Genomic DNA, 115,343 nt, shown 5'->3' with positions numbered 1-115,343 from the left:
CATGTTGGCAACCGTCATCAATGGCCTGGCGTTGCAAGATGCGTTAGAGAGTTTCGAAGTTCCAACGCGACTTCAATCCGCAATCCCAATGCAAAACGTGGCCGAGCCGTTTATTCGACGACGCTGCGTTCGACATCTGGAAAAAGGTCGCGTCGTGATCTTGGCCGCCGGAACTGGCAGCCCGTTCGTGACCACCGATACCGCCGCTGCCCTGCGTGCTCGAGAACTGGATGCCGACGTGGTTCTCAAGGCCACTCGCGTGGATGGCGTTTTCTCGGATGACCCTGAGAAGAACCCGCATGCGGTTCGTTACTCGGATATCTCCTACACCGAAGTGCTTCAACAAGACCTCAAAGTGATGGACGCCCAAGCAATCCATCACTGCAAGGAACACAACATCCCGATCATCGTCTTCAATTATGGACGCGAAGGGAACATCCAGCGGGTGATCTCCGGAGAACGCATCGGTACTCGGGTCTTGCGATCCGAGGACATTCAAAAGGACTAAATCACTGTCCGGGAGCAACCAACTTCGGCCCCGCTTTACTGCTGGACGCTTTCGGCTCCTCGGCGATTGCCGGGGCTTGCTTTTTGGAGCCCTTGTTGTTCGCGGAGGGTTTCGGAATCGCGGGGAACAACGGACGTTTGACGCGGGCAGCAGCCGGTGCCTGGGGAATACTGGGCGGCGGAGTCGCGGTGCCGCCGGGAAGTGGCGGAAGATCGACAGATGGCTGCTCGGTCGAGCCTTGAGCAACCGTTTGGCTTGCCGACGTCCCTTCAATCGGGATCGCGTGCCCGTTCAGAATTTCCATCGTCTCGATATTCTGAACGAAGCCAACCAGCCACAGCGACGACAGTTGCATGGGTTTTTCGTCCAACAACTGCTCGGCTCGGCCTTCGGCGATCTCCAACTCCTTGAGGAGTTCCGACCGCAACTCTTCAACAGTTGGTTGTTCGATCGGTGACACTTCTTCCGCCACCAACGTCATTCCGCCGACACCGCTCAGCATTTTTCGCACGATGAGATTATGAATGCGAATGCCATTCTCGGCGTTGAAGTCGATCTCGTCTTCGGCCAATACAAGCACCAACCGAAGGGCGTCCGCATTGTCGTCATCAAACCCCGTCACTTGGGCCGACGTTTGGATGCGTTTGGCACTATCCAATTCCGCCGTCAGCCGAATCCGCAGGTCTGTCGCTTCTTGAGAAATCGGTCCAAGATTCTCCCGTAGACGTCGAATGACATCGACCGCCTGAGTCAAGAATCCTTTGATGGGAAACGTTGCGATTCGGCCGTTGATCGCGAGTGACGGTACCGTCATTTCACGACCGACATAGGCGTTGAGTCGCTGGGCCGATTGGAGTGTCGCTAGCGGATTGATACTCGGCACATGCTGGTGATAACGCAACACGATGACTTCATCACGAGGAAATTCTTGCTCGATGGCGGCTGTAGCCATGTCTCCCGCGATACAGGGCAGACAAGACGTGCCCGTGAAGTACTCAACTACACTCGTGCGATGGTTCTTGACCGGCTTCCGTTCGGATTTCGGTCCGGCTTGGTTCGCTAGTTTCTCAATGAGTGCCAGGTAAACCTGCCGTTGAAACTCCGCGAGCCCCCGCGTGTTCTGGTTTTTGCGAACCCAAAGTTCACGAAGTTTACTTTCCGGCAAAAGCCGATCGCCGGCACTCCAGATGTCCTCGCGGAACAGCATATTTTGCAGCGCGGGCCACGTTGCCAGTCTTGAATACAGCTTCAACGCAATGTCGGTTTCCTGCAGCTGCATCGCCGCCTCGGCTGCCGTGTAGAGCGGGATTGGTTCCAGCGGAGCTTTTTCGTGAATCGCTTGCAGTTCCGCGAGCGCGCCAGGTTCCCCCGTCAACGCCTTGTCGTAAGCCGTAAGAGCATCGACACGGCGGAACGCGGCTTCGATGTCATCACCGACGACCGCACGCATACTCGAAGTCAGTTTCTTGTCGGCTCGTCGCAGATATCGAACTCCGAGTTCCGGTTGATTTGCACGAAACGTCAGTTCCCAACCAACATCCAACTGCGCCGCTGTCAGCATGTGCTCGCCCCATTCGGCGGCAGCGTCAAGATAACTCTGAACGAACTTCTCCATCTTCTCGTCAGACAGAACTTGTTGATCCAGCGTGCCGGTCAATCGCCGGTAAACCATGATCGACAATGGCCGTTTCGGGTACTTCTTCGCAAATTGATAGGCCGCATCGAACGGCGATTCGCCGGCTTGCTCGGCTTTGATGTATTCCTCCAAGCCTTCGGACGGGGGCGTTTTCTCTCGGTCGTAGATACCGCGATTCTCGGTCAGCTCCAACCAAGCGGGTTCGACGCGAACACCACCGAAACTGGCGTTGCCCTTGATCGTGGAACCATCACGTTTGCCTTCGAAATGAATCATTTTCCCGCGACCGTCCAGATCGAAACTGACATCGGTGTCTCCAAGCTGGAGATTCTTCACGGTAATCTTTCGAAGGAATTGCGTGTCCTCCAAGACTTTGGCGGTCTGCTCTTTCTCGGACGAACTCAGCTCCAACAACGCGATGGCTCGATCCACGTAGCCCTCATTCTCGGTGAGGTCGATCATGCGAAGCAGCCAACGTCCCGACACGCTTTCAGGAACTTCGGTGGGTTCATCGGAGTTCGAAGAACATCCCGTTGTTGTGAGTGCTACGCAGAGTAAGACGGTGAATGTGAGAAATCGCATCGAAATCCTCGATCGAGTCCAAGCAAAATATCGCGTCGTAAGGTTGCCTATCGGCTGAATCGACCTGCTTCAGCCATGCGGGGATTCTAGGCGAATTGAGGGTATCTTCACCAGATCGGATTGACAGGACTTCACCACATCCGTCCTCGCCCAGCCGTTGCACTTTGGCGGTGGGTGATTAAGTTCGAGAGAACGTAACCACAAAGAGGAGATCACGATGATCATATTGAAATGGATTCGATCGGCAGCGACGTGGTTGGGAGGACGCGAACCCGTTGTTCTTCTGGCGTTCTTTTCGATTCTGATGGCAACGTGGAGTTTTATCGCGTTGGCGTCGGAAGTCATTGAGGGAGACACCGAAACCTTCGATGTGCAGATCGTACGTGCAATGCGTCAGGCGGACGATCCATCCATACCGATCGGCCCTAAATGGGTTCAGGAAACCGGTCGGGACGCCACTGCGTTGGGCGGCGTGGCATGGCTCGTCTTTTTCACGTTGGTTCTTACCGGATACATGTGGCTAGACCGCAAACAACACATGGCGATCTTTTTGCTTCTGGCTTCCGGATCAGGAATGTGTGTGAGTTTTCTCCTGAAGTGGATGTTCTCCCGTCCTCGGCCTGATGTTGTCCCGCACTTGTCACATACGTCAACCAGCAGCTTCCCGAGTGGTCACTCCATGATGTCCGCGGTTGTCTACCTGACATTAGGTACGCTGCTGGCCACGGTTGTGCCGCGAGCCCGATTGAAAATCTACATTTTGGTCGTGGCCGCAAGTCTCTCGATCATCGTGGGTGTGAGCCGGGTCTATCTCGGCGTGCACTATCCAACCGATGTCTTTGCAGGTTGGGCGGCCGGTTTGATTTGGGCGCTCACGTGCTGGATGATCGCCCGCCGCTTGCAGAAACGAGGAACCGTCGAATCCGAAACCGCGAGCGACTCTCCCAAGACTCCAGATATTTTGAGCATGAACTCAACGTCTGTTGACCCAACCCACCGCGATTCCTGAATCGTTGCTCGACACCATTCGATGAAAAAACGTTGAATACCGCTATGGACTTGTCCGCCTTGTTTGCTCCGACCGTGAATGGAATGGTATAAGCGTTGCGTTATGTCAGTCGGTACGTGAGGCCGAGCACAGAGTCTCTTTGATGCCTCACGACTGTCAATGTTTTGTGAGTTCTCTCTTTTGGAAGGCAGCAACTAATGCGATTCGTCGCGATTTTCATTGTCCCATTGATCACCGTCATGGCATTCGTGGGAGGCGTGGCCCAATCGGAGCCGAAGTCCGAGAATGAACCCGTTCAGAAAGCCCGCGGCGTTGTTTTCCACGACGAAAACATGAACGGATCGTACGATGAGGGCGAAAAAACCTTGGCGGACATCCGTGTTTCCAATGGCCGGGACATCGTCAAGACGGACGAACACGGACGATACGAATTGCCGGTTGGTCAAGATACGATCGTGTTCGTGGTCAAACCACGTAGCTGGAGAACTCCGCTATCCGAGGACAATCTGCCGCGGTTCTATTACATCCATAAGCCGAAGGGGTCCCCGAAGTCCAAATTCCCTGGTGTCGAACCAACCGGGCCGTTGCCGGAATCGATCGACTTCCCGTTGTATCCCCAAGACGAACCCGAGGAATTCCAAGCCATCATGTTTGGTGATCCACAACCACGGAACCAAGAGGAAGTGGATTTCATCACGCACGACGTGATCGAGGAACTCGTTGGAACGAATGCCGCATTCGGTGTCACGCTGGGCGATATCACTTTCGACAACCTTTCGCTGTTCGAATCGCAGGCACAAGCAATCGCCGTGTTGGGAATTCCGTGGTACAACGTGATTGGCAATCACGATATCAACTACGATGCCCGACACGATCGGCAAAGCGACGAAACCTTCGAACGGGTGTTTGGACCGTCATACTACTCGTTCGATTACGGCCCGGTTCACTTCCTTGTCCTCGATGACATCGAATGGATCATCGAAGGCAATGGACGCGGACGGTACCGGGGTGGGTTGGGTGCTGCACAGATGGAGTTCATCCGCAAAGACTTAGAGTTGATCCCGGATGACCAACTCGTGGTGCTGATGATGCATATTCCGTTGGTCAACGTCCGCGACCGTCACGAATTGTATCGGCTCATCGAGCAACGTCCGTTCTCCATGTCGATTTCCGCCCACGAACACATCCACCGCCATGTCTACATCGATGGCAAAGACGGCTGGCGTGGCCCCAAGCCGCACCATCACGTGGTCAACGTGACTGTCTCTGGAAGTTGGTGGAGCGGTGCGAAAGACGAACGTGGCATTCCACACACGCAAATGGCGGATGGGGCTCCGAACGGTTACTCGATTGTGACCTTCAATGGTCAATCATACGAATTCGAGTTCCGTGCAGCGGGGCGGTCGGCAAATTATCAAATGCAAATCCACGCACCGGAGAGCGTCGAAACGGCAAAGCTTTCCAAAACCGACGTCTTTGCAAACGTTTTCAATGGTTCGAAAAAAACGAAGGTGGAACTACGAGTTTGCACACGACCTGGTTCGGCTAACCGCACCGAGCGGCCATGGAACATCATGACGCATACCGCGGAGCGTGATCCCAAGTACGTTGAGACTTACGAGAACGAAAAGCTGTTGCCGGCGAAGAACTGGCGAGACATGCCCAAGCCGAAAAACTCGACTCACTTGTGGAAATCGACTTTGCCTGCCAATCTGGAACCAGGACTGCACGTGCTGGAAGTCCGTGCGACCGAAGCGAACGGCCGCACCTTTGAAAGTCGGCGTTTGTTCCGAGTCATCCAGTCCGAATCAGTCAGTGAGTAATTACTGAGACGACAACAGCGAGTAGAGCGATTCCTATGGAAAACCAGGAGGGCCCCCAACACAGCGAACCGATGCCTCATCGAATCTTGCTCACCGGTTCAACGGGATACATCGGTGGCAAATTGCTAACGCGATTGCAAAATCAAGGGTGTCGGATTCGCTGTCTCGCTCGTAGTCCAGAGAAACTCGAAGGAGATCTTTCGGACACGACCGAAATTGCTTCTGGAAATGTTCTGGATCGTTCGTCTCTCGATGAAGCACTTGCGGACGTCGATGTCGCGTTTTATCTCGTGCACTTGATGGGCGCGTCTGGCGATTTTGAAAAGAAAGATCGCCAAGCGGCCCAGAATTTTGCCTCTGCCGCCGAAGCAGCGGGTGTCCGACGCATCATCTACATGGGTGGACTGGGCGAATCCTCGGACCCGAATCTATCGCCGCATCTTCGCAGTCGACAAGAAGTCGGGGAAATCTTACGGAATTCGGGCGTGGAAACCATCGAATTCCGTGCTTCGGTCGTGATCGGAAACGGCAGCCTATCATTCGACCTTGTGAAGTCTTTGACGGAGCGTCTGCCCATTATGGTCTGCCCAAAGTGGTTGGCCACCCGTACACAACCGATCGCCGTGAACGATATGCTGGATTATCTCATGGCAGCAATCACGTACCCGTCGGACGGCAGTCGAGTCTTTGAAGTTGGCGGTCGAGACGTCGTCACGTATGGCCAACTCATTCGTGAGTACGCCAAACAAAAGGGATTAACGCGAGTGATGGTTTCCGTCCCATTGTTGACCCCCCGGCTTTCGAGTTGGTGGTTGGGATTGGTCACACCGACGTCTGCGGAAGTCGGTCGGCATTTGATCGAAGGGTTACGAAACCCGACCATTGTTCGAGACCAATCGGCTCTCGCGGAATTTGATATTCGTCCGATGTCAATTCAGGAAGCCGTCGAGGCAGCGATCGCAGATTCGCAAGAGCAAGACGCAGTATCATCATGAACAAGCAAACGCTCGGCATCTACCTCAATGATCATCTCGCCCTGATGAATGGTGAGCTGCAGCTTATTGTGCGTTGTCGTAGCAGTCAGCCGGGTGGTCCGCTGCGAACGTTTCTCGATGAGCTTGAGAGCGACGTCGCTGCTCAGCAGACGACGGCGAACGATGTCCGCACCCGATTCGGTTGTTCCGGCGGACTGGGAGGTCGGATCAAATCGAGCGCGGCTTGGATTGCCGAGAAAGTCGGTCGCCTGAAACTCAACGGTTCCGTCTGGAGTTATTCCCCGCTCAGCCGCGTCACGGAACTGGAAGGCCTCATCGCAACCGCTTGCGAGCGGATTGCATTGTGGGACACGCTCAACGTTCTCACCGATGCCGACCAACGGTTGGACGGGATTTCGTCCGGCTACTTTCAGCAGCAGTCCGAGAAGCATTTGGAGACGTTGCAAACCTATCGTCGAGCCGCTGCTGTCGACGCATTTCTGAACGCGGAAGACTCATCGGCCGACTGACGAAATTACTTCCCAGTTTCCGGTCCGTGCAAGTGTTCGCCACGCCGAGCGGCCTGCAGTGCATCCACGGTATCAACCGCAGCTCCCGGGTCGCCAAGAGACTTCATCCAAGAATCCAGTTCAGCCCGTAGCGTATCGCGAGTTGTCGAGAGTTCCGAAGAATCGATAAGATTTTTCATCTCGAAGGGATCGTTCGCCGTATCGTACAGTTCCTCGGCGGGCCGTCTTATGTAACGACGGGTCAGCTCGTAGACATCCGGTCGCTGCACCGGATTCGCTCCAACCCACGTAGCCCAATAGGGGTTGTTCAACCGCCCGCCCCCCATGAGATGCCGTTCGATGTAAATTTCATCCGGTAGAAGATTGCGGATATAGTGATAACGACCATCCGTCACCGACCGAATCGGATATCGTGGCCCTTCTGGAAGATTGTTGTGGGCCCCGTAGACGAAATCTCGGTGGTTTTTCGATTGACCGAGCAGCACGTTTGCAAAACTTTGACCATCGCAATCGGCCACCGGTTCGCCACCGGCAAGTTCAATCAGAGTCGGAGCGATATCAGCGTATTGCACCAACGCATTCGTCCGTTCCCCGCTCGCAACATGTCCACGCCAGCTTGCGATCAGAGCAGTATGAACACCGGTGTTCCAGTTGGTCCACTTGCAACCCGGAAATTGCGAACCTTGCTCTGACGTAAAAAGAACGAGCGTGTTCTCAGCGTTCCCGGAGTCCTCCAGGCATGTCAAAATCTCACCGACTTGCTCATCCATATACGTGATTTCCGCGAGATAGTCGGCATAGTGTTTTCGCGTTTCCGGTGTATCGGCAATGTTTTTGGGTAAGCGGATTTTCTTCGGGGGGTACTGCGACGCGTCGCCCATGACCCAGGGCACGTGCGGTTCGACCAAGGCAATCGTCAGGCAAAACGGCGTCTCGTGTTTGTCCGCCGAGATGTAATCTCGAACCGGGCCCAAGTCATGTGTACGAGTCGGCTGGCGGACACAATTCGGATCGAACCCGCCAACCGGATCGAACGGGAATGCAGCCGCCGGTTTGACATGCACTTTCCCGGCAATACCCACGCGATAGCCCAATCGCCGCAGAAAATGCGGGAGACTCTTCGTGGTCGGCCGACTCGCGGAATGATTCCAGGAACACCCATTGCGCAATGGATATTGACCGGTGAACAACTCCGCCCGACATGGCTGACACATGGCAGTCGCGAGATAAGCCTGGTTGAACGTGAGACCTCGCTTCGCCAACGCATCCAGGTTCGGAGTTTTCGCGTTCTGTCCGCCGTAAATTGGCAAATCGTTGTACGTGCAATCATCTGCCATGATGATCAGAAAGTTCGGCCGTTCGTCTCCGACAAGGGTTCCCACAAAACCGAGTAGACCGAGACAAAGTGCAAACAGGACAGACTTCGAGCGTTTCATCGTCGCTGCCTTTACGTTTCGAGGGGCCGATTGAGGACGGTGCTTGTGAAGAGATAAAAGTAAACGTAGCGAGCCACCAAGCATGAGAGCAACAAGCTCAATGGTGCCGAGTACACCATCCACTCTTCGCGTTTGAGGCCGTTAAGAATGATGACCGAAAACGTGTTGATCAGCAAATCCATGAACGCCACCGGCAGCAAGCAGATGAGCCGCCAACCGAATCGTCCCGCGAATTGAGCGGCAGTTGTAGCCGGTGGAAAGAGCTTGCGGCGTTCGGCCCACGCGTCTCCGACTTTTTTCTGCAACGATTCGGTCAGCACGGGGTCGGTTTCGATCCGCCCGCGAATCAGGCTGGCCAGCGTCAATTTGAACTGCTCGTAATGGAACAGACATTCGGAAACCGGCACCGGCCATCCGCGACCATCGGAGACTTCAACCAGCCGAACCGTTCTCCCGTACATTCGCCCGATCGATTCTTTCGCCGAATCGACTTCATCGAGATCGAAAGTCCGCAAGCCTGCATAGAGCAGCACCCGTCCGTCTTCTTGAGGAAGAAATTGAACATCGTGATAGCGGAACAACCGGGAATAGATCGTCTGGATCAGAAGGGCCAACGCAATGAGCGTGTATAAACCACACGCGATGGGCACGTGCGGGCTTTGCAACCAGTTCTTGAGTCCACCAAGTTGGGGAGTTGCAAGAAACAGCGTGGAGATCGGAATCGAGATCAAGACGGTAGAAAGATATTCCGGGAGGAACACCCCGTTATACTCGAATCGGAGTCCTCCCTGTGGAGGTTGCCGGTCGTTCACACGCAAGCCTGTCAGGACTGAGGCGGGTTATTGATGGATTTCAAAATCGCATCGAACTCCTGGGTGTCACGAATCGCTTTCAAATCCGCATCGTCTTGGATTTGCTGAGCGTCGCGGAATCCTTTTTCCACCGCGGATTTCAATGTCGCGAGTGCACGATTTCGATGGAGTTCAATTTTGCGATCGTCGGTCGGTTCCTGGGAATCCTTCGCATCGGCCAACCACTTCTCGACGGCCAAACTGTAGACGCAGGCCGTATTGTAGAGATGCACTTCTTTTCGATCTTCGCCAACTTTGTTTTTCTTTTCCGCAAGTTCCAAGAACTTGAGAGAATCATCGACTTGCCCCAGATGAATCATGGCCACAGCTTGTCCAATAACTGCATCGGAATCGGTCGGATCCAACTCGACGGCCTTCTCGAAGTTGGCGAAGGCCTGCTTGTATTTCTTCTGCGTCAGCCGGACATTGCCTCGTCCGGTGTAGGCGGCGACCAAATCTTCATCGATGGCCAAGGCAATCCCGTATTGGGCCACCGCTTCTTCGTACTTCTTCTGAGTCACGTAATGCTGAGCCTGACGAACGTACCGATAGGCGGGTGAACGGTCCCGAAGGTACTTCAATGCCCGGGTGGCGGCAGTTCGCTTTTTCTCTTTTTTCGAATGACTCGCCTGTTCGAGTGCCACGCGAGCCGTCCGCGAACCATGTTGCCAAAGTGCTTGCGACGCGGGTTCCCAAAGCTGTTCGATGGTGTCTTGTTCCAATGCCTCGGCGAGCAACTTAACTGCTCGATGGCTGCCCTCACGTCGCAGGATGTCACACAGTGTTCGGTGAAGATTTCCCGCCTTGGAATCCTTCAGAACAATCTCCGCGCAATCGAGAAGCCGATCGGACTGTAAGCGTTGAAGACTCGTCAGGGCGGATTGTTTCTCGTTCACGTTGAACTTCTCGAAACGATCCGCAATCTGCCGCGCAACTTCGCGATCGCCGATTTGCCCGAGAAGCTGAATTGCACTCTGCCGATTGGTTTCATGCTTGTCGATATATTTGAGTAGCAAAGGAATCGCCCGACGATCCTTTGTTCGGCTGAGAATCTGCGTCATGCGCGAATTCAACTTGAATTCCTCAAGCTGCTTGAGCAAAAACTCCAACGCGATCTGCTCGCTGTTTGCGTCGGAGTGCGACGACGCCAGAAGTTCCAAGGCGATCGGCTGAGTTTTCTCATCACCTTCGTCGAGGGCCTTGCGAAGCAATCCCTCCAACTTGGGATGCCCCAAACGCGTCAAGGCTCTGAGTGCGGAGCGGCCCACATCGGTGTTGAACTCCTGAGCGAACTTGTAAATCGCTTCGCCCCAAATCGGAGCTGGATATTTCGCGAGCACGTCGACAATCGCTCGCTGTGTTTCTTCGTCACCATTCTCCAACAACGATTTCAATACCACTTGAGCCGAGGCAAAACGCGATGTCGCTAACGCCTCGATCGCGATCACTCGATGAGCATTCTTCGAGTCCGCCACAATGCTGCGGAGTTTTTGAATCGCTCGTTCGTGACCATGACTCGCCAATGCAGCAATTGCGGACTCTTGCAGTGGTTCCATCTTCGACTCTGAAAGTTTCAGCAAGATCGGCAATTCACTTTCCGGCAACCGATCCCCGCCACCACGGAGAGCGGCGGCTTGGAGAATGGGATCATTGGAACGCAAGCTGTCCAGCAATTCTTCGGTCGGCAACTTCGCGTACGCGGATTGAAGTGCCGCGACAACGGCATCGGCTTTGGTCTCGTGATACAAAGGGTTGACCGTGGATGAAATGCTACCGCGATTTCGTTTTGGTAGATTCGCCACATGAACCACTCGCAGCGACGTCGGCAACGACGGGAATTGCGGATAGCTGTTGTGTCGTGATGAATTGGTCTGGCCAACCTGCCCGAGAGAATAATTCAGCCAATTCACTAAGTTGCTTTCGAGCGATGGTGTGTCGTCTTTCCATTCAAGCACCACGCGAGCCACTTTGTCTTCGGTCAAGCGGTCGAGTTCCTCGACCACCGTTCCGAGACTGATGCCATTGAGGTCGCCATGAATCGTCAAGATGCCCAGACATTCATACGGCCCCATTCGGGCGGTTTCGAGACGGAGTTTCCCACGGAACAGCCGATTGATGTCCAACGTCCGCTGCTGACCATTCAATTTCAACGTGAGATGCATCGTCGGAATGCCGCCACCAAATGGCATTCCATGAAAGACCATACCAGCGGCGGCAACCTCTCCGGGGGGAATCTTTAGTGTCTCCGGCATGAGCATCTTCTGCAAACTGCGATACTCATTACCGATGGAATAACCGTAGCTTGGAAACCCTTCTAAGTCGGTCAGTGGATAAAACTGCGTGTCCGCGGAAAACTCGATTTCGTCACGGACGAGTTTCAATTCTTTTTCCGTCGTATTGGCAATGAGCAGTTCGAATGCCACGTACCGAGTTCGAACCGATTTCCCGTTCTTGCTGGTGTAGTGATATCCAACGTAGGGCACATCGGGGACGATGTAGATGCCAGGTTTGTCGGTTGGTGTGGGTTGCGGTTTCAGTTTCAACCGCACCAATTCATCGTCCATCTGACGAAACGATTCCAACGTCAGTTCAAGTTTGGACTTTTGTTTTTTCTCGGCTGAAGCCTCACTCGTTGTGCCTTCGGCAGACGGACGCTGTGAAGACGGCGAATTGCCAAATGGGCTTTGTGCAACTGCGTATCTATCAGCGAACGTAAAACACCCGCACAGAAATGCGAGACCTGTGAGGAGTAACTTCGACACGTCTACTTTCTCCAGCACGATTTTGCGGAACAAACGCGGGGAATGCCTTGGCCGATCGCCGCGTTTGATATCTTCGCCATTATAGCGCGTTCCCATCGAAGATACACGGTTGAAGCCGAAAACCGCTGCATGATTTTACACCGTTCTTCCGTTTCTCCCGAACTAAGCCAACACGGGACCGGCCGAAATTTCGAACCAGAACTGCGTTTGCTCGCCTGCTTCGAGCACTTGCAAACCGGCGTCGGTCCCGGTTTCACAATGACTGTTCGCATGGTCCAAATTGATGGCGTCCGTGACGCAAGTGTATGGTTCTAAGCAGATTGCAGCTCGCCCCGGTGGGGTGAACGCCACCAACTCGCGGAACACAGGGTCACATCGCTGCGCCACTTGCAACCCGGCGGTTTCGTCGTAGATCACGCTGATGAGTCCGTTCGAGTCCATCTCCAACCCAGTATAAACATCGTCGAGCTTGAGCACATCGAAATACGCCCCCTCCTTCAATGCCTTCTCTTCTGGGATTGGTCCGCGTTCGCCAGTCGGAAGGCAATGATCGGTCATCCACATTTGCGTGACCGGCGATTCAATCAAACATCGGGACGGTTCACTCGCCGGCGACAACGGAAGTTTGAAGTAAGGATGCGTGCCGAATCCCCAGGGCAATGGTTTTTCATCTGGGTTGGAAATGGTGACTTCGCCACGAAGCGGTCCGTCGGCCACACTGTATCGAACGCGGATCACGAAATCCGTCGGCCACAACGGTCGCCGTTCCGGAGCGTCCTTGGAGAGTTGAAATTCACCGATCACATAATCGCCGCCCTGCTCTACGACTCGCCATGGCCGATCCAAGCAGAAACCGTGGATCGCATGACCGTTCGGATCGACGCCCACGTCGTCGGCACTCATGCGGTACGTTTGGCTGTCCCACTCGAACTCACTGCCGTGAATCCGGTTGGGAAATGGAAACAGAAGTGGAATTCCGTGCCCGCTGGGGCGCCCCTCACCGGCGATGAATTCGGGACCGGCATCGAGCACATCGACCGTTTGTCGATCGAAACGCGCTTGATACTCGAAACAGTTGAAGCCGAAATCCACGGCAATTTTCGCGGTCGATTGAGTTTGAGCGTCGGTGATCGTGACCACATTCATAGGAAAATTCCGATTAAAGCTGGGGATGTCACCCTGTTATCCTCTCGCCGGCCGCGAAGACATTCAAGCGTCAACTGGGAACATTTGGGTCACTTTTCCTCAACCGCGTCGCACCGCTGGCGTGGAAATCGTGGGCTGCTTACAATAGCGGCGTTATGTCACAGCAACCGGCTCAATTCACACCCGACACGACGACGGCAATCGTGGGCGTTGGCCTCATTGGAGGTTCGATCGCTGCTGCGTTGAAGTCGCGCGGCCATCGGGGACGCATTGTCGGAATTGGTCGGAACGCGAACCGACTCGAATCGGCCGTTGACGCGGGTTTGATCGATGAATTCGCCACGGATTCCGCTCAGGTTCAAGCCGATCTCTACGTTTTTTGCACGCCAGTCGATCGCATTCCCAAAGACGTCTTCCACGCCAGCGAAACCGCGAACGCGAACGCCGTGTTTACCGATGCGGGCAGCGTGAAAGAACTAATTTGTAACACCCTCGATGCCGACGCACTCGGTCGCTTCGTGGGATCACATCCACTCGCCGGGTCTGAGAAACGCGGTTTTGAGTACGCCGAACCGGATCTGTTTGTTGATCGAGTTTGCATCGTCACGCCGACTGAGAACTCAGCAGACTCGAGTGTGGATTTCATCGAGCAGTTCTGGCGTTCGATCGGAATGCGAACGCTGCGAATGTCACCTGCGGAACACGATGCCGCCCTGGCACAGACGAGTCATTTGCCGCATTTAATGGCATCTGTTCTCGCCGGGTGTTTGCCAATGGACTGGGCCAATTTGACATCCACCGGGTTCGCCGACACCACCCGCATTGCCGCCGGTGACGCGGAGTTGTGGACAGCCATTCTGCTTCAAAACCAAGGGCCGGTCCTCGCAGCGTGCGATCGATTCGAAGAAACTTGGCGGAAGTTTCGCCAAGCCATCGAGACGTCCGATGCCACTGAACTGACTCGACAACTCGCCCAAGCCAAAAACATCCGAGATTCGATAAACACCGATTGATTACCTTTCACCCCTCAACATAAGCCGATCTTCCATGCTTTGGGAAATTGAAATTCGCCCCGCCGCTGGGCAAACTGACCGCGAAGCCGAACGTGTCCTCGCTGATGCGCGTGACTTTGGGCTCGCCAGCGTCAACCGCATCAACACCGCTCGCTCGTTCCTCTTGGAAGGCGATTTGAGCGACGCTGATGTTCAACGAGCCGCGTCCGAATTGCTGGCCGATCCGGTCGTGGAGACGTGGACGATCCGTCAGATCGACGGGCAGCCGGTCTCGGCACATTCGGAATCCGTCTTGAATGTGTTGCTCAAACCGGGGGTGACCGACAACGTCGCCCGAACCGCTGCGGCGGCACTCGCCGATTTGCAACTTTCCATCGATGCCGTCGCCACGTGTCGCCGGTATACCTTGAACGACGACGCTACGCCGTCCGATCGCGATCGCCTCGCTGCGAAGCTGCTCTCCAATGACGCCATCGAACGATTCATCTGGGGACCGCTGCAACTCGACGGACTTGCGATCGACAGCGACTATCGCTTCGAACTGAAAACCGTCGCTATCCGCGAGATGGACGACGACGCACTTATACACCTTAGCAAACACGGCCAGCTCTATCTGAGCTTGACCGAAATGCAGACGATCCGCGATCACTTCATCAGCATTGATCGTGACCCGACCGACATCGAATTGGAAACCGTCGCCCAAACTTGGAGCGAACACTGTTCGCACAAAACACTCGCCGGTCGGATTCGCTATCGCGACGAGAACGGGGAAAAATCGTTCAACAACATGTTGAAAGAGACCATTTTCGAAGCCACGCAAACGATCCGCAAACGCCTCGGCAACGACGATTGGTGCGTGAGTGTGTTCGAGGACAACGCGGGCATCGTCAAATTCAATGATGAAGAGAACGTGTGTTTCAAAGTGGAAACGCACAATCACCCGTCGGCTCTGGAACCGTATGGCGGAGCCAACACGGGGTTGGGGGGCGTGATTCGCGATCCACTCGGGACCGGTCTCGGAGCACGCCCCGTTTGCAATACCGATGTCTTTTGCTTCGCACCGCCAGATACCCCGTCCGAAAGTTTGCCTCCCGGAGTATTGCACCCGAAAGTGGTGATGCAAGGTGTCGTCGCCGGTGTCCGCGATTATGGTAACCGGATGGGGATTCCAACCGTCAATGGAGCTGTCTACTTTGACGATCGCTACCTAGGGAATCCGCTCGTTTATTGTGGAAACGTGGCGATGATTCCGGTCGACAAGTGCGAGAAACGCTTGCAACCGGGTGATTACATCGTCGCCGTCGGTGGACGTACCGGGCGTGACGGCATTCACGGGGCGACGTTCTCATCGGCAGAACTCACGGAGGAGAGTGAAACGCTTTCCGGCGGAGCCGTGCAAATCGGTAACCCTGTTGTCGAAAAAATGGTGATGGATGTCATCCTCGCCGCTCGCGATCGTAATCTGTATTCGTCCATCACCGATTGCGGGGCTGGTGGATTCTCGAGTGCCGTCGGTGAGATGGGCGAGAAAACCGGTGCGGAGGTCTGGCTGGAAAAAGCACCACTCAAATACGCCGGTCTGTCATACACCGAGATTTGGATCAGTGAAGCCCAAGAGCGGATGGTTCTCGCCGTCCCGCCGGAAAATTGGGACGAGCTGCATGCCCTCTGTGAGTCCGAAGGTGTCGAAGCGACGATCATCGGAAAGTTCACCGAAACCGAACGGCTGATTCTCAAATATCACGACACCCAAGTCGCCGACTTGACCATGGAGTTTCTCCACGACGGTCGCCCGCCGGTTGTGAGAGACGCCATTTATGAAGCCCCGAAAACTTCGGATTGGCAGAACACCGTCTCCGTCGAAAGCAACGACTGGACGGGGTATTTGCACCAGATTCTTGGTTCGCTCAATGTGTGCAGCAAAGAATGGATCATTCGGCAGTACGATCACGAAGTGCTGGCGGGCAGCGTGGTGAAGCCTTTGGTCGGTGTTCAAAACGATGGCCCATCCGACGCCGCCGTGGTTCGTCCGCTGATGACCTCCAATCGCGGGTTGGTCATTGCATGTGGAATGAACCCGTGCTTCGGCGATGCCGACCCCTATTGGATGGCCGCCGCTGCCATTGACGAAGCGATCCGAAATTGCATCGTCGCGGGAGCCGATCCCAACCAAATCGCGATTCTCGACAACTTCTGTTGGGGCAATACCGAACGGGCGGAAACGCTTGGGAGTCTCGTACGGGCCGCTCTTGCTTGTCACGACTTTGCCGTTGCTTACGGTACGCCATTCATCAGCGGCAAGGACAGCTTGAACAACGAATTCTCCTTCCAAGACGAGACTGGTAACAAGCAAACCGTCGCGATTCCATCGTCGCTGCTCATCAGTGCTCTAGGACAAATGGAAGACGTTCACCAAGCGGTCACGATGGATCTGAAAGCCGCCGGCAACGCTCTTTATCTGCTTGGGGAAACCAAACCGGAATTGGGCGGCAGCCACTTTGCTCTCGTTAGTGAACAAACCGGCGGTGCAGTTCCCAAACTCGATGCCGAGTTGGCCACGAGGATTTATAACGGCTACTACCAAGCCAATCGAAACGGCCTTGTCCGTTCCGGTCATGACTTGAGTGAAGGCGGTTTGGCGGTTGCACTCGCGGAGATGGCTTTCGCTGGTGGTCTCGGGGTAGAAGCCGACCTAAGCGAACTATCGCAGCAGACCGGCCTGGCCGATTCGGTGGAATTGTTGTTCTCGGAAAGTAACTCTCGGTTGCTGGTGGAAGTTCCTGCCGATCGCGAGACCGATTTCCAATCGCACTTCCAGGGTCTTCCCTGTGTTCGCGTCGGATCCGTGACCGAAAGTGATCGAGTTGTTGTCCGGGCTGGGCAAGGTTCCGATCATGTTTTGATCGACGGAACGCTAGCAGCTCTCAAGCAGAGTTGGAAACAACCGTTGGCCTGGAACTAGAGACATCGTCCCCGCACATCCTGAAGATTGAGAACCCATGTCATCCGACTCGTTTAGCGATTCATCGTCATCGTGGATTTTGGAAACGCCGCCCGCGGACGTGCAAACAGAGATTGTCGACCGCTCCCACGAACTCCCGGTTGTGATCGACTTCTGGGCGCCGTGGTGTCAGCCCTGCCGAGCGTTGGGGCCGGTGTTGGAAAAATTAGCAACCGAAGGTGGCGGTCAGTTTCTGCTGGTAAAGGTCAACATCGACGAACACCAGGAACTCGCCCAGGCATTCCGCGTCAGTTCCATCCCGGCCGTCTTTGCACTGAAAGATGGTCAATTGGCTGACCAATTCGTGGGGGTGAAAGACGAAACCGAACTCAAAGCTTGGTTGCAAGGTTTGGGGCCTTCGCCAACGCAGGAGTTGCTGCGACGTGGTCAAGAGTTGTCCGAGAGCGATCCACTTGCTGCCGAGCAGTCCTTCCGTGAAGCACTCTCGCTCGAACCAGACAACGACGCCATTCGGGTTGCGTTGGCGGGCGTACTGGCGCAACAAGAGAAAGACGACGAAGCCCGGCGAATCATTGACGATTTGGAAAAGCGTGGTTTTCTAGAACCGGAAGCCCAACAAATTAAGTCGGCATTGGAACTACGAGCATCGGCCGAGGAAGCCGGTGACATCACGGAACTCCGATCCGCCGTTGCGGAAAAACCCGACGATCTCAAATTGCAATTGCAACTCGCCGAGACGCTGGCAGCACACAAGCAGTTCGAAGAGGCAATGAAGATCTGCCTGGAGGTCATTCACAGCGATCGTGACGGGATCGGTCAGGATGCTCGGGAAAGCATGCTGAAGATGTTCGACTTTGTCGGTGCTGGCTCACCGTTGGTTACGGAATATCGTCGCAAATTGGCCACAGCGTTGTATTAGGACATACGTCGGCACGCTATTGCCCGGCGGACTTCGATCCCCACGGCGATGCGGTGATCACGTCGCCTGTCTTCAACGGACGAGCGGCGACGGTGAACCCTTCCTCGTGGGCAAACGCTTTTAGTTCTCGGTACAAGCCGAAGCTGTCTGGATAAACCCAAAACGTGAGTGTGGCCCCCGGCGGTGCAAATCGCAATTCGCGGATGAAGTCCGAACCTGCCGAAAGGGCCTGACGAGCATCTTCGCTTTGCAGTTCATCAGTCGGCTGAAACTTCAGCAACACGGGCACAATTCGGACGGCAGCATACCCCAACTGAGCCCGTTCCAATCGCGACAACGATTGCCTGACAACAACGTAGTCGACCTCGAAACCACGGTAGGGACCAATGCGGCCTTGATGCTGTCGAACTTTCGTCAGCCAACTTTTCTGCCGTTGAAGTTGATCCTTCAACCGACCGATGAGTTGCTCCAACGGGACCGTTGCAACCCGACCCCCTTTGAGGTGGAAGTGCATTTCCGGCCCATTCACTTCTCGGCTGACCGGAGTGAAACGATGTTTGATCGCCTCTACACGTTTCGATTCCTGCTCCGCATCCGTGAGTTCGCGTTGCTTTCCGACAAACTCGATTTCCAACCGACGGTACTCCCGTTGGATTTCCGCCAAGCGACCCGCACGATCTTTCGTCTCGGACTCCACACGCTCGAGTTCCTGCTCTTTCATCCGACGAATTCGGTCGGCTTCGGCGCTTTGAGCGTCGAGGGATTTGATAGCCTCGGCAATTTCGTTCGCTCGTGTTTGCAGCGCGCGAAGTTCCTTCTCGGTTCCACCGATGGCTGCCAGCAATTCTTGCGATGGTGGCACGATGCGAACCGGTCGCGGTTCGGCAATCGCGGGCGGCAAAACGGGTTCGGGAGGTGATTCCAATGGCGGTGGTTCGGTTGCCGATATGATTGCCGAAGTCAACGCCGGATCGATCAGCTGTGCCGGAGCGATCGTCGGTGGTTTGCGAGTGTCTTCAGAAATGGACGGGAGGGATTCGACAGCGACCGGTTCCGGTGTTGGAATGTTGAATTCAACAACCGGCTGACGACTCACACGCACGCCCACAATCACGATGAGGATAATCAAAATCCCCACGACGTTGGCGATGATGTCCAAGAAGGAATCTGAGCCGAATTCAAGAGACGACTGGCGTTTGCGGCGGCTCATGGTTGTCCCTCCGTCGTAGTCTCAAGGCGGCTAGCTTCACGCTGTAACCCCCATTCGATCGCGGTTTGGTCCAAATGCCCGTACAACTTTTCCGCCCCCGGCGCGACACGGAAGTCGAGCGTCGGGTTCCAATAGAATTTGGTCGGCGGGTAACTCCACGATCGAGCCGTGCGTTCAATCGCTTCCAACATCCAAACGGAAATCTGGTCAGCGGTTTCCGCCTTTGCAGTCCGTACCAGAAAGGCGTCACCCACAATCAAGTGATCCGGGTAAACCTCGATCCGCACGGCCCGTTCGAACCCGATTGTCGCACGGGGATCGGAATACCCCCACCGATGCGGTCGTGGTTCCGTCTTGCGAAGTTTGTTCCGCATGTAAAGGGTCGCAAAGTCCGGCAGAATCGCCTCGCCTTGTCCACGATTCGTGCTCGGGGAGCCAGGCGTACCAGTTCCGTTCGGTGTTCCGGAAGGACGTCGAGTCGGACTCGTTGCAACCGGATTGCCAGACGAATTTGCTGCTTCGGACTTTCCGGGTTCGCCGTTTGGTTGCTCGCCTCGATTCGCGTCCTGCGATTGAGTGCCGGAATTCTCTGACATCGCATTCGGATTGGAACGACCGGGAGTGCCGAAGTTGATCTCGCCGAACTGTCCGAGTTCGTCCCCAACGTCGCCACCCTCAGCGAAAAGCCGTCTTGGTTCTTGCGAGTCTTTCGTGGGTGCTGGCGGAACGTGGGTGCCACCCCCTTCTTTTTGACCGACTGACTGTGAAGGTTGCTGTCCTCCGGACCGATTGTCTTCCGCAGATTGTCCGTTCGAGCCGTTTGTGAATGGGTGGTTCGGTTGCCCCACGCGGCCCATTCCCGATGCAGGTGGACCGCCCGCTTCGCGGCGTGTCCGGTCACTGGCGATGGCGGCGAAGGTATCGGCCTTGTCACGAGCGGTTCCGTTCTCACGCATGCCGGCTGGCAGTCTTCGGACGTTCCCAGCTTCTTCACCGAAATCGTCCGGACTCACTCCACTGAGCAAGTTCCGAGCAGCACCAGCATCACCCTCGTTTCCGGCCCCCGTCCCAGTGCCTGATAGGCCACGATCAACCAACAACTGTCGAAGCTGCCGACGTTCCGACATCAAATTCGCGATTGCACGACGACACGTCTCCGCGGCAACGGGATCAGGCTCGGGCAAGTCGAGCGGCAAATTTTCCTCGAGTAACTCGTACCCGATCGGACGTTCCAATGCCGCCAGCAAGTTCCGTGCGTTAAAAAATTCCGCCCCGCTTGGTCGCACGATCAACATTACGTACGGTTCCGGTTCGGCACCGCCGGATCGTCGACTAAGTTCCGACCAGTATTCCAGGAGCGCCTTTGTTCCCGCGAGTAATGGATTGACCTCGTTCGTATAGCCCTCGAATTGTTCGGGAGTCAGCGCGACGTTTTCCGGCACGAATCGCACGCCTTGTCCGGTCAGCTCGATTAACACGGGTCGCATATTCGTTCCCGTGCGGCCATCGAACGGCGTGATCGCAAACTTCGTCGGTGAGTTAGCCGCAACTCGTCGCGTCGCCGCGATTTGCTGATCCGTCTTGGCCAGTTGCCCACGGACCCGCTCAATGCGAGCCGCCAATTCATTGGCAAGTTGTGCATCCGCGGACGCGGTGGCTTCGATCACCTGAAGGGACTTTTCGAGTTTCTCGACTTCCGAGTCGATCTGTTTTCGTCGTGCCACGAATTGCTCGGATTTGTCCGCTCGGCGAGCCACTTCTGATTGCCAAGCCTTCCGGAGTCCCTGGAGTTCCTTGAGTTTCTCTCGCAGAGAAATGTTCGGATCCGGCGGATCAGGCCGACGGATGAACCATTCGATCGGCGGTGGTGGTGGCAATTCGCGGGGCGGTTCCGGTTCGGCTTGTGGAAGCGGTACATCGAACGGGGTCGGTTGCACGTTTCCTAGAATTACCGTTCCCGGCCACGGTGGTAGTCCGGTTCGCACTGGCTCTTCGATAGGCAGCGGTACCGGAACAATTTTCGGTTGTGCAGCGGAAGCCGCTTCAAGTTCGGCTTCCCGTTGTGCTTCCACTTTGGCAATGGCTTGGTGACGAATTCGGCGGGTCGTGACAATCAGCAAGAAGATCAACGCTCCCATCGCACAGACAAGCACCGCGAGAAATGGAAACAATGAAACCGATTCGGTGTTGCTTTTCGAGCGGCTCATTTGGGCAACCGACTTTCACCGTTCGAGTTCAAATGTCTCACTGTATACCCGATGCGTCACCGACCTGTTGGCCGTGCCGAGCAACGTGAGTCCCACCAACACGGCTCACACCCGAGCCGCGGCACACGATTCCGAAGCAATACTGAAACCGTCACGCGGCTTTGCGGTCACTGGGGCGAACACGGGCCGTCAGCATGTGAACGGCACCGTTGAGACTGTGAATCGTCTCCTCGAGCGCTTCGGTTGTTCGCAGTGCTTCCAGGTTTTCGGTCAGCCGATCTTGCAGGCGACTCAATTCGGTTTCCTGGGTCACGACCTGCAACAGCACATCCTTCTGATCGCCGAGCATATCGACCTGACGATTCAGATCAGACCGCAAGACGTCGATCGCTTGCTCGCCACGTTGGCAAATTTGCTCGCTGTGCTGGGCGGACTGGGCGAACAAGGTTGATTGCGATTCCCGGAACTCCGCCATGACTTGCTTCAATTGCTCGGCCACGGTGCGGAACGAATCGAGAAACTCGGTTCGCACGCTGCGAAGTTGTTCTTCGTGGTCCGCCAGAGTGGCTGTCATGCCTTGTGAAAGGGATTCGTTGAAGTGGTTCTGTTGATGCTGGACGGATTCGGTCCAGCGATCACGCATGGATTCCAACGATTCCTGCCACAGTTGAGCTTGCCAATTCAACAGTTCCTCGGTTTGCGTCGCAATTTTGGCGGACGCCGAGTGTTGTGCGTCCATGAATTCGTTGCCGGTTGTTCCTCCCGGCGTCACACATAAAGGAGCCAACCGACGATTGCCGATGTCTTCGACCTGTGCCAAGACGCGTTGTTCCGATTGCTCGACAAGGAAATACCCGAAAACCAAAACCAACGACAACGCCAGTGACAACGCGGTGGTATCGAAGGCAACGGCCAAACCGCCAGTGACGGCACTCAGAGACGTATCGAGTTGTTCCGGTGTGACATTCGCAATCGCCAACGTAATCCCGATCACTGTGCCCAAGAATCCGATGATCGGTACGGCCCAACTGATTGTCCGCACCAAACCGTAACTCTCGTGGACGCGATCGCTGGTCTGGTCGGCCAAATACTTGAGGTGATCTTCCAAACCCTGGCCGTTCGGACGGCTGTGCAGATACTCCGCGACGTCCACCAGGCGATTCGCCAAGTGCGTATTTCGCCACCGCTGTGGTAGGAAATCGATGGCCCGTTCCAATTTCAAACGGGCATCCAACGGCGAACCCGTATTCGCAGCGTTGTCCTGCGAGAACGGTCGCGCCGAGATCGCGGCTCGTTCGCCGACGAGACGCAACGCCTTGATCAACAGCGTCGCCATGCCCGTGCAGAACAACGCCATGATCGCGTATTCCAACGGGTGGCCGCACAGGTAGCGTTCCGCCATACCCCGATAAACTGGCAAATACGGGATGGCCTGATAAACCCCAACCGTTAACGCCGCTCCCCAGAGCAACGGCTGATTCAACAGCGTCGAAAACAAACCAGTCTTCCGATGGCGTGTGTATAGATCGGCGTTTATTGAGGCACGTTCGGAAGTAGTCATACATTTCGCTCCGAAGAAGCAACCAAGTCGGTCCCTAACCAAATTGATCGACCGATTTTGCCGGTGAGTTGATTCGAAGCGAATATTCCGGTTGAAACGGTTCCCCGCAATCCTTGACGTCTTCCTAAATCACCCAAGTTGAAACCGTTTTTCCGCGAGCAACTTGCCCGCATCATGCCGGACTGAGAAACACTTACCGCACTCAAAATTCCCGATGACACATGCGGACGGCTCAAAATTTCCCTGTAGAGCCAATTTTCGATCTGTGCTAAAGTCCCGGCCGCACGCAGTAAGCGGCGTATTGGACAAGTATTTAGAGTCGTCCGGTTCACGGAGGGACGGGCCATGCCCGGTTTGCAGCAAGCGAATCGTTCGCGATCGTTCGCATCGATCGCCATTTGGGTCACAGCGTTTGCGTCGATGGTTTTCATCGCTGCTTGGCAATTTCAGTGGTTACCCACCAGCGAGGTCGAAACCACCGACGCCGGGCCAAAACCTGGCTTCGAGTCGGTTAACGACACTGAAGAAGCGTCGCAGTCTCGGCATCTCGAAGACCTCAATTTGGCCGACGAGAACGCCCTGTTTGCCCTGCAACAGGAACCAGAAATCCCAGCCGATCAGATTGTGGATACGGCTCTGGTTCCTTCGCGACCAAACACCAGCTCCGAGCCGCCGCCGTTCACCCGCACTACGCCGGCAGCACCCGTGGAACCGCGTCGCTTGGCTCATGTCGACGACTTCCAACCGATTTCGTCCAGTGATGCGCCAATCCGCACCGTCTCGACAGAAGAACCAACCAAACCGGTCTCGAATGCGATCGAGCCGAAAAACGAAATCGTCAACAAACCGCCTGCGCAATTGCCGGTCGCCATGCCGCCCGGTTTCGATGCCGCCCAACCGATCTTGGCCCGCGTCGATGAATTACTGACCAAGGGCGGGCCTCAAGAGTTGATCGCCGCCCACAAGGAACTTTCCAAGCTTTATTGGGACCATCCCGAATGGCGTGACGCCTTGCAATCGCGAGTCGATCGAACGTCGCAAACCATTTACTTCCAATCTCAGCCGCACTTTATGAAACCTTATGTCGTTCAGTCGGGCGACAATCTTGGTCACATTGCAAAGTTGTACCACGTCCCATGGTCCTATCTGGCAGAGTTGAACCAGACCGACCCTCGCCGTATTCGTCCGGGACAGCGTTTGAAGGTCATCAAAGGCCCGTTTGGTGCCGTTGTGGACCTTAGTCGTTTCGAGCTAACCATCGAGCATCACGGTTTTGTCGTCAAACGCTACCGCGTCGGGATTGGCAAAGATCATTCCACGCCGGTGGGCGAATTCACCGTGAAGAACAAGTTGGAAAACCCAACATATTACGGGCCGAACGGTGTGGTCATCGATCAGAACGACCCGCAAAATCCGTTGGGGGAATACTGGATCGATCTCGGCGATTCCTACGGAATTCATGGCACGATTGAACCAAATTCCATCGGGCAAGCTAAATCGGCCGGCTGCGTGCGTCTTGATGACGAATCCATTCGGGAGGTTTTCGCCTTTCTCTCGGTGGGATCGAAAGTGATGATTCGTCGCTAGACCCCAATTTGGTTCTGAGATTGTCTGCGGAGCCAGCGAAAACTTCGACATCGCTGCTCCGCGTTACTGCTTCGGCATCGGCTGGTCGCGCTCACCGACGAGGCCGTTGAGAGTCGCGGTTTTGTCGATTCGTGAGGGTCCGTTCGCTTGCGGCGTCGTAAGTCGTTTGCCACAATCGGTTCTTGTCATGTTTCGGATGAACGCCGACTTGAGAAGGATCGAACGATGATGAGCGAATGGCGTCAGTGGGGACTGTTTCTGGCAGTCGGGGTCTTACTAATCGGAAACGGTTGTAGCCGCTCCTCGGATGACGATGTTGACGGTGACGACCCGTCGGCAGTACTGCTCGAAGATTTCGACGCCCCACCATTAGCTGAGTTGGACAAAACCGCGGAGTGGGAAGACCGCCCCGTGATGGATGGCCAACAGTTGCTCAAAGAGTACTGGGCTCAGAAAGAACGAATCGCCACGGTCGAAGAAGCTCTCTCGCTAAAAAACGATTCCCCCGAGAACAACGAGAAAATTCTCGATGCCCTCGGACGTCCACCAGAAAGCGACGACGAAGTCGATTGGGATGCGGAAATCGTCCGGCAATCTTCTCGGGACGTCAAGAGCACGAACCCGCTGTTTATCAGCTCCACGACTGAGTTTGACGTCATGGGTCTGACCAGTTTCGGCTTGTTCTCCTTCGATTGGCGAATGCAGCCTTACGCCGCTAAGGATACCGTTGTTTCCTGGCAATCGAGCAAGGACCGCATGTATGACAAAGTTGTGATGCGGGACGACCTGACCTGGTCCGACGGAAAACCCATCACAGCTCATGATGTGGTCTTTTCTTTCAAGACAATCATGAACCCCAAGGTTCCGGTTCCTGCTGTGCGCTCCGGGACAGACGAGATTCGCTGGGTCGAAGCCTATGATGACCATACACTCGTGTTTTTCCACAAGGAATCGCTGGCAACAAACGTTTGGAACATCAACTTCCCCGTCATTCCGAAGCATATTTACGAAAAGTCGATCGCAGACGACCCGACACTGCAAAACAGCGATTATCACGTCAAATACGAAAACAAACCCGTCACAGGCGGCCCGTACATCATCGAATCGCGAAAACGAAATTCGGAAATCGTCCTGAAGCGACGCGAAGGCTGGTATGAGCAAGATGGCAAGCGAGTCCGCTCGAAACCCTACTTCAAGACAGTTCGGTTCAAGATCATCGACGACGAAGGCACCTCGGTGTTGGCAATCAAAGAAGGCGAAGTCGAAGAACTTCTCTTGAACGCCGAGCAGTGGACGACCCAAACCAATGACTCGGATTTCTACCGATTAAACACCAAAGTCACCGCAAATGAATGGACGGGATTCCACTTCTTCTGGAACTTGAAAACTCCATACTTCAAAGATCAGCGAGTGCGGGAGGCGATGTCGTATGCCTTCAACCATGATGAGCTTCTCGACAATCTACTTTATGGTTTGCATCAACCAAGTGTGGGCACGTTCCATCCAACCTCTTGGATGGCTCCTGAGAATCCCCCAAAACCTTATAAGCAGGACCTAGTCAAAGCTGAAAAGCTGCTGGACGATGCAGGTTGGGACGATTCCGACGGCGACGGCATTCGCGACTTTGAAGTGAACGGTGAGCTGATTCCATTTGAATTCGAAATCATTTGTTCGGCTGTCGATGAGCGAATCAAAATCTGTACGCTGCTCAAAGAAAACTTGGATCGCATCGGTATTGTTTGCAACGTGAAACCGCTGGAATCGACGGTTTTGCAACAACAGATGTTAGAGCACCGCTTCCAAGCTGCTTACGGTGGATGGGGTTCTGGTGTCGACCCGGACACATCCGAGAACATCTTCACGACCAAAGCGATCGACAACGGCCGGAATTACGGCTCGTATGTCAACGAAGAAGTCGACAAGCTCTTCGAGCAAGGCAAACGCGAATTCGATCGTGAGAAGCGAGCAGACATCTATCGCAAGATTCACGAACTTCTCTGGAAGGACCAACCTTATACATGGTTGTTCTACCGCAACGCCTTCTATGCATTTAATAAAGACCTACGGGGCTATTATTTCAGCCCACGCGGTCCCTACCACTACGATCCTGGTTTCTTCGCGATCTGGAAACCAGCGAAATAAGACAGGTCAATCGACCGGCTAATTTGGTCCACGCTCATCGTTTTGTTCTTCAAGCGAATGAACTTTCAGTGAGCGAGAACCAAACAAGCATGCTTCACATCAATCATCAAAGCCTTCATTGGTCTTTGCGTTCGATTTGACTGGGAATCTTAGCGTCTATGTTCTCCTATTTGGTTCGAAGACTCCTCCTGAGCGTGATCACGCTTTTTGCGATCACGTTCATCGTCTATGGCTTAATTCGGAGTATGCCGGGAACGCCGTTGACGATGGATATGGCGACAGCCGATCCAAGTAAGATGCTCAGCCCGGCTGACATCAAACGACTGGAGCGTGACTTCGGACTCGATAAGCCTTGGTACGAAGCCTATTTCTATTGGCTGGGCGAGGTCATGCAAGGCAACCTCGGCCGCTCGTTCGCACAGAAAGTGCCTGTTGCCAAGTTGATTGGCGAACGCATTGGCCCAACACTTTTGCTCTCAGTTAGTTCTCTACTATTGACCTATTTGCTAGCCGTCCCCATGGGTTTGTACGCGACGATGAGAAGCGGCAAAGCGGACGAGCGGACGTTGAGCACAATCCTATACATGCTGTACTCGTTTCCTTCGTTCGTGGCAGCACTGCTATTGCAGATCTTGTTCTTCCAGAAACTCGGTTGGCTACCACTCTACGGACTGCATTCAGACAACTATGAGAGTCTATCGATCCTCGGCAAGCTCAAGGATGTCTTTGAACATGCGTTGATGCCGGTCGTCTGTTTCACTTATGGAAGCCTTGCCTACTATAGTCGGTTTGTCTACTCGAATATGCAGGAAGTGATTCGTCAAGACTATGTTCGCACCGCGACGGCCAAAGGACTAGGACCAAAAACTGTGCTAGTGAAACACGCCTTTCGCAACACGCTGGTCCCATTTGTGACTCTCATTGGATTGACGTTGCCGTCACTGCTAAGTGGTGCTGTCATTATCGAACGAATCTTTCAATGGCCCGGGATGGGGCAACTCTATTTCGAAGCCCTCAATGCCCGTGACTATACGATTGTCATGGGGCTCACACTGATCTTTGCCGTTCTGACATTGCTAGGCCAATTGCTAGCAGACTTGTTGTACGCTGTCGTCGATCCCCGTGTTCGGGTTTCCTAGTTGTTGCCAGCCTGAAGTCTTTTCGGAGTTCGTCTACAGAAGCTATGAGTGACCAGGAAGCAATCACCGAATCACTACCTCCCGAAACGCGGGCACGGACGACGAAGTCGCGTGGCTTTTGGGGTGAAACTTGGGCTCGTTTTCGACAGCGAAAATTAGCAATGTCAGCCTTGGTTTTCGTCCTCGGTCTGACATTAGTGGCCATGCTAGCGCCAGCGATTGTCGGCACGCGGCCGATCGTTGTGAAATACAAGGGCAGCATCTATTTCCCAGCCATGGGGTACTTCAACTCTTCCTGGGAGAACCCTGTCTTTGCGCGGGACAAATTCCGTCGTCGCTACCCGAGCAACCTCCAAGAAAAAGACCCCGAGAGCTGGGCGATTTGGCCACTCATTTACCAAGATCCTTACCGACGGGTTTACGACGACGAATGGCCGGGGATGCCGGGCAACCCTACCGGCAGCGACGGTCACCCCAATCGCTATAACATCATGGGCACCGACACACGTGGTGTCGATGTCTTCGCCCAACTCGTCCATGGCACGACTGTCGCGCTTCTCGTGGGATTTGTCTCAATGGGCATCGCGACCGTGATCGGGGTGACGTTCGGTGCGATTGCAGGGTATGCCGGTGGCTGGGTCGATATGCTGTTCAGTCGAATCATCGAAATTGTTCTTTGTATCCCGGCACTCGTCTTGATCCTGGCGTTACTCGCGATTGTCGAGCGTCCGACAATTTGGCATCTCATGGCCGTCATCGGTTGCACTCGTTGGACCGGCATAGCACGTTTAACACGCGCTGAATTTCTCCGACTGAAGGAGATGGAATTTGTTGCCGCCGCTCGCGCGTTGGGTCTGGGTCGAACACGCATTATCGTCCGACACATTCTGCCGAATAGTCTTGCACCGGTCTTGGTGCCGGTGACATTCGGAATTGCTTCCGCGATCCTGATCGAAAGTGGCCTCAGCTTTCTCGGCTTCGGTGCCCCGCCGCCCGAACCTAGCTGGGGGAAACTACTTAAAGACGGACGCAGCCATTTGGAAATGTGGTGGTTGATCGTCTTTCCGGGATTCGCGATCTTTATGGCAGTTCTTAGCTACAACCTTATCGGAGAAGGAATCCAAGAGGCCACCGACCCACGGCTTCGCGACACTTGATCACTGAAACTGCCGGTAGTTCGTTTGACATCCCATCGGAAACCTGGAATATGGAACAATCAACAGGTCCGTATTCCAGTCAGAGAAACGAGGGTCAAATGCGAATTTCAATGGCGGTAGTTGTCGCGGCGATTGCGATGATCGGTGGGATCGTGGACTCAGCCGCCGCCGCGGATGTGACCATCAAGGGAGTCCATTTGTGCTGCGGGCGTTGCGTGAAAGACGTCGCCGATGCGCTCGACGGTATCGAAGGCGTTTCCGGGGTTTCGGCAGACCGGAATTCCAAGGTCGTGAATTTCAACGTTAAAGACGACAAAGCTGCCAAGGCCGGAGTTCAAGCACTGGCTGACTACGGCTTCGGAGGCAACGCGGTTCACGAAGATAAGCCACTGGCGTTTCCAAGTCCGGGGATCAAAAAGAACGCCAAGGGGAACGAAGTCACTTTCGAAGGCGTGCATCTTTGCTGTGGTGGATGCGTTGTCGGTGCTAAGAAAGCCGTCCAAGATGTCGAAGGTGTGGCCCAAATCGCGATTGATCGCGAAGAGAAAACCGTCAAACTCACGGGTAGCAAGATTTCGTTTGCCAAAGCATTTGCAGCCCTTAAGAACGGTGGATACTTTGGCACTCTCGCCAAGGAATAACGGTCGTTAGCTTTGGAATGTCGGTCGATTCGGTCGGTGAGTTGATTCCCCACCACACTTAGCGGCACAATGTTGATCCCTCGCGTGATCCCCACAGGGACATGACTGTCGTCGTGCCCAATATCCGCGAGGGATTTCTGCATGTTTGAATCAAATGAACAAGGAGAGTTGAATGATGAAACGACTGACACAGTTCGCATTGCTCGCGATTGTCGGATGGTGTGGATTGGCGACGGCCGCTGACCCCGGCGAGCGTGAGTTGTTCGACGGAAAAACGCTGAACGGCTGGAACGGGAATCCCAAGTTTTGGAGCGTCCAAGACGGTGCACTGACCGGAAAGACCACGCCGGACAATCCCACCAAAGGCAACACCTTCCTGATCTGGGAAGGTGGCGAGGTTTCCGATTTTGAATTGACGCTGGACTACCGCATCCAAGGCGGGAACTCGGGGATTCAGTATCGCAGCTTCAAACTCAACAATGCGGCCGACGAATGGCGAATCGGTGGATACCAAGCGGATATCGATTCCGGCGACACCTACTCCGGTATTCTCTACGGCGAGAAATTTCGTGGCATTCTTGGCAAACGCGGAGAGCAAACGAAACTCACGCGGAATAACGGCAAGTTCAAGGTTGAACTGATCGAGAAATTCGGCGACTCAAAGGCGATCCAAGAGAAGATTAACAAAGACGACTGGAACAGTTATCGGATTGTCGCGGATGGGTTCCATTTCACTCACTATATCAATGGCGTGAAGACCGTCGAAGTGACTGATGCGGACGAGAAGGAACGACGCAAATCGGGTTCGCTCGCTTTGCAACTTCACGCCGGCCCACCGATGACGGTGCAGTTCAAAAACATCCGGCTGAAACCCATCGCAAAGCAAGCCGCCAAATCAACCGAAGGCAAGAAGAAGGTTGTTTTCGTGGCCGGTCGACGGAGTCACGGTTATGGTTCGCACGAACATAAGGCCGGTTGCATCTTGTTGGCGTCAGCTCTGGAAGCCAGCAGCTTGCCAGTTTCCACAACCGTTGTGACCAACGGCTGGCCTGAGGATGAATCGGTCTTCGACGACGCGGATTGCATTGTGATTTATGCGGATGGCGGTGGACGACACCCGATGAACGCACATTTGGACAAACTTGAAGAATTGATGGACGACGGTGTGGGGTTGGTCACCATTCACTATGCCGTTGAAGTTCCGAAGGGCCCATCCGGCGAAGCCCTGCTCGACTGGACCGGCGGCTATTTCGAGGCCAATTGGTCGGTCAATCCTCACTGGACGGCGGAGTTCGCGAAGCTACCTTCCCACCCAACCACGAACGGCGTGAAACCATTCAATATCAACGATGAATGGTATTATCACATGCGGTTCCGCGATGAAATGGCCGGCGTGACCCCGATCCTCAGCGATCTTCCGCCGAAGTCAACGCTGAGTCGTCCCGATGGTGCCCATAGCGGGAACCCAGCGGTGCGTAAGGCGATCGCAGATGGCCAAATCCAACACACGGCTTGGGCAACCGAACGACCGGACGGTGGACGCGGCTTCGGTTTTACCGGTGGCCACTTTCATTGGAACTGGGGACACAACCAATTCCGGAAACTCATGCTCAATGCAATTGTCTGGTGTGCCGGCCTCAATGTTCCAGCCGATGGTGTCGCCCCAGGGACCGTCACGGTGGATGATTTGCAACAAAACCAAGACTACGATGCACCGCAGAACTTTAACAAAGCTCGAATTCAAAAAATGATCGAAGATTGGAACCGCTAGGTTTGCCTGCTTCCGAATCCAATCCCGATGAAAGCGTCTGTCTTTCGTCGGGATTTTTTTATTTCGATAGACAGAAGCGGTTCACGATGCCGATCGGTCTGTAACCGAACCGTCCGTGTAAACCCGTTGTCAGGAAACCGTTTGAGTGTTATGATCCTGCCATTCGGGCAAATGCTACTGGCACTGCCACTCTGTGGAAATTCACTTCAAAACTCAATGGTCTCTCGATGGCGCAACTCGATATCAGAGTCGGTTTTGGCAGTGATTTACACCGCCTTGAAGAAGGACGTCCACTAATTATTGGTGGTATCCCCATCAAGTACGACAAGGGCGCGGTTGCACATAGCGATGGCGATGTCCTGCTGCATGCTGCCATCGACGCCCTGCTGGGAGCCGCTGGCTTAGGCGATATTGGCGAATGGTTCCCCAACACCGATGATCGCTGGAAAGATGCAGATTCTTCGGAACTGCTTGTCACTACCCTGATGACACTTCACGAGCGTGATTGGCATGTCGGCAACGTCGATTGCACCGTCAGTGCGGAACGCCCGAAACTCAGTCAGTACAAAGAAAAAATTGAAACACGACTCGCGGAGCTTCTCGGCGTGGAGCCGGAAGCCGTGAATGTGAAAGCGAAGACCGGCGAAGCGGTCGGCCCTGTCGGACGAGGCGAAGCGATCGCCGCCCATGTGGCGGTGCTGATCGTACGAGCCAGCTCGGGGGCACTCTAAGATTCTCCGCCGGATTTATTGAGATCGACCGGGGTCGGTCGGCATTCGAGACGGTCAAAACAACGGATGATTTTGAACTGGGATTCAAGGACCGATGACACTAAGAGTCTACAACACGCTCACGCGGACGAAAGAAGTCTTCCAGCCACTCGACCCCAACCGGGTGACGATGTACCTCTGCGGACCGACCGTCTACAAACCGGCCCACATCGGACATATGGTTGGTCCTGTGATCTTCGACACGATCAAACGCTACTTGGTCTATAGCGGTTATAATGTCGAATGGGTCGTCAATATTACCGACATCGACGACAAGCTCATCAACAAAGCGAACGAGTTGGGCAAGTCGGTCGAAACGTTGGCTCAGGAGATGACCGCCGATTACCTCGAGAATTTGCGGTCAATGCAAGTCACCACCATCGACCAGTTCCCGAAAGCCACTGACCATATCGGCAATATGATCGAAATGATCGGGCGATTGGTTGAGCAAGGACACGCCTATCCACTCGAAGGCGATGTCTACTTCGCAGTCAACAGCGACGACGACTACGGGAAACTCAGCCGACGCAGTTTGGATGCCATGATGGCAGGTACTCGTGTTGAGGCCAACGATCGCAAACGTCATCCTGCTGACTTCGCGTTGTGGAAGAAATCACGTGACGATGAGCCGAGTTGGGATAGTCCCTGGGGACCCGGCCGACCGGGTTGGCATATCGAGTGTTCCGCGATGAGCACAAAACTGTTGGGCGAGACCATCGACATTCACGGTGGTGGTTTGGACCTGATGTTCCCCCACCATGAGAACGAACTCGCACAGTCCGAATGCTGCTCTGGAAAGCCGTTCTCGAAGTACTGGCTTCATAACGGCCTGATGCAGGAAACCGGTCAAAAAGGAAAAGTTGGCGGTGGTCACGATCGCACTGGCGATTCGCCCGAGGAACAGCTGGCGGGAAAAATGTCGGGAAGCTTGGGAGCCAAACCGATCAAAGAGGCTGTCTTCCCGCATCACGGACCGGAGACTGTGCGTTTCTTCCTGCTCGGCACGCATTACCGCAGCCCGATCGACTTCAGCCTCGAACGGATCGCGGAAGTGGAAAAAGGCTTGGAAGGATTCTATCGGCTCTTCGAGGAATTTGAACGAGCCACCGGCCAAAACTTCTATGCACTGAACACCCCCACAACACGAAGTGAAACCGTGACTCTGACCGGGGAGCCGGAATTCGTCGCGGAACTGAGTGATTTTCGGGAACGCTTTTGGGAAGCGATGGACGATGATTTCAACACCGGCGGAGCAGTCGGCGTGTTGTTCGAACTTCGCAAGTCGGTCAACGGTTTGATCAACAAGCACGGTTTGGACAAAGGAAAATCGGCAGACGACTCTGTCCGAGACGCTTTGATAGCATCGGTGACGTTGCTGAAGGAACTCACGAGCACATTGGGCGTTTTCCAAGAACCAGTCCAGAAGCCCGCCAGTGGTGCCGATGATGAATTTGCCGGACAGCTAATGGAACTTCTGATCCAACTCCGTGCCGATGCCCGGAAGAGCAAGAACTTTGCCGTTGCCGACGGTATTCGTGACGGCTTGACGGCTCTCGGCGTGACGTTGGAAGACCGCACCGGCGAGACTCTTTGGCGACGCGACTAGATAGTTGTGAATCGGCAGATATTCTCGTATCGTTTCCTTCCAGCTTTGGAGGGCGGGCATGGCCTTTACCGAGCCGATTCAATCCAAGTCTCATATCGAAGTGCAACGCTATCTCGGCGTCGATCCGGGATTGCGTCGCACTGGATATGCAGTCATTGAACGAAGCCGGAGTGGCCCGATTCTCAGGGAAGCGGGGGTCATTCGTTCGACATCGGAGTTACCGTTGTCCCAGCGGGTGCTGGAGATCGGTCAAGGCATTCGAGATGTCATCGACGATTTCGCTCCCCAAGTGATGTCCATTGAGCAAGTCTTCTCGCTGGGACGAAATCCGAAGTCTGCGTTGCTGCTGGCTCATGCACGTGGGGCGATTCTGATGGCGGCGGCCGAACAGTCCGTCAAGGTCGTCCACTTTCCGCCGACCCACGTCAAGAAACTCCTCACCGGCAGTGGTCGCGCAACGAAAGAGCAAATGCAGTTCGCGATTCAAAATGAGCTTCGGATCGACGTGGTCCCGGAACCGCATGACGTCGCCGATGCAGCGGCAATTGCCCTTTGCATGTACCATAGCCTCCGAACCGTTTAACCTCATCAACTCCGAAGGTGCTCCGCGTTGATTACTCGCATTACCGGCCGACTTGTCTCGTTGGAAACCGATGCCGCAACCGTCGCTGTGGGTGCGTTCGAGTACGAAGTGTACCTTCCCGAATTCGTGCGACGCCAGATCCAGGGTATGATCGGCGACGAAGTCAGCCTGCGGACGATTGAATACTTGGAAGGCAACCCGCAATCCGGTCGACTCACGCCCCGAATGATCGGCTTTCTTTCGAACGCCGAGAAGCAGTTTTTCGAAATGGTGTGTTCGGTCGATGGCGTGGGCGTGAAAAAGGCGTTACGAGCGATGGTCAGGCCGGTCGCTGAAGTTGCAACGGCCATCGAGGAACAGGACGTCAAACAGCTGACAACTCTCCCCGGTGTTGGTCCGGCGGTGGCTGAACGGATTGTCGCCAAACTTCGACGCAAGATGGCTCGGTTCGCTTTGATCGTCGGTCAGGAGTTTCCCGAATCCGACGTTGCAACCGGTCGGGACATTCTCAGCGAGACCTTCCAAGCACTTGTGGCACTTGGACACTCCGAAGCTGATGCGCACGACAAAATCGAGCAGGCGATCGCGAGCAAGAAGAAATACAAATCAACGGATGAGCTGATCCGTGTGATTTACCAGAATCAACGCGGATAAGCCGATCGACTCTGACCGACAGCCTTTCGGTCAGTTACACACCAGAGCGGATGAAGATTTCGTCACCGTCTTGGACGATGTACTCTTTGCCTTCAACGTGATTCAAACCCGCTGCCTTCAACTCGCGTTCGGAACCAAGTTTCAGCAGGTCATCGGCTTGCCAAACTTCCGCACGCACGAATCCGCGAGCAAGGTCACTATGAATCGAATGAGCGGCTTCCAATACGCTCGACCCACGTTTGAGCAACCAGGCGTGAACTTCTTTCTCGCCTGACGTGTAAAACGTGATCTGGTCGGTGACTTCAAAGATCATTCGCAGCAGTTTGCCACGACTGGGTTCACCAAGTCCCATTTCATCCGCAAACTCGGCACGCTCGTCGGGTGAAAGTTCGGATACTTCCAACTCCAAACCGAACGGTGCTGCAATCGCACGCGGTCCGAGTTTCTCAATCTCCACAATCGCGTCTTCCGGAACTTCGCTGTCAGCCGTGTTCAGCACCACGAGTTGCTTCTTGCGACTCAGCAAAGAAAACGCCCGGGCTGCCTTTTCTTGCTTTTCCGTGAATTCCATCTCACGAATCGGTTGGACATCTTGCAACCGTTCGGCAATCGGCTGCAAGGCTTCCAATTCTTCTTGGAGTTCATCGCGATCGGGGCGAGGTTTCGCGGAATCTTTTTTCAGCCGCTCAATCCGATTCGTCACGACTTGCAAATCGGCGAGAATCAGGTCTTCCTCGAAGGCCTGAACTTCGGCAACGGGGTCGGCTCCTGCAAAGACACCCACAACCTGTACTAGCGCCGCCGCCTCACGGATAATTCCGAGACGCTGGCCGTTCGATTCTTGGCTATCCCGACTGAGACCGGGCGTATCGAACAACTCGATCCGCGCGGGCACAATCTTCTTGGGATTATAGTGAGCGACCAAGCGATCGAAGCGTTCGTCAGGAACGTCGGCAACACCGACCTGACCAGTGTGGGCTTTGGCAATATCGGGTGCAATTCCCGTGAGCAACTCAAAAACCGTGCTCTTACCACCGCCTTGATATCCCACCAGACCAATTTTCATCCGTCAATTGCTCCGAGAAATTCAGGAGACGTCGAGATTAGCCATAATGGGTTTAGGCGACAGTCGACTCGAACGCATTCCGATACCAGGTGATTGTTGGCTCTGCATCGTCGGGCCAGACAATCCCGACAACATCGAAGCGAACCGGCTGGCGACCGTACAGGCCGCGCCGTTTGAGATAGGCAGCGGCACTTCGGGACAAACGTCGCTGTTTATCGAGATCGACCGCATCTGATGGCGAGCCGCCTTCGGCAGCCCGCCACGTTTTCACCTCGACAAACACAAGTCGATCGGCATCGCGTGCGATGATGTCGATCTCGCCGAACCGATTCCGGTACTGGCGGGCGACAATCTTAAGTCCCTGTTTGCGGAGAAAACGGGCGGCACGTCGTTCTCCACGGTCACCCAACCAGCGGCTGAGCCACTGCCGCACGACTACTTCTTCTTAGCAGGACGACGCTCGGCCAAACGAGTGGCTTTCCCGACGCGATCACGAAGATAGAACAGCTTCGCACGGCGGACAACACCGTGTCGCTTGACTTCCAGCTTCTCGATTTTTGGCGAATTGACTGGGAAGGTCCGTTCGACGCCTTCCCCAACAACGATTCGACGAACCGTGAACATCTCGCGGGTGCCTTCGCCACGACGGGCGATCACCACACCACTGAAGACTTGGATTCGCTCTTTGGTCCCTTCCAAGATCTTCAGGTGGACGTCAACAGAATCACCGATTTCAAATTCAAGCGGTTCGTCGCGAAGGCTATCCTTCTCGGCCGCGTCTAGAAGAGGGTTTTGCATGACTCACGCTTCTCGCTACTAAATACGAACTTAATCGCTTGAACAAACAAAAACTAAGAACCAGCCGAACCGTCAATCAAATCACTTCGCCGCTCTTGTGTACGGAGTCGGCTTTGATCCCGCCGCCAGTCTTCAATTTCCTGATGATTACCGTTGAGCAACACTTCTGGCACACTCATGCCTCGAAATTCACGAGGCCGAGTGTACTGCGGGTACTCCAAGAGCCCCTCGTCAGCGAAAGACTCGAACTGACTGCTTGTTTCTTCACCCAACACGCCCGGAATCAGCCGAATCACCGTATCGATCAACAACATCGATGGAACTTCGCCACCGTTGGCAATAAAGTCCCCGACGGAAATCTCCATCGGCTTCAAACCAACCCGAACACGTTCGTCGAACCCCTCGTACCGACCACACAACAGCAAAAGCCGCTTGTACTCTGACAACTCGCGAACAACCGACTGTTTCAACGGTCGCCCTTGAGGGGTCAACATAACCAACTGACCTGGCTCGTCAGATTCTGCCTGAACCGACTCAACGCATTGATAAATCGGATCGCACGACAACAACATGCCAGGACCGCCACCATAGGGACGGTCATCGACATTCCGACGCTGACCTTTCGCCCAGTCTCGAAAGTTCCACAACTGGATATCGACGAGACCGCGTTCAATCGCCAATCGCAACAAGCCATTTGACAGATAACCGGCGAACATTTCCGGAAACAATGTCAGCACATCGAACCGCATGACCGCACACTCACCTGCCGCTACAGCCTAGCCTTCGGACGATTCGCCTTCTTCGGCCGCACCTTCAGCGGGAGCCTCGGCACCTTCCGCAGACTCTTCCGAGCTTTCGGCTACTGGCTCTGGTTCCGGCGGTGCTTTGGGAGGCGTCATTGGAGGCGGAGCAGCAGCTTCACCCCAATTGTCTTCTCGTAGCTTCTTGATCAGAACAGCGACCTTTTCACTAGGCTGAGCACCAACGCCCAACCAGTGATCAACGCGTTCCAAGTCCATCCGAACCCGTTCGTTCTTTTCACGAACCATCGGATCGTAGAAGCCGATCTCCTCAATCGCTTTGCCGTCACGCGGCCGCCGCGCATCCATCACACAGATGCGATAGAACGGCCGATGGCGGCGTCCCATCCGCTTCATCCGAATGCGAACTGCCACGCTTCACTCCTCATTGAAAAACGCACGTTGGCGAATGGATTCGTATTTCGCACGAATTTTCCGCCGTGTAACCAAAACGACGATTGTAGCCACCCAATCTGGGGTTGCAAGCCAGAGAGGTTTTGAATCCCGAAAGAGTCCAGGGAAAAACCATCATTTTTTTGCAAACTGCTACCCAAGAATATCTCTCCACACGAAACCGTGAACATCCGTAAGTCTCATGTCGCGACCGCTGTAGCGATATGTCAGCCGTTCGTGATCGATTCCTAACTGATGCAAGACAGTGGCCCAGAGATCGTAGATTGTGGCGTTATTTTCGATGGCATGGTAGCCGAATTCGTCAGTTGCCCCATGCACAACGCCTCCCTTAAGACCACCACCCGCCAGCCACAGACTGAATCCGAAGGGATTATGGTCTCGACCGTTCCCTTGAGCGAACGGAGCCCGGCCAAACTCACCTGCGAAGACGACGAGCGTGGATTCCAGCAATCCGCGTTGCTTGAGATCTCGTAGTAATGCAGCAATCGGACGATCGACTTGCTCGGCCATCGCTCCGTGGCCACGTTTGATGTCACCATGTTGGTCCCAAGGGTTCGCATCGTTTCCAGCACCGATCCGAACGCTACTACACGACAATTCCACAAACCGCACGCCGCGTTCGACCAGTCGTCGGGCCATCAAGCATTGGCGACCATATTGAGCCGTGTGAGGGTTTTTGTCTGTGACACCGTAGAGTTCATGAATGTGCTGCGGCTCGTGGGTGATGTCTGTCAGTTCGGGGACGGCTTGCTGCATTTCGAATGCGGTTTCTGCATTGGCGACACAATCCATCACGGCTTGCTCGACCGCCACTCGATTCGCAAACCCCCGATCCAACTGTCGAATGGCATCAAGCGCGACGCGCTGTTGTTCACGAGCGACGCTCGGGGTGATGTTCGGAACGGCGTTTTTATTGGTCAGATTGAAGATCGAACCGCCGGTGTTGGCGGGCAAGAAACCGTTGCCGAACAAACTGACTCCACCATGAGGAATGCCGCAGGTGTCGGTTTTCAGCACCACATACGGGGGTAATGTGGCGTTTTTCGATCCCAGACCGTAAGCCACCCAGGCTCCCGCGCTGGGATGACCGAGAAATGGAAACCCGGTGTGGAAGAAAAAATTGGCTTGGGCATGTTCGGAGAAGTTGGCCGTCATCGCACGCACGATCGCCAAGTCATCGGCCTGGGCGGCGATCTTCGGGAAGAGATTGGTCATCTCGATTCCCGACTCGCCATACTTTTGACTCTCCCAATAGGACTGCTGAATTTTGCCGACGTTGTCGAACTGTGTGCGTTCGACGCGACCAGGCATGGGCTGCCCATGCATCTGCTTCAGCATTGGCTTGGGATCGAACGAATCCACATGCGAGACCCCGCCCGACATGTAAAGCAAAATCACCGACTCAGCCTTCGCCGGGTGGTGCAATACCGTGGGTCCAGCCGGTGCCCCTTGCGTGGAGTTGATCAGACCAGACGCTGCCCAACCGCCTACACCGGCGGCGGTTAGCTTCAGAAAATCGCGGCGATTCGCTGTGTCACGGAACATAAAGAAACTCCTTGGAATTCAGCAAAGCATGGGCGATCGCGTAGTAGCCGTCATTTCGCAAAAGAGGACTGCTTCGCAATTCCACAAGTTGCTTCTCTAGTTGAGTCAGCTTGTCCTGAAGGTGGTCCAAGGTCGAGCGTTTGGCCTTCCAAGTTTCTTGCTGAGACGGTGTCAAACCGGCGAAGATGTCGGCGTCGGTGGGACCGCTACCGGGGATCGTCTTGGAAGCCACTCGAACTTCGTCTTCAGTCAAAGCACGATCGTACAACCGGGCGGCTTCGATGCGACCCGTAAGAAGTCGACTGGCATTCGGTCCCGTTCCGTGCCGTAATCCGAACAGAACCTGGAACTCACCTGCGGAGTAGTCGAACAGATTGGTTTTGCGATACGGTTTCGCGTATGTCTCGCCGTTGCGATAACTGCGAATCGTTCCGTCGGCCTCGTAGACCAAAACGATGTGAACCGGCTCTCGGTCGGCATCTGTTTCGGGCGTGCCCTGGAGGGGGATTGTCCGTCGAAAATGATCGCTGCCGGCTAACCAGCGTCGCGGGACGGCTTCAGCGTAGACAATGGAATCGAACACGCTGCCATCGAGCGTTTGAACCGACATGGCACCACCGCCGCGTTGATCCAACCCGTCCAGTTGCACCAACACCTCCAGCGTTTTTGCACGCAGCGGTTTGGGAAGCGGTTCAGATGCTAGAAACCCTCCGTTGAGGACGAGCGAACCGTTTTCGATTCGGGCATTGCCGACCAATCGACCTTTGAGACCACCGATCGAATCGGTCGCGTCATTTTCAAAATCCCAGGAAGCGATCGGTTGAAGATCAACTGTATCAGCGGAATTCAAGGTGACTTCATGCGAGACGCGAAATGGTTTCACCCATTGTTGCCAATCTTTCCGAGCGCTATTGAGATTTGTTTTTTGTCGCCCAATTTGTTGGACCAACACCGCAGCTTCGGATTCCAAATGATGCCGTCTGTTTCGGTATTTCTCTAAGAGTCTCAATTCCTCTGCAAAGGGATCACGGGCATAGACTTGGTGAAACATCTCCGTGATTTTTTCGGCCGGTGTTGAGAGAGCATCATTCTTCTGAATGCGTTGGGACCAGACGTTGGCGGCGTTCTCGACACGCGAGCCGTTCATGAGTGCCAGATACTGAGCGGGCACATCGGTGTGGGTTCGTGCTCCAACCGTCGATACCGGAACCGGGGCGTTGAAGACGCTCAGAAACGGATCCAGCCGATTCCGAACAATCGGGAGCTGCACCGCCCGACGCTGATCCCCCGCTAACTGCCCAATGGAATCGTAGATGGCTTCCGCGTCGAGTCGCCGAGGTCGGTAGAACGAAAGCCATTTGTTATCGGGGTCACGTTCCAGCGTTTGCGGTGGTGCGGAATTCGCAATCCGAAATGCTCGACTGGTCACCATTTTCCGGAGCGTCCGCTTGATCGACCAGCCATTTTCTTGGAAATCTACCGCCAGGAAATCGAGCAATTCGGGGTGCGTCGGTTCGCTGCCGAGCCGACCGAAGTTATCGACCGAGGAAACAATGCCACGTCCAAAACAGTAAGCCCATAAGCGGTTGATGAGAAGTCGTGATGTCAACGGGTTTTCGGGACTCACGATTGACTCGGCCAGTTGCAAACGAGCCGGTCGATCCTGTGAGAATGGTTCTTCTGAAAAGGCTTCCAAGAATTGATGAGGCACCGCTTCCGCCTCTTGGCTCTGGTTTCCCCGCACGAGCAACGGCTGGGAAACCGGTGCGGCGTCGAGCACACCGGGGGCACGGCGTGTTACGGGAATCGCGGCTTCGAGTTGCCGATATCGACCAACACCGTTTTGCAACGGGGTCGGCAACGACTCCAACTGATTTGACACTAAGCCCAGACGGACAAACCGATCGAGAAACTCTGCTTCCGCATCCGTGATTTCTTCAGCCTTCCACTTCGAGACAACTTTGCGAATGGCCGCCTGGTAGGCTTGCAGTAACGTCGCTTGATCCTCGATTGAAGTGACATCGTCGCCAACTCGCAACAAAGATGCCCCAAGTGCTGGCGGTGGATTCTCTCCGGCAAAGATTTCGGTCACGCCAAACCATGACCGGTCTGACCCACCCGGTCGGGGAATCACGTCTTTCGACGTCCGCAACTCGTAGTGCACCTTCTCGCCAAGCCAATAACTCCATTTGCGTTGCGTGGGCTGCCAGCTGAGACTGGGTAGGTTCTCGATCGGCGTCTCGGGGTGCAATCCCCCGTGCGTGAGTGGATAATTCCGAATCGGTACCCGCAGACGTGCATGTTCCCCGGCGACCCGCACCCACGTCGCTTTCCCCTTGGAAACCACATTCGCGGAACTCAAAACAGCGGCGTGTTTATCGGAGATGAGATGGGAATAGATGCCCCGCGGATAGATACCACGAACAACCTCGGTGCCGTTGGGTTGCAACGCAAATGAACCACTTGGGCTAACGACCGATGTCGTCCCATTTCCGCTACTGAACCACTGATTCACCTGGTTTGGATCACGAAGATCAATGTAAATGTCGGCCTGGGCAATCGCGGTGGCGGACTGTTTTTCGATTTGGATTTGTCGAGCATTGAGTTCGGCTAGTCGATTTGAGAATTCGTCGGGGTTCGCATCCTTCAATTTTGCCCAAAGACCAAGCGGGTCTCGAACAGCGTCAACTTTCTCCAGCTGCTTTTCGATCGCTTTCAAGCGGTTCGGCAGTTCATCGACTTCCGATAGCCAATGATCGCTTAGATTCTGCCGAATCGATTTCTTGAGTTCCGTAATTTCGTCTTTGTTCGTGGCGAGTTTCGCTGGCGTGTCGATCAACACTGTCGACGGACGACTGCTGATCATCACACCGAATAACCGGTAGAAATCCTTTTGACTGATCGGATCGAATTTGTGATTGTGACACCGGGCGCACGAAACCGTGACACCCAACATCGCCTTCGAGATGACATCAATTTGGTTGTCGGTAAAGGTGATTTGCTCACCATACGCATCTGTCACGCCAAACCCATGCGGTACCATTCGCAAGTGAGCCGGTCCAATGGCAGATTCGTTGAGTTGCAGTTCGCGATTGAGCCGCGGATTCTCCAGCAGATCGCCAGCCAAATGCTCTTTGAGAAGCTGATCGTACGGAACATCGGAATTCAACGCCCGAATCAAATAGTCTCGATATTCACTCGCAAACGGGATTGGGGGATCGCCTTCGCTTCCATGCGTTTCGGCGTAACGGTACCAATCCATCCAATGCCTTGCCCACCGTTCACCGAACGCCGGCGAGTCGAGCAACTCATCGACCAACTTCTGATATGCGGCGTCCGAGGGGGCCGCAAGAAACTCGGCGGTTCGCTTCGGCGTGGGGGGCAAACCCGTGAGGATCAAGTGAACCCGGCGAATCATCGTTGCTGGATCGGCCAACGGCTGCGGTGACAAACCGGCTTCGTCCATTTCGGCGAACACGAACCGATCAATCGGCGACGTGGACCACTCCGCATTCGCAACACTCGGAACTGCTGGCTTTTTCACCGGCTGGAACGACCACCATTGTTCGCGTTCCCGACGAATGTCCGGCCAAGCTCGTTTCGAACGAAGATCGTCTTTCTCCGGTTTGGTCAATCGCGGATCATACGCGCCGGTTCGAATCCACTCTGTGAAATCGTCGATGATTGACTGATCCAATTGCGGCGCATTCGCAGGCATTTCGTAGCCATTCTTGTGCTGAAGCGCCCAAAGCAAAACACTGTCTTCAGGTTTCCCAGGGACGATTAGATCTCCCGAATCACCGCCGTCCAACATGGCTTGACGATAATCAAGCGCTAACCCGCCTTTTTTCTTGTCGAAACTGTTATGACAACCGGTGCAATGCTCGACGAGCACCGGCCGAATTTTCGTTTCGAAGAATTCGAGCTTGGTGGCATCGTTCGCCTCGATGTCAGTCGAGACCAACCCGCAGACCAAACCTATTAGCAAAAAACATCTCATAGCAACCATCCCGATGGATCGCGCTTCGCGGACCGTGAGAGTCTCGACAAGAAACTACCATGTCGTGGGTGAGTTCTTCTCAGAGATACCGGGAACGATCGGTATGTGTCAATGCGTTGAGCGTGAGTCGTACGGATTCGGTCTTGTGTTCGTGACCTCCGCCGGGAGATTTCCGACCACCATCTTGAACGAACCGGGAAGAATTGGTCACGGCACACCATGTTGATATCATGACATGGCTCCCGATGGCGACCACTGTGATTTCCTGTGAAAGTCCGTTTATGAGAACCCTGCTGTCGACCGAGACGATTGCCCAACGGGTGACGGAACTCGGTAAATCGGTCACCAACGATACTGACGACGAACCATTGACCGTCATCGGCGTGTTGACCGGCAGTTTGATCTTCCTCGCAGACCTAGTTCGCAAAATCGAGACGCCGACGCAAATCGGTTTGATTCAAGCGTCGAGCTATCGCGGGACGGCAACCCGTCCTGGGGAACTCAGCGTGGATTTCTCGTTGCTTCCCGATATTACCGGTCGCAATGTGCTCCTCGTCGATGACATCTTGGACACCGGACAAACACTGCAGCGACTCGTCGCACATCTTCAAGGTCAAACCCCGAAGACGCTGAAAACGGCCGTGTTGCTCTGGAAGAAGGTGCGGACCGAAGTGGAAATCCAACCGGATTACACAGGTTTCCAGATTCCGGACGAATTCGTGGTTGGGTACGGACTGGACTACAATGATCACTACCGTCACCTTCCCCATATCGCCGTCTTGGACGAAAACGATCTGTAGAACACTCGGTCGTGGATCGGGGAGGATTTTGGTTGGCGCACGAAAAAACCGGTTCGCGGCAGAAACGCCGGGAACCGGTTAATCGGAATCTATATTTTCGCAATCGCGACGCATCGCGAGCTTTGGGTCGAGCTTCCGTTCACGAGTTTGGTCGTACTGCGGGATGATCTGCTTAGGTACCGTCCCTGAAACCAGGGCAGAGCATCCGCTGGCAATCGCTGGGTATCGGGGCGTTGGAACTGTGTCGCTTCGATAGTCCGAAGAAATCACTCGCTTTCGAGCGATCCGCGGGGCCATTCCCGTCGACAATGTTCGGCGGCTGCCGATTAGGCGATCTGCTTTTTACGACCGACCAATGTCCGAATCCGTTCGGCCAACAGGGCAGCGTCGAAAGGCTTCCGAAATGTCTCGTTGAACAGAGTGCGGTCGAAACCGCTTTGACTGTCCTCATCGCTTAACAAGCCGATGAGAACCGTCTCTGTATACTCGTTATTGCGTTTCAGGTTCTGGGCAATCATCAGGGCTTCATTACGGCCCATGGTGAAGTCCACAACCACGCAATCGGGGTGTAGGCTTTCGGCTTGAATACCAGCCTCAAACCCACTGGCGGCGGATTCGATTTTAAAATCGTTCTCGCCCATCATATCTGTCAGGCTGTTTCGCACTGGGGCATCGGCCCCCACGAGAAGCACCTTGCCCATGGCCTCGTCCTCGAGTTCGCCCAGCGGCATGCCGTGCTCTTTCAAGAAACGAATTAGGTGTTCGCGGGGAATTCGGCGGTCTTGGGAACCGGGGATCCGGTATCCACGAAGACGGCCAGAATCAAACCATTTGCTGACAGTGCGAGGTGCCACCTTACAGATCTTGGCTACTTGTCCAGTAGTGAAGATCGTCCTCATCGCGGGCTCTCCAATAATCGATCATGCCAACAAAGAGGGTTTGTCGGGCCCTCCGGATACGCACCCCTAACACAACGGTTGGCACTTCCTGGCCGGTTCTGGGTCTTAAAAAGACCAGGCTCCATGACGGACATTGCCGTTGCGGTCATTGGGTTGGGGTTCGAATCAAGGTGGATTGGGCTTTCGGCGAAAACCCGATTTCTCCTAGTTGACATTGCGACACCTAACAGGAACACTCAGTCCCTGCCGATGCGTGAAAAGGAATCCATCGATCGAAATCACAAGCTGTCGCGGCAGTGCAAATCGCACTTGACACAACGGGAAGGGGCAAGGCAGGACCAACAACCAATCGCCAAAGGTCGTCAGTGTCAGCGGCAGGACAATACCGAATTGAACGCAACGTTCTCCGATCTCGTGAACTTTCAAGAAAAGCACAACGCGATCGTACGACCATCACGGTCGAAACAACGATACTGTATCTACCCCCCAGTGAATGGCCTCATCTTCGACATCCTAAAACTTCGCCCTACAACTGTTGAAAGACGATTCTCAGGAAGTTTCGGAGTTGGTCATCTAATACCATGTATCGTTCCGCTGGTTATGACTTCTTTAGCGAGTTTGTCTTGACACACTTCCGCTTGTTTGTTCTCGAAGCGATTTCCCGATTCGAACGATCGATTGGTCTAAGCAGTTGGCATGCCTAATTGCCACGTTTCCCCTGGCGAAAACTGACCACTTGACCGGAAACCGTGGTTTCCCCCTGCCAAATCGTCATTTGCAAAGGCGTTAGAACCGGCACAATTTAACTGACAAGCGATTCCAAAAAATTTGTTCGAAGCCGATTCGTTGTAATCTTGGGAGTTGGAATTGGTGGATTTTTCACAACATCGCCACACAAACGTTGTGAAAAATTCACGCGTGCATCGGTGATTTCCCCAATCGACGCGGTCTCCGTGACACCGACCGTCCGTGTTGTGAAGATTCCCCACGCAAACCGGTTTCGTTTTTCGTGTCACAGCGGCATAATGTAGCGAAATGCCAAGCCGTCATGCGGCTGAACCGCTGGATAAATGATTGTTTTGCTTCCATGCCCGCTGCGAAAAAGAAAAATCCGACCGATTCTGCCGACCTCCCCATCCGGGTGTTGATCATCGACGACGACGAAGCCCATGGCCAAACCGTCGCCGAGTGTTTGGAACGCGCCGGTAGCGAGTGTACTGTTGCGGCTTCCGGTCAGCAGGGTGCTCAGCTCATTGAGAGCGAGACCTACGATGTCGTCATTACCGACCTGAAAATGGAAGGGATTGACGGTCTACAGATCCTCCGCAAGGCCAAGGAAGAGTTGCCCGACGCAGGTGTGATCTTGCTGACCGGCCACGGTTCGATTCAGTCCGCTGTCACGGCTATGCAGCACGGGGCGTACACGTATCTCCTCAAACCGTTGGACGTTAAGGAGTTACAAGATGCCGTCATTCATGCTGCCGACCGGTTGCGGTTGATCCGTCGCAACCAGGAACTACGTCGGCAATTGGATGAGCGGTTCGGTTTCGAAGGCATCATCGGCAACAGCCCTCAGATGCAGCAAGTGATCGAACGCTTGAAAGCCGTCGCTCCAACGGATGCCAGCTGCCTGATTACTGGCGAAAATGGAACCGGAAAGGACCTCGTTGCTCGGGCGATTCATCAGAACAGCAATCGAAAGAGCAAGCCGTTCGTGCCAATTAACGTCGCGGCGATCCCGGAAACAATCTTGGAAAGTGAACTCTTCGGGCACGAACCCGGTTCGTTCACCGGGGCGACCACACGACGGATCGGCAAATTTGAATACGCGAACGGCGGGACACTCTTCCTGGACGAAGTCGGCGAAATGCCGCTCGACACGCAGGTGAAACTCTTGCGAGTGTTGGAAGACCGGAAAATCACGCGTCTGGGTTCCAACGAAGAAATCCCCGTCAATGTCCGTTTGATTGCCGCCACGAATGCGGATCTCAAAACGATGGTCGAGGAGAAGAAGTTCCGAATCGACCTCTATCACCGATTGAAAGTGGTCTCGATCCGCCTGCCGTCATTGCGAGAACGTCGGGGCGACATCACATTGCTGATGGATCACTTCTTCCGTGAACTCTCCGAGAAAACTGGCAAGGAATGCCAAGGCTTTTCCAAAGCCGCTCGCCAGATCATGATGAAATATCACTGGCCGGGAAACATTCGGGAGTTGCGACACACCATCGAAGCGATGCTGATCTTGGACATCGACGGGCTGCTCGATGTGGACGACTTGCCGATGGAACTTCGCGAGAGCGTGCAAGGTGAATCCGAGCAACTACCGGTAGAGTCGAACATCGGGACCGAACACCTAATCGGGCAAACGCTCGAAGATGTGGAGCGGTATTATATCCAACGGGCGCTTGAACTTGCGGAAGGTAACCGGCAAGAGGCCGCCAACACCCTCGGCATCAGCGAACGCACTTTGTACCGCAAAATCAAAGATTATGGTGCGGAAGGTGTGAAACCATAGATTCGAGCGACGTCGCAAGCCTACCGATTAAACAGCGACGTTCACTTGGAGGCCAGGGAACCGAAGACTTATTCGGGCATCGCGGACAGGAACGATCGCATCGCAGTCCCGGATTGAAGCGAGATCGTCGCGTTTCTCTACTCTGTCATTTCGAGCCCATGTTGACAATGGGCTCGAAAGACAGTGGTAATGGTAATCTGAGCTTGGCCTACTGCTCGACTTAGTTGGACGTTTTCGCCGCCCAGTGCTTGTCCGCGAAGTCCAAATACGCGTTCCAATCGAACGGCTTTACGTCATGTCCGCCACTGCGAACATGATATCCAATTTGCCCCTGTACGGGTTCATCGACCGCTGGCCATTCTTTGGCCGGAAGCCCTGGCGTTCCGAGCAGCTTGTAAACCGGATCAGCGTGCAAACCCGATAGGAATTCGCCTCTCGGATCGGCCCATTTATCCCCAATGGCACTGGCAATGTAGACCGGACGGGGGGCGATCAAGGCGATGAGTTGGTGTTGATCGACCGGAATCGCGTCTTCGTTACCGTTGTATTCCTTGAACGTATCGCAGAACCAATGCGGGAATGATGTGTTAATCCGTTCAACAGTCTCACCGAACCGACGTCGTGACAACGCCGCCCCACCGCAACCGGAATCGTTGGAAATAACGATCGAAAAACGAGGATCACTCGCCCCAGCCCACAGCGATGTTTTCCCCAATCGGGAGTGCCCCATCACGGCCACACGACTAGCATCGATGTCGTCGTCTCTTTCGAAGTAGTCCAGAACGCGACTCAGCCCCCACGCCCAACCCGCAACGGAGCCCCAACTTTTCTTTCCATACTCTTGTCGCCAGTTCGGGAAAAGAGCGTGCACGCCGTTCTTGAACCCGTCGTGAAAATCGGGATCAATGTCGCCGCAATAAACGGTGGCCAAACCGTAGCCACGGGCAATGATGGCATCGACATCCCAGCGGACGGCTCTCGCCCCACGCCCCTTGACCGTTGCACGATTGTTGACGACACCGCTCTTACTATCACTGGGCAACCAGGACTTCGGCAAGCGAATCGCTGGATCGGCGTTGATCGTATGGTTGCCGCGAAAATTTAGCGTCAGAAAAACCGGGACGGGTCCGTGGGCGTCTTTCGGCAGGTAGACCAGCACGTCGATGGAATGGGTCTTCTCACCATTCTTGAGATGCAAGACGATTTGCTTCCTCATGGCTTTGCCATCGAGGGCGGTCGTCTTGTCTTCGACGATTTCCGCACGCAGGGCGTCCGGCTGACCGGGAGCGATGCCGTAGACGTCGGTTCGGAAGGCGTCGAGAATTTCCTGACGCCGTTTCGGCCACTGGTCGGGTTCTTCGACCATCTCGCCGTTGTTGAACTGAAGCGGATCGGGCAGGGTATACGGCGGAACTTTCGCTTCGTCGTAATTGTAGCCCTTGGGCTGTGCGAACGCGGTGGATGCGACCGCGAGGATTGCAAGTGTGCACAAACGCGAGTGCAGATTCATGGTGTGGCTCTCCGTTGTCGAGGTTACGATGCCGTCGCATCATAACCACTCAACGGACCAGCTGCCCACCAAGTCGGCTACTTGAACACCGAATCAAATGCAGATTTTACGGTGGGTTTGTTCTCTTTCGCGTCGATGTTTTGATCGAAGATGGTCATGATCTCCGCATCGGCTCGCAGTTCGTCGATCACCTTCCGTGCCAGCCCTTTCCGGGAGTTCTTTTCGATCTCCTCGGCGATCTCGTCCTGCACGTCTTCGAACGACTTGTACCGATCTGGTTTCCGTTCATCGACCAGCACAATTTTGAGTTCGCCGAACGATCTCAGCACTTGGCTAGGCTGCCCGACTGGCAACTCGAAGATGGCTTCGTCGACTTGTTGATCTGCAAGACTTCCTTTCGTGGTCCAACTCCAGGAACCACCATCGGCGGCGTTCGGACCGTCAGAGAATTTCTCGGCAGCTTCCGCGAAGTTGGCTCCCCGACTGGGACGCATGAACTCGATGATTTCGTTCAAGCGAGCTTCCGCCTGATCTTTCCCACCCTGTTTGGCCACATCGACAACAATTTGCCGCCATTTGGCTTCCGAAGGTTCGAAATATTTGTCTTTGTTCGCCTCATAGTAGGCCAGCAATTCCGGACGCCCCGGCGGATCTTCTTGCGGTGCTTTTGAGCGGAGATATTCCATCGCCATCTGTTGTGCGGCGAAATTCGTTCGCAAGTTCTCCAGCGAAGTTCCCTCCGCAAGCAATTGCTGTTCGAGCTCCAACTGGCTGTTGACGCCGGCATCCTTCATCATACGTTGGATTTCCGCCGAAAACGCTTCATTCAGAGCTCCCTCAAGCATTTTCGATTGCTCAGGGAGCAGACGAACTCGCAATGCCTCAGCCAACAACATGCGTTCGATGTGGCTGTCCAAATCACGTTTGATGAGTTGGAGACGGGCCTTGTTGAATTCTTCCGGTGGGATCTGAGTTTTGGCTTTCGCCAATTGATTGCCGTACCGTTCGAGCACTTCCGCAGCCAGGATCGGTGTGCCATTCACGATGGCGACCGTTTGGCTGTCGGCCAATGGCAGATCAGGAGAGTGTTGATTCAACGTCAACGCAACCGTGCGGACCTCACCCGTCTCCTCGTCCACGACCGTGGGAAGAGTTTCTTGCTCCGGCTCAGCATAGCTGAGACGCGGGGGCGGCGGTCCGAGGACGGGGTTATCGTATTTCGGAGCCCGTCCGAGTGAATCACACCCGATGGATAAAGGAGCCACAACGGCGATCGCGAACAAGTACGCCCGGCGCATGTCTGGGGAACCCTCATCCGATTGAAGTTGAAAAACTCAAGGGTTCAGCACTCACGATTTGCGAGACATCATCAGTCAATAAGTTCTCGATGACTCATTGACCTCAAACGAAGACTGAACCCAAAGAATTAAGAAGTGAATTGAGACCGTACTGAATCAGAGTATCGGTTGGATGGTGGTAGTGACTGGAATGATTTTGACGATTGCGCGGAATATAGCCAAAAATTCGGAGATTGGTCAAACCCGGTTCTCGGACCAGCACGAAATTCGTCTGGGTTACTCCATTTTCAACTCGACCTTTTCCTCATCTTCGTCAATCACGACTTGCAAAGGACTGGCCGACGGATCGCGGAACCGTTGTGGAATCATGGCGTTTGCTTGAGCAAGTTGCGGGTCTTCATCACCCGCAGGAACGTCGCTCACCGGCATGAGAGTCGCCGTGTAAGTCCCAAAGGGAATGGGAGCTTCGAACTCGAATTGTCCGTCCGCACCCAGCGTCGCTGTCCCAGCTGGCACGAGTTGGGAATCATAAAGTGTCACGACACCGGATGGCGTTGGCTGGCTCCCGGTTTGCAGTGTTCCAGTGACTCGCCCAGTGGGTCCCTCACTGTCACCGCAGCCACTGGCTATTAAGAAGCTGCCCAGAAGCACGATCATTCCCAAGATCCGGATGACAGTCCCGGAAGTCGTTGGCATGGAAAACTCGCGTCCCGCGAACATTTGTTTTGAACTCGACATAGGATTGTTTCTGAAACCTAATCGCTTGATTATCTAAAAAGAATAGGACACAAGTCGTGTGGTTATCGCGACTTGTGTCCTACATCTAACCGAAAGTTTCCGTCAGACGGATTCTCGCCTAGAACTCACTGACGACTTGGCCATCACTACGTGCACCGAGCCGGCGGAAGGTGTCCATATCAATGGATTCGGTGATGAACCGCACTGAACCGTCGGTCATCAGAACCTGCGTTCCGCCAGGATGCTGAGAGTTGAGGACCGTGTTGGCGTCGTAAGTGTTGTCGCAGCCGGACCCGCTGGCACAGATGGTCTGGTCGGAATTGATTGGATAGCGAAGCGTCGTCGTTCCCGAACCCCATGGATTCCCGCTCGACCAGCTTGATGGAATCCCACCGGAGGTGAATCCGGCCCAACCGCCGTGGTAGTTTGCACTGATGACGGAAGTGCCAACTCGCCCGGACTGCTCACCAACGATAATCGTGTTCGAGGTTCCGTCGATGGCATCACGGATGGCCATCCAACCATTCGGAAACAACATGCCGTTTCCACACCAGATGCCTCCGTAACTAAACGGACCGTAGCATTCATTGGTATTGCCACCGGGATCGGGTGAGGCTCCAGCGATACCCACATAGTGTGGCGTAAGACCGGCCTGGACGTTGTTCATCGTTGGTGAAGTCGAAGTGTCATTGAGTGGATTCGTACTTGATGGGCACCCCCAACCCGGCAACGTCAGCCCAGCGAGAACCGAGTTCTCCGCAGACCCGTATCCGTAGGATGTGTTGTTTGTCCGCTCACTCGAAAACCCACCAACGTTCTCTTGATTCGATAAATCGAGCTGATTGTACAAAGCCGTTTGTTCCATAAATGGCAGAATGCAGATCCGCCAGTTCGGGGATCCCAACGGAGCCCGTGTGCCATGCGGGAACTTCTTGTTGGTGTCGTGGTAATTGTGCAACGCCAAGCCGAGCTGCTTGAGGTTGTTCTTGCACTCGGTCCGCCGTGCAGCTTCTCGGGCCTGCTGGACGGCTGGAAGGAGCAAAGCGATGAGAATCGCAATAATTGCGATCACCACTAACAGCTCGATCAGAGTAAATCCATGACGCGATGGAACTTTCATTTCGCGAAACCTTCGTGTTCTTCGTTCGAATTCAAGAAATCTAGGATGACTACTGCATATTCCCGAAGCAACTGCTGTTCCCAATAAGACCCAACACCAACCAATTACCCGTAACCACTTTTATATAAAACACTTACAACAAACAACCACACTACGACATGGTTCCCAGAAACTGAGCATAGCCTGTGCGGAATGCCTAAAGAGTAAGCACAACTTCTCAGTCTGCGACAGAACCGACGAAGACAACATACGCTCGTTTTCGCAAAATGCCGATACCGTGCCAAAAACCTGCTTGACGAACGGAAACTCGCTGGTTAACCTTTCAGCAACTTAAACCCGACGGCGAATATGCGCAACCAAACCTTCCTACTCCTAGACCTTCACAACCTTCTACTGGAAGGGAAGTCTTAGGGTACGGCCCGCGCTGCCGCAGTCGCAACAACGCGAATCAAAAGCCCTGAGACTTCATTGTCTCAGGGCTTTTTTTCGTTTCGTCACGAGTCCGACACGTTTTGAAAGACACAAAGGAACCGCCAAACATGTCACCCCAGCAACCGCCCTCCGACCATGTGACCATTTTCGATACGACACTCCGCGACGGTGAACAATCACCGGGGTGCAGCATGAACACTGCGGAAAAGCTCGAAGTGGCCAAGTCACTGGTGGAATTGGGTGTGGATGTGATCGAGGCCGGTTTCCCAATCGCCTCGCCCGGCGATTTCGAGGCAGTGGAAAAGATTGCTCGGGAATTTGGCGATCGGGCGACGATTTGCGGTTTGTCACGGTGTCGCGAAGCGGACATCGATGCCGCTTGGAACGCCGTTCAGCACGCCGAACGGCACCGCATTCACGTGTTCCTCGCTACGAGTGCGATTCATCGTGAGCACAAACTCAAGATGGACAAAGACGCCATTGTTCGCACCGCCGTCGAAATGGTTTCTCGAGCCAAGAGTTATTGCGACGATATCGAGTTTTCCCCGGAAGACGCGGCACGGACCGAGTTCGATTTTCTCTGCGAGGTCGTCGAGCGGGCCATCGAAGCCGGTGCGACCACGATCAACATTCCCGATACTGTCGGCTACGCCATGCCTGAGCAGTACGGAAATGTCTTCCGCAAACTCCGTGAGAGCGTGCCGAATATCGGCGGAGTGACGCTCAGCACGCATTGTCACAACGACTTGGGTTTGGCGGTTGCCAACAGTTTGGCAGCGGTCGAGGCGGGTGCCCGGCAGATCGAATGTACCATTAACGGGCTCGGCGAACGCGCTGGTAATGCATCGCTCGAAGAAGTCGTGATGGCGCTCCGCACACGTCAGGACTACTTTGGATTGGAAACCGGAATCAACTCGAAAAAGTTGTGCCCGATCAGCCATCTCGTCTCGTCGATCACAGGGATGAAAATCCAACGGAACAAAGCCATCGTGGGTCAAAACGCGTTTGCTCACGAGGCCGGAATTCATCAGCATGGTGTGTTGCAGGAACGCTCCACTTACGAAATTATTCGACCTGAAGACGTGGGCTACGTGGGCACCAACCTCGTGCTCGGCAAGCACAGCGGACGTCATGCGTTCCGGGATCGTGTGAAAGAGTTAGGCCACGAACTCGACGATGAAACCTTGCAAAAGGTCTTCGATGACTTCATTGCTCTTGCAGACAAGAAGAAAGAAGTTTTCGACTCCGATATCGTCGCCTTGGTCGAAAATCGACGCGGTTCGCAGCCGGAACGCTGGACGATTGTCAGCGTCCACACGCTCGCTGGTTCCGGAACTGTGCCGACCGCCACGGTCAAATTGCAGGACAAGAACGGCGATGTCTACTGTGATGCGGGAATTGGCGACGGCCCGATTCACGCGGTGTTCAAAGCGACTGAACGAATCACTGGGTTGTCGGCCCGTTTAGAAGATTACCAAGTTCGAAGTGTTTCCGGTGGAAAAGACGCGCTCGCCGAAGTGTTGGTGGAGATTTCGATTCACGGTCGGCATTTCCACGGCAAAGCGATCAGCACGGACACCATCGAGGCCAGTGCAAAAGCCTTCTTGAACGCTTTGAACAAAGCCGATACCAGCGGCCAACCGCCCATCCATCCTCAACGCCAAGCCGAAGCATTGGCAACGCCGTAACCGAGTGGTGATTACCATCACTCGAGGGTTTGGGAAATCGTGGAAGGCGGGAGCGTTTTTCGATGCCGTCTTCCACGTCCCACAACCAACGTCAACAGCTTTTGATCCGAACGGCAGGGCGGTGCGTTTCTGAAGATAGGTTTCCGAGCGGTCTTGCATGAATTGGGCACGCAGGAGACGATACGGATTCTTCTAGCAACTGCACTTTTTGATGGATGCACCGTTGGCCGATTCGTCGTCCCAATCTGATTCCAATTCTTCGCCCGAATCCTCACCGATGGTGCAGGATTTGGAACCGACCGCTGTCCAAGCGATGGTGCTTGGCTTGGAGGAACGTGTCCGTGTCATTCGGCAAATCGACCCGGACGACGAGGAAACGCTCCTCCGAATCATTAACGATTTGAAAGACGTCGAGACCGACCTGCAATCACTGGCATTCTTGCCATCGCAGGAGTCCCGGTCGGATGAGTCCGCTGCATTGCTGGCCGACATCCAACGAATTCGCTCGTCGTGCGTCCGCTTGCAACTCTGTCAGTGCGTGTCCGAAGCCGATCGGATTCTCTCTGAGTATGTCGAGCAATCAGCCGGGCTATGGTGGGAAAAGCTGACGCCGAATTTGGCTGGCAGTCGCCCCGCGGAGAACGTCGATTCACTGATCGAGACGACGGCATTGGAGTTAGAGGCCCGTTCTCATCTGGATGCCGACGCGGATCACTCGGAGATGTTCGCCGCCATTCGGGCTTCTTTGCGGGCGTCGTGTTTGGAGTCGCTGCGAACCGAACCGGCAACGCCTGAACAACGAGCCGACTGGACACGCGAGCTGATCGACCGTGCCGACATGACAATGACGGCCGTCGAGCACGAACCGGCTGAACGTGCCGCCGGTCAACTCACAGTGATGGCCGAAGACTTGAGTTGGCATCTAAAACACATCGAAACCAAACGTGGTCCACAGCGGCGTCGGCTCAAACGCAAACGCCGTCAACTGTATGTCGAACGACAAGAACGAATCCTCCAAGGACGTTTGGATCGAATTTTCGGTGCCCGATTCGTTCGCAATTTCGAACGTCTCATTTTAGTGCTGATCACGCTTGTTGTCGGCCTTATCCTGTTTGAGATCTTTGCCCACGTTTCCGATGAAACGCGGAACTGGTTGCTGGTAGTTGACGGTGTCGCCTGTGTGTTCTTTCTGACCGAGTTCTTCGTCAAATTGGCGTTCGTCCCAAACCGCTGGTGGTGGTTCTACCGCCACTTCTTGATCGACTTCGTGCCGTCAATTCCAATTGGTCTCTTGATGTTCGCGATGCCAGCCAACCAGGCCGGGCGTGCGGTTGAATTCGGTGGCATGGCAATCAAAGTCGTGCGACTTGCCAAGTTCGCTCGCTATTTTCGTGCGTTCGGTTTGTTGTCTCGGGCACTCGATCGCTTGGCTCGGCAATATGGTCATGTGCTGAATCAGAATGTGATTTTGCACCCGACCCGACAAGAACTCACGCGGTCGCGGGAAGCAGTTCCCCAGTTTCGCGCCGGCACTCGACGATTGCGAGCGGAGATTCGCCAATGTTGGAAACAACTGATGCGAACCGCCGATCCCACCAGGCGGGACCGAATCGCTTGTGCACGGTTACGGATCTTGGAGGAATTGCTTGATGAAGCCGTCCGCAGATCGACACAACTAGGACTGCGGAAACGCCCCCAAGCTCGGGAAATCGCAGCGGAGACGCTCATTGATCAGTTGGTCGTCGTAACGCCGGAAACGGCGGAGGTGGTGCTTGGAGATTCGCTTGTTCGGCAAGCCGCACGAACCATTCGCGTCGTGTCATGGGCACCATTGCGATGGTTGCCGATCATTTCGTCAATCGTGCCTCGCATAACGCCGGGCATGACCAATGCGGAAATCACCGCTGCCACCGGACGTCGTGCGGGGCGATTGTTGAAACGTTTCCACGATATTTGGTTTTGGTTCGCAGACTTATACGGAACGGTGACGCCTTCGCAGTTTGTTGACCGCGTTGGTGGGATGTTGGTCAAAGGGTCCGCGAAGCCGGTTTATCGACTCGCCATTTTCGGAAGTCTGTATCTGCTCACCTTGGGACTGATCGAATGGGCATCTTGGCATGCTCTGACACCAGTTCAGAGTTTTCTCAACCGATACGTTGGGCCGGTCGTGATCGTGTTGGGAGCGGTTTCGTTCTTGATTTTCCTGTTCGGTTTTTGGATGAAACGTGTCGCCCAAGAAGCGACCGAGTTTTACGAACGTTCTGCCCAGGCACAGTTTCTCGCGTTAACGGAAATCATCCGCAGCCGATATCTCCGCCGCGATGCTCAAGTGCTTTACGATCGCGTGCTTCGATACGAATGGCTGCCCGATCCGAAATGCTGTGACGACGAACGGGAACAACATCTTCAAATTACACTGCAGCGAATTCATCGTTCATTGGTCGAAGCGCACTTGGGGTCCGCCGATGATTTAGTCGTTCGCGGGATGGACACCACTTTGCTGCTCTATCGTGATTGGCTCGATGGGGCGATCTTCACCGATAACGATACACGCTCGACAAGCCAACTTCTTGGCAACCCGGCCGTGCGACAGTTCCTCAGTCTCTCGGGTCGTATGAACGGACGCGATGCCCGATCGCTGCAGAAACTCGATCTGATGCGACAGAAAGCGTTGTTCGGCGGTCCGTACTTGTGGTTCAACTTCATTTCGCGTTCCGTGGCCCATTCAGTCGCGAGCTTGCTTGTCGATTACAACCAAAACGCGATCCCGCTGGACGAGCTGCCGCTGGTGACCGACGCCAACAAAGACCGTTACAACCGTTGGCTCTCAAGTGAAACCAAGGATAGCCTCAATACGAACGATACCGACGAAAAGCATGTCGAAGAGACCTACGTCACTAACGCGTTCACTGCGTTACACTTCCTCGACTTCGATCCGAAACGGGACCAGGAAGTGGCCATAATGTTTGGTCATCCAGTGCTCGAACGACTTGAACGCGACCGGAGTTTCCTGATTCGTCGAATCTTCGGGACCTATCCGATGCACAATCGGCCGAAGGAACAACGCGTCGTCAACTTGTATTCGTTGTACGGCTCTTGGTTGTCTGGCGGGCGGCTCATCTTGTTGCCGGTGTTCTTGTTCGGGCTTTTTCTCCGCGGATTCTGGGCATTCCTAAAATGGATGGGACGGTCGGTTCAGCAAATCCGCAACCCCTCGGAGCGCCATGACGCGGGCGATGCGGCACAGGCTCAGTTTCTGACCGCGGTTCGCAAGATCGAACGGATTCGCGGGCCAGCCGTGAATGCGGGAATTCGATTGCGAAGCCGCATTGATCCTGAGTATCTCGGCGTCCCGTTGCCCGGGTTGCCCTCCCCACCGTTACCGGCGGATGTTGATATCGACTTGGATTTCCTGCATCCCGATCCGGATTTGCGGCGAACCGTCGAAGTGGAACGTGAGCGTGCGGCAGCCGACATGGACCGGCTTGATTCGCTCTTCGATGACGATTTGCTCAAACGAGTGGCCATTGAACGGGGATTGCCCCCGGATGTGTTCCAGTCTGTCGAACATCAACGCGTGGCGGCAGTCGCGTATCTTGCCGACTTGAAAGAAGTCCGTCGAAGCCTCTCCGCGTTTCGCATCTTGGAAGAAGTGTCATTGAAAGCCGCCAGCGAGCCGCTAAGGTCGGCACCCGGTTGGTTCACGACCGTCCGCTGGCGACGCATGTTCCAGAAGTATTGGAGCCAACACGGCCAATTGGACCACCGTGCGAAACGAGCCGCTTGGCATGCAATTGCTCAAAATCTTTGGGGTGCACGTGATGCCCTGCAAACCTGGGCCAACATGGGTGAAGACTCCGTGGCGGAAGGCGAGAAAATCTTAGGAGAAATCCTGTTGCATCCGAGTCGCGTGTTGGAGCAACTAATTGCACTGCGTGGGATTCAAACGCTAGCGTTGCTTGATGTCCTCAATTACCGCGAGCACATTTATCAACTCGGAAAATACGCCGAAACTGGCGACTCAGCGGGCCAACTGCTTGACTGGTTGACATCGCGAACCAACTCGTCGTCATCAGATCGCGAGAAGAATGCTCAATCATCGACGAGTGATCGGGAATAGACGTGGTGCAACCCCTGGACAATCAAAGTGTTCCCGGCGGCTGCCAAGTTCCCGAGTGCGGCCTCATTGGGAAATGTTTCGCGTTCGAGCACTTCACCGGTTTGCAAACTGAGATGGACTAAGTCCGACCATCGCGGAATCAACACCCGATCGTTCACAATGAGTCCGCGACCGGTCGAGTGCGATAAACCGGTTTGTTCCTTCCAACGAAGTTTGCCATCCTCAAGCGAGTACGCGGAGATATCGAAGTCGTCCGCGACGACAATCGTCTCTCCCGCGACACCCACGATGTACCGTCGCAGCTTTTCAGAGTTCGTCCAAAGTTTGCGTCCTGAGCGAAGATCCACACAGTGAAGCTCGTTAGTATGACGCGACTTCAACAACACGCGTCCGTCCACAATTACAGGCTGTTCATCAAGCCACGATTGAACCATGTTTGGCGTGGGAACGATCCGTCGTCGTTGGAATTGCAGATTTTGTTGATTCGGACGAACCGAATAGGCCCACAGCAGCGAACGGGTGGTTAGATCAATCGCGACAAACGAACCCGCCCCGGTTGGGCAAACGACGACACCATCGGCCGCCGCCACAACGAGACCGGAATTCCGTCTCGCTTCCCGCGCATAATCGCCAGTTGCAGCCAGACCTTGCGACCATTTGACCTCACCGCTCGACGGTTCCAGAACCAGCAAACGTGTCTCGTTGTCGACGTCCGCAAGACAGAACAGCTCACCGCCAAGCGGCGTCGGCGGCCCGAGGAAAAAATGCCCGGCAAGCGGAAGTTCGAACGGTCCGACATTTCGTTCGCCTCCAACACGCCATTCGCAGGGGCCTTCTTCGTCGTCGATCCGCAACGCCAATAGCAAATTGGAATTGGCGTTCGGTTGACGGTTTTGCTGAAGCGGTTCCGGAAAATGATCCGGGAGTTCCACGCAATACACATATTTGCCGTCGGTACTCATTCGCCCGTAGGTGACATCGATCCAGACATGCTTCACGACCCGTGTTTGCAGTTGGCTTTCAACACTTTGGTTGCCCTGAGCGCCGCTGTGGTGAAGGCGATCGATGAACAAATCCGGCATCCCCCGCCATCGAAATTCACCAGTATGCCGATCCAGCGCCGTGACGTCTGATGGCGTCCGCACCAACACAAGGTCACCAACAATCAGCGGTTCACGTGTCTGGATGGAAAACTCTCGCGGACGTTGGTTCTTTGTGGAAACCGTGACCATGCTCTGAATTGTTTGATCGAACGAGATCTCGGAGTCTGACCGTCTAGGTACGTCGGTCGGAATTGCCGTCCACTCCGAAGCCGGGTGATCCGCTCCCGTTGCGACCACCGCATTTCGACGAATCCCGCCCGCGTGCGAGGTCCACTCGTTTGATGGGTCCAAGGGCTTACTAGAATCCTGGAGTTCCACACCCGCGAGCCATTCCGTCATGGCATCGCGATTGGTGACCAATTCGACTTCGCCCCCGGCCAAATCGACGGTCAATTCCTGATCACGTTTGGCGAGTTCCGCCAACACGTTTTTGGCTTCGGTTTCACGCCCGCCGAGCTTCCAGCTCATGGCACATTTCAGTGACAACATAGGCTCGCGTCCGCCGGCGTCCGCAGATTTCCGCAAGCGTTCGAAACTGTGTGCGGCCGCGAGAAAATTCCCCTGATCAAACAGTTGCGAGCCGAGTTCGTAGATCGCGTCCTGACCGGATTGGGTTTGCGAATACCGACGAATCACATCGACGAAGTCGGATCTTTTTCCGTTCTTCCGTGCATCAGCCAACGCAGCGGCGGCCTTCGGTTCGAACTGCAAACGATACGCGTTCCGTCCGCCTTCCGGCATCTCAGCGACGATCCGATCCGCTTCGGCTTTCAGGCTACGAAAACTCGACTCGGTATCGTCGACGGACATGAATCCATCTTCGGGGAAATCGAGAATCATTTGGAGATACTCAGCAGCATCAACATAGCGTTTGGCTTCGACTAACTGTTTGGCTTGGCGAAGCGCCCGGCTTAATTCTCGATCCACCAGTGGCAGTGTTGCTTCCGGCGTCGCAGCGATATCGGGTTGTGCAACGCCTATCGGACCACGCCCACCAAGACGCCGAACTTGCGAATGGCCGTCGATGGTTGCCATGAACAACAAGACGATCGTCATCCAGGCTGTGTGGTGCGTCATCCGATCAATCCTCTGTGCCATTCCTTAACTCGCGAGTCTCGTCATCATCACCGTGACGTGCGACGAGCCAGGAAAGTTCCCGAATACCTCCGATTGTGGGGTTCCGAATCGATGTTGGCAACGATTAGCGGAGGACGCTGGCGATTCGTTCGGCGATTTCCCGGATTTCGACGGGCACCATCGACTGTGAACTATCCGCAACGGAACAAACTTCTTCCGTCCACATTTCCCAAGCGGAACGCGGACCAGTCACTGTTGAAACCGACGCCGGATCAACTTGCCGAGCGGCTTCAAACGCGTTCCATAATGGGGCAGCATCGCTGGGCAGCAAATCGTGCGGTGCGACTCGGTCAATGGCACACCGTACGGATTCCTCGGGCTTCACATCCACACACGCCGCGACCGCAACCAATCCAGACGACGATGCCATTCGGCAAACCGCGAACGATTTGCGGGAGCCCTCCACATCAAATTTCATCGCAACTAACGCACCCACACAATCTCCGGGGCGGTCCATGCGAATGAGTTGTTGATCGCCAAGAACGACACGACGAATTTCCAATTGCATTCCAGACTCATTGTGGACAGCTCCTGCGGGAGATTCCAACGCCGCGATCCAACTGGTCATTCGTTTCGCAGGCGGAACTTCGATCTCGGCCCAATGTTCCGACGCAACGCTTGGGCGAAATACGCCGTTGGGGCTCCCACCAGCGACACACGACCCCAGTTGCACGAGTTTTCGGAAACTCGCCGGTGACGACAACGCTTCGACTTCCAATTCCCGCCGCTGCTCCTCCGAAAGCTCACCCCGATAAAACGCGAGAATGTGTTCGGTTGAAACGTCACTCACGTGATCCTGATCGGGTTCAATTCTCACGTCCTGGCAGGCGGCGCGGAACTTTTCGAACCAGCGTTCCGGCGTGTGTTGCGAAGCCGATGAGTTGCGGAAGCCTTGGCTCATGGTTGTCCTCGGTGAAGCATGGCACGCGAATCCTTGAATTACTGAAATGGGTCACCATCGAAGTGTTCTACGATCTGTTTGCGAATTTCCTTCACAAAATTGAAGATTTGCGTGGTGCCGTAACTGTAACCAGCTTTCTCTAAAGCATTTGCGACTTCCTGATACGTAAGGTTTTCAAAGAGATATAGCCGAAACGCCAAGACCTGTTCGAACCGCAATTCGCCATTCTTGACGGATTCCGTCAGAAAATCTTCAATTTCTCGGACGATCGCGGAGACACGCGCGGCCTGCGATTGCCGAGAAATATCGGCATCCGTCCCTGGTTCTGTTGGACCAGATTCGATGTTCCCTTGTCCCCGATGAAAGACGTCACTCTTGCGAGGTCTGACAAGCGAAGCAAACAAGTTGGAGACGACATCATCAAACCAGGTGGCAAACGCGGCTTTCCGCGGGTGGTTGGTGTCGAACTTCGGCACCACGTTTTGCAAGTGAATTGCCGCCTCGTGCATCAGATCTTCCACCTCGAATCCGCGTTTGGCAGCTGTTCGCTGAAAACCCGCAGCAATTCGAGAGACTTGCGGTTGCAGATCGTTCCATAACAGCGACCGTAGCGTCTCAACGTCTTCATTGGGGACGTTCGGAGTCTGCAATTGGCGGAGAATGATCAAGTGCCGACCCGCCGCCGCCAATCGGTCGATTGCCTGTGAATCGACGGCGTCACCGTTGACCGGGGTTGCTTCCGAATTCCCCCGAACGCGGTTCCTGTGGCGTTCCATCCATGTCGACAGGTGGGAATCCAAACTGGCCCAAAGACGCTCCCGAATCTCCTCAGGGGTTTCTTTGGAGGTCATCCGAAAAAGACGCCACTCGTGATCGGTCCAAGCGTCTGCCCAGACTTGCCGAACACGATTGGCCAACGAACTCGGATTGCTCGTGAACTCGGACGCCGCCATTCGTTTGTATATCACCTCAAGAGAAAACGGGAACGAAACCTACGAACTGCCCAGCATGCGTTTCAACTCGGCTAATTCCGCTTCGACTTGGTCGGCCCGTTCGGCGTCGCTGGGTTGCGGTGGTGGCTCCTCGGCGACAGCCGGTTTTGGTGGCGTATCAACATCGGTTTCAAACTGCGTGCGGGTCCGCTGCGCTTCAGTCAGTCGGGCTTCCAATGCTCGCAATGTGGTCGAAAGGTGAGTTCGGGTCGACTCCGCCGCGGAGAGTTGCTGCTCGAGTCCGGCGATCAAATCCGAAACTTCCTGCTTCCGAGACAAAGCGGCTCGTGCAGCGTCCTCGTTGCCGGCTTCCAATTCCGTTTTGGCTTTGTCGATCCACTCCGCAATTCGCGACTGATGTTCTTCAATCTCGGTCCGCAAGCGATCGACATTCCTCGTCGCGGTCGCCACACTTCGCCGGGCACCGCCAAGCCCTTCTTCCATTTCTTCGATGATCCGCGATAAAGCCGACTGCGGATCGTCCTCGCGGCGGAGCATTTCGGTCAGGTTGCAAGTGACGATATCTGTGAGCCGATTGAAATAACTCATCGATCATATCCTCTGAATTCCCGCGATGAACATTCGCGAGTCGTCCGGTTGGGTTCGATTGTCATCCGAAATGGAATCTTAAAATCTCGTTTCTCAGTCAGTTTCCGCCAAACTGACGCCGTAACCGCGAAGTTTATCTTGCAGTTTCTCGCGCGCTAATCGCAGTCGGCTTTTGGTGGTGGGAATGGACGTTTCCATAATTTCCGCCACTTCCGGCAAACTGAGACCGGCGTACACAAACAACGTAAACGTGAAGCGTTGCTCCTCAGGTAGCCCATCGAGAAGATTATCGACCAGATCACGAAGTTCCCGCTGTGAGGCTTTGGTTTCCGGCGGGATTAGCTCGGCGGCGAGTCGGGCCATGCCGTCGTCGTCATCTTCGCTTCGTCCGCGAACGGCTTTCACGAGGGCATCGTGAGATTGTTTCCGCACGTTGTCGATCATCAAATTGCGACCGATTCGGTACATCCAACCGCGGAATTTTCCACGCGGAAGGTAATCCCATGCCTGATTGTATAACTTGATCAACGTTTCTTGCGTCAAATCCTCGGCCAACTGGGCATCACGAACGTTGCGAAAGAAGAACCCCCACAACGGCCCTTGATGTCGTTCGACCAGTTTTTCAAACGCGCGGTCCTCTCCCGCTTGCACGAGCAACATCAGCTCGTCATCAGTCAGCGTGCGGGATAGGTTTTCGGTAGTCATTTGATATTCAATGGTCCGAAGCGAGAAACAGCCACGATGGTTCGCCAGGTCCCGAGAGGTTGTGTGAGCATTGACCCGAGAACACTCGTCCCTAATATAAGAAAACTTTGCCCGAACGCGAATCCTCAGCCCCGGAATTGTCTTTGTCAACCACCGATACTCATACTATTGTTCTGGAATACGGTGCGGAATCTCCGTTCCGTTTTCAAATCGAAGCCGATCGCGTGGTGGCGGCAATGCCGACACCGGAGTCGGTGGACGACGTCAAAGCATCGGCATTGGCAGTCCTGCAACAACCATTGGACTTCCCGCCGCTTTCACAATCCGTGATTCCCGACGATCACGTGGTCTTGGCGGTGGACCCGGCGACGCCCGATGCGGCATCTCTCGTGGCGGCCTGCTGGGTTTGCTTGGAAGAAGCCGGGATCAGCGCGGAAAATGTGTTGATTCTCGAGACCGAAACGCTCGGAGATTCTGCGTCTCCTCCCGTTGATCCACGACGAGAACTGCCCGAAGCAGTGCGTGCGCGGGTGCAATGGAAACGACATCGTCCCGGTTCCGCCGACGACTGTGCTTATCTGGCGACGACCGCTGCCGGCGAGAGAATCTATCTAGCACCGGAGTTAGTTCACGCCGATGCCGTCATCACCATTGGATTGCTTGGCTTCGACCCACTGCTCGGGTATCGCGGCACGAACAGCGTGTTTTACCCGGGGCTATCTACCGCCGAAGCCGTCAAGAAATCGCAGGGGCAAGGCCATCAGGAACTGCGTCCAAACGACGAACGCCCGTTGAGACAACTGGTTGACGAAATTGGTTGGCTCCTCGGCACGTTGTTCACGTTGCAAGTGATTCCGTCCGTGACGGGCGGCGTGAGTGAAGTCCTGGCAGGTGCGCTGGATTCCGTATTGCGAGAAGGCAAGAAACGGTTAGACGAACTCTTTCGGATCGAGTTGGATTACCGCGCCGAAACCGTGGTGGTGTCGATTGGAAAAACCGCATCTGACCCATGGCAGGCCCTCGGAGCGGCATTGGCCGTTTCTCGAAATCTTGTCGGACGCGAGGGCAAGGTGGTTTTGCTTTCGAGCCTCGATCAGTCACCGCAATCCGGAGTGGAGTTGCTGCAAACCCACGATGAGCCATTGGACATCTTGCCGAAACTTCAACACGTGAACCCAGACGATCGCGAAGCGGCCACCCAACTTGCGAAGACACTCGATTGGGCCGGAGTTTACCTGCTAAGCGGGTTGCCCGACGAAGTCGTTGAAGAACTGGGTGTGATGCCGATCGGTTCAACCGACGAAGTGGAACGACTCCTTGCCCGCGAAGATCAAATCGTGTTTATCCCGGCTGCTATCCATTCCTTCGGGCGTGTCCGATCCGAATAGCAATTTCATTGAGTGCATTCGCAAGAGCGGGCATTCCTTGAGATTGAGCGTCGAATGTGAGTTTTCTTATAGAATCGCAGGACAGGGTTGAGTTCAATCGATTTCCGACGGACGCACGGACGATAATGCTACTAAGTTCAGTCCCGCGCACCCTAGCGTACATTCGTCCGAAAAAAATTTGCGGATTCTCAAAGAAACATTGATGCGACGTCGATTTCGGTCACGTTATAATCAAGCTTTGGGATCTGGGAAGTTTGGAAACCCAAACCAATCCGACTTCCCGTGATTGCTCCTCACGTTTTGAGCGAGAATGGGCCGGTTGGAATGTGGATTGGCAATCGACGATGGCCATGACAATTGATGAATTCCTCAACACGCTGGAAAGCTCGGCATCTCAGATGCCCGAACGGCTCGCGGACTTGAGAGACGCTCTGCAGGGGCAACAGCCGGAGCGGAATGGCACTTCGAACGACGTCCACGACGCTCCGCAACCTGAGATTCAAATCGGCAACTGCCGAATCCTGAGCGCGACCGACTCCGATCAGAATGGCGTCACGTTCCTGGGGCAGCACTGCGAGAATGGCCAGGCCATGACTGTTCGCATGGTTTTTCCCAATGAGGATCGGCCATTTGCCGGGACTGACGAGGAACACGAGGCCCATCAGCGTTTTTCACATCCCACCAAGACGCCGGTATTGACCGTTGACCAAGTGGGTGACTTCCTGTGCTTGTGTCGTGATGCCGCTCACGGCGAGACGCTCACGGCGATCGTGGCGGAGAGCGGAGAATTCCCCACCGACGCCGCGCTCGAATGCATGTTGCAAGCCTCGCGATGTTTGCATGAAGCTCACCAAAATGGGTACGTCAACGGTGATCTCCATCCGAACCATTGGTTGCTCGATGACGATGGCCAGCTGTGGTTGAATCCCGATCAACCGTTTCAACGAATTGATTCCGTCTCGGATGCCAAGACGAGACAAACTGCGGACCGACTCTCGTTGCGATCGCTCTGGATTCTTCTATCACTTGGAAAGAGCGAGCAGCAGTGCAGCGACGAGGACTTGTCGAATGCGTTGCCATCACCTCTGGACGCTGATTGCTGGAATCGAGTGGAATCTCTGCGTGATCTGCTAACGATCCTCGATCCCACGATGACAACCGTACCAGAGCCACGCGATGAACCGGTGACGGAACCAACACCAGTCCCTCAGCAGACGGTGATCGCACCGCCTCCCGTCGCAAAGCCAGCCTCGTTCGAGCCGAACCCAGCCGATATTAGCCAAGCCGGAACGAGCTGGTTCTGGTGGGTGGGAACCGCCGTCGCCGCGTTTGGGTTGATCACTTGGTGGCTATCACGCTGAAAAAGCGAAAACCGCCGGAGAGACGTTACTCGTTGACGCTCGCGGGTGTCACGGATCGGTCGACGAATGTGGTTTGTTCGATAATTGCCGAGTCGGCATCACCGAATTGCTTTTCGAGTTCCTTCTCGAATGAGAATCGCCAGATACCCTGGCGTCCCGATTTGTCGGCGATCAGGTAGTACCGATGGATCATATCGAGATCCCGCGTCCGACCGGTCACGTCAATTCGATGGATAAACCGATTCGCATCGGCGACCCGCTTGGAGGAAACGATACGGTCGGCGTCGGCAAGCCCCTTCTTGATGTTGGCTTCGAATTGGGCAGCTTGCAGATGATTGCCAGGAGCGGCATTCGGAAGTGTGGTCAGATTGGCTTGAGCGATCAAGCTGCCTTCGTCCACCCACCGCAAAATCGCGTTGCGGCCGCTTTGGTGAAAGACACGCCAATCCCGGTTATGGCTGACCGTGGTGCCGTTCGCCAGCTGAAGTTGCAACGCTAACATCTCGGCGGTCGGCTCAAGCGGTGTCGCGTCAGCTTGCCGACGTGTAAGTCGCCCATTGCGTGCGGCGGGCGACCGATCGACCGTCATGCTCGCTGTAACATCCATTCCCGGCGAGACCGGGCCAACCGTTCGTTGCTCGGTCTGCGTCAGTTCCACATGACGAATGTAATTCTGCCGAAGATCAAACGTGAGATTGCCCGTGAGCCGTAGCTTTGTCGTCGCGCCTTCCAAAGCCGCTTCGACTTCGCCTTGGAACGAAATCTCCGCGCGATCGTTTTCGGCAGATTCCAATCGGCAGGTGAGATCAGCTTTCAACAGAGCTTCGGTCGAGGTGAGCATTTGCGGCACCCAAGTTTCGGGCGTCCAAGACTCACCAACTTCCACAGGCTTCGGCGGCAGCAAACCGAGGATCGCGAGCGAATCCCCGGGTGTGTGCAACAGTTCCAATTCATTGACCGACATTGTTCCCGTCGGCCGATAGAACTGAATGCCCTCTCGTCGCCCATGGGCAACGACCAGTTTGTTGGTGTCTCTCAGCTTTGAAGAGCTCTTGTCGCGATCGACTTCAATCGCTGCGGATGCGGTTTCGTATTCTCGCAGGGACCGTAAGGTTTGGGCATCACGACCGGCACCCGGAAGACGCCGTTCCCGATAACGGAACGTCGCGTCCACTTTCAGCGGCATTGCTCGTAGTTCCCCGCCTTTTTGCGGAGTCTTGAGAACACCGCGAACGTGAACATCACTAGCAACTTGCCAAACCGCATCGCTGGACGCAGATTCCTTCAGCGTCACCGTTTCTGCGCAGACCGCCGCTTGGAATAAAAGGCATACACCAAGCAGCGTCATGCACGATTGAAACTGTCTCATCCCATCCTCCCTGAGGTCGATTTGACAATCAAAATTTAATGGCCGAGTCCAACGACCAAGCCATCTGATCACACAGTGGACTCGCTTGGATTCTCGGAATGATCTTCGGTCGTTTGCAGGCTTCCAAACTGTCCCGCCAATTCGCGAGCGGTTTCGACGAAACCAGCCTCATCCAGACCAAGGTCGGATAGCAATTCGTCGCGGTCCCCGTGCTCAATGTACTGATCGGGAATGCCTAGACAGCGAATGTGCTTGGTTTCGAGCCCCTGGCGATTCGCAGCTTCAAGCACTGCCGAACCAAAGCCCCCCTCCAGCGAACTCTCTTCGACGGTGACAACGAAACCACATTCACGAACGGCGGCGAGGATTGTTTCTTCGTCCAATGGTTTAATGAATCGAGCGTTGATCACACCGACATTCAAACCTTCGCGTTTCAACCGAGACGCGGCCTTAACGCAGGAATTGAAGAGCGTGCCACAGGCAACAAACATGCCATCCGTGCCCCACTCGTAGACCTCGGACTTACCAAGCTCCACAGGAGTGTCCGGGCGTTCCAAGTTCGTGATCCCGGTTTTCGGGTAACGAATCGAAACGGGTCCATCGTGAGTCAGGGCGAAGTCGAGCATCGGTTTGACATCACGTTCGTCCCCAGGTGCCATACAGACCATGTTCGGGAACACCCGCATGTAGGTGTTGTCGAAGACACCGTTGTGGGTTGCACCGTCCGGTCCCGTCAGACCGGAGCGGTCGAGACAGAAGGTGACGGGCAAATTCTGCAACGCGACTTCCTGGAAGATTTGGTCAAACGAACGTTGCAAGAACGTGCTGTAAATATCGACAATCGGACGCATGCCGCTCTTTGCCATCCCACCGGCAAACGCAACCGCATGACCTTCACAGATGCCGACATCGAAGAATCGATCGGGGAAGTCACTACGAATTTTCGCCAGCTTGTTTCCGGCACACATCGCAGCGGTCAGCACACACACGCGATCATCGCGTTGCATGGCTTCGTAAATCCCGGATGAGACAACATTCGTGTACGCCACCGACGACGACGAATTGATCTTGAGAATGCCGTTTTGGCCGTTGCGTTGGAATGGCGGTGGCGTGTGGAACTTGACGGGGTCTGCGAGAGCCGGCTCGAAACCGTGGCCTTTCTCGGTGAAGACGTGCAACAACGTTGGGCCTTTGATGTCCTTGACCATCCGCAACGTTTCTGTCAGGCCTTTCAAGTCATGACCATCGATTGGCCCGATGTACCGAAAACCCATTTCCTCGAACAGCATCCCACCGTGCAGGAAGGTTTTGACAGACTCCTTAAATTGATGCAGCGTGTCCGCGACGGATTCACCGACCATCGGTACCTTGTTCAACAGCCAGGAAACATCTTTCTTCAGGCCATTGTAGAAACCCGTGGTGCGAGCTTTGTCGAGATATTTCGCCAACCCACCCACACGCGGACAGATGCCCATTTGATTGTCATTGAGGACAACCAGCATGTCTTTGTTGAGTTCAGCCGCGTTGTTCAAGGCTTCGAACACAATTCCCGAAGGCAATGCACCGTCACCGATCACCGCGACGGCTTTGCGGTTGTCCGTGAAGAGCAAGTCATCGGCAGCTTTCAGACCGAGCACGGTCGAAACACTGGAACCGGCGTGTCCGGTCATAAAGAGATCGTAGGGACTCTCCGCAGGGTTCGGATAGCCCATCAATCCGCCCTTTTGACGGATCGTTTTGAACTCGTTGTAGCGTCCGGTGATCAACTTATGGGGATAGATTTGGTGGCCGGTATCCCAGATCAAGCGATCACGAGAGAAGTCATAGACCAAGTGCAACGCAATGCAGAGTTCCACCACTCCCAGATTGCTAGCGAAGTGAGCTGCCCGATCGGAAACCACGTGGCACAACGCCTCACGGATTTCCGCCGCGACCTGTTGCAATTCCGATTCGCTCAGAGCCTGCAGATCTTTGGGGGAATTGATATGCGGTAAGAATTCGTAGTTCATCAATGATTTCTCTCTAACACAAAGCGAGCCAGTCCGATGAGGGCGTTCTGTCGAGAGCCGAAACCCGCCACGGCACGCTCCGCCGTTTCGATAAGTGTTTCCGCTCGGTCGCGACTTGCGTCTAGACCAAGGACAGATGGATAGGTCAATTTGCCGAGGTCGGCATCCTTCCGCACACCTTTACCAAGTTCTTGGGCCGACCCGACAACGTCTAAGACGTCATCCGCAATTTGGAAGGCCAAACCAACACTGTTTCCGTAGATTGTGAGGGAATCGAGTTGTTCCGTCGAGGCTCTCGCGACGATCCCACCAAGTTTTAACGAATTGGCCAGCAGTGCACCGGTTTTTCGCCGATGAATTGCCTCCAAATGCGTCACGGCCGCTTCGGGATCGTCTTGGAACTGCTCGGGGCGTTCGTCGTCGAAGCGACCTTCACCCGCCAGATCAGCCATTTGACCACCGACCATCCCGGCGGCACCGCTCGCCTGTGCCAATGTTTGGCAGCATCGAGCCGCAACAGCGGGATCGGCGATTTCCGTCGCCATTGTCTCAAATGCCAACGTCAACAATGCATCACCAGCAAGGATTGCGGTGGCGTCGTCAAATTGGCGGTGGCACGTTGGACGGCCCCGCCGAATGTCGTCGTTGTCCATGGAGGGAAGATCATCATGGATCAGCGAATACGTGTGGATCATTTCGACCGCACATGCCGCCGGGAGCGCGTCTTCCCAATTTCCGCCGCAGGCGTCACACCCGAGAAGCACCAAAACCGGACGCAACCGCTTCCCGCCGGCCAGCAAGCTGTACTCCATCGCAGAACGTAGCCGTTCGGGGACGTCGCTTGGCTGCAACTTTTCCGGAGAAACGGCCTGCTTTAACGCATCTTCAATGCGGGGCAGGAGTTGCTCGCAGGCAGCGGCGAACTCACGACTCGCAACCGATGGCCCCCCCATGAAAATTCTCGCTGTGATGATTGTCTAATCAAAGTCTGTCGCCTCATGTCGCTGCATTCTAGCGGTGCGATTCGATCCTGCAAACCATCCGGTCAAGCCATCAGAAGTTTCATTCGAATTCGTTGGGACCGATTCGCCCGAACAGCCCATTCCTCCTAGAGCACCAGAATTCGATGTCCATTTTGGACGGGATAATCGTTTCAATCGGTGTCGTTATCCCGGTGTGATGCAAAAAGGCAACGTTGGAAAAAAGAATCGCCGCACGTTTCGCCATCGTGTGGCAAAGTTCCCGTGACAGGAAAAGTTTCCCGGATCGCAAAAGCCGACTGTTGGCAAGGCGTCTTCCCTAACCGGGATATTCGGATTCAATCCCCAATAGGAACTACGACACAATGAAACTGATGAAATTCGCGTTGGTGTTGGTGGCCTTTGCCGCAACTGGTTCGCAAGTTGAAGCTGGCTTGTTCGATTGCTTCTGCAAAAAAGAGCCGGCCTGCTACGCACCGATCGAGTGCTGTGAGCCCGTCTACTGTGCGGCTGAGCCAGTCTGCTGCACCCCAGAACCCGTCTGTGATGTTGCTCCAACTTGCTGTGCTCCGGCACCCGTCCACTGTGCCCCAGTTTGTGCAGCTCCTGCACCGGTTTGCGAGTCCGCTCCGGTTTGCTGTGAAGCCGCTCCAGTCTGCTGCGAGCCAGCCCCGGTTTGCTACGACTGCTACGACTACTGCCCACCGAAAAAAGAGTGCTGCCTCAAACGCATGATCCGTTGTGCCTGGAAAATGGAAGCACGCAAGAACAAGTGGTTCGCCGACCGCTTGGGCATGGACTATCCTTACGGATACTAAGAGTAGCCGGCCAACACCGCCGACTCTCACCAGCAATCTCGACCGCCTCACGACTCCGTGGGGCGGTTTTTCGTTGTTGATCGCCAGAACCCGACAGACTTCAATTCCATTGCGGACAACGTTTCGCCACAGCAAGGATTCGCCTCGCTTGCTGCACGCGTCGGTCGGCTCGCTCAGTCAGTACGACATGACCGGCTTCATTTGCCAGCGTCTGACTCCGTTGAAACAGTCTCTCGGCAACCGTCCATTCGCTTCTCGCCGCGAACAATTCACCAAGGTTGAGTAGGTCAGTCGCCATGCCGGCTTCGCAGCGACATTTCTGATGCAAAGCAAACGCCCGACCGAGACAACGTTTCGCGTCATTGAAATCATCCCGCCCGGCCCGAATCAGTCCGAGCATTCCCCAATCGTCGGCTTGTCCTTCAAGATGATCTTGCTCCGTTTCCCAGTCCAGGGAACGCTGGATTAGCGTCTCTGCCAATTCATATTCACCAGCCAAGAACGCATCTTCAGCCCGTCCGGCGAGGTCCGCTGGTGACGAGTTTTCGTCTTGTCCGATTGCCACCTGCTGCCACGATGCCGCCGCAAGCCGGTCACCAGTTTTTCGATGAACGGCCGCCAGGTTATGGGCAACGACTGACTTCAAGCCGTGGTCGTGAACATCGTTCGCCCATCGAAAGAGCCCACGAAGTTCCTCCATCGCCACCGTATACTCACCGATCGCACACTGAAATTCGGCGAAACGGAGACGGGAAATAGGCGTATCGAACTCCTGACGAATTCGATTCCACAACGTCTTCGCGACAGCGAGATTTCCACGCTGCTGATAAAACTCGGCCTGCTCCATTAACGAGTATGTGGAAGCAAGCGAACCTGGAGTATCAACTGGCACAGCGGCCCCCTTCGAGACGACATCACAGACGAATCGAGAGAAACCGTGTGGTGATAAATCGGCCTGCAATTGCAAACCGTTGGAGAAGGCAGCACGAGGATCAATCGCACAAATACAGAATACCTATTATTCCTATTATGTCAATTATAACTGTAAAATTCTCGTGGTGCCTGGCGACCTCGAATTGAACGGCCATCGTCGTTTGGCTACCGTATTCCTCACAAGTGTTTGTCCCTCCACGTCTTCCGCCATGTGGAATCTGCCATGCAACGAATCGACAGCCATCACCATTTCTGGCACTACGATCCCCAAGAGTACGGTTGGATCGGCCCCGACATGGGTGTGTTGAAGCGAGATTTTCTGCCAGCTGACTTAAAAACCGAGATGCAAGCCAATGGCATCGAAGGAGTTGTGTCTGTGCAGGCGAGGCAGACCGTCGAAGAGACCGATGCCCTGCTCGCATTCGCTGACGACTCTGAATGGATTCGCGGCGTCGTCGGATGGGTGCCATTGGCCGCACCGGATGTGACCGATGTACTCGCCCGTTTCGCGGACCGCCCCCGACTGAAAGCCGTTCGGCACGTTGTGCAAGACGAACCCGACGACCGTTTCCTGCTGCGCGATGACTTCAACCGGGGAATTGCCGCCTTGAAGCCCTTTGGGTTGGTTTACGATATCCTCATCTACGCGAAGCAACTCCCGTCGACGATTGAATTTGTGGATCGACACCCCGAACAACCGTTCGTGCTGGACCACATTGCCAAGCCCACCATCCAGATGGCGGAATTCGACCAAACTTGGGCAGACTTATTGCGAGAACTGGCGAAACGACCGAACGTCAGTTGCAAGTTTTCAGGAGTGGTCACAGAGGTCCGAGATACGGAGTGGACTGTTGAAACCATCCGACCTTACTGGGATGTGGCTTTGGAATCCTTTGGGCCGGCACGTCTGATGTACGGGAGTGATTGGCCCGTCTGCTTACTTCGCAGCGAGTACGACCGGTGGGTCAATTGCGTGGCAACTCTCGCCAGTGAAATGAGTTCCGACGAGCAATCAAATTTCTGGGCGGGCAATGCCATTCGTGCCTATGGTCTGTAGACTGCCTAACAGCTAAGATTCCGAGAATTTTCAGAATTTGATATTGCCAACAATCGGCCTCGTCGAATAATAGTTAGTGAGTACCAACTAACTAACTCCGAGGCCGAGATGGCTCGCCCACAACGCGTTTCTGACGAAGAAATCTTGAAGACTGCTCGAAAGATCTTTCTTGAGCATGGTCCGAAGGTTTCGGTGGATGTCATTGCAGACCGTCTGGGAGTGTCCGCTCAAGCGGTTTACAAACGGTTCTCGACGAAGCAAGAACTTCTGCTGGAATGCCTTCGCCCGCCTGGTGTTCCGCAATGGACCGAAGAACTCAATGCTGGTCCCACGGACGAACCGCTCGCGGAGCAGTTGACGCATGTTGTTACCGTGATTTCTCGGTTCTTCGTCGAGATGTCTGCTCGAATGGCCGTCCTACATTGGAGCGGGATCTCGGAGAAAGACATCTTCGCGCATTATGATCCACCGCCCCCCGTCATCGGCATTCGCGCGTTGGCGGGGTGGTTGAAGAAAGCCCACGAGCGAGGCCTGATCCGCGATGTGGACACGGAAGCAACAGCCATCGCGTTGTTGGGTTCGCTGCATGCCCCAGTGCATCTTGAAAGAATCGTTGGGCTGAAAGTCATCGACCATTCGCCGGAAGAATATGTCGAGCAGGTGGTCAGCGTCTATTTACAAGGTCTGCATCCTTCCTCGAACTAATCCGAGTGGAGTTTCGATACATGTCTGTAGAAGTTAGCAGCGTGAAATGGCTCAAAGCCGGGTTGCCAGTGCTTGTGCTGTTGTTGGGTGCGGGGAGCTTGTTGGTCTTCGGGCAACGAACCGAACCAGAAACCCGGGAACCAACCGGTTCATCGGAAACGGCAGTCGAAACCGCGTCCGCCGAACTCATCCGCGAACCGTTTCCGATCACGATCGATGGGGAAGCGATTTCTTATCGCAGCATCAAGATATCCGCCGAGGTCGACGGCCGGGTCATCAACCTACCGAAAACCAGCCGGGGCGGCCGTTTCGTTCGCGAAGGCGATCTTCTCTTGGAAATCGATCCCACCGATTATCAGATCGCCGTCGATCGACTGAACGCACAAGTTCAACAGGCAGCTCACGACCTGGACGCCGTTGCCGTGGACATCGCCGGAACACAAGCCATGGTGAAGCTGGCAGACGAACAACTCGAAATTATGCGACGAGATTTGAAACGGGCTCAGCAACTGTATTCTCGAAGTGCGGGCAGCGAACGTGAAGTTGATACGGCTCGACAGGCGGAACTTGCGGCCCGCAATAGTCATCAAACCCTGCAAAACCAACTGGCTGCACTTCGCAAGAAAGAAGCCACGCTCACGTCCGCGAAACAAATCGCCGAAACCCAACTTCGCCAGGCCGAAGCCGATTTGAAACGCACTAGAATCACCGCTCCAGTCTCTGGAACGGTGGTTGGCGAGCTAGTCAACCAAGGTGAATTCGTCCGCATGGGTGATCCACTGATCCGCATCAGTGAGTCCGCGCGAATGGAAGTCAAATGCAATCTCAAGATCCCCGAACTCAAATGGATTTGGCTCCAAGACCAAGCCGGAAAACAGACCTCGAGCGAACGAGTCGGGAATCGTTTGGAACTCCCTCAAGTGCCGGTCGAGGTGGTCTTTGAAGTCGACGGTATTCAGGTGGTTTGGGACGGTGTGTTGTCCCGATACGAGGGAGTCGGTTTGGATACTCGCACGCGGACGGTGCCCTGTCGCGTGTTGGTTGAACACCCCGAGGCTTCCCGAGTCGAGAAGGGTTTGGATCAAATTCGACAGTCCGTGATTACTCCCCCGGCGTTGCTTTCGGGAATGTATGTTACGGTGCGAATTCCGATTACATCGCCGCTCCCGCTCTTGAAATTGCCGATCACCGCCTATCGTCCAGGTGGCTTCGTGTGGGTCGTGCGAGACGGCAAACTCCACATCCTCAAGGTGCAATTGGCGAGGACATCGGAAGACTTTGTCCTCGTCGAACAACGGGAAAACGGATTGCAAGACGGTGATGCTGTGGTCGTCAGCCCGCTGGCATCGGTGACGGAAGGGTTGCCGGTGAAAATCTTGAATTCTCCGGCGGACGAAGCCGGAACGTAACGCCAATCGGCAGATACAATTCGCTGTTGGTCCGCGACACCCATCTTGAAATCCAGATCGCTCACTATCGTTTTCCCAATTCGAGTCGAGACCGATGAAATCGCTTGTCCGTTGGGCCGTCGAACACGTTGCGGCCATGAATACGCTGATGATCAGTGTGATTCTCGTCGGTGCCCTCAGCGCGTTGATGTTGCGTCGCGAGGAATTTCCGCGATTTGAACTCGAAATCATCTTGGTCACGGTGCCGTATCCCGGTGCGAGTCCCGATGAAGTTGAACAGGGAATCTGTCAGAAGGTCGAGGAAGCGGTCCGGTCGGTTGATGGCATTAAGAAGGTGACGTCAATTGCCCTTGAGGGGAGCGGTTCGGTCATTCTGGAATGCGAGTCCGACGGCCCGGACGTCCAGAAAATCTTGGGCGAAGTGGAATCGGAAATCGATCGAATTCCGAGTTTTCCCATTCTCTCCGAAGAGCCGGAAGTCCGGCAATTGACGATGCGGAACCGTGCGATCGCTTTGGGCGTGATTTCTACCCAAAACGCCGCTACCGATTCCGATCTGCGTCTCCGCGAACTCACCGAACAGGTCCGCGAAGACTTGCTGCAGATACCCGAAATCTCCGTGGCCGAACTCCAAGCGACGCCAAATTACCAAATCGACATCGAGATTTCGCAATCTACCCTGCGGGAATACGGACTGACCTTAAAAGAGGTGGCCGATCGCGTTCGCATTCGGAACCTGGAGTTGCCAGGTGGGAATCTGCGTGGGCAAGGCCAAGAATATCTGTTGCGGGGCAAAGACAAACGACACTACGGTGATGAGATCGAAAGGATTCCGCTCGTCACAGATTCGCGGGGCGTCGCGCTCACGGTCGGTGATTTGGGCACCGTGCGGGATGAGTTCGTCGATACAACCGCGATCAGTCGGATCAACGGTCAACCAGGTTTGGCGATTTCGATCGAGGCCGCCGCTCGCGAAGACCTGCTCGCAATGACTTCAGCCGTTCGCGAGTACTCGGAAACCAAAGAGTTACCGCCAGGCTACGAGTTCGCCGTTTGGGGCGACACCTCGATCGACGTCCGTGAACGCTTGGACCTACTCACGACCAGCGGCATCCAAGGGTTGGCGTTGGTCTTCTTGATCTTGGCGATCTTCCTCGAATTTCGCTTGGCGTTTTGGGTCGCATTGGGCATTCCGATTTCCGTGTTCGGTGCCCTCATTGTGCTGTGGCAGACCGGCGAAACGCTCAACATGCTTTCGATGTTCGCGTTCCTAATTGCATTGGGAATCGTCGTCGATGACGCCATTGTCATTGGAGAAAATATTTACGCCCATCGGCAGATGGGAAAAACCGGATTGCAAGCCGCGATTGACGGCACGGCGGAGGTGATCCCTTCGGTGACGACCTCGATCGCCACAACCGTTTTCGCGTTTATGCCCATGTTCTTCGTGACCGGGGTGATGGGGAAGTTCTTCGCCGTGCTTCCGGTCGCCGTCATCGCGATGCTGTTGATCTCGTTGGTGGAAGCGATTTTCATTCTGCCCTGTCACTTGGCACATCCGCCGAAGCAGTCCCGTCGGGTCGGTTGGATTTCTCGGAAATGGACCGGCTTCAACGAGTCGGTTGGTCGGCGTTTGGACTGGTTCATCAGCACCATCTATGAACCGGTGTTGAAGCGATGCTTGAGGAACCCAGCTTTAGTGTGTTGTTCAGCGGTCGCGCTATTGCTGGGTTCCTTCTCTCTGGTGACTGGTGGGATTGTGCCTTGGGAGATTTTCCCAGACCTCGACGCTCGCCAAATCGAATCGAAGATCATCTTCCCCGAAGGCACGCCCAAACACGTTACCGATGCGGCAACCCAGCGAATTCAGGATGCCATTATCGAAATCGGTCGCGAATATGAAGAACGGGAAGGCCGACCATTGGTGACACTTACTCACCGCTTAGTGGGGCAGGTCGTCGCGGAAGCACCAGGCCAAGCGTCGGAACGAACCGAAGGAAGCCACGCAGGGATGATCAGCGTGGAATTGGTCAGAAACGAAGATCGGGAAATTACCAGTAACGAAGTCGTCAAAATTTGGCGCGAGCGTGTCGGAGAAATCGCCGGTGCTGAAACGCTGAGTTTCGGCACGATCGCCGGTGGCCCCGCCGGGACCCCCATCGAGTTCAAGATACTTGGCGGCTCCGAAGACATGGCGGATTTGGAAGCTGTCGTCGAAGCCTGCAAAGAGAAATTGGCCAGTTACCCCGGTGTCTTCGACATTAGTGACGACTCCCGACCCGGCAAATGGGAATTGCAACTGACAGTCAAAGACGACGCCGAACAACTCGGAGTGTCGTTGGAATCCATCGCCGGCACCGTCCGTTCCGCGTATTACGGCGAGGAAGTCATGCGGCTGCAACGGGGTCGGCATGAAGTCAAACTCATGGTCCGATTCCCGAAAGCTGAACGGGAGTCACTTGCCAGCTTGGACGAAGTTTACGTCGATGTTGGAGACGGTTATCAACGCCCGCTCACGGAGTTGGCAGAGATTGACGTCAATCGCGGATACGCCGAGGTCAACCGACTAGATCAACGCCGTTCGATCACCATTTCCGCCGACGTGGATTCCGCTGTGGCAAACGCTTCGCAAATCGTCGGCAAACTCCAACGCAAATTCGTTCCCGATCTGCTGGAAGACTACCCAAACGTGCAAGTTCGCTGGGAAGGTCAACAAGAACAAACCGTCGAATCGATTCAAAGTCTTTTTATCGGTTTGATCATCGCGTTGTTGGCGATGTTCGCATTATTGACGTTGGAGTTCCAATCGTACTTTCAGCCGGTCATCGTGATGGCGGTTATTCCATTTGGCATCATCGGCGCACTCTGGGGACACGCGGCGATGGGTTTGCCACTGACGTTATTCAGCGTCATGGGATTGGTGGCGTTAACCGGGGTGGTGGTGAACGATTCGATCGTGCTAGTCGACTTCATCAATCATCGGATCAAAGACGGCATTCCTCTGAACGAGGCCGTGGTCGAAGCGGGGATCCGACGATTCCGTCCTGTGCTGCTCACATCGTTGACCACAATCGGTGGTCTTCTACCGATTTTGCTGGAAACCTCCCTGCAAGCCCAACTGCTGATTCCGATGGCAAATAGCCTTTGTTTCGGCTTGATGCTCTCGACGGTGCTCGTCCTGCTGTTGGTCCCCGTCTACTACAGTATCTATGGGCGACTAACCGGCATGCAAATGTCGACCGACGAAACCACGACCGAAGTCGTGCAACAAAAGAACATCTCTGAAGAAATGAATGCCGTCCTGCACTGACGCCGACCGAACCGGTCGTCGAAAACCATTGCAGCAGGCGAGGGAAAAATTCAAAAAAGGCCTCAAAATGACTGCACTTCAGTGCCATTCGAAGTCGATTCAAAAAACGGAAGTGAAAACCAAAGTTTCGTTGCCACTTCGCTTGACCAATCGAATTCGCGTGCTAGAATTCTTCCTCACACGAACGCGAGGGGCCGTAGCTCAATTGGTTAGAGTACCGGACTGTCGATCCGGGGGTTGCGGGTTCAAGTCCCGTCGGCCTCGCTAGAAAAAACGCCCGCTGTTAATTTCGACAGCGGGCGTTTTTTTATTTCGAGGACTTCTCTGGCACGACTCGAATGTGGCGAGCCCACTCGGGATCGGTGTCGGGGTAGTCGCTACGGTAGTGGACCCCGCGACTTTCCGTGCGAGCAGCTGCGGCGGTGATCACACAACGGGCTAGAAGTTCCATGTTCTGGAGTTCCCAGCCGCTCGGATCATTCAGTTCACGGGCAGCGACATATCGGTCCCAGAAGTCGACCTGAGTCAGTGCATCTTGCAATCCGTCAGCATCGCGTCGAATGCCGACTTTTCGCCACATCAAACTCGACAGCGAGTTCCGCAAGTCGGTCAGGTCCATTCCTTCGGACTCGACATCAATCTGCGGCTTTGGCCGGGGGCGGAGTGGAATCGCCTGGAACGTATCGGGTTGATCCGCAGCGTTATCGGACGCCCCGCGTCCCGCACGAAGTCCGTACACAAGTCCTTCCAACAGACTGTTCGAAGCCAACCGGTTCGCACCGTGCAAGCCTGTCGACGTGACTTCTCCAGCCGCCCATAATCCCGGCAGAGTGGTCGCGCCTTGCTCATCAACGACCAAGCCACCGATCATGTAATGAGCACCGGGACGCACGGGAATCCGATCCCGGGTGATGTCGATTCCGAACTCGTTGCAGACTTTTCGAATATGCGGAAACCGTTCGTAAATCAACGTGGAATCCATCTTCGACAAGTCGAGATAGACGCACGGGTGCTTCGTCTTCTCCATCTGATCGGTGATGGCCCGACTCACGTCATCGCGGGGTGCCAATTCCAGATCGGGATGGTAATCCTGCATAAATCGATACCCATTGGCATCGACCAATTGAGCCCCTTCGCCCCGCATCGCCTCGGTAATCAGATGTCTTGAGCTTCCGGCGATATACAGAACGGTCGGATGAAACTGCATCAGTTCCATGTCCCGCAATTCGGCACCCGCTCGGAATGCGATCGCGTGTCCGTCACCAGTGGCGATCTTTGGATTCGTGCTTTCCCGGTAAAGCTGCCCGGCCCCGCCGGTGCACAGGACCGTTTGTTTTGCCCACAGGAAGGTCTTGCCATGTCGGGGGTTCCAAACCAACGCTCCACGACAAACGCCTTCGTGTGTGAGCAAATCGATTGTGAATGTTTCCTCCCAAGCGGCGATGTTTTCAGCACCGGTCAGTTGTTCCGCGAGAGCCCGCATGACCTCTTTACCAGTGGCATCCCCGAGCGCATGAGCAATACGACGGTGAGAGTGCCCCCCTTCGCGGGTCAGAGCAATTTCGCCATTCTCTTTGTCGAAGTCGGTTCCATAACGGATGAGTTCCCGAATCCGCTCTGGGGCATCTTCCACAACTGTCCGGACGACATCTTCATTGCACAGGCCTTTGCCCGCTGCAATTGTGTCGGCCGCGTGGTTGGCGATGTCGTCGAGCGGGTCCAGCACTCCCGCGATCCCCCCCTGTGCCCAAGCACTGTTGGATATCGTAAGGACATCTTTCGTCACCACCACCACATCCAATTTCGGGTCCACCGCCAACGCCGCCCGCGTGCCGGCAATTCCTCCCCCGATCACAAGGACATCGGTGAAATAGTGGGGAACGCGTTTAGGATCGAAACGAACCAGATAACGATGGCCAACGGGAAGATGAATTGCGGTCACGGGAGAAATCCTACGGTGTGGTCGGAGACGACTCACAGAGTCAAAACGTCACTCTAACTGGTGGACAATCGGCTGGAAAGCAAGGAATCGCTGAGCCGTTCTGGTTTGACAAAGGTGAAGCGTCCCAAAAACCTGAAAAAATTGTGGAATTCAGTATTCGCCCGCCGCTTTTCCCATCAGTTTTTGTATCTTCAATATGTCCGGATGCATATGATCATCCATCCCCGCCAACAAATCCGCTAAATCGACCTCAAAACTTGTCTTGAAGTCACATCGGGCCAAAGGTGAATGATGAGTTCCATGACATCTCCAACCCCGCGTTCACGTTCCCGTCGTCTTGCCCCGTGGCTCTTCCTGGGAGTGGTTGCGTTGACGAGTGGACCGACTGCCGTCCATGCCCAATTCATCTATTCCGGTCGATACGTCGGCGGCGGTGCGGGAGACAGCGTCACGAGCTACTACAACTCTCAAGTTGCATTGAGTCATGCTCGCCTGAACAACGCCTGGGCCTATCACACCCAACAATTCGCGATCAAACAACGAATCCGCAACGTCGTGTCTGCCAAGAACGCGTCTTGGGAGATGAAAACGATCGATGAGGCTGAAAAGCTCAAGCGAAAAGTTTCGCAGATGCAGCAACTCCGCCTGATCAAAAGTCGCAAATTAGAACGCTACCTGGAAAACCCAGATGCATCGGAAGGTTCAATCCTGAACGGAGATGCGTTGAACCTCATGCTGGATCGTTTGGCGGTTACCGTTTTCACTTACAAATTCGACGAAAACGGTTCGCCATCGGATATGCAATTTCAGAATTGGGATCAGGAAGACATCAAACTTTCGGACGATATTCTTGACCGTCTACAGATCGTGCAAAACTTGGGTGGCGGTCGCAAGACGGTGTTCCGACCGACCGACGGGGCTGCCATGAAAGTCGATGTTTGGCCGATCCTGCTGCAGTCTGCGGGCTTCGACGATCTGCGTGCGAAGTTTATGGCCACGCGGCAGAAAGCCATCACCGAAGCCAAAACCGGAAACGGGCAAGGCGTCACCCGGAAGACACGCACCGAGTTGGAAGAATCCCTGGCGGAAATGGAACAGGAACTCGAAGAACGGTACGACAACAAGAACTTCCGCATCTATCAGGGGATCGACAACAACCTCGATTACCTGCACAGCGAAGCATTCTTGAAGGAGTTAAAAGGGCAACTTCGGCGAATCAATCAACTCGGTCAGCGTTCCAACGAAATGTTTAACGGTAGTTTCGCGTTTGCTGGCGAACGGACCCTCCCGGAATTTGTCCGGTATATGGCGGATTCTGGTTTGAAATTCGCGCCCGCGACGCCGGGTGACGAACCTGCCTACAACAAGATGTACCGAATCATGCGGGACTTCTATGTCACTGTTCAGGACCAAGACCGCTACATCGTGCATTGGGAAGACCTCACTGGTCATCTTTCCGCCGAGAAACGTTTGGCTGAGGCAAATCGATGGCGAGACCGTGGACGCCACAACAAGTTAGAGCCATAATGGATCGGCGACGACCTTGATCGAGATTTTCCGAGACGCTTTTTTGCACGGGTCCCGCTAATGGCGATCATGTTACAAATTTCTCCGGAGAGCAATCGGCCGACAGGATCGGGTTTGCCTCCATCGCCCCCCTACCTGATGGAGTTCACTTCCGTGGGCACGTCCGAAGACGAATCCGCCCTGCTCTGGCGTGGTGAAAACGGTTGGGTCATCGCGTTGGACCCGGAAAACCGAATTGTGTGTTATTTGGCCGGAAAATCCTCGATCCGGATGGACGAACAGGTTTCTCCCGGCCAACTTTCTCGACTTTCCAACACAGGTCTGTCTTCCAATCAGCCGGAAGCTGACCGTGAGAAGATGCAGCAGTTGCTCGCCGAAGTGATGGGCCCATCAGCGATCGCTGCGTCATCCGACTCGACGGGAGCCCCGTGGTGGACGCTCATTGTCGGTGCGCTCCTGGGCATTGTCTTGACAGTCCTGGTTTGTCTGCCGTTCATGCTTTCCAAAGGCAATGCGGCTCCAGCCGAAACCATTGCGGAAAACGAACAAACTGAGCCCGAACCTGATGAGGTTGATCCGCCGAAAGAAGCCGAGCCGAACGGAACGCCGACGGATGAACCTTCGGAACCGAAGACCGAAACGATTCCGGAGATCTCAAGAGCTCCGAAGGTCGAACCAACGCCGATTCCTGAGAAGCCAGATCCAGAAGACGGCGTGTACATTGTTGTTTTGCGGGAGGACGGCGAGGAATACCATCTGGGAACAGCCTGGGCGAAAGGTCCTCAAGAACTCGTGTCCTCGGGAACTCTCGTCAAAATGTTGATCGAGTCGATGCGAGAAGACGACGCCAAAGTCCTCGTGATCCATGCTCAGAGTTTCAAAGAGTACGAGGTCCGAAGCGGCTCGGTGCCGCCCACCTTGGACCGGCTCGACAAAGAAGCCATGAACGTCGGGCAGAAACTCGAACAAGTACAACGGGAAATGGATTTTCTCCGCGGCAAACGCGCAGCCGGTGACGATGTCGAGAGCGAACTCAAACCCCTCGAAAAAGAGTTTGAAGCGTTAGGTTCAGAATTAGCTGGCCTGATGACTCAAATCGGCGAATACGATGTTGGCACGCTCCGTGTCAGTGAGCGATTGCCGGTCACCTTGGAGACAGCCGATCAAGTTTCGTCGGCCATGGACGTCACGATTGCGGGGGTCCCATTGTCACTGAATTCCATGAATCAGTCTGGCAGCATCGGTGACTTACGACTCGTCACCGCGACGGGACAGACCGTGACACGTCCGCGAAATGGCGTCTTCAAACTGACCTTTGACGCTCGATTGAACAGTGAACGGATTTGGCGAGGGTCACCGGTCCTCAATGCCGATGGCAAAGTGATTGGCACATACTCAACACCATTGCTGTTGGAAGCCGACGACAACAAGGACCTTCCTCATAGCATTGTTGGCGTGTCCAAGATCCGGTGAACCGAATCTTGGACGCTGCAATTCTACCGCTGAATTAGCAACCGTAACTTCAGTTGGAGAAACTGAGAAACCGTTCGTAAGCGGCATTCCAATCCGCTGTGTCGCTTGGATCGAACTGAACCAAGTCCGACGACGCGTGCACGACTTGGCGGATTTCTGCCAAACTGCTGAGCCGACCGGCGGTCCGTGCCTGAATCAGCACATTTCCAAGAGCCGTCGCTTCGACCGGGCCAGCGATCACCGGCCGACCACACGCATTAGCCGTGAACTGGTTGAGCGTCCCGTTCTGTGAACCGCCACCGACAATGTGAATCACTTCAATCGGCGTTCCGGTCAGCTGCTCCAACCGCTCGAGTACCAACCGATACTTCAACGCTAAACTCTCCAACGCACATCGCACCAACTCGCCTTCGCTGGTCGGTTCGGGCTCATTGTGAATTCGGCACCATTCGCGAATCGCTGTCGGCATATCATTGGGGTTCAAGAACGCTGGGTCGTCCGGATCAATGAGCGACCGGAACGGTTCTGTCTCGGCAGCTAGATTGACGAGTTCCGCGTAGTCGTACGATTTGCCTTTTCGTTCGAATGAATTTCGGCATTGCTGCACGAGCCACAATCCCATGATGTTTTTGAGCAGCCGATACGTATTATCGACCCCGCCTTCGTTGGTCACGTTCCAAGCGAGTGCTTGTTCGGTGGTGACGGCGTTCGGTAGCTCCACGCCCATCAGCGACCACGTTCCCGAACTGATGTAGGCCCAATTCGCTTTGCCGGTATGAATCGTGGGCACCGCGACCACGGCACTGGCGGTATCGTGAGTTGGAGGAGCCACGACTTCAATGCGCCCTAAGCCGGTTACGTTGGCAACATCTTCACGGAGTCGGCCCAACGCTGTTCCGGGACCAATCACATCCGGGAACATCTCCGTTGGTAGTTCCAACTTCTCGAGCATGTCATACGCCCACGTTCCCGTGGTTGTGTGGAAACATTGAGAGGTGGTCGCGTTGGTGAATTCAACCACCTGACTGCCGCACAAGCACCAATGGAAAAAGTCCGGCATCATGAGAAACCGTTCGGCGAAGTCGAGAACCTTCGAATGGTCGCGACGCATCGCCAACAATTGCGGAAGCGAATTGATATCCAGGAATTGGACCCCGGTCGCAGCGAAGATGTCCTTACGAGGGACGCGTTGAAACGCTTCATTCATCACACCTTCCGTCCGGGCGTCACGGTACTGGAAAGGTTGACTGAGGATTTCGCCGTCGCGTGACATCAACACATAATCAACGCCCCACGTATCCACGCCGACCGAACGAATTTGATCACCGAAATTGGACGCCGCTTCCGCCAGGCCGTGCTGAATTTCGCTCCACAAGCTGAGGACGTTCCACCGAAACGAACCGCCGATCATCACGGGCCGGTTCGGGAAGCGGTGTTGAACGTCGAGTGACACGCGATGGCCATCAAAGTTGGCCGCCACCACGCGACCGCTCTCAGCTCCTAAATCGATTCCTAAATAACACTCGTTGGCCATGTGCGCTTTCTCCAGTCAGTGCGATGAATTTCCAACTCATCATAACCGGATCAAATTCGCAGACAATGACACCATCCGCCCACAGACTGGAATTGTCTGTTTATCACCTCAAATTGGAGATGATCAGTCGGCCTTCTCAACGGCAGGCGGTGCGACCTCCGGGAAGAACGCTTTGTCGAGTTCCGCTTGCCCCCGCGTGATGTAGAAATTCTGCAGTTTGGTTTCCAAAGTCGCGGGAGAGATTTTTCGCTGCCATAATCCTTCTGCGAGTTGCTGATGTCGTTTGACGAGTTCCTCGCGTTCGGCGGCAAACTTGCGTTGTGCGTCGGTTGAATCGGCCGCCGGTGGAGCGACCTTTGGCCCTTGCATGATGCGGCGATAGACGACGTTGAAGTCCCGGCTGTTCGACTGAGCGATGGCGTCGAGCGACTCGACAACCGCAACGGCTCGCGCAGCCGCTGCCAAGTCGGTTTCGCGATCCACACCAGCCGCCGCTGCCAACGCGTCGGCAAGAACGGGACGATCCGTCGCAAGATCGGCCACACCGATTCGCAATGATTGATAAAGGGTCTGTTGAGGACGCAATGACGAATCATTCAATCGGGATGCGAAGTGGTCGTAAATTCGTTGTTGGATCTCACGACCGGGATCGTACATCGGCTCGCTCAGATGAACCAATTCCATTTCTTTCGCGAAAAGAGCACCGGTGGGCGTCCGAAACCCCTCGCCGATCTGTAGACCAATCCGGTCCAAATTTTCAGCCATTTGCTCGGTTGTGACGGCTTCCGGGATCGGAAAGAACTCCTCACGCGGTTGGTCCGTTCTCTGGGCACACAGCATGACAATCCCGACGCAATACGTATCAATTTTTTGATCCGCGAGCGGGGTTTCCCGAAGGTTGTCGATGCGATTGGTGTCGAATGTCAGATCGAAACGGGCTTCGTTGCCGATCATATCCGCAGCCGCTACTGCCATCTGCTGGCGGACTTCCGGATCGGAATGACGCAGCACTCCGTAGTAGAGTGGAAGCGTCAGCGTGGTTTCGACGTTTCGACCATCAATCCGCGTCTGGCGTTCATTGAGATCCACCAAAACCATCCGTTGATACCCATCCGCATCCGTATGCAGCGTGACGATGCCAACGTGCGTGAACAACCCGGGCGTGAGTTGCGAAAAGCGGTTGTACGGTGAGGGATTCCGAAAAAGGATCCAATCGCCGGGTTGCAGAACAGTTTGTCCCAACGCATAGCCCTGCTCGTTAACTCCGTTCTCGATCCGTTGCCCCAGCCAGTTGATTAACACCTCGCGGTGTCCACGCAACGACGGAGACAAATCTTTAGGTGGGATGGTTTCGAGTTGTTCCTGCAACTTCGCCGCTGTTATCGAAGGCGTTTCGTCGTCAGCTGCGTTTTCGAGAGAATTCTGCGGCAGACCGACTCGAACAATGGCGTCGCAGGCAAGCAGCTTCAACGTCGCAGGCGGATCGGACTCCAAGAATCGTAACAGCCAAGGCAAACTTTCCTGCCGACCGTGGCGTCCGAGCATTCGCAGAATTTGACTTTTGATTTCGGGAGTCGCAGCTACGATTGTACTGTTTTTCGGAGGATCGATGAGCATCGTCGCGGCCAACGATGTCCCGATGACACTTTCATCATCCGCAAGCCGCTGTACCAAGGCGGCCCGCTGTTTGTTGTCGCGCGTGAACCGATGACTCGCGAAAAAAATGGTTTGCTGAAGCTGATAGTTCAACCGTCCTGAAAGATCGATTAACTCGTCAATTGCACTCAGTAATTTCCGCGCAGATTCGAGTCGCTGCTCGTCACCGGCAAGACTTGCAATTGTGGAACGCTTCTTCAGCAAGCGTTTGATTTGGTCATCGACTGCCGACTTTGCTTCATGCAGTTGATGGATCGCATTGAGGTGTTGCTGAGGTTCAGCCACTCGCCTTGCAACACGCGCGGCACTGGTGAGCACCTGCCCCGCCGCTGCACTGGTCTTTTCACGCACGGACTCGGGTGAATCCAGCGTTTGGGAATCTGTCGTGACACGTTCCAACTGGGAAACCGCATCAGCAAGAGGCACTTCCGGCACGTTTTGGGCGTAACCACACAAGGCGGAAACATTGAGAATGAAACCGCCGAGCAACACGCCCATCAAATATCTTTGGCGAAAGTCCATGTTCGATCTTTCCAGGCTTTAAGGTACTTTGGCCAAAGACGGTGATGGCCCACGTTCCGAGGTGGTGGCGGCGTGTCGATTCCGATTCGTCAAATTCGACATCGCTCGTGCTACGGCATCGGTTGGCAGGAATGATGATAGACCAACCATCATGATGAGTGCGAACGTCCACATTCCCATAAATGCTCCAATTCCAAAGTGCAACAGCACTCCAAGAATGAGCATGATCGGTCGCGCCATGGGCCGCCATACCAGCATGCAAAATGTGATCTCCCACAACACTGTCGTGTGGGTCATCAGGTCGATGAGTTTCGGATAATGGGCCAGCCACGTCATGTCCCGTGATTGGTATTCCAAATTCGCGAAGGCTTGCCACATGGCGTCACCGGCCCACCAAGAATATCCACGAAGTTTCCCCACTCCCGCGAAGAAGTAGATGACGCACATATGAATCTGAATCAGCCGTAAGGCGATGTTCGCAGTGACGCTTGGCTGCGGTTCGGACTGCTTCTCGATTTCAGACTGATCCGTTCGACGATCTTTCCACCACCGATCAATCGAATACCGGGCTCCACACGGGCCGACCATTAAGTACATCGTCAGCATCGCGTTGATCTGGTCCAAACCAAACAACGCCACGGGTACTCGATATGCATAGGAGACGACAATCAGGAACGAAAGTACGGCAGTGATTCGGCTCCAGACTCCGAGCGTGAACAGAACCAAAACCGCGATACACGTCCAATGGACCAGGTGAATCGCATCGACGGGGACAAACCACCAAAACGAAAACTTGTAATTTTCCGTCTGGGTCTGGCGAATGAGTTCACCGTCGAGCCAGGCACTTTCGCCGAAGAAGGCAGCGAGATCGGTTCCCCATATCACGTGCGTGTAGACCAGCATTAGACCGGTCGCAATCCGGATGACACCAAGGAGTGCCGGGTCGACGGGCGTGAAAAAGAAGCGGTCCCACTGCTCGACAACTTGAGCCAAGTAATTCCGAAACGCCCGCATCATGGCAATCGCTTTCCTTCCCGATCGAACTTACCGATCGGCTCCTCAGTGTAGCTGGCGGGTGCCGTGAGCGTGACCCCATTGCGGACCTGCTCCATGGTGGGAAACCAATGCGTGATCCGTGTCATGCCAACAGTTTCCCCATCATGTTTCGCACACAGATGACGAGCGTACGACTCGGGTGCGAGCGGAAGAAACTCTTCACCGTTGGGAATTGCGAAGCTGCCCATGTTCTCGGTGAGCATGAAGTACCGATGGTAGAGAAGACGCGGCCAGATGGTTTCGCGATCGGGAATCCGTCCGGAGATTTCATTCCCGTCAGCCGTCGTCACGGTGTAGGCGATCAATGTGCTCGGACCGGGTTCGGGCGCGAAAAAGCGATAGCCGTGATCGAGATACATCACTTCGATGTACGGCTGAAACCAATCCCATCCCGCTTGGGACAATCCCGAAGACGGACGAGTCGACGCCGGTGAAAGTACGACAGCACAAAGGTGGAAAGCGATCAGACCGCTCGCAAGCAACTTCGTTTTCCACGTCCAACCACCGGTGGTCTGGCGATTCGTGGATTCAGCGTTCTGCGGGAGTCCGGACTTCGACGAATCGTTCCCTGTCATCGTGTTCTCGAGTTGCCAGCCAAATTGCTCAATCTACAGGCCGCCTCAATCGCGACTCAGGAATCTATCCAGAGTTTACCTGATGCACGAACAGTGCCGACAACAAATTGACGTCTCGCAATCGATTTGCCGAACTCCGCCGGGATGTGATGATTGCTCGGCCTGTAATTTCGTGAGGTGGCAACGAAAAACCGGAAGGAGAATCCATGATTCCCCTCCCGGTGATGAGTTTTGATTGACGTTCCCGTCAATTTAGTAGTTAGTTTTGAGCAATGGCTCGAACGTTGGACACAAGTTGTTCAGCGTTGTCTTGATCGAGGTCAACCGCAACTTCGACCGTTTGACCAGCTTGAACTTTGGCCTTGGTGGTTTTCGTCATGGTCTTACCGTCTTTTTCGACTTCAACCTTGACGGTGTAAACGTACTTCCGCGAAGCCGCCAGTTTCGGGCTGAGGAACCGTCGCTCTTTGCCGGTGAGGCTCATCTTCTGATCTTGCAGATAAACGGTAGCGTTTTCTGGAACTTTCACCACGAGCGTTGCAGCTGCATCAGCCGCTTTCGAAGAATGATGTTCTTCGATGATGACTTCGTCATGATATTCGATCGAAGGAGTCGTGTAGGAGCCGCCTGCCGACCCGCCGTGGCTTCCACTGTGTGGGGCGGAATAGCTTCCCGCAGAACCACCGTGCGAACCGTAATATCCACCGGATGAACCGCCGTGCGAACCAGAGTATCCGCCCGTGGAACCGCCGTAATATCCACCACTCGATCCGCCACGCGAACCATAATAACCGCCGGAAGAGCCTCCGCTTGATCCACCATGTGAACCGTAATAACCGCCGGACGAACCTCCGCTCGATCCACCGTGATACCCGCCGCTGGAACCTCCTGAAGAACCTCCGCTAGACCCGCCCGAAGATCCGCCACTTGAGCCGCCATGATGCCCGGCGAAAACGTTCGACGGAGCTAGCATTGTCAATGCGATTGCAACAGCTCCAAAACCGCGAAGCGACCAACTCAATTTTCTCGTCATTTCTGTTTCCTTCTTAAGATTGCCAATTTTCAAATCCTGGACACTCAACGTCGCCTTCCCCCTCTCCCCTGACGGTGTGCTGTTGCGAACAGTGTTCCGATTGGGTGCTTTGGGTCAATTAGGGAGATTGTGGCCACGGGGCAGAGTATACCAGTGAACGACGATCTTTCCAAAACAAAAAGAGGGAATCTAGATAAAATAGTAAGGCGAGAAGCCAATTCCGGGTCGGCGGCAAATTGCAACCGGAAATCCCTCTATCTGAGTTCGGGCTATTACCAAGAAGTTCGTAATTCGATGAGATTTCGGCCCAGATGTTGGTTCGCGGGAAGTGCCGTTGAGGTTAGAATCTCGCTGCGAGTCAGCACAAACTTTCACGGTCGAATGAGTTTGGTCACGATGCGAACGTCACGAGGGTTGCGGGTACCATGAATTGGTTGTTGCTCTGTCGAATGCTGGGGATGCTCTGCATGTTGGTAGGAGGCTCCATGGTCTTCAGCCTCCCTTGGGCATTTCCCATCTGCGGACAGACAACCGAATTTGAAACTCGCGGATTCTGGGGTTTGGTCGGCGCGATCGCCTGCGGTCTAATTGTCGGATTGATCATGTTTCTGGTCGGGCGACGAGACAACGCCCCACTTCTTCGAAAAGAGGCACTCGCCACCGTTGGGTTGGGATGGATCCTCGCTGGCATTATTGGTGGTCTGCCGTATCTGTTCTCGGGAACCATGAGAACTGCGGATGAACAAATGCACATGGCCGATGCATTTTTTGAGTCGGTCTCAGGGTTCACCACGACAGGGGCTTCGGTCCTGACCCATTTGGAGGCTCCCACGGCGGAGAATCCCGATGTTCAGAAGCTCATTCCCCGATGCGTGCTATTTTGGCGGTCCTTTACGCACTGGCTTGGTGGCATGGGGATCATCGTGCTCTTTGTAGCGATCCTTGGGCAACTCGGGGCGGCTGGCAAAGCGTTGATGCGGAGGGAAGTTCCTGGTCCCATCAACGAGACCGTTCGGCCGCGTGTGCGAGAAACCGCGACCTTGATGTGGTTAATCTACGTCGGTTTCAGCGTCATCCTGACTGTTGTGCTGTTGCTGGAAGGAATGTCTCTCTACGACGCACTTGCCCATACGTTCGGAACAATGGCCACCGGTGGGTTTAGCACATTCAACGCAAGCATCGGACATTTCGACAGCGTGTTGATCGAAGTCACGATCGGCGTGTTCATGATTGCCGCCGGGACAAACTTTTCACTGTATTACCTGGTGTTGCATCGATCTCCCGGTGCGGACAGGGACACCAAATGGCGACTGAGCCGGTTGGCCCCGATTTATCGCGACCCGGAATTCCGCGTGTATGCTGGCATTCTGCTGGTTGCAGCTGTGCTCCTGACGGCTGATCTGGTGTGGACTCAGGTCTATCCGAGTATCGCCATCGCATTCCGTCATGCAAGCTTCATGGCGGTCTCCATCATGACCACCACCGGTTTCGGCACCGAAGACTTCAATCAATGGAGCGATTTCAGCCGCGGTTTGTTGCTGTTGTTGATGTTTGTCGGCGGATGTTCTGGTTCGACTGGTGGCGGCATCAAGGTGATTCGATTCATGTTGTTCTTCCAAACCATCCGGCTGGAAATCGAGCAGGCATACCGGCCACACGTGGTTCGTCCGCTGAAAGTGTTCGGCGTGAAGGTCGACAACTCACTCCGGCATGGTGTCGTGGTCTACTTCAGCATTGTCTTCTTCTTGTTCGCCAGCAGTTGGATGACGTTGGCCGCCATCGAACCCGACACGCAATGGGCTGCCCTGGAAGAGAACGGCGACTCGACCAAGTTGATTGACTGCGCTTCCGCCGTCGCGAGTTCGTTGAACAACATCGGTCCGGGTTTGGGTGTGCTGGGACCGCATTCGAACTACGCGGACTTCTCTCCCCAAGGCAAATTCCTGCTGACCATGTTGATGCTGTTGGGACGACTGGAGTTGTTCGCGATTCTCGTGCTGTTTGTGCCCACGTTTTGGCGGTCCCATTAGGGGAATTCGGCCCATCATATGGGGGTGAGACAGCCACTCGATTGTGGGGCTCAGTGTGTCGGTTTATACTTCTCGGTAGATTCACGTCTTTTCAAAGCTCACGTCTGCTGTTTTCTCTGCCTGAAAAGGATCGCGCGATGAACCGGTTGCTTCCAATTCTTTGCATCGCACTTCTGACCGCATTCGCATTGCCCGCAGGTGCGGAAGATTGGACGACTTGGCGCGGCCCAAATCGTGACGGACTCTCCCAGGAAACGGGTCTGCTATCAAAGTGGCCAGCCAACGGTCCGAAACTGCTTTGGCAAATCGACCAATTTGGGCGCGGTTACTCAAGTGTCGCGATCTCCAAAGATTTGCTATTCACAATGGGAAAACGTAAGGGACCGGCCGAGTTGATGTGCCTCAATTTGAAAACCGGACGCGGAGTCTGGGCGACACCGGTCGGTGACGGCGATCCAAACTGCACACCGACCGTCGACCCCGAAGCCGGTTTGGTTTATGCCCTCGGTCGGCAAGGCGACTTGGTTTGCTGTCGGGTTACGAATGGTCAAGTTGTTTGGCGAAAGAGTTTCCGCGACGACTTTGGCGGTAAAATGATGTCCGGTTGGGGCTACAGTGAGTCGCCATTGTTGGACGGCGATAAGCTTATCTGCACGCCCGGTTCAACACGAGCCGAGCTAGCCGCTCTGGACAAGAAAACCGGACGTGTGATCTGGTCCGCATCCGCGGCCGGTGGAATTGGCGACCGCGGCGGTGACGGCGCCGGGTATTCGTCACCCGTGATCAGCCATGCCGCCGACAGAAAACAATACGTGCAACTCACCGGACGGGGCATCATTTCCGTCGATGCAGAAACGGGAGCCGTCCTCTGGACATATAATAAAATCGCCAACGGTACCGCCAATATTCCCACGCCGATCGTCAAAGACGACTACGTCTTTTGCTCCACCGGTTACGGCACCGGAGCCGCATTGCTGAAGATTGTTCGTGATGGGGACGGACTGCGAGCGGAAGAACAGTATTTCCTCGACTCCAAAACGTTTCAGAATCATCATGGCGGTATGGTCCTCGTGGGTGACTACATCTACTGCGGTCACGGACACAACAAAGGATTCCCGATGTGTCTGGAACTCGAAACCGGCAAAGTCATGTGGGATTCCGTTCGTGGTCCCGGAAGTGGATCGGCGGCGGTGGTCTTTGCGGACGGCAATTTGTATTTCCGGTATGAAAATGGAGTGATGGCGTTGATCGAGGCCACACCGGAGGAATATCGTCTGCAGGGAAGTTTTGAACTCGCCGCTGTGCACGGCAAGAGTTGGCCGCATCCGGTCATTCATGAAGGCCGACTGTACTTGCGGGATCAACAATCCCTGATGTGCTACGACATTCGAGCCAAATCGCGGTAGCCAGATCGTTGCAAGGCTCCCGCGCGACTTATCAACTATTTCAGATTTGCGACCGCTCGATTGCGAAAAGCGATCGAGCGGTACCTTCGAAACGAGATCGGTATGGAAATTTACCCGGCAATCGACATCCGCGGCGGCAAGTGCGTGCGATTGAGGCAAGGCGACTACAACCAAGAAACCGTCTTCGGTGAGGACCCCGTCGCGATGGCCCGTCAGTGGGTTGATCAAGGTGCGGCATCGCTTCACCTGGTCGACTTGGATGGTGCCCGCGAAGGTCAATCGGTCAATGGCGAAATCATCCGCCAGATTGTTCAGGAGGCCGGGGTACCATGTCAGCTCGGTGGCGGATTGCGTGATGACGCTGCACTGGAATTCGCACTCAACGATCTCGGTGTGAGTCGGGCGATTGTCGGAACGGCGGCGATCAAGAAACCCGATTGGTTCCGCGAGGTGACGACCAAATTCCCCGGTCGCGTTGCCCTTGGGCTTGATGCACGGGATTCCAAGGTCGCGGTCTCGGGTTGGACCGATGTCAGCGAAGTCACCGCATTCGATCTCGCTCGTCGGTACTCTGATCTTCCGTTGGCCGCGATTATCTATACAAATATCGCGAACGACGGAATGATGCAGGGCATCGACGCGGCTACCATTGAGGACATGATTGCTCTGACAATGCTGAACGTGCCGATCATCGCCAGTGGTGGTGTCACAACGGTGGACGACGTCAAAGCATTGGCGGCCGCAAGCGCCAAGCACCCCGGTTTGATCGGTGCGATCGTCGGCCGATCACTGTACGAGGGCACGCTCACCGTTAAGGATGCCGTCGCCGTTGCTGGCTAGAATGCTTCTGAAGTCCCCCCCGATGAGATTCGCATGACGACTTTTTCCCGTCGAGAATGGTTAGTTGGAACTGGTGCGGTGATCTCTGCGGCAGCGCTTGCACGCACCGAAGCCGCTGAAGAATCAAAGACTAATGCCCCGACATTTCACTATTGCTTGAACACCAGCACGATTCGCGGTCAGAAACTCGGAATCGTGCAGGAAATCGAGTTGGCATCGAAAGCCGGTTACGATGCGATTGAGCCATGGGTCCGAGATATCGACGCCTATCAGAAAGAGGGCGGCTCGCTCACGGACTTGCGGAAACGCATCGAAGACGCCGAGCTAACGGTCGAAAGTGCAATCGGATTTGCACCGTGGATTGTGGACGATGAAGCCACACGGAACCGCGGACTCGAACAAGCGAAACGCGAGATGGACATGCTCGCAGCGATCGGAGGCAAACGGATCGCCGCCCCTCCCGTAGGAGCAACCAAGCAAACCGATCTCGATCTGTTCGCCGCCGCCGAACGTTATCGCAAACTCTGCGAGGTGGGTGACCAAACCGGTGTCGTGCCGCAGGTGGAAGTGTGGGGATTCTCAAAGTCTCTCTCGCGACTGGGCGAGTCGGTGTTTGTCGCCATTGAATCCGGACATCCATCGGCGTGTCTGCTGCCGGACGTCTACCACATCTACAAAGGTGGCTCGGATTTTGCCGGTCTGAAGATGCTCGGCCCTGAAGCCGTTCATGTCTTTCACATGAACGATTACCCCGCAACGCCGCCTCGAAAGACAATCGGTGACCGTGATCGCGTCTTCCCAGGCGATGGCGTGGCACCGTTGTCGGACATTCTGCAACTCATGCATTCGATCGGATTCAACGGCGTGCTTTCGCTGGAACTGTTCAACCCCAAGTATTGGGAACAGGACGCCTTCGAGGTGGCCCAAACCGGTCTTCGAAAAATGCAGGATGCGGTCGGTAAGGCCTTTTCCACGTAATCGCCGTCGAATCCTTGCGACTTGCGAACCGCAATCGTCCACCAGAAAAACCCCTCTGGACGTGATTTTCTTTTTCTGCAAGACTTCCGCGCGGAAGGTCCGCGTCATTTCCAATGGGGATTCTTGCGGATAGTGTGTCCGTTGCCAGTGAGAAGGTTCGGTTCATGGATGTCGATCGCGTTGACAGCGTCTCCGTCGTAGTTCCCATCTACAACGAGGTGGAAAACCTACCGCTGCTCTACAATGCGTTGAACGATGTGCTCACGAAGTTTGATCGTGAGTACGAGATGATCCTCGTCGACGATGGCTCGCAAGATGGGTCCAAAGCGGTGTTGCGAGAGCTCGCAGCGAAAGATTCGCACGTCAAAGTCATCGAATTGCGAGCGAACTTTGGGCAATCGGCCGCGATGAGTGCTGGCATTCAAGCCGCTAGCTGCGATGTCGTCGTCACACTGGACGGCGATTTGCAAAACGATCCGACCGACATCCCGATGATGATTGCGAAAATCGAGGAGGGTTACGATCTCGTGCATGGTTGGCGGAAGAACCGTCAGGATGCCCTCGTCAATCGGAAGCTCCCATCGAAGGCTGCGAATTGGTTGATCTCCCGAACCACCGGCTTTCCAGTGCATGATCTCGGTTGCACCCTGAAAGCCATTCGTCGGGAAGTGGCTCAGGAAATTGAACTCTACGGCGAAATGCACCGCTTCATTCCGATTCTCGCGCATTGGCGAGGTGCGAAATGTGCAGAGGTTGTCACGAAGCACCATGCCCGCCGATTCGGCGAGTCCAAGTACGGCATCTCCCGTGTGACCCGCGTGTTGCTCGATCTGATCACGGTGAAGTACTTCATTCAGTACCTCGTCAGCCCGATGAAACTCTTTGGGTTCGTGGGGTTGATGTGTCTCGCACTTGGTGGACTCTCCGGCGCAGCGACGATCTTTCTGAAGATGTTCCACGAATTCGACATGACCGGCAATCCGCTCTTATTGCTGTCCGTATTTTCGACGATGGTCGGCGGTCAGTTTTTGGCAGTCGGAATGCTGGGCGAACTCGGATCACGAATGTACTACGAAGTGCGAGGACGCCAGCCCTATGCCGTTCGTCACATGTTGAACTTCGACCAACATATTTCCATCGAAGAGAACCGCAACGTTCGATCAGCCGCGTAATCAACGATGACCGTCGTCCAAGCAATTGTGAATCAAAACTGAATTGGAAATCTGACTGCGGGATGCTCAAACCATGTTGTTCGGAGCCGACTCTGTTTTGCCGTTGCGACGTCCGTTGCAACCACCGGCAATTGCCAAAACAGACGCCCGAACGAGCCAACAATATTGGCAGCGGATCGCGGTATTCGGTCTCATTTTTGCCGCCGGGTTGATGTTCTTCTTTCGGCTGGGTGACTTTCGAGTTCTCGGCTCGCACGAAGTTTTTGCCGTCGCACCAGCTCGTGCAATGCTTGAGACGGGCGATTGGGTCGTCCCCATGTACGGTGGCTACCCACGATTGGAAAAACCACCGCTGATCTACTGGTGCTTGGCCAGCTGGGGCCAAGTTTGCGGTGACGTTTCCGCCGCAACCGCCCGTTTTCCCACTGCCCTGGCGGCGGTGTTGCTCGCGGCCTTGCTCGGATGGTGGGGAAACCGCTGGTATTCCCGGTGGGTCGGCTTGGCGGCCGCATTGGTGCAGATGACGAGCATCTGGGTGCTCATCTACGGTCGCAAGGCAGAAGTTGATATGCTGCTGTGTCTACTCACGACCGGCACGCTGCTGCTAGTCATTGAACAACCCAAAGACGAAGACGGTCTCCGTTCGTTCATTCGATGGACTGTCATCTTTGGAATGCTAGCCGTCACATGGCTGGCAAAGTTCCATTATGGTCTAGGCATGGTGCTGCCAGTCGTGTTGATGTCGATTCTCGCCGAACGAAATTGGCGTCGACTCTGGAGCTTCTTCAACCCGTTGGGATGGGCGTTCTTGGCGGCGGCAATGCTCATTTGGCCCTACTTGGTCCTGCAAGAATTGCCGGACGCCCACCGTATTTGGCAACGGGAAACGCTCGGACGAGCGGTCGGAACTCTCGGCCAAGACACCTGGTATTACTACGGTCCAAAACTGCTTTGGATGGCGTTGCCTTGGACACCGTTTGCGTTGCTTGTCGTTCGTGAAAGTTGGCGGTCGGCGTGGATTGGTCGGGACCGCCGCGAGCGATTCCTCTGGATTTGGCTGCTCACGCAGTTCGTCGTGTTGTCGCTCTCCGCAAACAAACACAAGCAGTATTTGATGGCCACGTTGCCAGTAATTTCACTGCTCTCCGCACGAGGCTTGGTCCGTCTCACGGCGGACTTCGCGACGCAACGAAGACAGTTAGGTCCCTCTTGGTGTCGCGGTTTGATCGTTGCAACATGGTGCGGGGGAATCGCATTGGCATCGGTCTTCTGGATGCGAGAACCCGAACTCCGTTGGGCCGGTGTGTGGACCGGGATTGCATTCGCGACGATTGGAACCGTCGGTTTCAACTTCCTCCGAAATGGCCGAGTGCCTGAAGCGATGACTGCGACAGTACTGAACCTTTTTGTGTGCACGATCATCCAAATCGGTTGGGTCATGCCGGCGAGAGATCCTCGATCGCCGTTGGAAGAAATCGCCGCGACTTGTGAATCGGTCGCAGACCCAGGCCGATCGATCTGCGTGTATCGTCTGTATCGCGAAGGGCTTTTCTGTTTCCTTGACACCCCGGCGTACTGCGAGGATTCCGCCGAACGATTTGTATCCAACATGGATTCCGGCGAGCGGCAGTATCTGATTGGTTGGAAACCGTTTATCGAGGACTTAAACAAGTCCGGCCGGGTCAATCATTTGCACGTGTGGCCGAAAACCGGTACACGCACATTGCCGCATATGGCGGATCTCACTCTGGCTGAGTTTATCAAGGATTGACCGCGGACTACTCCGTTAGCTCTAAGAACGGGTCGAGTCCCATTTCTCGATGCCGCTTGTGACGGTCCTTCTCGGCTTTGAGCAACCCTTTCCGCTGCTTGGTATGTTGTTTCTCGAGGAACCGCTGAGTGCGTAGAAACATCTTCACCCAAGTCGCGCCAATTTCGCCCTTGGCGTCGGGACGGGCAGACTCGCGATACGCCTTCACCTTCGCATCCGGCAGACACCGCAGAAGTTCGTCTTCGAGCGACAAGAAGAACTGAAATGAACCCGGGTCCCCTTGCCGAGCCGCTCGCCCGACGAGCTGGCGGTCAATCCGTTTGGAACTGTGGTACTCCGTTGCAATGACGTGCAAACCGCCCGCCTTCCGCACGTCTTCATCGAGGATGATGTCCGTTCCACGTCCGGCCATGTTTGTCGCAATCGTGACGCGTCCTTTTTGACCGGCTTTGCCAACAATGGCCGCCTCGCGTTCGTGTTGATACGCGTTGAGGACTTCATGTTCAATGCCGTTTTCCGTCAAAATCGCACTGAGCGCTTCCGATGCATGAACAGAAGGAGTCCCGCAAAGAATGGCCCGTCCCGCCTCAATGAGGCCCCGAATATCCTCCATGATCGCTTGCCATTTCGCCGCCTGCGTGGCGAACACCCGATTCGGCAATGCCTCTCGTAAGCACGGACGGTGGGTAGGAATCACACTGACAGAAAGTTTGTAGCCGCGTTTCAATTCACGACGGGCTTGGACTGCGGTCCCAGTCATCCCGGCCAAATGCCGATAACGGCGGAAGTAAGTTTGCACGGTCACACGAGCGGCTTGTCCGGTTGCGGACGTAATCGGCAAAAGTTCCTTCGCCTCGACGGCCTGGTGTAAACCATCCTGCCATTTTCGACCATCCATCAAACGACCGGTACCTTCATCGACGATAACGACTTCGTCTTCTTGGATGACATAATCGCGATCACGTTTGAAGGCCAATTCGGCAGTCATCGCCCGTTCGACGTGTTCGTAGATAGTCTCGGTATCAACACCATCGAGAACCAATGGCTTCGGCATCAAGACCACATGGCGACAACCGGCGTCCGTCAGATAAACGCTGCGTCGGTCCGGTTCAAAAATGAAATCCTGATTGAGAGTCAGACGTGGAGCGGTTCGACGACACCAACGCAGCAGTTCAACCGTGCTCGTTTCCTGTGGGACCGACAAACCAATAATCAGCGGCGTTCGCGCCTCGTCGATCAGAATACTGTCGGCTTCGTCAATCAGTGCGAACTCTTGCCCGCGTTGGACGGGCTGTTCGCCAGTTCCGCCCTGGGTTCCGAACGGACGATGCCGATCGATCTCCTCGTTTCCGCCACCGATTTTCAGCCGATCTCTGAGAAAGTCGAAACCGAATTCTTTCGCCGTGCCGTAGGTGATATCGCGTTTGTAGTTCTCGCGACGGTCATCGTCTTCTTGCTCCGTCAGAATACAACCGACCGTCAACCCAAGAAGCTTGTAGACCGCTTCGTTCGATTCCGCATCCCGTTGTGCGAGGTAATCGTTCACAGTGATGACATGGCATCCGCGACCGGGCAAAGCCCGTAAGAACGCCGGCAGGGTGGCGGTCAGCGTTTTCCCTTCCCCGGTTTGCATCTCCGCAATGTGGCCGTGAAACATCACGACGCCACCAAGAATCTGCACCGGATAGTGTTCTTTGCCGGTGGCCCGACGAGACGCTTCACGCACCAACGCGTAGCTCTCGACGAGCAACTTTTTCATCGGGGTTCCACCGCGTGCTTGCCAGCGGATCTCGAGCGCTCGCTCGCGGATTTTGGTGTCGCCCCAGTCACGCATCTGCTTGGAACGGGCGAGGATTTGATCGACCGCACGCCAGTATCGCAGCATTCGCACCCGATTTGCGGGCATCGAAAAGTCTCCTCAAGATCACACCACCGGTCGACTTCCCATTCGGGGATCACGACGTGGTGTGCTGCGTCGCCTCATCGATTGGAAAAACACCGCTTGCCAGACCAATCAACCGTGGGATTGGCTCGACGATTACAACCAGAACGTGCGTTGGAAGAACTCAATCACATCGCCGAAGAGGCAATAGCCCAAGCTGCGATTGCCCGTGCTGATCTTGGCCTGGACTTCGGCGCCGATTCGTCGATCCTCAGCGGACAACGCTTCGGCATCGATATCGACAATCACTGGCAAAATGAGCCCGTCTTCTTGGGAAACTTCCGCACGGGTTCCCAGGTCTTCAACAACACCGTCGTACGTGAATTCCGGCCGTGTGGCGAGAATGTATTCCGTGGGGAGTTGTTTCGTATCGAGTCGTTCGTATCCATCGAGCAAGTGCCCTAGCCGATCGGCGGAGACATCGAGTTCGAGTTGCCAATCGCCTTGATCGTTCATGATTTCCAAGAGCACTTCACCCCGCGACACCGGCCGCCCTCGCAACTTTTGCTGAAGTTGGAAGGTTGCCACCACGCCGTCTCGTGGAGCGATCACGGTCAGTTGGTCGCGACGCTCTGAAAGTTTCTGGACGCGTTCGGTGAGGTCGTCGATGGAAATGCGAGTCTCTTCTAGTTGGCCGAGTAGTTCATCGCGTTGAGCCATTGATTCTTCGCCCACAACGCTAAACTGCTCGACACGTCCCAGCAACGTTGTTTTGCGTTTCTTCTGTTGTTCGAGTTGGTGCGTGAGTGCGAGGTACTCCGACTCAAGTTGATCGTTGCGAAGTGTGAGCAGCAGTTGCCCTTTCTTGACACGCTGCCCACCTTTGACGTTGATCTCTTCGACATCACCATCTTCGGGAGCGAAGACGTGTTGTTGCTCGACCGGCATCAATCGGCCTTCACCAGTCACACGATAGTCCCAAGGGACTAACACCATCACGCCAACCACCAGCAGGATAATCGCCATCGCAATCAGCGTTTTCACCAATCGCCGACCGACGAGCCATTCCCGAACGCTTCCAATTCGTCGCCAAAGCGGCAGCAAGAAAATCCGTTCCTGCGAGCGAGCGGCGTGCAATGCTGCCGCGACGTGACCGGCGACGAGATCCACGCGAGTTCGAAGTCGCGGTGACAAGACACCTTCCGACATCTGTTCGACGACGAGACAACCGAACGTGCGGCCTTCCTCGGCGTCTTTGACTTGATCTTGGTCCTCTTCGTCGTTGTAGCCGATCAGTGGCGGTGGCTCTTTGATCGGCACCATCAAAATCATTCGGGCCCGACCTTCTTCGACGAAGTGAGCCAATTGCTGCTCGATTTCCGGCGGCCACTCCGCCTGCGAGCCGGTATACACGAGCGTTTGACCGCTCTTGACCACGTTCTCCGCGAGTGTCCGCATCGTCCGAACGAGGTTCGCCCGCTTGTGAACACGCTCTTGCCCGCTGACCGCGAGAACTTCCGTCTTGCGACCCCGGCGAACAATCACGCTGACACGATCGGTTTCGAGGATCATCCGTCCGTCGCTGGCCGCGACCGAAGCGGTTTCCTTTAAATTCCGTCCGCGTTGCAAACCGTAGAGAAACCGTGAGAACGATTCGAGATAACTTTCGTCGGTCTCCGGTCGGCTTTCCTCTTTCTGACGACGAGCCAAATACTGAGAAGCTGCCGCACACATCCGCTCCACGAACTGCATGAAACCACGTCGCGCGCCCGGCGCGGTTTCGGTTCGTTGAAAGACTTCGACCACCCCAACGCAATCGCGGCCGATCTTCAGCGGCGACAGAATGATCTGCTTGTTCAGCGGCAGTTCCCGCCCCATGGGGTTCTCGGGATGCAGTAAAATCGTTTGCCCCGTCCCCAATGCGTCGGCGAGCAAACGTTGATTGTTCGTAAGTGCCGCCGGTGCATCGGAAAGCCCGATTTGGGACAAACCGACTTCGTGCGCCAAACCGATCTGGCGGTTCTCGTCCAATTGCCAAAACACCGCGGCCTCAGCGGCAATCGCTTCACCCAAGAGACGCAGGAACTGCGGAAAAAACTCGTCCGGCGCGATTTCGGATTGGCAAAGCTGTTCAATTTGGCGGGCAATACGGAGAACCTGCTCGCGAACGGCTTCCAAATTCGGCTGATTCACTGGGGACCATCCATTACTGTTGGAGCATCAATTCGTAAAACCGAGGCGGACAACTCGCAAAAAGTGACACCGTTGCCGGCTGTGTCTGTCCGCATCCGCAATTGAAATCAAAAGACGCTGTTGGCTCGTATCGTGGTGTTTTACGTTCCATCGTATTTTCGAGTGGGCGATCACAAGCGGATTGTGATGGTTGTTAACCGAACCAACCGATCTCCTCGGGAATGTTTACCTAGCTTACCGAAACAATCAACGATTCGGTCGCAAACCCCAAGTGTCGTCCGTCGTTCGCCCCATGAGTTCGGTGAAAAGGTCACGAACAACCGGCAAACTCCTTGCCGATTCGCCGGATGATACCGATTATACTCATAGTATGTGGATGTGGGAACGACTGTCTCCCAACACAACTTGAATTCTGTCGAGTTTCAAGCAGTGCCCTCATTGGCATTCTTTGATACTGCATTTGCGGTTTGAGATGGGCCGATTGGTTGTCGCTTGCAGCGAGACCATCCGCCCGAATCTTCCAAGAACATATTTCGAGTCGAGATTGTTTTGGTCAGCGTCGCCCCCGCACAACCCGTTTCCCCGTCGCAACTCCCTTCGGATCGTCGACCGATTCCGCTGATTCGGCGGACTGATTTGGTCGTCAAACGCATCGACTATCGAGGGGAACCGCACTACGTGATCAAAGACCCGGTGGGGTTGCAGTATCACCGATTGCGTCCCGAACAGTACGCCGCCTTGGAACGACTGGACGGCGTGCGAAGTTTGGAAGACATCAAGCATGGTTTGAGCCGGGAATTTCCGCACGTTCGTCCGTCTCTCGCGGATGTTCAGCATCTCGTGCAGGACTTGCACACCAAGAACCTTGTCCAGTCCGATCGACCGGGGCAAGGCGTCGAGATGCTCAAGCGGGACAAGAAGAACAAGAAAAAGAAACTTCTGAGTTCCCTACGGAACATCATGTATCTGCGGCTACCGGGCTGGGATCCCGAACGCACGTTGGTCAAGATGTACCCGTACACTCGTTGGTTGTTCAATCCCTGGGTTGTGCTGACGTGCCTGGTCTTCGTCGCATCGGCGTGGTTGCTGGTGCTGATCAACTTCGACACCTTTCAACGAAAACTCCCCGAGTTTCAGCAGTTCTTCGGGTGGCCGAACCTCATTTGGATGTGGGTGACGCTGGCATGTGCCAAGGTCATCCACGAATTTGGACACGGGCTATCATGTCACCATTTCGGGGGGGAATGTCACGAGATGGGTGTGATGCTGCTGGTGTTTTCGCCCTGTCTGTACTGTGATGTGACCGACTCGTGGATGATCCGGAGCAAATGGCCGCGATTCTTCATCGGTGGAGCGGGAATGTACATTGAAGTCATCCTGTCCGCGATGGCGATTTACGTCTGGTGGTTCACACAACCGGGATTGTTGAACTATCTCGCGCTCAATGTGTTCTTTGTCACGACGATTACCACGGTCATCTTCAACGCGAATCCGTTGATGCGGTTCGATGGCTACTACATGCTGTCCGACTTGCTAGAGATTCCGAATCTCCGTCAAAAAGCCGACGGCATGTTACGGGAGACGTTCGCAAAGTGTTGCCTGGGAATCGAACTCCGTCCCGACCCCTTCCGCCCCGAAAGTGGACGCGGCTGGCTGTTGCTGTTCTCGGTCGCGTCGTATTTGTACCGCTGGCTGATTGTGTTCGGGATCGCCATGTTTCTGTATACGGTTCTCAAACCGTATGGACTTCAAAGTATCGGAGCGACAATGGCGTTCGTGTCGCTTTCGACGTTCTTCTACTCGATGATCGCCGGGACCGTCCGAATCTTCAAAACGCCGAGGAGTGAACCGTTGAATAAGTTTCGGTTGGGTTTCTTCCTGTTTGTGGTTGCAGTGTTAGTCACTCTAGCGTTGAGCGTGCCGTTTCCGTGGTACGTGGAAAGCCCGATGTACGTGCAACCGGAAGACGTTCGGCATGTTTATGTGACGACGCCCGGTCAAGTCGCCGAAATCAGTGTGCAACCGGGTGACAGCGTAAAACCAGGGGACGTGCTTGCAGTTCTGAAGAATCCTGAATTGAGTGACCGTTTGCAGGAACTCGAAAGCGAACACCATGTGTGGACCGCACGGCTGGAAACTGCGTTGGAAACCAACGACGCTGCCGGCGAAATCGAAGCCGCCGAACGGCAGGTCAGCTTGGAGAAGGAAATCCGCGAGTTGCGTCGGCAGGTTTCGGAACTGACTATTGTTGCGAAAATCGACGGTCGCATTGTGCCTCCACCCCGGAAACCGATGCCGCCACGTGATCCGTCCGACCCCCGACTTCCGCCGTGGCATGGCACACCAATGGACTCGCAGAATGACAAGGTGTGGCTCGAAACTCAGACCCACCTCTTTAGCATCGCTCCCAAGGACACGATGGAAGCCGTGCTAGTCGTCGATCAAGGACAGCGGGAAGACATCTCGGTCGACCTGCCGGTGCAGTTCCGGTTGGATCACCTGCCAGGGCAGGTATTTGACGGGAAGATTTCGATGATTTCGCATCGACACTTGGAGAATGCTCCGCCGTCCCTCTCCAACAAGTACGGTGGACCGCTTCCGACGGTCAGCGGCCAGAATGGTGAGGAGCAACTCACCAGCATTGCTTACGAAGCGACCGTGCAATTGGCCGAGCAAACCGAAAGCCTCCGAGCCGGCACCCGTGGTGAAGCGAGAGTTCTCGTCGAACGCCGCACCGCCGCCGACTGGTTCTGGCGATGGGTCCGCAAAACGTTCTACTTCCGACTGTGATCGATGGAGCGGTTTCACGGCAGCGGCGAGTCAAGTTTGTCTAATCGGAGGAATCCGACTGACGATCGACGTGGAATTGTCCAAGCCGCTTTGAGGTTGGGCGAGCCAGTTCTGACTTCAAAGCATCGACGATCGCGTTGATCGTCTCGCGAGGGTCACGGCCGTATTCCGCTTCGTGAGCGTTTGCAATGTGATGCACGACGTCCGCCAGCACCGTGCCCCACGCCGACGCTTCATCGAGTCCACGCGATTCCCAAAAGCCGACGTTCAAAACGCAATGAAGTTTGCGATCGGCCAACCAAACTCGAATCATTTCCAACGATTGCGGATCAGTCTCAGCTGCCGGTGGGATTGGAAGTTCGTGGGGCATGTCGAATAACCCTTCGCTTTCCATTGATCCGAGAACAGTCGCATGCGGCCTCATCGCCCAAAGACGATAGGCCGCGACACAACCGATTTCGATATTCTCGAGAGCCGTACGGCCCCCACAGCTTTGTGTGGGCATGGTTGGAATTTCAAACGTCCTTAGCCCACGCCCACCGCGAAAACTCTACTCCGTCTTCGTGGCATGGCCATTGAGGGAGTATTGATTAGGTTTGCCGCAGATTTCTTCGAGCATTTTGCGATCAATCGCTTCGTGTTCCTGTAGCGATTCAGCGATCTTATCGAGATGCTCACGTTGCTCGGTCAGAATTTCGATGGCCTGAGCAGACGCTCCATTCAGGAAGCGTTGCACTTCCTCGTCAATTTGACGAGCCGTTTCGTCGCTGTAATGTCGTTGTTCGTGCATTTCACGACCAAGGAACGGATGCTCTTCGCCTTGGTTGAAATACACCGGACCGATGGCTTGGCTCATGCCCCAGTTCGCGATCATACGCCGGGCAATCCGTGTGACTTGTTTCAAGTCGTTCTCGCCGCCGGCGGTGTATTCATCGAAGATGAGTTTTTCCGCCGCTCGTCCGCCAAGTGCGACGATGAGTTGCGTTCGCAAGCGTTTTTCACCGATGCTGTAGCGTTCTTCATCCGGTAGGAACTGCGTGACGCCAAGAGCACGGCCTCGCGGAATGATCGTCACTTTGTGGACGGCATCCGCATCAGGCAGCAACCACCCAAGCAATGCGTGACCGGCTTCATGATAGGCGGTCATTTCTTTTTCATGATCGCTGAGCACTTCTTCGCGTTTCGGCCCCATCAACACACGATCCCGTGCGTAGTCGAAGTCGTCCTGATTGACAGCACTTCGCGACGTCCGAGCTGCATTCAACGCGGCTTCATTGACGAGATTTTTGAGTTCCGCACCCGAAAATCCGATCGTGGCGTTGGCGACTTCCTGCAAATCGACATCTTCGCCCAACGGAACTTTTCGGCTGTGGATTTTCAGAATCTGGAACCGTCCCTCACGTGTGGGCCGGTCGATGGTGATGTGCCGGTCGAAACGTCCGGGACGCAACAACGCAGGATCCAGCACGTCTGGCCGGTTCGTCGCTGCGATGACGATGACCGCTTCACTCGGCGTAAAACCATCCATTTCGGAGAGGATTTGGTTGAGCGTTTGCTCGCGTTCGTCATGTCCGCCACCCACACCAGCACCACGGACCCGACCGACAGCGTCGATCTCGTCAATGAAGACGATACAGGGTGCGTTGTCTTTGGCGGTTCGGAAGAGATCTCGCACGCGGCTCGCACCGACACCAACGAACATTTGAATAAACTCAGACCCGTTGATCGAATAGAACGGCACACCCGCCTCACCCGCAGTCGCACGGGCCAAAAGCGTTTTCCCGGTTCCTGGTGACCCCATCAAGAGCACACCCTTCGGGATTTGTGCCCCCAACCGCTGGAATTTCGCAGGGTTTTTCAGGAACTCCACGATCTCCTGCAATTCCATTTTCGCTTGCTGCATGGCGGCCACATCGTCAAACGTGGTCCGCTGTTCCGATGCATTGAAGCGACGCGCTTGGCTGCGGATGAAATTGCCCATCATCCCGCCACCCATGGGGTCAGCCGATCGCCTCATGATGAACAGGAAGAACGCGATAATCATCACCGGGCCGATCAGCCACAGGATCAGCTGTGAACCGAACTGACCGTCGGCGGGTTCCGCTGCGATGACGGCACCACTTCGGCGGATTCTCTTCGGCAAGTCGGGATCTTGGAGGGCAGGCAGCGGAACCGGCGTGTTGAACTGTTTTTCGCCGTTGATTTGCTGCTTCCACTTCCCGGTGATCACGTCGCCGTGAAACTGAACCTCTTCGACGTTCTTGGCTTCCAATTGGTCGAGAAACTCGGAATACAGCACTTTCGCACCGGAGTTCAGCGGGTTCTGCTGGTACATGAAGTAGATCAGCAAACCGATGACAACCACCACAATTAGCCAACCGCCGCTGAAGCTCGGCTTGGGAGCGTCGTCACCGGATTCACGTCGATTGGGTCGTTGAGGGGAACGCTCCGGACGACGTTCCGGTTTCGGGTCAGACATTATGAAATCTCAAGTTTGAGTATTTTGGTGCAATTGGGAAACTTTAGTTTCCAGCGACGCAAATTGAAACCATCCGACCTGTTGCGTCACCAAGTTCGCCTCGGATGCAAGCAACCGACGACGTGTAACCATTGAACCACAGGATGTGGAGTCATGATCAGGTGGGTGGGGACTATGTATCGTAGGGACTCCGGTGTCAGTCGGCAATTCCGTATCGGACGATACACCAGAGAGCTTGCAAACCGTCTCGCCAGCCAATCTTCTTGCCTTGCTCGTAGGTTCGACCGGAGTAACTCACTGACATCTCGTAAACTCGGAAGTGTCGCCGAGCCACCCGAGCGGTGACTTCCGGCTCGAAACCGAACCGTCGCTGCTTGAGCCGAGGTTCGATTTCCTCCATCACTTCCTTTCGGAAGACTTTGTAACACGTTTCCATGTCGGTCAAGTTCAGATTGGTAAACGCATTCGAGAGAGTCGTGAGAAACCGGTTCCCCAGGTAGTGCCAATAGTACAGCACGCGGTGCGGCTGATCTCCCAGGAATCGACTGCCGTAGACCACATCGGCTTTGCCCTCGACGATGGGACGAAGCAATCGGGGATACTCCGACGGGTCGTACTCCAAGTCGGCATCTTGGACCAGCACGACATCACCGGTTGCTTTTCCGAACCCGGTCTTCAATGCGGCCCCCTTGCCTTGGTTCCGATCATGAAACACAGTCTGGATTCGGTTCTCAACATCCTCTTCAGACTGCAACTCTTCTATGATCGCACGCGAAGAATCCTGACTACAATCGTCAACGAGAATGATCTCTTTGCGGATCGGCACGGACCGTACGCTGTCAACGATTTGCCGCAGCGTTTGTTCTTCGTTGTAGACCGGAATCACCACTGAGAGCAGCAAATCCGCTGGGATTGCATAAAAACCGAGTTGTCGGCACGCTGTCTCGCCGAGGGTCTGGCGAAGATTGTTGTACCATTGCTGAGAATAAGGTCGTTCGTCCGTAACGGTTTCAAATTCCTGGCTCGGCATTGACCGGTCTTTCCCTGTTCAGTTCAATGGGGTTCATCGGTTTTCAATGTGGAGATGGCATTGTCTATCGAACAGACCGATGATGTCCAGTCTATCTTTCGGCCAATACCGCTTTTGGTGGGCAGGTAGTCGGGATTGCAATGTTTTGGTGTAGATTGGCAACGGAGCGTGAACCAGTGAACCGATCGAAAAATGTTCTCGTCGACGTCAAAGACGGGGTCTTTCTCGATAATTGGCGAATCGACGCCGCCGAAGCCGGACAGTCGGGAAATTGGAGCGTCACAACGCGGCGGATGCGTGGCGGACTTTCGGACGGTGTTGACGTCGTCACGCTGAACAACGGCGAACTCAGTATCGATATTCTGCCCACGCGGGGAATGGGAATCTGGCGAGGGGAATATCAAGGTATCCGCCTCGGTTGGGACGCACCAGTTTCATTGCCGGTGCATCCAAAATTTGTCGATCTGCAGCGTCGCGGTGGAATTGGCTGGCTCGATGGATTCAACGAATGGCTGTGCCGATGCGGTTTATCGTTCCTCGGCCCACCGGAGCCAGAAGAAGGAACCACGTTGCACGGGCGAATCTCGAATCAACCAGCTCATCAACTTTGGTTGGAGATCGACGAAGATGCTCGAACGTTGGCCATCGTCGGTATCGTGGAGGAATCCTCTCTGTTCGACGCGCGACTGCAACTGACATCACGTGTCGAGACTAGCTGGGATTCCGGTGCGATCTCGATCGTCGATGAGATCACGAACATGGGAGGCACGCCAGCCGATGTGGAATTGCTCTATCACATCAACAACGGTCCGCCGGTACTTGGTGAGGGAGCCACCTGCGTGGCTGCGTTCGAGAGCATGGCCCCCCGTGATGCCCGCGCTGCGGAAGGAATTTCGGAATGGAATCGGTTCGCCGGCCCCGAGGCTAGCTACACCGAACAGGCTTACTTTTTCCAGCCGATTCCCGACGACAATGGAATGGCCGAAGTGTTGCTCAAGAATGCCGACAACAGTGCAGGTTTGAGCGTGCAGTTCGATCAATTCAGCTTGCCGTACTTTGTGCTTTGGAAAAACACCCGAGCCGAGGCCGACGGATACGTGTGCGGCCTGGAACCCGCGACATGCTTGCCGAACACACGGACGTTCGAGCGTGAACAAGGCCGCGTGATCAGTTTGGAAGCGGGTCAGTCGCGAAAATGTCGCTTAAATCTTTCAGTCCATTCCGGAGCGGAAGACGTGTCCGCTCGAGTGCAATCGATCAACGCCACTCAGCAAGCCACCGAACCAACGATCCACCCGAAACCTATCGGCAATTGGAGCCCGTAACATATCGGACAATTTTTGCCGCTGGACTCCGATTAGTATCGGAGTCCGCCACGGAGGATGAAGCCGCTATCGATGTCGAAGTCTGGAGTGCTACCTTTGAATTCGACTTCTCGATCAAACACGTAGCCTGCTTCAATGTATGAACCAAGCCCCATCAGTCCATTGTCGGACCGAAGGCCGAACATGACGCGCCAATCACTGAATTGAATTTGGTCTCCGCGTGGTCCGGTGGGACCGGATGACAACTCGATATCGTAGGATTCCACGTGATATCCGGCGGACACGTACAGCCATTTATCGTCTTCACCCACACGCCCGACGTAGTAACTGAACCGAGATTCCGGGAACATCAAGCGGTATTCACTGCGGTCATCCGGAGTAAAAACCAGACCGCCATATGGCAAAATGATATCGTCCACACGATCCCAATACAGTGCCCCGACTACGTATTGCAATCCTGGTCCGGCGTTATAGACACCGGCGACTTTAGCATCGAGTTGGACCGCTTCCGATCCGATGCTTTGTTCGAAATCGGAATTGATCGACGGCGAGAAACCAAAAACGATGGCCCATGGTGAACCAGTTTGCGTCACGGTTTCGAAGTTGTAGCCCAGATGAAATGCTGAGGCGGGAAGTCTTTCTCCGGAAGTCAGGCGTGGACTCTTCCAAGATCGCCAACCGGCATCGGGTCCGTGTGTGAGTACGGTCGATGGGGAAATCTGCGACGTGTAATTCGCGCCGATATCCAAACCAAACATCCCGAATTCACCGGTACCCGGACTAATCCCTTGATCGGGAATGTAGGTGGCATCCAACCACGAGGTCCAACCGAACTTGAACGGCTGCGGTCCATTGATGCCGGAATACAACGGCGGAGCTTCTTGTAACCACCAGGGCTGTGCACCTCCCGGTGGAGCCGCACCGTAGCCGCCGGCACCATAGCCACCCGGCGGTTGAAGAAACGGGTCCTGAACCGGCGCTCCGTATTGAGCCAAGCGTGGTCGCCAAGGATCTTCCATGCCAAGCGGCGTCGTCACGACGTTCGTTGTCCCGACGGGCGATTGCCCTCGGATGACCGTCTCAAACGATTGATCCACTTGATATAGAGATGTGTCCGTGTTGCCAGGGATAGCCGCACCGAACACGAGAGTCAGGTAGAGAGTTGATGGGGTCACGAGAGGATCCAACCACGACCGAAGTATGAGATCATTTGATCACAGGTTTCAGCGTCCTGCCGAAACTTGAGCCAAAGTTTCGTCAGATCCCAAAATTTGTCAACTTCGTTCTGGCGAAATGGCGGACCAAAGTCGTCATATGCGAAAACACTTATCAAACTCTCGAGCCGGTTCGGTAGCGACTCGGGAATGCACAGCAGGTGTTTGTTCAATGAGCGACCGGCCGGTAGGTGCTCGATCACTCGGAAGGTTCCGAGGAGCGGCCGTCGACGAATCGGGACGGAAGTTCGGATTCGTTGGCGAGTGAGTCCGAGAGTGGAACAGGAAAGTCCTGGCTGATGTCCACATCGCCTTCGTTGATTGCCCGAATCAATGGGGATGGCGGAGGACTGGCCGGTTTCCGGGGCGACGGTTCGGAAAGTTGCTCAACATCACCGGACTGCATCCCATCGAGCATCTGACGACGCGATTTGATGCGATACGTGACATCGCCGATCGACAACTCATCGTTGAGATGGATCGTCGTTTCCTTGCGGACCTGACGACCATTCACACGAATGCCGTTCATACTGCCCAAATCACGGACGACAATGCGGTCGTCCACTTGGGCGAGACAACAATGCTTCCGCGAGACTTTTCGGCTGTCTTTGAGGATGACATCGCACTCGGGGTGCCGACCGACGAACACGACGGCTTTGTCGAGCACGATCGGTCGCCCATTGTCAATTGGGACAAGATAAATCGCCATCCAGTGATTCTCCGAAAACCATTACGACTCACGTCGCGCACTTTCCACACCTGCATTTTACTATATGTGGCAAGCACAGGCGAGAAAATAATGTTTTTCGGTGAATCCAAACCGATCCCAAGGAAATTTAGGTCCGGTTAGCGAATTTATTCGACCGTCACGCTTTTGGCCAAGTTACGAGGTTTGTCTACATCACAGCCCCGCAGGACGGCAATGTGATACGCCAGCAGTTGCAGCGGGATGGATGTGACCAACGGCTGCAAACATTCCTCGACGTCAGGTACGTAGATCACGTCGTCAGCCAACTCCGCGATCTTCTCGTCACCTTCGCAGGCAATCGCGATGACTGGGCCACGACGGGCTTTCACTTCGGCCAGATTGCTCAAGACTTTTGGATAGATCCCGCAACGTGGCACGATAAACACACTCGGCGTGTGCTCATCGACCAGAGCGATCGGGCCGTGTTTCATCTCGGCCGCCGGGTAGCCTTCGGCGTGGATATAGCTAATTTCTTTGAGCTTCAATGCACCTTCAAGCGCCGCCGGGAAGTTGTACAGCCGCCCGAGATACAGGAAGTTGTTCGCCTCGGCGTACTTCGCAGCGACTTCTTTGACGACATCATTACACTGAAGTGTCTTCTCAATCTGCGATGGTATTTCGAGCAACTGACGAATGATTCGTTGACCAGCCGGATACGACATGTGCCGCATTCGTCCTAAGAACAAGGACAGCAGTGTCAACACCGTGACCTGCGACGTGAACGCCTTCGTCGATGCGACACCGATTTCCGGCCCGGCGTGAAGATAAATTCCACCGTCGGCTTCCCGGGCGATCGTGGAACCAACGACGTTGCAGATCGCGAGCGTCGGGTGACCTTTTCGCTGACATTCCCGCATCGCGGCCAGCGTGTCTGCGGTTTCTCCACTTTGTGTAATCGCGAAGACCATCGTGCGAGTGCCCAAAGGCGGATTTCGATACCGCAATTCGCTGGCATACTCCACTTCGGTTGGAATCCGTGCGAATTCCTCGAGGAGATACTCGCCGACAAGTCCCGCATGCCAACTGGTTCCGCATGCTGTTAGAACAATCCGATCGATCCGACGAAGTTGTTGCGGGTCCATGTTCAAACCACCGAAGATCGCGGTGGCTTCGTCTTCGTTGATCCGCCCGCGAAGAGCGTTCTCAATGGATTGCGGTTGCTCAAAGATTTCCTTGAGCATGTAGTGATCGAACGAACCCAAATCAATATCACTGGAAACTTGGTCGAGCGTTTGAATGTCCGGCGTGTGAATCCCGGTGTCTCGATGAGAAAGTTCCAACCCACTCTTCCGAAGAACGGCCAATTCATGATCTGCTAAATACACGACTTCATCCGTGTAGCCGATCAGCGGACTGGCATCGCTGGCTACGAAGTATTCGCCTTCGCCAACACCAATCACCAACGGGCTACCCGAGCGTGCCACGATCATTAAGTCGTCGTGATCTCGGAAAACAATCGCGAGTCCGTAGGTCCCTTTTAGCTTCTTAAGCGAAACTTGAACGGCGTCCACATAGGTCTGGACTTCGCTTGGATCGCTGCCCAAGCGGATTTGCTCTTCGAGATGATGTGCGATTAGGTGGGCGACGATTTCCGTATCAGTTTGTGTGCGGAACACGTAGCCGAGCGATTGTAGTTGAGCGCGGATGGCGGTGTAGTTTTCGATCACCCCATTGTGCACCAACACAACTTCGCCGTTTCCGCCGGTATGTGGATGCGAATTAATATCCGTCGTTTCGCCGTGGGTCGCCCATCGGGTATGGCCAATGCCGACCGATCCATCCGCAGGCTCGTTGGCGACAAGTTTGGCGAGCTCGTCGACCCGGCCCGCCTTCTTACGAACCGCGATGCCGTCTTCCTGCCATACCGCGACCCCAGCACTGTCGTACCCACGGTACTCCAAACGGTGCAAACCTTCGACCAAGAACTTCGCCGCATCCCGCTGTCCGATATAGCCGACAATTCCACACATCCCGGTTGCGCTCCATCGCTCGAATCACCGAAGGTTTCACAGTCGCGCGGAAGTTACCGAACGGTGCAATATCGGTCAATACGAGATTCGCGTCCCAAGACACGACGACAACGGCAACCGCTCAACCACGGAGGCTCCGAAGAGAGGGCATTCGCGGGAGAGGAATTTTCTTAAGCGTGCGGGCCCCTTGCGATCCGCCGATGGCTCCCAAGAACTTTTTCAGTGCATCATCGACGACCGGCATCGGAACCATGCGGGCTTCCGGAGCGGATGTGCTTCCGCGAACTTCCACACGGACCCAGTCTTTGGTCAAACCGTCGAGAGCACCATTGACGAGGTTGCTAACCACCGGCAACGGCAATCGCATCCGAGCCAACTGGCGCTTTGGCAGGGACGAGTAGAAGTCGATATTCAATCGACCGCTCATCCGAGCCGATCCTTGTCCTCGCAATGTAATCGCGTCACCGACGAGGTCGATCTCATTCAATCGAAATTCCTCGCCAGCCACATCGAAGTCGACAAACGCATGCTTGAAAGCTTCGCGGT

At 54.9% G+C, this 115,343-nt stretch carries 83 protein-coding genes and 1 tRNA gene (2 of these 84 cut by a window edge); 40 read left to right on the top strand and 44 right to left on the bottom strand.

All coding sequences use genetic code 11. The annotated features are described in order from the left end of the window. Positions 1-508 carry the 3' portion of a UMP kinase gene (gene pyrH / locus G6R38_RS12290; RefSeq protein WP_166825293.1) on the top strand. 251 nt of this gene lie to the left of the window's left edge, so only the last 508 of its 759 coding nucleotides appear in the window; its start codon lies beyond the left edge, outside the window; it ends in the stop codon at positions 506-508. Position 509: 1 nt separating this feature from the next. On the opposite strand, the gene G6R38_RS12285 is transcribed toward pyrH, so the two are convergent. After that, positions 510-2,726, bottom strand: coding sequence for a hypothetical protein (locus G6R38_RS12285; RefSeq protein ID WP_166825290.1), 2,217 nt, complete (start codon positions 2,724-2,726; stop codon positions 510-512). A 217-nt stretch (positions 2,727-2,943) separates the two neighbouring features. On the opposite strand from G6R38_RS12285, the gene G6R38_RS12280 reads away from it, so the two are divergent. From G6R38_RS12280 to G6R38_RS12265, 4 genes are all read left to right on the top strand, one after another. Continuing rightward, positions 2,944-3,735 carry a phosphatase PAP2 family protein gene (locus G6R38_RS12280; RefSeq protein WP_166825287.1) on the top strand — a complete coding sequence of 264 codons (792 nt, stop codon included), beginning with the start codon at positions 2,944-2,946 and terminating at the stop codon, positions 3,733-3,735. 197 nt (positions 3,736-3,932) lie between these two features. Further along, complete coding sequence (locus G6R38_RS12275) at positions 3,933-5,558, top strand: calcineurin-like phosphoesterase C-terminal domain-containing protein (protein ID WP_166825284.1); 1,626 nt, start codon at positions 3,933-3,935, stop codon at positions 5,556-5,558. A 71-nt stretch (positions 5,559-5,629) separates the two neighbouring features. Then, entirely contained in the window at positions 5,630-6,553 is a 924-nt protein-coding gene (locus tag G6R38_RS12270; protein ID WP_166825281.1) for an NAD(P)H-binding protein, read from the top strand. Beyond that, the gene (locus G6R38_RS12265) at positions 6,550-7,062 is read left to right on the top strand and encodes a hypothetical protein (protein ID WP_166825278.1); all 513 of its coding nucleotides are present in this window, start codon (positions 6,550-6,552) and stop codon (positions 7,060-7,062) included. Before G6R38_RS12270 ends, G6R38_RS12265 begins: the two co-directional genes overlap by 4 nt. A 5-nt stretch (positions 7,063-7,067) precedes the next feature. Here G6R38_RS12265 and G6R38_RS12260 read toward each other — a convergent pair whose 3' ends face one another. From G6R38_RS12260 to G6R38_RS12245, 4 genes are all read right to left on the bottom strand, one after another. Continuing rightward, the gene (locus tag G6R38_RS12260; RefSeq protein WP_166825275.1) at positions 7,068-8,498 is read right to left on the bottom strand and encodes a sulfatase family protein; all 1,431 of its coding nucleotides are present in this window, start codon (positions 8,496-8,498) and stop codon (positions 7,068-7,070) included. An 11-nt stretch (positions 8,499-8,509) separates the two neighbouring features. Then, positions 8,510-9,310, bottom strand: a complete 801-nt coding sequence (locus G6R38_RS12255) for a hypothetical protein (RefSeq protein ID WP_166825272.1) — start codon at positions 9,308-9,310, stop codon at positions 8,510-8,512. An 11-nt stretch (positions 9,311-9,321) separates the two neighbouring features. Then, complete coding sequence (locus G6R38_RS12250) at positions 9,322-12,207, bottom strand: HEAT repeat domain-containing protein (RefSeq protein WP_166825269.1); 2,886 nt, start codon at positions 12,205-12,207, stop codon at positions 9,322-9,324. 66 nt (positions 12,208-12,273) lie between these two features. After that, positions 12,274-13,257, bottom strand: coding sequence for an aldose 1-epimerase (locus tag G6R38_RS12245; RefSeq protein WP_166825266.1), 984 nt, complete (start codon positions 13,255-13,257; stop codon positions 12,274-12,276). A gap of 155 nt (positions 13,258-13,412) precedes the next feature. Between G6R38_RS12245 and G6R38_RS12240 the strand changes: the two genes are divergently transcribed. Genes G6R38_RS12240 through trxA form a run of 3 tightly spaced genes read left to right on the top strand, consistent with a single transcriptional unit; the run spans position 13,413 to position 18,151 of the window. After that, positions 13,413-14,270, top strand: a complete 858-nt coding sequence (locus tag G6R38_RS12240; protein ID WP_166825261.1) for a prephenate dehydrogenase — start codon at positions 13,413-13,415, stop codon at positions 14,268-14,270. A 34-nt stretch (positions 14,271-14,304) separates the two neighbouring features. Beyond that, entirely contained in the window at positions 14,305-17,232 is a 2,928-nt protein-coding gene (gene purL / locus G6R38_RS12235; RefSeq protein ID WP_166825256.1) for a phosphoribosylformylglycinamidine synthase subunit PurL, read from the top strand. Positions 17,233-17,269: 37 nt separating this feature from the next. Further along, positions 17,270-18,151 carry a thioredoxin gene (gene trxA / locus G6R38_RS12230; protein WP_166825253.1) on the top strand — a complete coding sequence of 294 codons (882 nt, stop codon included), beginning with the start codon at positions 17,270-17,272 and terminating at the stop codon, positions 18,149-18,151. Positions 18,152-18,167: 16 nt separating this feature from the next. On the opposite strand, the gene G6R38_RS12225 is transcribed toward trxA, so the two are convergent. The 3 genes from G6R38_RS12225 to G6R38_RS12215 form a co-directional block, all read right to left on the bottom strand. Continuing rightward, on the bottom strand, positions 18,168-19,361 hold the full coding sequence (locus G6R38_RS12225) for a hypothetical protein (protein ID WP_166825250.1): 1,194 nt from the start codon (positions 19,359-19,361) through the stop codon (positions 18,168-18,170). Beyond that, positions 19,358-21,568, bottom strand: coding sequence for a hypothetical protein (locus G6R38_RS12220; protein ID WP_166825247.1), 2,211 nt, complete (start codon positions 21,566-21,568; stop codon positions 19,358-19,360). The genes G6R38_RS12225 and G6R38_RS12220 overlap by 4 nt, the downstream gene beginning before the upstream one ends. Positions 21,569-21,719: 151 nt before the next feature. Next, the gene (locus G6R38_RS12215) at positions 21,720-23,129 is read right to left on the bottom strand and encodes a MotA/TolQ/ExbB proton channel family protein (RefSeq protein ID WP_166825244.1); all 1,410 of its coding nucleotides are present in this window, start codon (positions 23,127-23,129) and stop codon (positions 21,720-21,722) included. A gap of 345 nt (positions 23,130-23,474) precedes the next feature. Here G6R38_RS12215 and G6R38_RS12210 point away from each other — a divergent pair, with 345 nt between their 5' ends. The 10 genes from G6R38_RS12210 to ruvA all read left to right on the top strand — a co-directional run bounded on the left by G6R38_RS12210 (position 23,475) and on the right by ruvA (position 35,179). After that, positions 23,475-24,716, top strand: a complete 1,242-nt coding sequence (locus G6R38_RS12210; RefSeq protein WP_166825241.1) for a L,D-transpeptidase family protein — start codon at positions 23,475-23,477, stop codon at positions 24,714-24,716. A gap of 225 nt (positions 24,717-24,941) precedes the next feature. Then, entirely contained in the window at positions 24,942-26,858 is a 1,917-nt protein-coding gene (locus G6R38_RS12205) for a peptide-binding protein (RefSeq protein ID WP_240928175.1), read from the top strand. 158 nt (positions 26,859-27,016) lie between these two features. Beyond that, positions 27,017-27,997, top strand: a complete 981-nt coding sequence (locus G6R38_RS12200; protein ID WP_166825238.1) for an ABC transporter permease — start codon at positions 27,017-27,019, stop codon at positions 27,995-27,997. A gap of 44 nt (positions 27,998-28,041) precedes the next feature. After that, positions 28,042-29,154 carry an ABC transporter permease gene (locus G6R38_RS12195; protein ID WP_166825235.1) on the top strand — a complete coding sequence of 371 codons (1,113 nt, stop codon included), beginning with the start codon at positions 28,042-28,044 and terminating at the stop codon, positions 29,152-29,154. A 98-nt stretch (positions 29,155-29,252) separates the two neighbouring features. Next, positions 29,253-29,795: a hypothetical protein gene (locus tag G6R38_RS12190; RefSeq protein WP_166825232.1), complete on the top strand. Its 543-nt coding sequence runs from the start codon at positions 29,253-29,255 to the stop codon at positions 29,793-29,795. 172 nt (positions 29,796-29,967) lie between these two features. Further along, positions 29,968-31,566 carry a DUF1080 domain-containing protein gene (locus G6R38_RS12185; RefSeq protein WP_240928173.1) on the top strand — a complete coding sequence of 533 codons (1,599 nt, stop codon included), beginning with the start codon at positions 29,968-29,970 and terminating at the stop codon, positions 31,564-31,566. Between the two features lie 227 nt (positions 31,567-31,793). Beyond that, the gene (gene ispF, locus G6R38_RS12180) at positions 31,794-32,297 is read left to right on the top strand and encodes a 2-C-methyl-D-erythritol 2,4-cyclodiphosphate synthase (protein ID WP_166825229.1); all 504 of its coding nucleotides are present in this window, start codon (positions 31,794-31,796) and stop codon (positions 32,295-32,297) included. 94 nt (positions 32,298-32,391) lie between these two features. Beyond that, positions 32,392-33,942 carry a cysteine--tRNA ligase gene (gene cysS / locus G6R38_RS12175; protein WP_166825226.1) on the top strand — a complete coding sequence of 517 codons (1,551 nt, stop codon included), beginning with the start codon at positions 32,392-32,394 and terminating at the stop codon, positions 33,940-33,942. A gap of 58 nt (positions 33,943-34,000) precedes the next feature. After that, positions 34,001-34,525: a crossover junction endodeoxyribonuclease RuvC gene (ruvC, locus tag G6R38_RS12170; protein WP_166825222.1), complete on the top strand. Its 525-nt coding sequence runs from the start codon at positions 34,001-34,003 to the stop codon at positions 34,523-34,525. 27 nt (positions 34,526-34,552) lie between these two features. Continuing rightward, positions 34,553-35,179 (top strand): Holliday junction branch migration protein RuvA, encoded by a 627-nt coding sequence (gene ruvA, locus G6R38_RS12165; protein WP_166825219.1) that lies wholly within the window; start codon positions 34,553-34,555, stop codon positions 35,177-35,179. A 34-nt stretch (positions 35,180-35,213) separates the two neighbouring features. Here ruvA and G6R38_RS12160 read toward each other — a convergent pair whose 3' ends face one another. The 7 genes from G6R38_RS12160 to G6R38_RS12130 all read right to left on the bottom strand — a co-directional run bounded on the left by G6R38_RS12160 (position 35,214) and on the right by G6R38_RS12130 (position 43,802). After that, positions 35,214-36,245, bottom strand: coding sequence for a DUF933 domain-containing protein (locus G6R38_RS12160; protein WP_166825216.1), 1,032 nt, complete (start codon positions 36,243-36,245; stop codon positions 35,214-35,216). A gap of 52 nt (positions 36,246-36,297) precedes the next feature. Then, positions 36,298-36,678: a YraN family protein gene (locus tag G6R38_RS12155; protein WP_166825213.1), complete on the bottom strand. Its 381-nt coding sequence runs from the start codon at positions 36,676-36,678 to the stop codon at positions 36,298-36,300. Between the two features lie 2 nt (positions 36,679-36,680). Continuing rightward, positions 36,681-37,043, bottom strand: coding sequence for a 50S ribosomal protein L19 (gene rplS / locus G6R38_RS12150; protein ID WP_166825208.1), 363 nt, complete (start codon positions 37,041-37,043; stop codon positions 36,681-36,683). A 53-nt stretch (positions 37,044-37,096) separates the two neighbouring features. Beyond that, positions 37,097-37,792 carry a tRNA (guanosine(37)-N1)-methyltransferase TrmD gene (gene trmD, locus G6R38_RS12145; RefSeq protein ID WP_166825204.1) on the bottom strand — a complete coding sequence of 232 codons (696 nt, stop codon included), beginning with the start codon at positions 37,790-37,792 and terminating at the stop codon, positions 37,097-37,099. A gap of 27 nt (positions 37,793-37,819) precedes the next feature. After that, the gene (rpsP, locus tag G6R38_RS12140; RefSeq protein WP_240928172.1) at positions 37,820-38,218 is read right to left on the bottom strand and encodes a 30S ribosomal protein S16; all 399 of its coding nucleotides are present in this window, start codon (positions 38,216-38,218) and stop codon (positions 37,820-37,822) included. Positions 38,219-38,389: 171 nt separating this feature from the next. Next, positions 38,390-39,802, bottom strand: a complete 1,413-nt coding sequence (locus G6R38_RS12135) for a DUF1501 domain-containing protein (protein ID WP_166825201.1) — start codon at positions 39,800-39,802, stop codon at positions 38,390-38,392. After that, positions 39,792-43,802 carry a DUF1549 domain-containing protein gene (locus G6R38_RS12130; RefSeq protein ID WP_166825198.1) on the bottom strand — a complete coding sequence of 1,337 codons (4,011 nt, stop codon included), beginning with the start codon at positions 43,800-43,802 and terminating at the stop codon, positions 39,792-39,794. The genes G6R38_RS12135 and G6R38_RS12130 overlap by 11 nt, the downstream gene beginning before the upstream one ends. Before the next feature lie 281 nt (positions 43,803-44,083). Here G6R38_RS12130 and hpt point away from each other — a divergent pair, with 281 nt between their 5' ends. After that, complete coding sequence (hpt, locus tag G6R38_RS12125; RefSeq protein ID WP_166825195.1) at positions 44,084-44,602, top strand: hypoxanthine phosphoribosyltransferase; 519 nt, start codon at positions 44,084-44,086, stop codon at positions 44,600-44,602. A 326-nt stretch (positions 44,603-44,928) separates the two neighbouring features. Here hpt and G6R38_RS12120 read toward each other — a convergent pair whose 3' ends face one another. Further along, positions 44,929-45,501, bottom strand: a complete 573-nt coding sequence (locus tag G6R38_RS12120; protein WP_166825192.1) for a helix-turn-helix domain-containing protein — start codon at positions 45,499-45,501, stop codon at positions 44,929-44,931. A gap of 1,087 nt (positions 45,502-46,588) precedes the next feature. Between G6R38_RS12120 and G6R38_RS12115 the strand changes: the two genes are divergently transcribed. Next, positions 46,589-48,019, top strand: coding sequence for a sigma-54-dependent transcriptional regulator (locus G6R38_RS12115; protein WP_166825189.1), 1,431 nt, complete (start codon positions 46,589-46,591; stop codon positions 48,017-48,019). 220 nt (positions 48,020-48,239) lie between these two features. Here the strand turns inward: G6R38_RS12115 and G6R38_RS12110 are convergent, their stop codons facing one another. The 4 genes from G6R38_RS12110 to G6R38_RS12095 form a co-directional block, all read right to left on the bottom strand. Continuing rightward, positions 48,240-49,529, bottom strand: coding sequence for a glucuronyl esterase domain-containing protein (locus G6R38_RS12110; RefSeq protein WP_166825186.1), 1,290 nt, complete (start codon positions 49,527-49,529; stop codon positions 48,240-48,242). Between the two features lie 77 nt (positions 49,530-49,606). Next, the gene (locus G6R38_RS12105; protein ID WP_166825183.1) at positions 49,607-50,827 is read right to left on the bottom strand and encodes a peptidylprolyl isomerase; all 1,221 of its coding nucleotides are present in this window, start codon (positions 50,825-50,827) and stop codon (positions 49,607-49,609) included. Positions 50,828-51,103: 276 nt separating this feature from the next. Next, complete coding sequence (locus G6R38_RS12100) at positions 51,104-51,565, bottom strand: hypothetical protein (protein ID WP_166825181.1); 462 nt, start codon at positions 51,563-51,565, stop codon at positions 51,104-51,106. Between the two features lie 118 nt (positions 51,566-51,683). Then, entirely contained in the window at positions 51,684-52,685 is a 1,002-nt protein-coding gene (locus G6R38_RS12095) for a DUF1559 domain-containing protein (protein WP_166825178.1), read from the bottom strand. Positions 52,686-53,224: 539 nt separating this feature from the next. Here G6R38_RS12095 and G6R38_RS12090 point away from each other — a divergent pair. Then, a complete protein-coding gene (locus G6R38_RS12090; RefSeq protein WP_166825175.1) occupies positions 53,225-54,805 on the top strand; it encodes a 2-isopropylmalate synthase in 1,581 nt (526 codons plus the stop codon). A gap of 223 nt (positions 54,806-55,028) precedes the next feature. Beyond that, a complete protein-coding gene (locus G6R38_RS12085) occupies positions 55,029-58,925 on the top strand; it encodes an ion transporter (protein ID WP_166825172.1) in 3,897 nt (1,298 codons plus the stop codon). Here G6R38_RS12085 and G6R38_RS12080 read toward each other — a convergent pair. From G6R38_RS12080 to G6R38_RS12060, 5 genes are all read right to left on the bottom strand, one after another. Continuing rightward, positions 58,898-61,105, bottom strand: coding sequence for an outer membrane protein assembly factor BamB family protein (locus tag G6R38_RS12080; protein ID WP_166825169.1), 2,208 nt, complete (start codon positions 61,103-61,105; stop codon positions 58,898-58,900). The genes G6R38_RS12085 and G6R38_RS12080 overlap by 28 nt on opposite strands. 124 nt (positions 61,106-61,229) lie before the next feature. After that, entirely contained in the window at positions 61,230-62,066 is an 837-nt protein-coding gene (locus G6R38_RS12075) for a hypothetical protein (protein WP_166825166.1), read from the bottom strand. A 38-nt stretch (positions 62,067-62,104) separates the two neighbouring features. Beyond that, positions 62,105-63,019 (bottom strand): RNA polymerase sigma factor, encoded by a 915-nt coding sequence (locus G6R38_RS12070; protein ID WP_166825163.1) that lies wholly within the window; start codon positions 63,017-63,019, stop codon positions 62,105-62,107. 39 nt (positions 63,020-63,058) lie between these two features. Next, positions 63,059-63,607, bottom strand: coding sequence for a PspA/IM30 family protein (locus G6R38_RS12065; RefSeq protein ID WP_166825160.1), 549 nt, complete (start codon positions 63,605-63,607; stop codon positions 63,059-63,061). Between the two features lie 93 nt (positions 63,608-63,700). Beyond that, the gene (locus G6R38_RS12060) at positions 63,701-64,312 is read right to left on the bottom strand and encodes an RNA polymerase sigma factor (protein ID WP_166825157.1); all 612 of its coding nucleotides are present in this window, start codon (positions 64,310-64,312) and stop codon (positions 63,701-63,703) included. Positions 64,313-64,455: 143 nt separating this feature from the next. Between G6R38_RS12060 and G6R38_RS12055 the strand changes: the two genes are divergently transcribed. Continuing rightward, complete coding sequence (locus G6R38_RS12055) at positions 64,456-65,700, top strand: lactate racemase domain-containing protein (protein ID WP_166825154.1); 1,245 nt, start codon at positions 64,456-64,458, stop codon at positions 65,698-65,700. 350 nt (positions 65,701-66,050) lie between these two features. Next, the gene (locus G6R38_RS12050; protein WP_166825151.1) at positions 66,051-67,061 is read left to right on the top strand and encodes a protein kinase family protein; all 1,011 of its coding nucleotides are present in this window, start codon (positions 66,051-66,053) and stop codon (positions 67,059-67,061) included. Between the two features lie 25 nt (positions 67,062-67,086). Here G6R38_RS12050 and G6R38_RS12045 read toward each other — a convergent pair whose 3' ends face one another. From G6R38_RS12045 to G6R38_RS12035, 3 genes are all read right to left on the bottom strand, one after another. Next, positions 67,087-68,430: a hypothetical protein gene (locus G6R38_RS12045; protein WP_166825146.1), complete on the bottom strand. Its 1,344-nt coding sequence runs from the start codon at positions 68,428-68,430 to the stop codon at positions 67,087-67,089. 68 nt (positions 68,431-68,498) lie between these two features. Then, positions 68,499-70,439 (bottom strand): 1-deoxy-D-xylulose-5-phosphate synthase, encoded by a 1,941-nt coding sequence (gene dxs, locus G6R38_RS12040; protein WP_166825143.1) that lies wholly within the window; start codon positions 70,437-70,439, stop codon positions 68,499-68,501. After that, positions 70,439-71,392 (bottom strand): polyprenyl synthetase family protein, encoded by a 954-nt coding sequence (locus G6R38_RS12035; RefSeq protein ID WP_166825140.1) that lies wholly within the window; start codon positions 71,390-71,392, stop codon positions 70,439-70,441. Before G6R38_RS12035 ends, dxs begins: the two co-directional genes overlap by 1 nt. 392 nt (positions 71,393-71,784) lie before the next feature. On the opposite strand from G6R38_RS12035, the gene G6R38_RS12030 reads away from it, so the two are divergent. Beyond that, positions 71,785-72,237: a hypothetical protein gene (locus G6R38_RS12030; protein ID WP_166825137.1), complete on the top strand. Its 453-nt coding sequence runs from the start codon at positions 71,785-71,787 to the stop codon at positions 72,235-72,237. A gap of 100 nt (positions 72,238-72,337) precedes the next feature. On the opposite strand, the gene G6R38_RS12025 is transcribed toward G6R38_RS12030, so the two are convergent. Further along, the gene (locus G6R38_RS12025; protein WP_166825131.1) at positions 72,338-73,129 is read right to left on the bottom strand and encodes a tetratricopeptide repeat protein; all 792 of its coding nucleotides are present in this window, start codon (positions 73,127-73,129) and stop codon (positions 72,338-72,340) included. Positions 73,130-73,393: 264 nt separating this feature from the next. Between G6R38_RS12025 and G6R38_RS12020 the strand changes: the two genes are divergently transcribed. From G6R38_RS12020 to G6R38_RS12000, 5 genes are all read left to right on the top strand, one after another. Further along, positions 73,394-74,227 (top strand): amidohydrolase family protein, encoded by an 834-nt coding sequence (locus G6R38_RS12020; RefSeq protein WP_166825126.1) that lies wholly within the window; start codon positions 73,394-73,396, stop codon positions 74,225-74,227. 108 nt (positions 74,228-74,335) lie between these two features. After that, the gene (locus G6R38_RS12015) at positions 74,336-74,932 is read left to right on the top strand and encodes a TetR/AcrR family transcriptional regulator (protein WP_166825121.1); all 597 of its coding nucleotides are present in this window, start codon (positions 74,336-74,338) and stop codon (positions 74,930-74,932) included. Positions 74,933-74,952: 20 nt separating this feature from the next. Next, the gene (locus tag G6R38_RS12010; RefSeq protein ID WP_166825116.1) at positions 74,953-76,341 is read left to right on the top strand and encodes an efflux RND transporter periplasmic adaptor subunit; all 1,389 of its coding nucleotides are present in this window, start codon (positions 74,953-74,955) and stop codon (positions 76,339-76,341) included. 94 nt (positions 76,342-76,435) lie between these two features. Continuing rightward, positions 76,436-79,651, top strand: a complete 3,216-nt coding sequence (locus G6R38_RS12005) for an efflux RND transporter permease subunit (protein WP_166825111.1) — start codon at positions 76,436-76,438, stop codon at positions 79,649-79,651. A gap of 190 nt (positions 79,652-79,841) precedes the next feature. After that, positions 79,842-79,915 (top strand) — tRNA-Asp (locus G6R38_RS12000). A gap of 43 nt (positions 79,916-79,958) precedes the next feature. Here the strand turns inward: G6R38_RS12000 and nadB are convergent. Further along, on the bottom strand, positions 79,959-81,593 hold the full coding sequence (gene nadB / locus G6R38_RS11995) for an L-aspartate oxidase (protein WP_206028560.1): 1,635 nt from the start codon (positions 81,591-81,593) through the stop codon (positions 79,959-79,961). A 300-nt stretch (positions 81,594-81,893) separates the two neighbouring features. Between nadB and G6R38_RS11990 the strand changes: the two genes are divergently transcribed. Further along, complete coding sequence (locus tag G6R38_RS11990; protein WP_166825106.1) at positions 81,894-83,120, top strand: hypothetical protein; 1,227 nt, start codon at positions 81,894-81,896, stop codon at positions 83,118-83,120. A gap of 69 nt (positions 83,121-83,189) precedes the next feature. Next, complete coding sequence (locus G6R38_RS11985) at positions 83,190-84,593, top strand: hypothetical protein (RefSeq protein WP_166825100.1); 1,404 nt, start codon at positions 83,190-83,192, stop codon at positions 84,591-84,593. 49 nt (positions 84,594-84,642) lie between these two features. Here the strand turns inward: G6R38_RS11985 and G6R38_RS11980 are convergent, their stop codons facing one another. From G6R38_RS11980 to G6R38_RS11960, 5 genes are all read right to left on the bottom strand, one after another. Then, positions 84,643-86,127, bottom strand: coding sequence for a rhamnulokinase (locus tag G6R38_RS11980; RefSeq protein WP_166825091.1), 1,485 nt, complete (start codon positions 86,125-86,127; stop codon positions 84,643-84,645). Positions 86,128-86,250: 123 nt separating this feature from the next. Next, on the bottom strand, positions 86,251-88,305 hold the full coding sequence (locus G6R38_RS11975; protein WP_166825087.1) for a HEAT repeat domain-containing protein: 2,055 nt from the start codon (positions 88,303-88,305) through the stop codon (positions 86,251-86,253). A gap of 18 nt (positions 88,306-88,323) precedes the next feature. Continuing rightward, positions 88,324-89,322 (bottom strand): HTTM domain-containing protein, encoded by a 999-nt coding sequence (locus tag G6R38_RS11970; RefSeq protein WP_166825084.1) that lies wholly within the window; start codon positions 89,320-89,322, stop codon positions 88,324-88,326. Then, a complete protein-coding gene (locus G6R38_RS11965; protein WP_166825081.1) occupies positions 89,319-89,936 on the bottom strand; it encodes a hypothetical protein in 618 nt (205 codons plus the stop codon). The genes G6R38_RS11970 and G6R38_RS11965 overlap by 4 nt, the downstream gene beginning before the upstream one ends. 259 nt (positions 89,937-90,195) lie before the next feature. Beyond that, positions 90,196-90,969, bottom strand: coding sequence for a TIGR03000 domain-containing protein (locus G6R38_RS11960; RefSeq protein ID WP_166825078.1), 774 nt, complete (start codon positions 90,967-90,969; stop codon positions 90,196-90,198). A gap of 485 nt (positions 90,970-91,454) precedes the next feature. On the opposite strand from G6R38_RS11960, the gene G6R38_RS11955 reads away from it, so the two are divergent. From G6R38_RS11955 to G6R38_RS11930, 6 genes are all read left to right on the top strand, one after another. After that, on the top strand, positions 91,455-92,999 hold the full coding sequence (locus G6R38_RS11955) for a TrkH family potassium uptake protein (RefSeq protein ID WP_240928171.1): 1,545 nt from the start codon (positions 91,455-91,457) through the stop codon (positions 92,997-92,999). Positions 93,000-93,136: 137 nt separating this feature from the next. Further along, the gene (locus G6R38_RS11950; RefSeq protein ID WP_166825072.1) at positions 93,137-94,405 is read left to right on the top strand and encodes an outer membrane protein assembly factor BamB family protein; all 1,269 of its coding nucleotides are present in this window, start codon (positions 93,137-93,139) and stop codon (positions 94,403-94,405) included. A 102-nt stretch (positions 94,406-94,507) separates the two neighbouring features. Further along, positions 94,508-95,245, top strand: a complete 738-nt coding sequence (hisA, locus tag G6R38_RS11945) for a 1-(5-phosphoribosyl)-5-[(5-phosphoribosylamino)methylideneamino]imidazole-4-carboxamide isomerase (RefSeq protein WP_166825069.1) — start codon at positions 94,508-94,510, stop codon at positions 95,243-95,245. Positions 95,246-95,278: 33 nt separating this feature from the next. After that, complete coding sequence (locus G6R38_RS11940) at positions 95,279-96,223, top strand: sugar phosphate isomerase/epimerase family protein (protein WP_166825066.1); 945 nt, start codon at positions 95,279-95,281, stop codon at positions 96,221-96,223. Positions 96,224-96,387: 164 nt separating this feature from the next. Then, the gene (locus G6R38_RS11935; protein ID WP_166825063.1) at positions 96,388-97,395 is read left to right on the top strand and encodes a glycosyltransferase family 2 protein; all 1,008 of its coding nucleotides are present in this window, start codon (positions 96,388-96,390) and stop codon (positions 97,393-97,395) included. 73 nt (positions 97,396-97,468) lie between these two features. Continuing rightward, positions 97,469-99,166 carry an ArnT family glycosyltransferase gene (locus G6R38_RS11930; RefSeq protein ID WP_166825060.1) on the top strand — a complete coding sequence of 566 codons (1,698 nt, stop codon included), beginning with the start codon at positions 97,469-97,471 and terminating at the stop codon, positions 99,164-99,166. Positions 99,167-99,173: 7 nt separating this feature from the next. Here the strand turns inward: G6R38_RS11930 and G6R38_RS11925 are convergent, their stop codons facing one another. Both G6R38_RS11925 and G6R38_RS11920 read right to left on the bottom strand, forming a co-directional pair. Then, positions 99,174-101,072, bottom strand: a complete 1,899-nt coding sequence (locus tag G6R38_RS11925; RefSeq protein ID WP_166825057.1) for a preprotein translocase subunit SecA — start codon at positions 101,070-101,072, stop codon at positions 99,174-99,176. A gap of 132 nt (positions 101,073-101,204) precedes the next feature. After that, a complete protein-coding gene (locus G6R38_RS11920) occupies positions 101,205-103,241 on the bottom strand; it encodes an efflux RND transporter periplasmic adaptor subunit (RefSeq protein WP_166825054.1) in 2,037 nt (678 codons plus the stop codon). Positions 103,242-103,790: 549 nt separating this feature from the next. Here G6R38_RS11920 and G6R38_RS11915 point away from each other — a divergent pair. Beyond that, positions 103,791-106,031 carry a biotin/lipoyl-binding protein gene (locus G6R38_RS11915; RefSeq protein ID WP_166825051.1) on the top strand — a complete coding sequence of 747 codons (2,241 nt, stop codon included), beginning with the start codon at positions 103,791-103,793 and terminating at the stop codon, positions 106,029-106,031. 40 nt (positions 106,032-106,071) lie between these two features. Here G6R38_RS11915 and G6R38_RS11910 read toward each other — a convergent pair whose 3' ends face one another. The 3 genes from G6R38_RS11910 to G6R38_RS11900 all read right to left on the bottom strand — a co-directional run bounded on the left by G6R38_RS11910 (position 106,072) and on the right by G6R38_RS11900 (position 109,540). Beyond that, on the bottom strand, positions 106,072-106,536 hold the full coding sequence (locus G6R38_RS11910) for a DUF5076 domain-containing protein (RefSeq protein ID WP_206028559.1): 465 nt from the start codon (positions 106,534-106,536) through the stop codon (positions 106,072-106,074). A gap of 45 nt (positions 106,537-106,581) precedes the next feature. Beyond that, positions 106,582-108,510, bottom strand: a complete 1,929-nt coding sequence (gene ftsH, locus G6R38_RS11905) for an ATP-dependent zinc metalloprotease FtsH (protein ID WP_166825048.1) — start codon at positions 108,508-108,510, stop codon at positions 106,582-106,584. Between the two features lie 196 nt (positions 108,511-108,706). Beyond that, positions 108,707-109,540, bottom strand: a complete 834-nt coding sequence (locus G6R38_RS11900) for a glycosyltransferase family 2 protein (protein ID WP_166825045.1) — start codon at positions 109,538-109,540, stop codon at positions 108,707-108,709. 176 nt (positions 109,541-109,716) lie between these two features. Between G6R38_RS11900 and G6R38_RS11895 the strand changes: the two genes are divergently transcribed. Beyond that, positions 109,717-110,865, top strand: coding sequence for an aldose 1-epimerase family protein (locus G6R38_RS11895; protein ID WP_166825042.1), 1,149 nt, complete (start codon positions 109,717-109,719; stop codon positions 110,863-110,865). Positions 110,866-110,897: 32 nt separating this feature from the next. Here G6R38_RS11895 and G6R38_RS11890 read toward each other — a convergent pair whose 3' ends face one another. From G6R38_RS11890 to G6R38_RS11875, 4 genes are all read right to left on the bottom strand, one after another. Then, positions 110,898-112,040 carry a hypothetical protein gene (locus G6R38_RS11890; RefSeq protein WP_166825039.1) on the bottom strand — a complete coding sequence of 381 codons (1,143 nt, stop codon included), beginning with the start codon at positions 112,038-112,040 and terminating at the stop codon, positions 110,898-110,900. A 238-nt stretch (positions 112,041-112,278) separates the two neighbouring features. Beyond that, positions 112,279-112,788: an FHA domain-containing protein gene (locus G6R38_RS11885; RefSeq protein WP_166825036.1), complete on the bottom strand. Its 510-nt coding sequence runs from the start codon at positions 112,786-112,788 to the stop codon at positions 112,279-112,281. A gap of 146 nt (positions 112,789-112,934) precedes the next feature. Continuing rightward, the gene (gene glmS / locus G6R38_RS11880; RefSeq protein WP_166825033.1) at positions 112,935-114,797 is read right to left on the bottom strand and encodes a glutamine--fructose-6-phosphate transaminase (isomerizing); all 1,863 of its coding nucleotides are present in this window, start codon (positions 114,795-114,797) and stop codon (positions 112,935-112,937) included. Between the two features lie 121 nt (positions 114,798-114,918). Beyond that, on the bottom strand, positions 114,919-115,343 hold the final stretch of the coding sequence (locus tag G6R38_RS11875) for a hypothetical protein (RefSeq protein ID WP_166825030.1). The gene runs 2,950 nt beyond the window's last position; only the last 425 of its 3,375 coding nucleotides appear in the window; its start codon lies beyond the right edge, outside the window — the gene reads right to left on this strand; its stop codon occupies positions 114,919-114,921.

The sequence above is a fragment of the Thalassoroseus pseudoceratinae genome (assembly GCF_011634775.1).
In the GTDB taxonomy this organism is placed as follows: domain Bacteria; phylum Planctomycetota; class Planctomycetia; order Planctomycetales; family Planctomycetaceae; genus Thalassoroseus; species Thalassoroseus pseudoceratinae.
Note: the sequence above shows the minus strand (reverse complement) of the source record. Positions and strands in the feature narration are given on the sequence as shown.

Excerpts from the sequence above, each read along its gene's own strand:
- trmD (WP_166825204.1), bottom strand. The coding sequence starts at position 37,792 with ATGCGGTTCGATGTGCTGACATTGTTTCCGGAAATGTTCGCCGGTTAT.
- G6R38_RS11885 (WP_166825036.1), bottom strand. The coding sequence starts at position 112,788 with ATGGCGATTTATCTTGTCCCAATTGACAATGGGCGACCGATCGTGCTC.
- G6R38_RS11970 (WP_166825084.1), bottom strand. The coding sequence starts at position 89,322 with ATGATGCGGGCGTTTCGGAATTACTTGGCTCAAGTTGTCGAGCAGTGG.
- G6R38_RS12220 (WP_166825247.1), bottom strand. The coding sequence starts at position 21,568 with ATGAGCCGCTCGAAAAGCAACACCGAATCGGTTTCATTGTTTCCATTT.
- G6R38_RS12195 (WP_166825235.1), top strand. The coding sequence starts at position 28,042 with ATGAGTGACCAGGAAGCAATCACCGAATCACTACCTCCCGAAACGCGG.
- G6R38_RS11975 (WP_166825087.1), bottom strand. The coding sequence starts at position 88,305 with ATGGACTTTCGCCAAAGATATTTGATGGGCGTGTTGCTCGGCGGTTTC.
- G6R38_RS12015 (WP_166825121.1), top strand. The coding sequence starts at position 74,336 with ATGGCTCGCCCACAACGCGTTTCTGACGAAGAAATCTTGAAGACTGCT.
- G6R38_RS12240 (WP_166825261.1), top strand. The coding sequence starts at position 13,413 with ATGTCACAGCAACCGGCTCAATTCACACCCGACACGACGACGGCAATC.
- purL (WP_166825256.1), top strand. The coding sequence starts at position 14,305 with ATGCTTTGGGAAATTGAAATTCGCCCCGCCGCTGGGCAAACTGACCGC.
- G6R38_RS12065 (WP_166825160.1), bottom strand. The coding sequence starts at position 63,607 with ATGAGTTATTTCAATCGGCTCACAGATATCGTCACTTGCAACCTGACC.
- G6R38_RS12050 (WP_166825151.1), top strand. The coding sequence starts at position 66,051 with ATGACAATTGATGAATTCCTCAACACGCTGGAAAGCTCGGCATCTCAG.
- G6R38_RS12030 (WP_166825137.1), top strand. The coding sequence starts at position 71,785 with ATGAAACTGATGAAATTCGCGTTGGTGTTGGTGGCCTTTGCCGCAACT.
- G6R38_RS12010 (WP_166825116.1), top strand. The coding sequence starts at position 74,953 with ATGTCTGTAGAAGTTAGCAGCGTGAAATGGCTCAAAGCCGGGTTGCCA.
- G6R38_RS11955 (WP_240928171.1), top strand. The coding sequence starts at position 91,455 with ATGGTCTTCAGCCTCCCTTGGGCATTTCCCATCTGCGGACAGACAACC.
- G6R38_RS11940 (WP_166825066.1), top strand. The coding sequence starts at position 95,279 with ATGACGACTTTTTCCCGTCGAGAATGGTTAGTTGGAACTGGTGCGGTG.
- G6R38_RS11900 (WP_166825045.1), bottom strand. The coding sequence starts at position 109,540 with ATGCCGAGCCAGGAATTTGAAACCGTTACGGACGAACGACCTTATTCT.
- G6R38_RS12135 (WP_166825201.1), bottom strand. The coding sequence starts at position 39,802 with ATGTTCCGTGACACAGCGAATCGCCGCGATTTTCTGAAGCTAACCGCC.
- G6R38_RS12260 (WP_166825275.1), bottom strand. The coding sequence starts at position 8,498 with ATGAAACGCTCGAAGTCTGTCCTGTTTGCACTTTGTCTCGGTCTACTC.
- hpt (WP_166825195.1), top strand. The coding sequence starts at position 44,084 with ATGAGAACCCTGCTGTCGACCGAGACGATTGCCCAACGGGTGACGGAA.
- G6R38_RS12080 (WP_166825169.1), bottom strand. The coding sequence starts at position 61,105 with ATGACGCACCACACAGCCTGGATGACGATCGTCTTGTTGTTCATGGCA.
- G6R38_RS12185 (WP_240928173.1), top strand. The coding sequence starts at position 29,968 with ATGATGAAACGACTGACACAGTTCGCATTGCTCGCGATTGTCGGATGG.
- ruvC (WP_166825222.1), top strand. The coding sequence starts at position 34,001 with ATGGCCTTTACCGAGCCGATTCAATCCAAGTCTCATATCGAAGTGCAA.
- G6R38_RS12205 (WP_240928175.1), top strand. The coding sequence starts at position 24,942 with ATGATGAGCGAATGGCGTCAGTGGGGACTGTTTCTGGCAGTCGGGGTC.
- G6R38_RS12250 (WP_166825269.1), bottom strand. The coding sequence starts at position 12,207 with ATGGGAACGCGCTATAATGGCGAAGATATCAAACGCGGCGATCGGCCA.
- G6R38_RS12070 (WP_166825163.1), bottom strand. The coding sequence starts at position 63,019 with ATGGCGGCGTCCGAGTTCACGAGCAATCCGAGTTCGTTGGCCAATCGT.
- G6R38_RS12275 (WP_166825284.1), top strand. The coding sequence starts at position 3,933 with ATGCGATTCGTCGCGATTTTCATTGTCCCATTGATCACCGTCATGGCA.
- G6R38_RS11965 (WP_166825081.1), bottom strand. The coding sequence starts at position 89,936 with ATGACAGGGAACGATTCGTCGAAGTCCGGACTCCCGCAGAACGCTGAA.
- G6R38_RS12265 (WP_166825278.1), top strand. The coding sequence starts at position 6,550 with ATGAACAAGCAAACGCTCGGCATCTACCTCAATGATCATCTCGCCCTG.
- G6R38_RS12095 (WP_166825178.1), bottom strand. The coding sequence starts at position 52,685 with ATGAAAGTTCCATCGCGTCATGGATTTACTCTGATCGAGCTGTTAGTG.
- G6R38_RS12105 (WP_166825183.1), bottom strand. The coding sequence starts at position 50,827 with ATGCGCCGGGCGTACTTGTTCGCGATCGCCGTTGTGGCTCCTTTATCC.
- G6R38_RS12130 (WP_166825198.1), bottom strand. The coding sequence starts at position 43,802 with ATGAGATGTTTTTTGCTAATAGGTTTGGTCTGCGGGTTGGTCTCGACT.
- G6R38_RS11910 (WP_206028559.1), bottom strand. The coding sequence starts at position 106,536 with ATGCCCACACAAAGCTGTGGGGGCCGTACGGCTCTCGAGAATATCGAA.
- G6R38_RS12075 (WP_166825166.1), bottom strand. The coding sequence starts at position 62,066 with ATGAGCCAAGGCTTCCGCAACTCATCGGCTTCGCAACACACGCCGGAA.
- dxs (WP_166825143.1), bottom strand. The coding sequence starts at position 70,439 with ATGAACTACGAATTCTTACCGCATATCAATTCCCCCAAAGATCTGCAG.
- G6R38_RS12005 (WP_166825111.1), top strand. The coding sequence starts at position 76,436 with ATGAAATCGCTTGTCCGTTGGGCCGTCGAACACGTTGCGGCCATGAAT.
- G6R38_RS11930 (WP_166825060.1), top strand. The coding sequence starts at position 97,469 with ATGTTGTTCGGAGCCGACTCTGTTTTGCCGTTGCGACGTCCGTTGCAA.
- G6R38_RS11985 (WP_166825100.1), top strand. The coding sequence starts at position 83,190 with ATGTTACAAATTTCTCCGGAGAGCAATCGGCCGACAGGATCGGGTTTG.
- G6R38_RS12035 (WP_166825140.1), bottom strand. The coding sequence starts at position 71,392 with ATGGGGGGGCCATCGGTTGCGAGTCGTGAGTTCGCCGCTGCCTGCGAG.
- glmS (WP_166825033.1), bottom strand. The coding sequence starts at position 114,797 with ATGTGTGGAATTGTCGGCTATATCGGACAGCGGGATGCGGCGAAGTTC.
- G6R38_RS11990 (WP_166825106.1), top strand. The coding sequence starts at position 81,894 with ATGACATCTCCAACCCCGCGTTCACGTTCCCGTCGTCTTGCCCCGTGG.
- G6R38_RS12115 (WP_166825189.1), top strand. The coding sequence starts at position 46,589 with ATGCCCGCTGCGAAAAAGAAAAATCCGACCGATTCTGCCGACCTCCCC.
- G6R38_RS11935 (WP_166825063.1), top strand. The coding sequence starts at position 96,388 with ATGGATGTCGATCGCGTTGACAGCGTCTCCGTCGTAGTTCCCATCTAC.
- G6R38_RS12045 (WP_166825146.1), bottom strand. The coding sequence starts at position 68,430 with ATGAGACAGTTTCAATCGTGCATGACGCTGCTTGGTGTATGCCTTTTA.
- G6R38_RS12285 (WP_166825290.1), bottom strand. The coding sequence starts at position 2,726 with ATGCGATTTCTCACATTCACCGTCTTACTCTGCGTAGCACTCACAACA.
- G6R38_RS12120 (WP_166825192.1), bottom strand. The coding sequence starts at position 45,501 with ATGAGGACGATCTTCACTACTGGACAAGTAGCCAAGATCTGTAAGGTG.
- G6R38_RS12215 (WP_166825244.1), bottom strand. The coding sequence starts at position 23,129 with ATGACTACTTCCGAACGTGCCTCAATAAACGCCGATCTATACACACGC.
- G6R38_RS11925 (WP_166825057.1), bottom strand. The coding sequence starts at position 101,072 with ATGCCCGCAAATCGGGTGCGAATGCTGCGATACTGGCGTGCGGTCGAT.
- trxA (WP_166825253.1), top strand. The coding sequence starts at position 17,270 with ATGTCATCCGACTCGTTTAGCGATTCATCGTCATCGTGGATTTTGGAA.
- G6R38_RS12200 (WP_166825238.1), top strand. The coding sequence starts at position 27,017 with ATGTTCTCCTATTTGGTTCGAAGACTCCTCCTGAGCGTGATCACGCTT.
- G6R38_RS11950 (WP_166825072.1), top strand. The coding sequence starts at position 93,137 with ATGAACCGGTTGCTTCCAATTCTTTGCATCGCACTTCTGACCGCATTC.
- G6R38_RS12190 (WP_166825232.1), top strand. The coding sequence starts at position 29,253 with ATGCGAATTTCAATGGCGGTAGTTGTCGCGGCGATTGCGATGATCGGT.
- G6R38_RS12280 (WP_166825287.1), top strand. The coding sequence starts at position 2,944 with ATGATCATATTGAAATGGATTCGATCGGCAGCGACGTGGTTGGGAGGA.
- G6R38_RS11980 (WP_166825091.1), bottom strand. The coding sequence starts at position 86,127 with ATGGCCAACGAGTGTTATTTAGGAATCGATTTAGGAGCTGAGAGCGGT.
- G6R38_RS12160 (WP_166825216.1), bottom strand. The coding sequence starts at position 36,245 with ATGAAAATTGGTCTGGTGGGATATCAAGGCGGTGGTAAGAGCACGGTT.
- G6R38_RS12225 (WP_166825250.1), bottom strand. The coding sequence starts at position 19,361 with ATGAGCCGCCGCAAACGCCAGTCGTCTCTTGAATTCGGCTCAGATTCC.
- G6R38_RS11960 (WP_166825078.1), bottom strand. The coding sequence starts at position 90,969 with ATGACGAGAAAATTGAGTTGGTCGCTTCGCGGTTTTGGAGCTGTTGCA.
- ispF (WP_166825229.1), top strand. The coding sequence starts at position 31,794 with ATGGCGCAACTCGATATCAGAGTCGGTTTTGGCAGTGATTTACACCGC.
- G6R38_RS12060 (WP_166825157.1), bottom strand. The coding sequence starts at position 64,312 with ATGACTACCGAAAACCTATCCCGCACGCTGACTGATGACGAGCTGATG.
- ftsH (WP_166825048.1), bottom strand. The coding sequence starts at position 108,510 with ATGTCTGACCCGAAACCGGAACGTCGTCCGGAGCGTTCCCCTCAACGA.
- cysS (WP_166825226.1), top strand. The coding sequence starts at position 32,392 with ATGACACTAAGAGTCTACAACACGCTCACGCGGACGAAAGAAGTCTTC.
- G6R38_RS12245 (WP_166825266.1), bottom strand. The coding sequence starts at position 13,257 with ATGAATGTGGTCACGATCACCGACGCTCAAACTCAATCGACCGCGAAA.
- G6R38_RS12210 (WP_166825241.1), top strand. The coding sequence starts at position 23,475 with ATGCCCGGTTTGCAGCAAGCGAATCGTTCGCGATCGTTCGCATCGATC.
- G6R38_RS12270 (WP_166825281.1), top strand. The coding sequence starts at position 5,630 with ATGCCTCATCGAATCTTGCTCACCGGTTCAACGGGATACATCGGTGGC.
- G6R38_RS12090 (WP_166825175.1), top strand. The coding sequence starts at position 53,225 with ATGTCACCCCAGCAACCGCCCTCCGACCATGTGACCATTTTCGATACG.
- hisA (WP_166825069.1), top strand. The coding sequence starts at position 94,508 with ATGGAAATTTACCCGGCAATCGACATCCGCGGCGGCAAGTGCGTGCGA.
- rplS (WP_166825208.1), bottom strand. The coding sequence starts at position 37,043 with ATGCAAAACCCTCTTCTAGACGCGGCCGAGAAGGATAGCCTTCGCGAC.
- G6R38_RS12110 (WP_166825186.1), bottom strand. The coding sequence starts at position 49,529 with ATGAATCTGCACTCGCGTTTGTGCACACTTGCAATCCTCGCGGTCGCA.
- G6R38_RS12100 (WP_166825181.1), bottom strand. The coding sequence starts at position 51,565 with ATGTCGAGTTCAAAACAAATGTTCGCGGGACGCGAGTTTTCCATGCCA.
- G6R38_RS12020 (WP_166825126.1), top strand. The coding sequence starts at position 73,394 with ATGCAACGAATCGACAGCCATCACCATTTCTGGCACTACGATCCCCAA.